Here is a 115,343-nt window from a genome sequence, read left to right as displayed (position 1 = left end):
ATCAGCCGCCCCAGCCTGCGTGAAGCGGTCATCGTGCTGGAGACCCTCGGCCTGGTGCGCTCCATGCCCGGCAAAGGCGTGGTGGTGCTGGAAACCAGCGTCAGCGAACCGCAGTCCAGCGATGCCGTGGCCGACGCCAGCCTGGAAGACATCCTGCAACTGCGCTACACCTTGGAGCCGTTCATTGTCGGCCTGGTGGCCCAGTCCATCAGCAGCAAGGAAGTCGGCCAACTGCGCCTGACCTTGATGGACATGCGCGAAGCCCTCGACGCCGGTGACGCCGAAGCCGGCATGAACGCCTACATCGGTTTCCACGAAGAGCTGTTTGCCCTGACCTCCAACCCGATCTTCCAGAACGTGGTGCAGCAGACCAGCAATGCCCTCAAGCAAAGCGCCCAGGTGCTGCGCAACTCGCCCGAACACCTGGCCGAACGCCTGCAGGAAAACGAAGCCGTGGTGCGCGCCATCCGCAACAAGAACAGCGCCCTGGCGAGTGCCGAGATGCGTCGGCACATCCTGCAGGAAGGCCTGCGCATGGGCATTGCCCTGAACATCCCGGACGACCATCTCGGCAGCTGATTTTTTGGAGACAGGCCATGACCGCCCACGCCTTGCACTACGACCCCATCCTGCCGACCCTGCGCCTGGTCGCCGGTAAAAAGCCTTCGGTGGATGACATCTACCCGCGCTTGTTCGACGCCATCCTCGAACAACGCATCGCCCCGGCGAGCCGTTTTACCGAAGAAGGCCTGGGCGAAACGTTTGGCGTGAGCCGCAGCGTGATACGCCGGGTGCTGGCCAAGCTGTCCCATCAGCAAGTGATCATCCTGCGCCCCAACCAGCGTGCCCAGGTGGCCGCGCCGGATGCTCAGCAGACGCGACAGATCCTCGAAGCGCGGCGCATGACCGAAATCACTGTGGTGCAGTTGGCCTGCGCCCAGGCGACAGCCACGCAGATACGTCAGTTGCGCGAACTGATTGCACGGGAACGTGATTGCATCGAACGCGATCAGCGTGGGCCGGCGATTCGGTTGTCGGGGGAGTTTCACCTGCATTTGGCGACGATGGCCGGCAATGCGCCGTTGGCGCAGTTCCTCAACAGCCTGGTGCCGTTGACGTCGTTGATCATTGCCCAGTACGAGGCAAAGGCCTGCACGTATTGCGCGTGGCAGGAGCATGTGGCGATTGTGGAGGCGTTGGAGCAACGCGACTCAAGCACCGCAGTGACTCTGATGACCCAACACCTGGATCACCTGGAAAGCAAATTACTGAAACACCACTGACCTCCTGATGAATGGAGATCAAAATGTGGGAGGGGCGGTGCGACGATTCGACTTGCCCCCGATGGCAGCGTGTCAGTCAATGAAGATGTTGACTGATACACCGCCATCGGGGGCAAGCCCCCTCCCACATTGGTTTCACCAGGGGTCTAGGCCGGTTGCAACACCGACTGCCCACTCAACGCCAGGTCCAGCAACTCACGGTTGGCTACCGCGTACATGGCGTAGTCCGTGCCGACCGCAGCACGGATTTCCACCATCATCGCCACCCAACGCTCGGCCATGTCCTTGTGCTGCTCAAGCCACAGGGCCACGCGGGCTTCCATGTCTTGTGGCGCATCGGCCATTTGCAGGACGGAAATGGTGATCGCGCGTTGCTGCCAGTCCACATCGTCGCGGAACGCTTCGCGGGCCTGGGCCTGCCAGTTGTTGCCCACCGGCAGATCACTGATCTGCTGCAGGTACCACGGCAAGTCCAAGGCGCTGCCGACGGCGAAGTAGGCCTTGGCCACTTCGGCGGCGTCATGCCCGGTCACGTCAGCGGCTTCAATGATCGGCAGCAAGGTGTACAGGTGGGTCGTGCCAGCAACCATGCGCGCCAACAGTTCCGGTACGCCGGCTTCGGTGTAGGCCTGGTAGCGCTTCTGCCAGCCTTCGCGGGTCGGGCCTTCCAGCAGTTCGTCGAGCTTGAGGCCCAGCGCCGCCAGGTGCGGACCGAAGTGCGCGGTGTCACGGCCAGCGTCCTGCTCGTTGCGACGGCTGCGCAGGAACCAGCGCGTGGCACGACGGCCCAGGCGCATCAGCTCGTCCATCAACTGCAATTGCACGTCGGCGGAGACCTGGTGGTCCAGGGCTTCAATCTGACGGAACCAGTGCGGGAGGTGGAAGATGTCACGCACGATCACATAGGCGCCAGCCACGTTCGCCGGGCTCATGCCGGTCGACTCTTTGAGTCGCTGCACGAAGGTGATGCCCATGTGGTTGACCAGGTCGTTGGCGATCTGGGTGCTGACGATCTCGCGCTTCAGACGGTGACGACGCATGGCCTCACCGAACTTGGCGACCAGGCTCGGCGGGAATGCGGTCTCCATGTCACGAGTCAGGTAATCGTCATCCGGCACCAGCGACTTGAGCAGCGCTTCCTTGAGGTCGATCTTGCTGTACGAGATCAGCACCGACAGTTCCGGACGGGTCAGGCCCTTGCCGTTGGCGGCGCGCTCGGTGAGCTGCTCCTCGGTCGGCAGGTACTCGATAGCGCGGTCCAGCTTGCCACGGCCTTCCAGGTCGCTCATCAGGCGCTTGTACTCGGCGGCACGCTCGTAGGCACGGCGCGCCGCCAGGGACAGGGCCTGGGTCTGCTTGTAGTTGTTGCCCAACACCAGGCTGCCGACTTCGTCGGTCATGCTCGCCAGCAACTGGTTGCGTTGCTTGTCGGTCATATCACCGGCCTGCACCACTTCGTTGAGCAGGATCTTGATGTTCACTTCGTGGTCGGAGCAGTCCACGCCACCGGCGTTGTCGATGAAGTCGGTGTTGGAACCGCCGCCATTGAGGCCGAATTCCACACGACCCAGCTGGGTCATGCCGAGGTTACCGCCCTCGCCCACCACCTTGCAGCGCAGCTCGTTGCCGTTGACGCGCAGCGCGTCGTTGGCCTTGTCGCCCACGTCGGCATGACTTTCGCTGCTGGCCTTGACGTAGGTGCCGATACCGCCGTTCCACAACAGGTCCACCGGCGCCTTGAGCAAGGCGTTCAGCAGTTCAGTCGGGGTCAGCTTGTCGGCCGCGATGTCGAAGCGTTCTTTCATCTGTGGCGAGATGGCAATGCTCTTCGCGCTGCGCGAGAAGATACCGCCGCCTTCGGACATGATGCTGGTGTCGTAGTCGGTCCAGGCCGAACGTGGCAGCTCGAACATGCGCTGGCGCTCGACGAAGCTGGTCGCCGGGTTCGGGTTTGGATCGATGAAGATATGCAGGTGGTTGAAGGCCGCGACCAGTTGCAGCTTGTCGGACATCAACAAGCCGTTACCGAACACGTCGCCGGCCATGTCGCCGACGCCCACCACGGTGATGCTGTCTTCCTGCACATTGATGCCGCGCTCACGGAAGTGACGCTGCACGCCGACCCACGCGCCCTTGGCGGTGATGCCCATTTTCTTGTGGTCATAACCGGCGGAACCACCGGAGGCGAACGCGTCACCCAGCCAGAAGCCGTAGTCGATGGCGATGCCGTTGGCGATGTCGGAGAAGGTCGCAGTGCCCTTGTCCGCTGCTACTACCAGGTACGGGTCATCGTCGTCATGGCGCACGACGTTGGCCGGTGGCACCAGGGCGCCATCCTTGAGGTTGTCGGTAATATCCAACAGGCCGGAAATGAAGATGCGGTAGCAGGCGATGCCCTCGGCCGCGATCTCGTCACGGCTGCCGCCCAATGGCAGGCGACGCGGCAAGAAGCCGCCCTTCGCACCCACCGGCACGATGACCGAGTTCTTCACTTGCTGGGCTTTCACCAGGCCAAGCACTTCGGTACGGAAGTCTTCTTCACGATCGGACCAGCGCAGGCCGCCGCGCGCGACGTTGCCGAAGCGCAGGTGCACGCCTTCGACCCGTGGCGAGTACACGAAGATTTCGAACTTCGGCACAGGCTTGGGCAGCTCAGGGATCGCGTGCGGGTTGAACTTGAAGCTGAAGTACGACTTGTTCTGGCCGTTCGCGTCGGTCTGGTAGAAGTTGGTACGCAGGGTCGCCTTGATCAGGTCCAGGTAGCGACGCAGGATGCGGTCTTCGTTGAGCACCTGGACGTCGTCAAGGGCGGTGAGGATCGCTTGTTCCAGACGTTGCTGCTTGTCTTCCAGGTCGTCGCTGGTGAGCTTGCGCGCCAGGTAGAAACGGGTCTTGAACAACCGGGTCAACTCGCGGGCGATGTCGGTGTGGTTGTTCAGGGTGCTGGCGATGTAACCCAGGTCGAAGCCCAGGCGGATCTGCTTGAGGTAGCGGGCGTAGGCACGCAGCAGCGCGACGTCGCGCCACGGCAGGCCGGCGGTGAGTACCAGGCGGTTGAACGCATCGTTCTCGGCGTCGCCATGCACGATGTGCACGAATGCGTCCTGCAGAGTGTCGTTGAGCTGCTGGATATCCAGGTTCACGCCCTCGGCGGCGATGAACGCGAAATCATGGATCCAGAACTCGCGGCCATTGGCGTGACGCAGGCGATACGGGAACTCACCGAGCACGCGCAGGCCGAGGTTTTCCAGGATCGGCAGCACGTCGGACAGCGCCAGCGGGGTGTCGGCGTGGTACAGCTTGCAATGCAGCTCGCGCTGGCCGGAAACCTGGCCCAGCGGCTGATAGAAACTCATCACCAGCGGGTTGGCCTCGGTGAGGCTGAGCAAGTGCTGCATGTCGACCACCGCCGAATGCGCGGCAAAGCGCTCGCGGTAACCGGCCGGGAAGCCTTTCGGGAAGTCCGCCAGCACGTTGGTGCCATGGGCTTCGCCGAAGCTTTCTACGACGAGGCTGGAGTAGTCGTCCTGCCAGCTGCGGCAGGCCTGCACCACTTCTTTTTCCAGTTGCAGCGGGTCGATGTCCAGGCGGTTCTTCGGGTCTACCCGCAGAATCAGCTGCACGCGGGCCAGCACGGACTCGGAGAAGAAGGTCCAGAACTCGCAGTCCGAAGCCTTCAGGCGATCCATCAATACTTGCTGGATCTTCTGGCGCACTTCGGTGGAATAGATGTCGCGTGGCACGTAGGCCAGGCAGTAGCAGAATCGACCGTACGGGTCTTTGCGCAGGAACACGCGGATCTTGTTGCGTTCCTGGATCTGCACGATCGACATCACGGTGCTGAACAGCTCGTCGACCGGGGTCTGGAACAGATCGTCACGGGGCAGCACTTCAACGACTTGCGCCAGCTCCTTGCCCAGGTGCGCCTTGGGCTGGAAGCCGGAGCGGCGCTCGATTTCCGCGACCTTGCGGCGGATATACGGAATCACCCGTACGCTTTCGCCGTACACCGACGAGGTGTACAGGCCCATGAAACGGTGTTCCTTGATGACCTTGCCATCGGCGTCGATTTCACGGATCGACACGTAGTCCGGGTAGGCTGGACGGTGCACGCGGCTTGGGTGCGCGGCCTTGGCGAACGAAAGCATGGTCGGTTCACGCAGGTAGGCGACGGCATAGTCTTCGATACGCAGGTCTTCGGCGGTGAGCCCGGCACGCAGCAGTTTGGTCAGACCGAGGAAGGAACCGGCGTCATATTCGATATGACCGCCGTCCGCCTCGTCACGTACCACGAACTCTTCATAGCCGAGGAAGGTGAAGTGGTTGCCCACCAGCCATTCCAGGAAGTTCTTGATCTCGGCCTTTTCTTCGCCGTCGATGGCGAACTGGCTTGCGTCGATACCGGCCAGCAGGTCCTGGACCTTGGCTTTCATCGGCTCGAAATCGGCCACGGCCACACGCACTTCACCCAGCACCTGCTCAAGCTCTTTGCTCAGCACGTTCAGTTCGGCGGCGTTGGCGCAACGGTCGATTTCCAGGTACATCAGCGATTCTTGCTGGATGCCTTCGCCCTGGGTGCCTTTTGGCAGGATTTCCAGCAACTCGCCCTTGGCGCCACGGCGTACGCTGAGCACGGTGGTCTGCAAGGTGTGGATGCTGTAGCCACGGCGGTTCAGCTCGGTGCGGACCGAGTCCACCAGGAAGGGCAAGTCATGGTGCAGCACTTCGACCGCGGTGTGGGTCGACTGCCAGCCATGACGTTCGTAATCGGGGTTATAGACCCGCACTTGCGGTTGGGTGTGATCAAAGCGCTCAAGCAGGCGCCACGCAGAGAGGGTGCAACCGGCCAGGTCGGAAAGGCGACGCTGGGTCAGTTCGTCCAGGGAAATGATGCCGAAGAATTGTTCAGCGAACAGCGCCACTTGTGGCAGTGCCTGTTCACTGATGTGCTGCGCCAGTGCCGCTTGCAGTTGATGCTGGAAGTCGGCCTTGCTGGCTGCGGTGAAAAACGCCATCTGTGGTACTCCGCTTGGGCTTGTTATTGATGGAAGCGTCGCGTGTTATCCCCTTGCGGGGAGACCGTCAGCGCTGTTCGCTGGGTGACGAGTAAAGCACCATAAACGAATCAGGGTGACAGGTGGGTGAAGCTGGACAAGACAATGAGGTCACATACAACTTCCATAAGATGTGCACCTAGCCGGGTGACGGTACGACGGGCAGGTCAGGCGCCAGGCTCGTGCACATCCGTTGCGCAGCTTAACGAGTGTAGGAAGCCAGCTGCTTGCGACGCTGCGACATATTCGGTCATCGGTAAGCAGGCGCCGGGTTGCGACTTGGGCAACCCGTCATTCCCGGCAGAAAATCCGGCTACTTCGACGCCGGCGAGTATCAGAAATGACCGATATTGCCCGTCAGGTCATGCACTGGGTCTGACACAGGAAGCAGCACAAAATTCGCCGCAATGGCACAATTGCCCGCATCACGCCCTACCCCAGACAGGATTGCCCATGCTGCAACTGAAAACCGACGCCCTGATGGCCACGCCGTGCGACGACGAAGAAGACAACATGGCCATGCTCTGCTGCCACGGCAAGAACGGCGAGATGTTCATGCTCACCCGTTACCCGGACGAAGACGAAGTGGAATTGACCTGGGACTACGAGCCGTCGACGCTGGATGGGCTGAAGGTCACGCTGAGTGACACCATCCTGCTGATCGAACTGGCTGCCGGGGATGCCGATGCCCTGGGTGGCAAGGACCAGTTGCAGATTACCCACGCCACCGCTGCGTCGGACCTGGTCGAAGTCGAGCAAACCCTGCAAAACATCCTGAAAGGCACCGGCACTTTCACCCGAATTTAAACGGCACCCACAATCAAATGTGGGAGGGGGCTTGCCCCCGATAGCGGCGTGTCAGCCACGGATGCAGCCACTGACCCACTGCTATCGGGGGCAAGCCCCCTCCCACATCGACCGTGTTCCCACACAAATTTCCTACAAGATTTGCCAAAAATACCCGTCACGCCGTTAGTCGCCACCCCCCTCCATGCATTAAAGTAGACGCCCCAGGCCTTGGCATTTTTCACAACCCCAAGGCTCATCTCTCCAGGAACCGTCATCGATGGAACATCGTGAAGCGCTGCTTGCGCTGCGAACCTTTCTTTCTACGCAGATTCTCGGCCAGGAAAAACTCATCGATCGCCTGTTGATCGCGCTGCTCGCCGACGGCCACATGCTGGTGGAAGGCGCGCCGGGCCTGGCCAAGACCAAGGCCATCAAAGAGTTGGCCGAAGGCATTGAAGCGCAGTTCCATCGTATCCAGTTCACCCCCGACCTGTTGCCCGCCGACATCACCGGCACAGAGATCTATCGTCCGGAAACCGGCAGCTTCGTGTTCCAACAGGGGCCGATCTTCCACAACCTGGTGTTGGCGGACGAAATCAACCGTGCCCCGGCCAAGGTGCAATCGGCACTGCTGGAAGCCATGGCCGAGCGCCAGGTCAGCGTCGGGCGCAGCACCTATGACCTGTCGCCGCTGTTCCTGGTGATGGCCACGCAAAACCCCATCGAGCAGGAAGGCACCTACCCGCTGCCTGAAGCCCAGCTCGACCGTTTCCTGATGCACGTCAAGATCGGCTTCCCCGACGCCGCCGTCGAGCGACGCATCCTGCAACAGGCCCGTGGCGAGGCGCTCAACGGCGAAACCAAGCCGGAACGCCGCGTCAGCCAGCAGGCGATCTTCGCCGCACGCAAGGAAATCCTCGGCCTGTACATGGCTGACGCCGTGGAGGAATACCTGGTGCAGTTGGTGATGGCCACGCGCACCCCGGCCAAGTTCGACCCGGAGATGGCCGAGTGGATCGCCTACGGCGCCAGCCCACGCGGCTCCATCGCCCTCGACCGCTGCGCCCGTGCCCATGCCTGGCTGGCCGGTCGCGACTTTGTCAGCCCGGAAGACATCCAGGCGGTGCTGTTCGACGTGCTGCGCCATCGCATCATCCTGTCGTTCGAAGCCGAAGCCGCCGGCATCGACCAGGACCGCGTGGTGCAACGCATTCTCGACGTCGTTGCCGTCGCTTGAAACCCATGAACGCCAGCGATGGGGTCCGCGTCACGCTCAGCGAGTTGATCGAGATGCGCCATCGCGTGCGCGAAGTGCAGCTGTTTTCCACGCCAAGCCAGCGCAGCCCGCTGATCGGCCTGCACCACTCCAAGCTGCGCGGACGCGGGGTGGACTTCGACCAGGTGCGCGTGTACCAGGCCGGGGACGACGTGCGCACCATCGACTGGCGCGTGACGGCGCGCACCCAGGAGCCGCACACCAAGCTGTTCCATGAAGAGCGCGAGCGGCCGATCTTTATCATGGTGGAACAAAGCTGCCGGCTGTTTTTCGGCTCCGGGCAGATGTTCAAGGCGGTGCTCGCAGCGCAGGCAGCCAGCCTGATCGGCTGGGCCGCGCTGGGCCACAACGACCGTGTGGGCGGGCTGGTGTTCGGCGACAGCGAGCACTACGAAATCAAACCCCGGCGCAGCAAACAAAGCCTGCTGCAACTGCTCAACCGCCTGGTGCGAGTCAACCAGAGCCTGAACACCGAGAGCCGCCCCGAAGCCGACGCCCTCGGCATGGCCCTGCGCCGTGGCCGCGAAGTGTTGCGCCCCGGCAGCCTGGTGATTGTGATCTGCGACGAACGCGCCCTCACTGAGGGCGCCGAGCAACAACTGAGCCTGCTGTCACGCCACTGCGACCTGCTGCTGCTGCCGATCTCCGACCCGCTGGACCACGCCCTGCCCGCCGCCGGGCTGCTGCGTTTCGCCGAACGTGGTGCGCAGTTGGAACTGGATACGCTCAACTTCGACCTGCGCCAGGCCTACAAGGCCCAGGCCGAAGCGCGCATTGCGCGCTGGGAACTGCTCGCGCAAAAGCTGCGTGTGCTGTTGATGCCCTTGAGTACCCAGAGCGAAATGGTCGAGCAACTGCGTGAATACCTCAACCCGCAACGCCCGGTTAAAAAACAATGAGCAGCCTGGACCAACTGCAGCCGCTGATCGCCCCGCCCGCCATCGGCTTCTGGCCGCCTGCGCCGGGTTGGTGGCTGTTGCTGCTGGCGATTCCGCTGCTCGGTTGGGGCCTATGGTCGCTGCGCCGCTTCCTGCCGACCCGTCGCCCCATCGCCCGCGCCGAACAACCGCTGGACCCGCTGCGCATTGCCGCCCTGGCGGAACTGGCGCTGATGCCCAAACCCTACGACGGCGCGCCTGCCGGCGCCTGGCTGCAACAGCTCAACGGCCTGCTCAAGCGCCTGTGCCGCAACGACTACCCCTACAGCCAGAGCCACACCCTCAACGGCCGCAAATGGCTGGCATTCCTCGACAACCGCTGCCCCGCCGCCGGCCTCACGCGCTGGATGGTGTTGGTGGAAGGCGCCTACAAACCCGAATGCAAACTCGACGACAAGGCCATCGCCGGCCTGACCCAAGCGGTCGATACCTGGATTCGCAAACATGTTTGAATTCGCCTGGCCGTGGATCTTTGCCCTGTTGCCATTGCCCTGGCTGATGCGCCTGGTGCTGCCGGCAGCCGACAGCGGTGAGCCCGCCCTGAAAGTCAGCTACCTCAGCGACCTCGAAGGCCTGGCCCGCCGCCGCGCCCGCGTCAACCTGCCAGGCTGGCGCCAGCAAGCACCGTTCGTGGTGCTGTGGTTGCTGCTGCTGACCGCCGCCGCACGCCCGGAATGGCTCGGCGAACCGCTGCCCATCGCCGCCAGTGGCCGCGACCTGCTGGTGGCGGTGGACGTGTCCGGCTCGATGGATTTTCCCGATATGCACTGGCAGGACGAAGACGTGAGTCGCTTGAGCCTGGTCAAGCACCTGCTCGGCGATTTTCTTGAAGGGCGCCAAGGTGATCGCGTCGGCCTGATCCTGTTCGGCAGCCAGGCCTACCTGCAGGCACCGCTGACCTTCGACCGCCGCACCGTGCGCACCTGGCTGGATGAAGCGCGCATCGGCATTGCCGGCAAGAACACCGCGATTGGCGACGCCATCGGCCTGGCCTTGAAACGCCTGCGCCAGCGTCCGGCGCAGAGCCGCGTGCTGATCCTGGTCACCGACGGCGCCAACAATGCCGGGCAGATCGACCCGCTGACCGCTGCGCGCCTGGCGGCCGAAGAAGGCGTGAAGATCTACGCCATCGGTATCGGCGCCGATCCGGAACAGACCGGTTCCCTGGGCATCCTCGGCGTCAACCCGAGCCTGGACCTCGACGAACCGGCGCTCAAGGCCATCGCCGAAGCCACTCATGGCCAGTACTTCCGCGCGCGCGATGGCGAAGAGTTGCAAGCGATCAAGCAAACCCTCGACAAGCTCGAACCCGTCGAACAACAACCCACCCAGGCACGCCCCGCCCTGGCCTTGTACAGCGCGCCGCTGGCCCTCGCGCTGGTGCTGAGCATGTTGCTGGTGATCCAGGAACGTTGGCCGAACAACGCCCTGCAACGCGTGTTCAATAAACTGTCGAGCAAGGGCATGTTCCTGCAGCAACACCCGGAATGGCGCCAACGCCTTAAACGCCTGCGTTTGCGGAGGCGTCGATGATCGACCTGTGGCCGCACTGGTTCCGTCCCTGGTGGTTGTTGCTGCTGCCGTTGCTCGGCTGGCTGCTGTGGCACCTGTGGCATCGGCAAAAGCGCGCCGGGCGCTGGCAGATGATCCTGCCGCCGGCCTTCCACGCGGTGTTGCTCAGTGGTGGCAACGGCCGCGAGAGTAAATCGCCGTGGGTGGTGCTCGGCATCGCCTGGCTGTTGGCGGTGCTGGCGTTGCTCGGCCCCAGTTGGCAAAGGGTTGAACAGTCCAGCCAGAAGCCGTCCGACCCGTTGGTGGTACTGCTGGAACTGACCCCGGAAATGCTCGCCACCGACAGCCCGCCCAACCGCCTGGAGCAGGCACGGCGCAAACTGTACGACCTGTTGCAGGCGCGCACCGACGCGCAAACAGCCATCATCGTCTACGCGGGCAGCGCCCACACGCTGGTGCCGCTGTCGGACGACCTGGCCACCAGCCGCAACCTGCTGGAAGCCTTGCGCCCCTCGATCATGCCCGAACCCGGCCACCGCGCCGACCTGGCCGTCGAGAAGGCGCTGGGCCTGCTCAAGCAAGGCGGCCTCGGCCAGGGGCGCCTGTTGTTGATCGGTTCTTCGTTGTCCAAACAGGAGCGCCAGGGCATCCGCCTGCTGCTGCAAAGCGGCCAGGCGCCGAGCTTGTCGATCCTCGGCATCGGCAGCCGCGAGGGCACGCCGGTGACCCAGGAGAGCGGCGAATTCCTCAAGGACGAACAAGGCGCGATCCTGGTGCCGCGCCTGGACAGCCCGACCCTCAAGGCCTTCGCCAGCGAAATGGGTGGCCGCTACCGCGCTGCGCGGCTGGACGACAAGGACCTGCGCCAGCTCGGCGTGCTCGACCCACCGCAAGCCCTGCGCAACGATGGCCAGTTGCTGCACCTCGACACCTGGGCCGACCAGGGTTACTGGCTGCTCCTGCCCCTGCTGCTGCTGGCCGCCTGTGCTGGCCGGCGTGGCTGGCTGTTCTGCCTGCCGCTGCTGTTGTTGAGCGCGCCGCAGCCCAGCTATGCGTTCGGCTTGCAGGATTTGTGGTTGCGCCCCGACCAGCAGGGCCAATATCTGCTGAAGAAAAAACGCCCCGCCGAAGCCGCCGAACACTTCCAGGACCCGCAATGGAGGGGCGTGGCGCTTTACGAGGCCGGCAACTATGCCGAGGCCATCAAGCTGTTCGCCGAGGGTAATGACGCCTACTCCCACTACAATCGGGGCAATGCCCTGGCAAAATCCGGTGAACTGGAAGCCGCCATCGACGCCTACGAGCAAGCCCTCGAAGCCCAGCCCGATCTGCAACCGGCGCTGAAAAACAAAGCGGTGGTGGAAACCCTTATGCAGGAACAGGCCCAACCGGAGCCGCCTCCTGCGGCAAAAAACGAGGATGACGAAACCACCCAACCCGGCCAAACTGCGCAACCGGGCGGCACGGGGCAAAACGCCACGGGGGGCGAACAGTCATCCCAAGGCCAGGGCGAAGCCGGCACTGGCGACACCCAGCCCGGCAACACGCCGCAAACCGCGGGCAATGAAGTGCCGGGCAGCGAACTGGGCGACGAACAGACCACTACCCCGCCGCTGCGGCCCAACGATGCCAGCCTTGACGGTGAACATCGCCAGGCCCTGGAGCAATGGCTGCAGGAGATCCCGGACAACCCCGGAGAACTGCTGCGCCGCAAATTCTGGTACGAACAGCAACAACATCAGGACAAGACTCGATGAGCCGCCGCACCACCCTACTGCTTCTGCTCGCCCTGTCGGCAGGCCACGCCCAGGCGGCGAGCCTGGTCGCCAGCGTCGACCGCAGCCGCGTCAACTCCGGGGAAACGGTGGAACTCACGGTGGAATCCAGCGACGTGACCCAGTTCGGCAAGCCCGACCTGTCGCCGCTGGATGCACAGTTCGAAGTCAGCGGCACGCGGCAGATCAACCAGCTCACCACGCTGGGCGGCGACAACCACGCCACCACGCGCTGGATCATCACCCTGCTGCCCCGGGAAAACGGCACGGTGGTCATCCCGCCCCTGCAAGTGGGCGAACACAAGACCCAGCCGATCAGCCTGCAAGTGGTGGAAACCGCCAGCCAGAACACTGCTGCCGAGCTGGCGCCAGTGTTTGTCGAGGCCAACCTCGACCAGACCAGCGTCTACGTCCAGGCCCAGGCGCTGTTGACCGTGCGCGTCTACCACTCGGTGTCGCTGTATGACGACAGCAGCCTCACGCCGTTGCAAATTGCCGATGCGCGTGTGGAACAGCTGGGCGAGTCGCGCACCTACGAAAAGGTCATCAACAGCATCCGCCACGGCGTGATCGAGACCCGCTACGCCATCTACCCGCAGCACAGCGGCACGTTGGCAATCCCTGCGCAGACTTTCAGCGCGACGCTGGTGGAATCGCGCCCACCCCAGGAAAACACCCTGCAAGGCACCAAGCCGGGCAAGTTGATCCACGTGAGTTCCGCAGAGCTGCCGCTGGTGGTCAAACCCAAACCGGCGCTGTATCCCGCCGATACGCCGTGGCTGCCGGCACGCAGCCTGACCCTGAGCGAAAACTGGAACCCCGAACCCGAGCACGTGCAAGTCGGCGACTCCCTGACCCGCAGCCTCACGGTCAAGGCCGAAGGCCTGTCCAGCGCGCAACTGCCGGCACTGCCCAGCACCGAAGTCAACGGCCTGCGCCGCTACCCGGACCAGCCGGTGCTCGGCAACCAGACCAACGACCGCGGCCTGATCGGCAGCCGCGAAGACCGCGAGGCGCTCGTGCCCACCCGCGCAGGTAACCTGGAACTGCCTGCCGTGGACGTGGTGTGGTGGAACACCCACGAAGACCACCTGGAGCGCACCAGCCTGCCCGCCCGCACCGTGCAGGTTGCCATCAACCCGAGCCTGGCCGTGGATACCCCCGCCACACCGACGGTGATCACCGCACCAGACGATGAACGCCTGTGGCTATGGCAACTGAGCACATTGATCCTGGCCTGCACCACCCTGCTGGGGTTTGGCCTGTGGTGGCGTGCACGTCGGCAACCGGCCGTGCAGCGCGCCGCACAAACCGGCCCGAGCCCGCGCACCCTGCTCGATGACCTTAAACGCGCCACCCAGGCCAACGACCCCCAAGCTACCCGCCAGGCCCTCGACGCCTGGGCGCGGCAACAGCCGGAAACCCTGGCGGATATGGCGGCGCGGTTTGTGCCGCTGTCGGACGCGTTGGACGGGCTGAATGGTGCGCTGTACAGCGAGAGTGGGCATTTCTGGCTGGGAGAGGACTTGTGGCGTGCGGTGAAGGCAATTCCGATGGCTGAGCGTGAGGTGGATCCGACGGCGGATACCACCAGCTTGCCGCCGCTGTATCCCAAGTAGCCAAGGTGACTACTTAAGATAGGACAGGCGTGGCCGATAAAGCGATGTAGCTTTCGATTAATGGAGTTTTTTAAAATGGCCATTACGTTGAATGTTTCCTATCCGCCTTTAAGTAAGCAGACAGACGCTTACGCCATCAAAAACCCGCAGCAAGTCACGAATGCCTTCACTATTACCGAAGCCTCCGAGGCGGCGGATACATTGAAGCTTGGCGATCAGGAGAAGATCAGTCAACTTAAGGAGTTTTTGAAAGATTATGATATGACGTCAATCAGTACGGATGAGCTTAAGAAAGTCGGTAGAAGGCTCTACGATGACGGAATGATCAGCCAACGCGCTTTTGGGATGTTCATTTCGGGTGATGGTGCATCAGATGCCAATGGTCGCCAAACAAACACCCACGTAAAATTTAATGCCATTGCCCTATTCAACGAGAAACTGGAAGATACGCGGGCTTTTTTCAAAAGTGAACCAATGGTTGCAATGCAAGACGGTGCCATGGATCACTTGCAAGGGATGGTCAGCGCAAATCAAGCTGTTGGTGCATTGGCGTATTTTGTCAAGTCCGCTAATAATGATTTATCGATAAATGAGTACGCTTGAATTTGATTTATGAGTCAAGGCGCGCCAGGTTCAACCTGACGCGCCGCCTGCTCATCTAGCGTCCGTATCTCACCGTACCTGAATAGGATTTAGACGCGCTGGTTTCGTTTTTCAGCCTTACACGATAGGTACCGAATGGCCCCACGTAAGACGCGTTAGTGCCGATACTGAATGACACTCTGCTCCAGGATGAGCCTACTTCACGCTCGATAAAAATCGCCGGAGCACTTCCCGCTCCTCCCGCTGAAACCGTTGCATCGATATTCGCGGCAGAACAGCCATTGGCTCCGGTTATTTTAAATGGACCATATACCGTAATCTCATCATTGGGCTGCATTATCCCGGTATAACTATCAGCAATATTCAAACACAACGCAGATGCCTGGAATGAAACAAGCATCAATCCAGCAAGCGGCAATGCAATAAGGCTTTTCATAATAGTCTCCATCAGTATTAAGAAAACACAAAAGCGCATCACGCAAGGAGCGCGTCAATTGACCACTCCACGCTTGCCAGACTGCATGAATTATTTATCAAAGTAAGCCAGCCGCTTCCTAAATTCTGGAAGGAAAGGCCTGTCATTTTTTAGTGTAGGAACAAGTAAGGCGCGTCCTAATCCTGCCTCCCACTTATAAGATCGGCATTTAATAGCATTTTACTTTGCGTTTTTTTCAGATAAATATTCTAACCCTTGGCACGGGGCGGTTTACTCGCGAATGCGGTGTGTCAGATAGAAATGCACTGCCTGACCCACCGCCACCCGGAGCAAGCCCCCTCCCACATTGAATCTGCGTCGCCTGGGGGCAGCAGGGTCGCATTACAGGTAAACTCCCCTCCTTTTCATCTATTCCACGGAGTTCGCCTTGCGTCTGTTTCACACCTCCGACTGGCACCTGGGCCAAAACCTCCACGGCCAGGAACGCGACTTCGAACACGCCTGTTTCCTCGAGTGGCTGCTGGGCCAACTCAAGACCCATCAGCCGGATGCTCTGCTCATCGCCGGCGATATCTTCGATACCGTCAACCCGCCGCTCAAGGCCCAGGAGCGGCTGTATGACTTCATCATCAGCGCCCACGAACAAAACCCCAAGCTGACCATCGTGATGATCGCCGGCAACCACGATTCCGGCTCGCGCATCGAGCTGCCGGCACCGCTGATGCGCCGACTGCGCACTCATGCGCTCGGCCGCGTGTTATGGCTGGATGACGGCCAGCTCGACGCCGAACGCCTGCTGATCCCGCTGCCCGATGCCAAAGGCAAGATTGCCGCCTGGTGCCTGGCTTTGCCTTTCCTGCGCCCGGCGGAAGTTACCGGCGCGCACCTGGGCGACGATTACCTGCGCGGCATCGGCCAGGTGCATGAATCGCTGATCGCTGCGGCCAATGCCAAGCGCAAAAAAGGCCAGGCGCTGGTTGCCATCAGCCATGCGCACATGGCCGGTGGTTCGGTGTCGGAAGACTCCGAGCGCAGCCTGATCATCGGCAATGCCGAGGCGCTGCCGGCCAGTCTGTTTGATCGAAGTGTCGCTTACGTCGCCCTCGGCCATTTGCACAAGCCGCAGAAGGTCAATGGCGAAGAACGTATTCGCTACAGCGGTTCGCCGATCCCGCTGTCGTTTTCCGAAATCGGTTACAAGCACCAGATCCTCGATGTGGTGTTCCAGGGCCAATGCCTGGTGAGCGTCGAGCCCATCCTGATTCCGCGTTCAGTCGACCTGCAACGCCTGGAAGCCGTGCCCCTGGCCGATATCCTCAAGGCCCTGGCCGAGTTGCCGGACATCGACCTGCTCGCCGAAACCCAACGCCACCCCTGGCTCGAAGTGCGCGTCCTGCTCGACGAACCGCAACCCGACCTGCGCCAGCAAATCGAAGCCGCGCTGCAAGGCAAGGCAGTGCGCCTGGTGCGCATCGCCGCCGAGTACGCCGGTAAAGGCCCCCGTGAAGACGAAGGCGACGACCGCCTGATCGAACTCGACCAGCTCACGCCCCAGGAACTGTTCAGCCGCGCCTGGCAGGACAGCTATGGCAGCGAGGTGGATGAACAGACCTTGAAGGACTTCGCCGTGTTGCTCCAGGAAGTGCAGCAAGAGGGGGAACAGCCATGAAGATCCTCGCCATCCGCCTGAAAAACCTCGCTTCCCTGGCCGGCCCATTCGAGATCGACTTCACCGCCGAACCCCTGGCCAGTGCGGGGTTGTTCGCAATCACCGGGCCGACCGGCGCCGGTAAAAGCACCTTGCTCGATGCCTTGTGCCTGGCGCTGTTTGGCGCCGTGCCGCGCCTGGGTGATACCGGCCAGGCGAAGATGCCGGATGCCGACAGCGATATCTCCATCGGTGACCCGCGCACGTTGTTGCGACGCGGCACCGGTGGCGGTTATGCCGAGGTGGATTTTGTCGGCGTCAGTGGCCGCCGCTACCGCGCGCGCTGGGAAGCCAACCGCGCCCGCGACAAGGCCAGCGGCAAGTTGCAGAACAGCCGCCAGAGCCTGATCGACCTGGACAGCGACCAACTGCTGGCCAGCCAGAAAACCGAATACAAGACCCAGCTGGAACTGGCCCTGGGCCTGAACTTCGAACAGTTCACCCGCGCCGTGTTGCTGGCGCAAAGCGAGTTCAGTGCGTTTCTCAAGGCCAACGACAACGAGCGCAGCGAACTGCTGGAAAAGCTCACCGACACCGCGCTGTACACCCAGCTTGGCCGACGCGCCTTCGACAAGGCCAAAGAGGCCCGGGACGCGCACAAACAGTTGCAGGACCAGGCCACCGGCGTGGTGCCGCTGGCCGCTGAAGCCCGTGCCGAACTCGATCAACAATTCGATGCCGCGCAGCAACACCTCAGGACCCAGCAGGCCCAACTCAAGCAGCTGGAGCTTCAGCACACCTGGCTCAAGGAACTGCGCGAATGGCAGGAACGCCAACTCGCCGCCACCGAGCAGCTTCAGCTGGCGCAGGCCGAGTGGAATAACCAGGACGCGCAGCGCCAGGACCTGAGCCGCCTGGAACAGTTGGCGCCGCAGCGTCATCTGTTCGTGCGCCAGGCGGAACTCGGCACACAGCTGGCGCCGTTGGCGGCGCAGATTCAGTCGCATACCCGGCAACAAGACGAACTACACACCCGCCAGGAACAGGCCCGGCACCAACAAACCAACGCGCAAACCGCCCTGGCTGAAGCGCTGAACAACCAGGCGGATGCCGCGCCTTTGCTGCGCCAGGCGTTCGACGAACAAAGCACCCTCGCGCACTTGACCAAAGAGCTGGCCAAGCGCACCGAGGACAAACAGCGGCACGCAAGCGCCTGCACCGAAGGCCAGGCCCAGCTCACTGGCCTGCTGGAAAAACAGCACCAGGTCGCAGAGCGCCTGCAACGCCTGAGTACCGAGCTTGAGCGCAGCGCCGCCCTTGCGCCGCTAAGTGATGCGTGGACCGCCTACCGCGACCGCCTGCAGCAGCTGATGCTGATCGGTAACCGCCTGAACAAAGGCCAGGCCGAACTGCCGCAACTGGAGCAACGTGCAAGCAGCGCCGCTGAACAGTTCACCCAGCAACGCGAAGCCCTGGACTTGCTGTATCAGGAGGCCGGTGCCGAGCCTCACGCCGTGGCCGAGCAGATCCAATTGCTGGCCAGCCTGCTGCAAGACAATCGCAAACAGCAGCGAGCCTTCGAAGACCTGACGCGCCTGTGGGACAACCAGCAACAGCTGGACCAGCAAGCCACCAGCCTGACGCAAAAGCTCACCACGGCCCAACAGCAACGCGAACAGTTGAACCAGACCGGCCTGCACACCAAGGCCGAGCTGACCGTCGCGGAACAGACGCTGAACGTGACCAAACAGCTGCTGGAACGCCAACGCCTGGCCCGCAGTGCCAGCGTCGAGGAATTGCGCGAGCAGTTGCAGGACGACCAGCCCTGCCCGGTGTGCGGCAGTCACGAACACCCGTACCACCAGCCCGAAGCCCTGCTGCAAAGCCTTGGTCGTCATGACGAAAACGAGGAAGCCAACGCGCAGAACGCGGTGGACACCCTCAAGGAGAAACTCACCGAGTTGCGTGGCGAAGTGGGCGGTTTGATCGCCCAGCAGAAGGAATACCTGCAACAGCAGGAACACCTGGCGACGCAACAACAAGCGCTGAAACCGAGCCTGGATGCACACCCGCTGACCGCATCATTGTTCAACCAAGAGGCCGCCAAACGCAGCGCCTGGCTTGAGCAGCAACTGAGCCAACTGACCCAAAGCATCAGCCAGGACGAACAGCGCCAAGGCGCCCTGCTCAACCTGCAACAAAACGCCGGGCGCCTGCAGCAACAACTGCAAGCCGCCCAGGAGGCAAGCCAGCAGGCCCGCCAATTACTGGTCGACCAGCAACGCGAGTTGGCCAGTGACCGCGAACGCCTTGAGCAGGAACTGAGTGCCTTCGCCAACCTGCTGCCCCCAGACACCCTGGCAGGTCTGCGCGCCGAGCCGGCCGCCACCTTCATGCAGCTGGACCAGCAGGTCAGCCAGCGCCTGGAACAGCTGGGCCACCAGCGCGACGAATTGGCCGAGCAACAGGAACGTCAACAGGCGATCGAGAAGGAACAGACCCACCAGCAGCATCGCCAGCAACAACTCGACGCCCTGCTCCAGCAAGTCACCGAACTGGCGAGCCAACAGCAAACGGCTCAGGAAAAACTCAGCGCGTTGCTCGGTGAGCACACCAGCGCCGAACAGTGGCAGCAACAGCTGGATCACGCCGTCACCCAGTCGCGCCAGAGCGAAACCGACGTCAACCAACAACTGCAGGACATCCACAACGCGCTGATCCAACTGGCCGCCGACCTCAAGGCTCAGCAGGAACGCGAACAGGCATTGCAGGCCGAACAGCACAGCCTCGACACGCGCCTGCACGACTGGCGCGCCCTGCACCCGGAACTCGACGACGCCGGCCTCGACCGTTTGCTGGCCTACGACGACGCCCAGGTCAGCCACTTGCGCCAGCAGTTACAGCACAGTGAAAAAGCCGTCGAACAGGCCAGGGTCCTGCTGCAGGAACGTGAGCAACGCCTTGCCGAGCACCAGGCCCAACACAATGGCAACCTCGCAGCCAATGAGCTGGACACCGCCCTGGCCACACTCAACCAGCAATTGGCCGAGGCCGAGAAACACTGCGCCGAACTGCGCGCGCGGCAGTCCGAAGACCAGCGTCGCCAGGACGCCAACCAGGCCTTTGCCGAGCAGATCGCCAAGGCGTATGACGAATGGCAACGCTGGGCGCGCCTGAACGCACTGATCGGCTCGGCCACCGGCGACACCTTCCGCAAGATCGCCCAGGCCTACAACCTCGACCTGCTGGTGCACCACGCCAACGTGCAACTGCGCCAACTGGTACGCCGTTACCGCCTCAAGCGCGGCGGCAGCATGCTCGGGCTGCTGGTGATGGACACGGAAATGGGCGACGAACTGCGCTCGGTGCACTCGTTGTCCGGCGGCGAAACCTTCCTGGTGTCGTTGGCGTTGGCCTTGGGCCTGGCGTCGATGGCCTCCAGCACATTGAAGATCGAGTCGCTGTTTATCGATGAAGGCTTCGGCAGCCTGGACCCGGAATCGCTGCAACTGGCGATGGACGCGCTGGACGGTTTGCAGGCCCAGGGCCGTAAGGTGGCGGTGATTTCCCACGTGCAGGAAATGCACGAACGCATCCCGGTACAGATCCAGGTCAAGCGCCAGGGCAATGGTTTGAGCACGGTGGAGGTGAAGTGAGCGAAGCGCTGCTGTATTCGTTCCGGCGCTGCCCGTATGCGATGCGGGCGCGCCTGGCGTTGCGTTATTCAGGTGTGCCCGTGCAGATCATCGAGGTGAGCCTCAAGGCCAAGCCGGCCGAGATGCTGGCGCTGTCGCCCAAGGGCACGGTGCCGGTACTGAGCGTTGACGGACGGGTGATTGAAGAGAGCCTGGAGATCATGCAATGGGCCCTGGCCCAGCACGATCCGGATGATTGGCTGCTGCAGGGTGACCCGGCGGTACTGGCACTGATTGCCGAGAACGACCAGGGCTTCAAGTATCACCTGGATCGATACAAGTACGCCGACCGCTACCCGGAACACCCGATGGAACACTATCGGGCCGAGGGCGCGGTGTTTTTGCAGAAGCTGGAAGGCTTGCTGGCGGGACGCGCGTACTTGCTGGCAGAGCATCCGAGCCTGGCGGACATGGCCCTGGCGCCGTTTGTGCGGCAGTTTGCCCATGTGGATCGGGAGTGGTTTGCCGGGACGCCGTATCAACGGTTACAAGCCTGGCTTCAGCGCGTCCTTACTTCACCGCTATTTATCGCCGTGATGGCAAAACCCTGAGGCCGGCACAATCAAATGTGGGAGGGGGCTTGCCCCCGATGACGGTGGATCAGTCAGCTAATCTGTAGCTGACCCACTGCTATCGGGGGCAAGCCCCCTCCCACATCTGATCTCAGTGATCTACCGCTTAGTGCTGGGTTTTGTGATCCAGTGCAGCATAGAAATTGGCGCTCTGTTGCAGGTATTTCTGGGTGTAGGCGCTGGTGCTGGATTTTTTGCCGGTCACTTCCACGCTGGCTGCGGCAGGCAGGGCAACAGTGGCAGAAACAGCGGAAGCGGCGATGATGGAGAAGAGGTTCAGATTCATGGCGGTAACCCTTGTGTTCGTTTGGTTGAGTGGCCGGGGAAGGCCTTGGAACCAAACTTACGCCCGAGGGCTGAACCTTAGAAATGCTTTGAAACAGTAGCCGCTATTAACAGAATTAATAGAAAGGGTCAGGCCCCGCGCGGCGGGGCCTGTGGCTTATTGACGCACCAGGAACTTGAGGTCGCTGGGCGCATCAATCGGCAATTTCTGCACGGTTTTACCCAGCAGGCCGGTTTTTGGGTCGCGTTCGACTACGACGATTTCGTTGCTTTTCTGATTGGCGATCAGCAGGAACCGACCGCTGGGGTCCAGGCTGAATTCGCGCGGGTGGTCACCGTCCACCGAGCGACGTTGCAACTCCTTGAGGTGCGCGGTGGCCGGGTCGATGCTGAACACCAGCAACTGGTTGGCCGTGCCACGGTTGCTCACGTAGAGGAATTTGCCGTCACTGGAGGCATGCAACGCGGCACCGGCCTTGTCGGACACCGGCTGCCCGGCGGCGAAGTCCACCAGTTGGGTCTGGGTCAACTGGCCGTCCTTGTAGTCGAACACCGCCACCTGCGCGCTCATCTCGGTGGTCAACCAGGCGTGCTTGCCATCAGCGCTGAACAACAGGTGGCGCGGGCCGCTGCCTGGCGGCAGTTGCACCGAGGCCGGGTTGGCCGAGGTCAATGGCAGTTCATGGTTGGCCTTGGGGTCGTAGCGGTAGGCAAACACCTTGTCCGCCCCCAGGTCCTGCACAAACACGTACTTGCCATCCGGCGACGACACCACCGAATGCACGTGGTTCGACGCCTGCCGCTCAGGGTTCACGCGACTGGCCGGGTGCCCACTCAGTTGCACCGGAGGCGACAGCTTGCCCGTGGCGTCGACCGGCAGCACCGCCAGGCTGCCGCCCGGGTCTTCCACCACCGAATAGTTGGCGACCAATAGGTAGCGCCCATCGGCGGCCACGCTGGAATGGGTCGGCTCATTGCCCAGGCTCTGCACCTGGTTGACCAGGGTCAGTTGGTGAGTCTGCGGATCGATGCTGTAGCTGCTTACGCGCCCGACCGGGTCTTTCTGCCCGGGACCGTTCTCGTTGACCACAAACAGGTGCTTCTGGTCCTTGGAGATCGTCAGCCAGGACGGGTTGGCCGCTTTGGCCGCGAGCACCGGTTTACCGCTGAACTGACCCGTACGGCTGTCGAATTGCAGGCGATAGATGCCTTCGCTGCTGCCGGCGGTATAGCTGCCCACCAACAGTTCATAGGTGTCGGCCGGCGCGGCTTGCACCGACATCGCGCCCACGCTGCCGGCCATCAGCAGCGGCCAGAATTTACGCATCATCATCCGCTTCATCCTCGTCGTTATTGTTGCCGGTGAAGGCGCGCATGCAGATCAGGCGGTGCTCGCCCGAATCACCGGTAAGGGTCCAGCTTTGCAAGGTGTCATCGAACGTCGCGGCGTTTACCTGTTCCAGGCTGAAGCGCCAGCGTTTTTCTGCACGGCCGTCCATGGCGGTGATCAGCAATTTTTCTTTATCGAGTTGGAAATCGAAGGCATGCAGCCCATCGATTTCAAGCATGTCGCTGGTTTCAAGGACGGCAGGCAAATTCTCAGTCATCACAGTCTTTCATCAGGTTCAAAGCGCTAATCATAGGCCAGTTTGCTGCCGGGGCCTAAAACCATAGCGGGCTACCGCATGCTGGCAACGCCGGGCATTACCTTGCAAGGACGCATTCTTATCCGACGTAAAGGAATTCCCATGCCCGCACAGCCCAATACCCCAGCGGCAAACCCCACACGACAAGCGGTTGAAGCGCAGTTTCTCGGGCGCCCGACGTTGCGCACCGTCACCGCGCAAATGCTGGGCACCCACCTGGTGGAAAAGTACCCGCCCCTGACGCTGCCCGTCACCGATCTTCGGCTGGCCGTACCCCGCGAAGGCGGTGGCCGAGTCTTGCTGCCTTTGCTGGACGTCGCGCTGAACCATATCGCCGACGGCAGTTTTCCCGAATTGACGGCACGCCAGAACCTGGATTGCTACCTGAGCGATGCAACCGGCACTCGGCTCAGCTATCAGGTCAACGGAGATCGTCGCGACTTCGACCTGCGGGTCATCGAGGCCATCCTTCGGGAGCTACCTCACGTACTGTTCATCGGTTTTCAAGAAGCACTGGCCGCGTATTGGGGACAAGACAGTGACGCAGGGGGCAGCCGCTGGAAGTGGCTGGCCGATGTGCTGCAGGGCGTGTTGCTCGACGTCGCCACGCGCCAGACCAGCGTCACGGCGCAACACCTTGAAATTCTCAACGCCTTGAACCGCTATCCAGACCGGGCAACCCGTGCGCTCGGCCCCGCCCCCGCGAACGAGGTCCACGCCTACACCCTGGAAACGCATTTGCAGCGCTCGGGCAAGCGGCTCACCTTCCAGGCCACCGAGATCCTGGTGGTTCGCGCAGAGCAGGTGTTGTTGTATCGCTTATCCGGTGAGGTTGAGCCCTACCCCGACCTGGACACCTTCGGCCAGGCATGGGGCAAACACGTGCAACAGCGTTTCACTGCCGACCAGATCACCTGGCAGCAGTATGAACCGGACGGGAATATTTTTGAGGTACAGGCCGCGCTTATCCTGAACCAGCAACTGGACGATCTCGCCGCCCTCCAACTCCCGGCCCAAACGACGGTGCAAGCGCTGGAAGAGCTGTTTGCGGTGACCACCGATCCCGCGCAGTGGCTGGCCCAATCCAGCGCCACGCCGCTGGCAACCCTGGCATCCATCCAGGCAGCCCTGCCAGCCACTCTGCAAGACGCCAGCGCGGCCAACCGGATGGCCTACCGCCAAAACCTGCTGGAACACGCCAACATCAAGCGCCAGGTCCTCGGCGACTCAGACTTCGATAGCCTGGAAACCCTGCGCGGTTATGCCACCGCGCATTTGAACCAACAGTTGTGCATGGACCGCGCCGTTGCCCAGGGCGGGCAACGTGCCTGCACCCTTGAGGCGTTGTCTGCCGGCTACCAGGCCGACGATCTGGAACTGACCTTTCATGTGCCGGTGGGCACCATCGAAGGGGGTTACATTGAACCGGTCGTCATGAGCCTGGTTGACCTGGCGCTGAAGAACCTGTCCGGCCGCCCCAAGGGCCGCATGACCGTGCGCCACCGCACGGGCCGCGAGATCGAAACGTGGTTGACGCCCGACTACCTGCTTAAACTGGTCCAGCGTGTTGATATCGGCAAAAACTATCCCGCCTACCTGCGCCGAGAGCTGATGGGGGATACCCAGGCCGCGCGTAAACGCCAACAGCTGTTCGAGCAACTACGGCCCATTCATTTAAAGACCCATGCGCTGGAGTGCTTGATCAATGGCCAGGCGGGCCTGACTCAACGCGGCTTTCACTGTGTCAATGCACTGGTAAACCCTAACCCGCTGGAACGTCGGGTTGGTGACGACGAAATTGTGATCCGCCCGCTGGCCTTTGTACGTAAACCAGGCGCCACGGCCGATGTCGTGCGCAACATGTTCATCATTGAACCGCGCAATACACAATCAGGCCCGCACTTGCTGTATCGCCCGGCCTATCCCGATGCATTGTTGGAGTACGCCAACCGCGACCAACTGCTGGCCGCCATCGCGCAACCGGGTACCCTGCAGGACAGTGTCCTGACCTGGATGACTGACAACGCCAGAGGCATCTACAGCCACGGTGGCTTCACCCAGCCTCACTCTGTACGCGTGGGTATCGGTTCGGAGTTCGACAGCCTGCCCAGCGTGCCCAAGCCCGCAGAGCTGACCCGTGCCGACGACGAAAGCAACGACGAAGTGCTTCAGGCGCTCCACAGTGGCAGCCTCATGGAGTACCTGTTCGGCAGTGAAACCCGACAACTGTTGGATCAGGCTGAGCAAGCGTCCACATCCAACAGCGAAAGCCGCTGGGCGCTGATCCTGGAAGGCCTGCAACTGGGGTTCAACACCCTACTGCTGGTCGTGCGGGGTCCCTTGGCGGCAATCGGCTGGCTGATGCAGGCCACACAAAGCCTGGCGAAGGACCTACCCGCATTGGAAAGTGACGACCCGACCGCCAGGGAGCTGGCGTGGGTGGATCTGCTGCTCAATGTCGGCATGCTGCTGTTGCATCATGGGTCGCTCAGCGCGCCCCGCGAAACGCCTTTGCGCGATGAACGAGCCACGACTCCCGCGCCGTTCCAACGACGCTGGCCTGGCCAATCAATCGGTCGATCGGCGGTGGTTGAACGGGGGGCCGTCGGGCTGCCTTCCGAACCGCCCGGTGGTGGCCGCACCTTGTTGGACTTTGACCGCTCATTGGCGGGCGACGGCGCATCGGCCAGGCTTTTGCAGAAGCTGCTGGCCGTCAACGTGCCCTGGCCAACCCCCATTCCCGAGCCGGTTTCCCTTGGGATGTATCGCGGCTTGTACTCGATCAACCGCCAATGGCATGCCTCGCTGGGCGGCCTGCTATTCAGGGTCAGCATCGTGCCGGGTTTTGGCGAGGTCTTCATTATTCATCCTCTGAAGCCGGAACACCCGGGCATCCAGCTGAAAACCGACGGCCGCGGCCATTGGACGCTGGACCGGGGGCTCAAGCTGCTGGGGGGTGGACGCAAGCGATTGCAAGAGCTGCGCAATGAAAAGCAGCTTGAGAATGAAAGGTTGCAGGCGCGCGCACTCCAACTCGTTCAGGAAGCGCAGCTCCTCACGGCGCCGATCGATCAAGCAGGCGCCCAGTTGCCACCCGCCCTCAAAAGCCTGGAGAAACAACTCAAGACCCTGCAAATCATTCAGGATCTGCTGCTTAAAGCTTCCGATACACAACGCCCGAGCCTGGAAGTACGCCAACAGACTGAAGTCCAGGAATACAAGCGCCTGCGCAATCAGTTCGAAACGCTGCTGCAGAACGTCGAAACTCAACTTTCCCAAGCGTTGCCCGTGCGCTTCGAGCTAGCCACCTTGACCCGTCAATTGGAGGCCGCCGCGATTGCTGACCTGCCCCAGATCAATCCATCAACCATCCTGAAAGAGGTCTGGAACCAACAGTTGTTTCTCCACAAGATGCAATTGGAAGCGTTGGGATTCCATACCGCGACCGAAGCGGGCGAACCCTTGGAGGCGTGGAACCAACGCATGCAGCCGCGAATAGTGGCGGGAGACTTGGCCCTCGTCGACGAAAACCTGCGGATGGTCACGGGTTATATCGATTACCTCGAACACATGGCCGTGCATTCCGCCACGATGGAAGCCACCCTTGAGCACCTTGGGCAAGGGTCGGGGGCCGCGCGTGCAGTACGTCAAGAACTGCTGGCAAGCATTCCAGTGGTTGAATTGTTTTTCTCCGACAACCTGAAGCTAAATGCGTTGGAACTGCTGACCGGCCTGAGCCAGTTACGCCTCAAGATGCATTCACAACTTTCTGCGTTGCAGTGGTATTACAACGCCCGTTATCAAGTGTCCGGGCTGGACATAAGCCTGAAATCCCACCTCGAGGTACGCAGCAGTACCGAGTACCCACTGGCCGAGCAACGCAATGTCTACGAGACCGTCCTCGATAAGTACCAGCATGCCGAATTCGCCCTACAAGCCCTCAAGACGCTCAAGCCCGATGCTTTAGGCCCGGAAGCCGAGCGTGTGCTCAAAGGCCTTGAATACGCCAAGGTGTTGGCGCAAAACGAACTGGAATCGGTGGTGCGAGAGCAGGAAGACCTCAAGGTCGAACTGCCGTTATCCAAAACCCTGCGCGCCAAGCCTGCGGCAAAGCGCGTGTTCAAGACCCGGAAAAAGGAATACCTGATCGGCGAACTCAAACCCGCCGACGCGCAAACCACCCAGGAACACATCACCATCACTGACACGTTGCTGGGTAAAACCCTGGCTTCGTATAACCAGCAGGCGGATGGTTGGGCCCCCATCGACGAGGAGGCCACCCTCGCGCCGGCCCCACAGGCTCGCTCACTCGCGGACCTCAAAAGTGAAGCCCAGGCCTTGATTGAACAACGCCAAGACCTGGAACAATTGGTCGCGGCGGACCAGGCGAAGCTGGACTCCCCCCTCACCCGCCAGGACGCCAACCCCGGCGAATGGGATAAGTTGCTCAACACACAAGCCAACAAACTGACCGAGCTCGCCAACGAAATAAAACGCGACCATTTCAACGCGCCTACCGCCCAGAATCTGATCGATGAATGCCTGGCACAGGCCAAGGACATCAATCGCTGGGCACAACGTATCTGCAGCGAAGCCTACAAACGCCAGTGGCCGACAATGGAAAGCGTCGCTTACCTCTGGGACCACCAGCAGATCGATATCAACCTCACCAGCCAGGCCGATCCGCAACGCCCGACCCTCAGTGGCGACTTCTTCACCGAATACGCGGTGTACGACAAGGCGCAAAAGCCACCGGTGGTGCTGTGGTACGCGCACTTCCACTATGCTGCCGCTGACGCTCCACCCGCGAATTACACCCGGGCGCATCTGAAGTTGCCGGAGCAACGCAAACTCACCCAGAAGGATTTGCTCAAGGCCCATGTGCAGGATTATCTGAGCCGTGTGAAGGACCCCGACAACGCACCGGTGACCAAAATTGTCTATGTGCTGATCACCCCGCCACTGGACAACCTGTTCCTGAAGATAGCGCCCAAGCCCAACGTTCAGTAAACCACTGGATGAGAACCTGTTCCTGAAACGGTAACCCGCAAAAAAGCCGCACACTGTGCGGCTTTTTCAAAACGCGACGACTCAGTGCGCAAACAACGAGTTGCCCTTCTGCCCCGCCAACTTCTCCGGCTTGATCAGGAACCGCGCCAGCGCCGGCAGCAGCCACAACGCACCGAACATGTTCCACAACAGCATGAAGGTCAGCATCAGGCCCATGTCGGCCTGGAACTTGATGGCCGAGAAGATCCAGGTGCACACGCCGATCGCCAGACACAGGCCGGTGAACAGCACGGCTTTACCGGTGGACTTGAGGGTCTGGTAATAGGCTTCTTGCAACGGCAAACCGGCACGCAGGAAGCTTTCCAGGCGGCTGTAGATGTAGATGCCGTAGTCCACGCCAATCCCCACGCCAAGGGCCACCACCGGCAAGGTCGCGACCTTGACGCCGATACCCATGAACGCCATCAGCGCGTTGCCCAGCACCGAGGTCAGCACCAGCGGCAGCACGATGCACAGCGTCGCGGCCCAGGAGCGGAAGGTGATCATGCACATGGTCGCCACGCACAGGTACACCAGGATCAGGATGGTCAGTTCCGACTCCTTGATCACTTCGTTGGTGGCCGCTTCGATCCCGGCGTTACCGGCGGCGAGGATGAATTCCAGGCCGTCCCTGTTGTTCTCCTTGGCAAAGTCCTGCACTGCATGCACCGCACGGTCGAGGGTTTCGGCCTTGTGGTCATTGAGGAACACCAGCACCGGCGCCAGCGAGCAATTGTTGTTGTACAGGCCATCGGCACGGGCGATGGAGTTGTTCAGCACATCCGGGTTGCGCGACAGGGTTTCCCATTTCAGGTTGCCTTCGTTCATGCCCTTGATCATCTGCTTGGACACGGTCACCAGCGAGATCGCCGACTGCACACCTTCGGTGTTCTGCATCTTCCACATCAACTGGTCGATGGGCGCCATGGCTTCATAGCGCGAGCAGCCTTCGGCCTTGGTCTTGACCATCACCACCAGCACGTCGGAACTGGTGGAGTAGTTGCTGATGATGAAGTTGTTGTCCTTGTTGTAGCGCGAGTCCGGGCGCAGCTCCGGCGCACCCTGGTCAAGGTCGCCGATCTTCAGGTTCTGGCTGTACCAGAGGCCGCCACCAAAGGCGACAAGCGCCAGGGCGATGGAGATCGGCGCGACTTTCGGGTTGGCAAAATTCGACAGCAGGCGCCAGAACGAATGTTCGCGATTCGCGTCTTTCTTGCTCTTGGCGATGGCACGCTTGCTGATGCCGACATAGGAGATGGCCACCGGCAGCAGGATCAGGTTGGTGAACACGATCACCGCCACGCCGATGGACGCGCCAATCGCCAGTTCGCGGATCACACCGATGTCGATGATCAACAGCGTGATGAAGCCCACGGCGTCGGCCAGGATGGCGATCATCCCCGGCAGGAACAGTTGCCGGAAGGTGCGCCGGGCGGCGGTCAGGGCGTTGTCCGCCTCGCTGGACTGCAGCGCGATGCCGTTGATCTTCTGCACGCCGTGGGAGATCCCGATGGCGAAGATCAGGAACGGCACCAGCATCGAATACGGATCAAGGCCGAAACCGAAGAAGTGCATCAACCCCAGCTGCCAGATCACCGCCACCAGCGTAGTGCTCAACACGGCGACGGTGCTGCGCAGGCAGTTGGTGAACCACAGCAGCAGGATCAGGGTGATAACGAACGCGATGCCGAAGAACATCACCACCATGACCAGGCCGTCGATCAGGTCACCGACCTTCTTGGCGAAGCCGACGATGTGGATCTTGACGTTGGGGTTCTGGGCTTCGAACTTATCGCGGATCTTGTCTTCCAGTTCGTGGGAGAACTTGCGGTAGTCCAGGGCCAGTAACTTGCCCTGGTCCTGCGGGTCCGGGTAGGACTCCAGCAGCGGAATGTCGACGATGCTCGACTTGAAATCGTTGGCCACCAGGCGCCCTACCTGGCCGGACTTGAGCACGTTGTTGCGCAGTTGATCGAGACTTTCCGGCGAGCCGTTGTAGCTCTGCGGGATCACTTCACCGCCGGCAAAGCCTTCTTCGGTCACTTCGGTCCAGCGTACGCTGGGGCTCCACAGCGACTTGAGCCCCGAACGGTCGACGCCAGAGATGTAGAACACCTCGTCGTTGATCTGCCGCAGGGTCTCCATGTACTCCTTGGTAAAAATGTCACCGTCCTTGGCCTCCACCGAGATGCGCACCGTGTTGCCCAGGTTGGCCAGGTCGTTACGGTGTTCCATCATCTTTTCGATGAAGGGGTGCTTGAGGGGGATCATCTTCTCGAAGCTGGTGGACGGGCGAATCAAAGTCGCCTGCCAGAACAGGAAAATACTCACCAGCAGGCAGATGACGATCACTGCTGGCCGGTTGTTGAAGATCAGGCGCTCAAGAAAGGTTGCTTTATCGTTGTGATGACTGCTCATTCTTTCCCCGCCCTTATTATTGTTTTACGAGTTCGGCGCCGTTGGGCGCGGCGACGCGAACGCCACCCTGCCCCGCCAGAATCAAGTTGCCGTTGCCTGCCGCCGTGACGGACGACAGCGAAATCCGGTCCGGACGGTTGAACACGCTGAAGGTCAGACCATCGTCATGGCTGACCACCACGCTGCCACCGTTGCCCACCACGACGATGGAGCCGTCATCCAGCAAGGTCGCGCCCGACAAACCAAACTCCAGCGCTCCCCGCGCCGCGTTCAATTCGACCGGCTCCCAGGTGCTGCCAAAATCCGTGGAGCGGTACAGGTTGCCACGCAAGCCATAGGCCAGCAGCGTCTGCGGCTGGGCGGTGCCGATCACGCCGAACAGCGAGCCCTCGTAGGGGCCTTCGAGCTTTTCCCAGGTCTGGCCGTCGTCGCTGGAGCGGAACATGCTGCCCTGCTCGCCGACGATGAACAGGCCGGCATCCTTGATGTGCGCGATGGCGTTGAGGTGGTACTGGTCTTCGTTGTCAAGGCGGTCGCTGACGTCATTCCAGGTCTTGCCGCCATCGGTGGTTTCGATCAACGCACCGTAGGCGCCCACGGCCAGGCCGTGGTTCGCGTCGTTGAACCACACATCGAGTAAAGGTGCTTCGCGCTTGAGGTCCTGGTATTGCTGGGTCCAGGTGGCGCCGCCGTCGGCGCTGGCGAGGATCTGCGCATCATGGCCGACCGCCCAGCCTTGCTTGTCATCGACAAAAAACACCGCCGTGAGCAATTGCCGGGTGGGGACTTTGGCTTGGGTCCAGGTGCTGCCCTGGTCGTCGGAATAGAGGATGTGCCCGCGATCACCGACCGCCACCAGGCGCTTGCCCGCGTGGACCACGTCGATCATCAGGCCCTTGGCGGCCTTGGGGGATTCAATCGCAAACACCGGCGTTGCGGCGGTATCGCTGGCGGCCAGTACCGGTGTGGACAACGCACCACCGACCAGCAACGAGAGCGCTGTGGCCAGCATCGCAACCCTGCGTGCGGCGCGTGGGCGGCAGACAACCCAACCCATTACAGGCTCACTCATAGACCTTTCTCCCATTTATTATTGTTATCGCTTGCCTTCCGGGGCCTTGAAACCTGCAATCTAGAGCGCCTGGAGGAAGCAGGGGCCATCCTATCGGGCTTTCGAATCGTCTGACAATCGGCGCTACGTTATCTTTTGTTAACTGAAGGCATTTGGCCCCATGGTGAATGTAGCTGCATTCGCCGGGGTGATCGCCAGCGCGCAAATGAATTTTTATTCCATCTATTGAATTTTAGGAATTTTTATTCCATTAATAGCCTTCCTGAAAACAATAATCCAAAGGACCACGGCGATGCGTGAACTCGGAATCGGCTTGATCGGCACAGGCTTCATGGGCCGCGCCCATGCATTGGCATTCAATAACGCCCGTGCGGTATTCGAACTGCCGGTACCCCTCAAGCTGGCCGCCCTGGCTGATGCCGACAGCGAACGCGCCCAGCGCTGCGCCACCGCCTGGGGATTTGCCCAGGCCCATGGCGACTGGCAGGCGCTGATCAATGACCCGAGCGTCGATGTGGTAGCCATCACCACCCCCAACCATTTGCACTACCCCATGGCCATGGCCGCGATTGCTGCGGGCAAAGCGGTGTACTGCGAAAAACCCCTGGCCGTCAGCCTGGAACAGGCGGACGCCATGCGCCTCGCCGCCAGTGCCGCCGGGGTGGTGACGCGGGTCGGCTACAACTACCAGCACAACCCGATGATCACGCTGGCGCGGCAGATGATTGCCAGCGGCGACCTCGGCGAAATCATCAGTTTCCAGGGCGAGTTCAGCGAGGACTTCATGGCCGACCCGACCTCCCCGTGGTCATGGCGCTGTGAGGTCGAACATGCGGGGGGCGCCCTGGCGGACCTGGGCAGTCATTTGTTGTCGATGGCCCGTTATCTGGTGGGGGATGTGACGAGCGTATGTGCCGACACCCAGACCGTCCACGGCCAGCGCCCTGCCATCAACGGCAGCACCGAGCTGAAATCCATCGCCGTGGATGACCAGGTGCATGCCCTGCTGCGTTTCGCCAACGGTGCACGTGGCACGGTCAGCAGCAGTTGGCTCAAGCACGGCTACAAGAACCACCTGAGTTTCGAGATCAGCGGCACGAAAGGCACCCTGGCCTTCGATCAGGAACGCTTGAATGAATTGCAGGTATGCCGTATTGGCCAGGACGGCTTCCAGCGTTTGCTCGCCGGCCCCGCCCTGCCAGGTTACGCGGCGTTCAGCCCGGCGGCGGGGCATCAGTTGGGGTACAACGAACTGAAGACGCTGGAGGTGCAGGAGTTGATGCTGGCGCTCGCAGGCCAGGGTGCGGATGGCACCGACTTTGAGGCCGCGTGGGAAGTGGAGCGGTTGGCGACGGCAATTCGCGTGGCGGCCAAAGAAGAACGCTGGGTACACGTCGAAGAAGTTTAACAGCCCCGAACCTTGTGGTGAGCGAGCTTGCCTCGCGCGGGGCAAGCCCGCTCACTACAAAAAGCAAAGTCTAGCGCAAGGCCCGGCGCAGGACTTTGCCGACGGTGGTCTTGGGCAGCTCAGTAGTACGGAACTCCACGTACTTGGGCACCTTGTACCCCGTCAGGTACTCCCGGCAATGCGCCAGAATCTGCTCCTGCGTGAGGTTCGGGTCCTTGCGCACCACGATGATCTTCACCTTCTCCCCGGTCACGCCATCTTCCACGCCAATCGCCGCCACTTCACCCACGCCTGGGTGCAGCGCCACAACATCCTCGATTTCATTGGGGTACACGTTGAAACCTGAGACCAGGATCATGTCCTTCTTGCGGTCCACCAGGCGGATATAGCCGCGCTCGTCCATCACGCCGATATCGCCGGTCGACAACCACCCCTCGGCATCCAGCACCTCGGCGGTCGCCTCCGGGCGTTTCCAGTAGCCCTGCATCACCTGCGGCCCGCGCACTTGCAGTTCGCCCTGCTCGCCGATGTCGGCCAGCTCGCCGTCTTCGCGCATGAAGCGCACCCAGGTCGAGGGCAACGGCACGCCGATGCTGCCGGTGAACTCCATCTCACGCATGCGCGCGATGTTGATCGGACTGATGCTCACCACCGGCGAACACTCGGTGAGGCCGTAGCCTTCGATAATCGGCAGCCCGGTGACTTCCTTCCAGCGTTTGGCCACCGCCGTGTGGGTGGCCATGCCGCCGGCGATCACCATGCGCAGGTCGGAAAAGTCCCGCGCACAGAACTCCTTGTTCTCCAGCAAGCCGTTGAACAAGGTGTTGACCCCGGCAATGCCGTTGAAACGCTCCTTGCGCAGGATCATCTGCACCCGTTTCACGTCCCGTGGGTTGGCGATCAGGATGTTGCGCCCGCCCAGGCACATGAACATCAGGCAATTCACCGTCAGGGAAAAGATGTGGTACAGCGGCAGCAAGGTGACGTTGGTTTCCTGCTTGTCCTGGTCCAGTTGGTCACCCACCCACGCCTTGGCTTGCAACAGGTTGGCGATGATATTGCGGTGGCTGAGCATCACGCCCTTGGCGTCGCCGGTGGTGCCGCCGGTGTATTGCAAAAAGGCCAGGTCGTCCAGATGCATCCCCACTGGGAAATGGTTGAGTGCCCGCCCCTGTTTCAGCACCTGGTTGAAGCGCACCGAACCGCGCAGGTTGAACGCCGGCACCTGCTTTTGCACACGGCGCAGGATGAAGTTCATCGCCGCGCCCTTGAAGGTGCCGAGCAGGTCACCGATGGCGGCGATCACCACGCGCTTGACGCTGCTGCCGGTGATGACTTTTTCCAGGGTGTGGGCGAAGTTCTCGAAGATCACCACGGTTTCCGCGCCGCTGTCCTTGAGCAGATGCTTGAGCTCATGGGCGGTGTACAGCGGGTTGACGTTGACCACCACGGCGCCGGCCAGGATCGTGCCCAGCAGGCAGATCGGGTACTGCAAGCAGTTGGGCATCATCAGCGCCACGCGATCGCCCTGCTTGACGCCCTGTGCCTGCAGCCAGGCCGCAAAGGCGTACCCTTGCACCTGCCAGTCGGCATAGGTCATTTCGGTGCCGATACTGACGTAGGCCACCCGCTCGCGAAACTTCTCCAGGTGCTCCAGGAATACCTCGCGCAACGACGGGTAGTCCTCGATACCCGCATCGATATCCGCCGGGACGCCAGGCAGGTAAGCGTTCAACCAGATCCGTTCGGTGTGTTCCAGGCTTACAGCGTTCATGGCAGTCTCCTTGTTGTTGTTTTTGATAGAGCTACTTTTCGACGATGGCGGTAATGCCCAGCCCGCCCGCCGCGCAGATCGAAATCAGCCCGCGCCCGCCACCGTTCTCATGGATGATCTTAGCCAGCGCCGCCAATTGCCGGCCACCGGTGGCCGCGAACGGGTGGCCGCAACCGAGTGAGCCACCGTTGACGTTCATTTTGGCGCGGTCGATGGCCCCCAGCGGTGCCTCCAGGCCTAGCCGCTCGCGGCAATAATCGGCGTCTTCCCAGGCCTTGAGCGTGCACAGCACCTGGGCGGCGAAGGCTTCGTGGATCTCGAAGAAATCAAAGTCATTGAAGCTCAAGCCTTCGCGCTGGAGCATGCGCGGCACTGCGTAGGCCGGGGCCATCAACAGGCCTTCGCTGCCGTCGACGAAGTTCACCGCGGCGGTCTCGCCGGTACGCAGGTAGGCCAGCACCGGCCAGCCGTGTTCGGCGGCCCACGCCTCGCTGGCCAACAACACCACCGAGGCGCCATCGGTCAGCGGCGTGGAATTGCCCGCCGTGAGCGTGCCGTCCTGGCGGTCGTAGGCCGGGGCCAGGCCGGCGAGCTTCTCCAGGCTGGCATCGGCGCGCAGGTTGTTGTCCTTCGCCAGTCCGCGATGGGGGCTGATCAGGTCGTCGAAGAAGCCGCGCTTGTAGGCCGCTTCCAGGCGTTGGTGGCTGGTGAGGGTCAACTCATCCTGGGCCAGGCGCTTGATCTGCCAGCGTTTGGCCATTGCTTCGCAGTGCTCGCCCATGGACAAGCCGGTGCGTGGCTCGCCATTGCGCGGCAGCAATGGTTTGAAGAACATCGACGGCCGAACCTTGAGCAACGTCTTCAACTTGGCGCCCATGCCCTTGGCGCGGTTGGCCGCAAGCAAGGTGTGGCGCAGCGATTCGTTGATGCCGATCGGTGCGTCGGAGGTGGTGTCGGAACCGCCGGCAACGCCCACCTCGATCTGGCCCAGGGCGATCTTGTTCGCCACCAGCAAGGCCGCTTCCAGGCCGGTGCCGCAGGCTTGCTGTACGTCGTAGGCCGGCGTGTCCGGCGACAAGGTGGTGGAGAGCAGCGACTCGCGCGCCAGGTTGAAATCCCGCGAGTGTTTGATCACCGCGCCGGCGGCAAACTCACCGAGGCGTTGGCCGTGCAGATTGTAACGGTCGACCAGGCCCTGCAAGGCGGCCACCAACAGGTCCTGGTTGCTGTCGTGGGCGTACACCGTGTTGGAGCGGGCAAACGGGATGCGGTTGCCGCCGATAATCGCCACACGGCGGGTCGGCGGCGGGTTGAAGCTGTAGTCACTCATCGAACGCTCTCATTCCAAATGAATAGGCCGCGCATATGGGGTTTGTCGCCGGCGAAGTTGCGCACTTCGAATTCACGGCGCGGGCCGGTCACGGGGTGGTTCCACAGCGCTACCTGGCCGGGCAGGAAGATCGGCAGCTTGAAGTCGCAATGGGCCTCGGCCTGGTCCAGCCCGCCGGGTGGTTGCTGCGCGGCGAGCGCTCGGCCCAGGGTCCACATGCCATGGGCGATGGCACGGCGAAAGCCAAAGAGTTTCGCGCCGATCACGGAGGTATGAATCGGGTTGAAGTCCCCCGACACCTTGGCAAAACGCCGGCCCAGGTCGGCGGGCAACACCCAGCGCTGGGTGCGCAACAAGCCCTCCTCCTGCAACGGCAACACGTCGTCCCACGGCTGGCCGACCGGGTCGTTGACGTCGCGGCGCAGGTACAAGCTGTCGCTCTCCCACACCAGGGCGTCGGCACCGTAGGCACGCGTGGCGATGCTCAGCGCCTGGCCTTTGGGATGGGCGACCCAACGCTCGGCATAAACCTCCAGGCGCAAGGCCTGGCCCGAGTGCAGGCGCTGGTGCTGACGAATGCGATTGGCCAGGTGCACCATGCCGCTGGCCGGGTACGGGAAACTCGGGCGCGTCAGCAGCATCAGGTGCAGCGGAAAGGCCAGCACATGGGGATAGGACAACGGCACGCCCTGCTCACGGCGAAAACCACAGGCACGGCCATAGGCCTCAATGCCGGCGCCGGACAACTCGGCCGCCGCACGCACCAGACGCTCTTTGGGCAGCAGCGGCGCACCGTCCAGCTTGGGTTTGCGCAAGGCGCGCACGCCATCCAGCAGCAAGCGCGTGCGCGATGGCGGCGGGTCGATAATCTGCGTCACGTAGTCCATGGCTCAGGCTCCCAGCAGGCTTTGCCCACACACGCGTACGACTTGGCCGTTGACCCCGCCGGACGCCGGGTGTGCCAGCCAAGCGATGGTCTCGGCCACGTCAATCGGCTGCCCGCCCTGGGACATCGAGTTCATGCGCCGCCCTGCTTCGCGGATCATCAGCGGGATTTTCGCGGTCATCTGGGTCTCGATAAACCCGGGCGCCACCGCGTTCACCGTGACCTGCTGCGCCGCTGCATGGGGTGCCAGGCCTTGCACCAGGCCAATCACACCGGCCTTGGAGGTGGCGTAATTGCTCTGGCCGAGGTTACCGGCAATGCCGGAGATCGACGACACGCAGACGATGCGCCCACCGGGATTGAGCCCTTGGTTGTCCAGCAACGCCTGGCTGAGTTGCAACGGTGCTTCGAGGTTGACCGCCAGCACGCTGCGCCACGCCGCCTCGGGCATCTTGGCGATGGTTTTGTCACGGGTGATCCCGGCGTTGTGCACCACCACATCAAACGCGCCGTATTGGCTGGTGTGGGCCTGCAACAACGCGGCCGCATCCGGGGCGGTGATGTCCAGCGGCAAGGCGGAACCGCCAACGCTGGTAGCGGCTTGCTGCAAGGCTTCTTGCGCATGGGGCACGTCCACGCACACCACATGCGCACCGTCCCGGGCAAGCACCTGGGCAATCGCCAGGCCGATGCCACGGGAGGCGCCGGTGACCAGGGCGCGGCGGCCGGCGAAGGGTTTGTCCCAGTTGACGGTGACGTGGCCGTCTACCGGTTGTTCCAGGCGCATCACTTGCCCGGACACATAGGCCGAGCGGCGCGACAGGAAGAAACGCAAGCTGCTGTCCAGTGCTTCTTCGGCACCCGGCGCGACGTAGATCAATTGCACGGTGATCGCCCGGCGCAGCTCTTTGGCCAGCGAGCGCACCAGCCCTTCAAGGGCGCGTTGGGCGATGGCCTGGGGCAAGTCCTGGCAGTGTTCCGGCGCAGTGCCGAGCACCACCACGCGACCATGGTGGCCGATGCGTTTGGCGTTGGCGTGGAAGAATTCATACAGCTCGTCCAGCTGTTGCAGATCGGCCACGGCGCTGGCGTCAAACACTGCGCCCTGCACCTTGACCGTGGACGGCGCCTTGGGCGTGGCCGGGGTAGCGATCACTGTGTCGGTGGCCGCGAACACACGCTGCACTTCAGCGGCCAGACGCCCTGCCCCGGCAACGATCACCGGATTGACCAGGCCATGCTGGCCGCTGCGATGGCGTTGCAGCGGCAGCGGTTGCGGTAAACCCACGGCCTGGGCCAGGCGACGGCCCCAGGGGGAATTGACGAACGAAAGGTAGCTGTCACTCATAGATAGATCCACTCACCACACATACTTGCCGTGTAAACCCGGTCTGTGTGGGAGGGGGCTTGCCCCCGATAGCACTCTATCAGTCAACGATTCATTGGCTGAACCACCGCTATCGGGGGCAAGCCCCCTCCCACATTGATTGGGTTTTTTCCTAATTGACTGAGGCGTTTTCACTTTGGCTGGCGCGACGTTTCGTGGTCGGCTCCAGCGCCTGCTTGCGCTGTTGCAATGCTTCCAACAAGCCGAAGTCCTGCGGAAAGTCGTCCACCTGGATGCCGTGGTCGGCGTATTCCACATAACGCCCGAGCAAGGTGTCTTCGTCGTCGCTGATCAGGTCCAGTGCCCGTGCCTTGACGCGCCAGGTCGTGAACGCCGTGGCGGAGATCGGCATTGGCTCGATCAGGCCCTGCTTGACGGCGGACTTGAGTCGGGCCTCGATCAGCTCCACTTGCGGCAACAGACGGAAACCCAGTTCGCCATAGGCCAGCTTGTCGATTTCCGGACGTGGGATGTAGGAATTGGCCAGCAGACGGTCGCGGGTTTCCCCCGGCGTCTGCACCACATCGGCCACCTGGGCCAGCAGGCGGTCGGACGGCTTGCGCAATGGGATACCGAAGGGGAACGTCAATGCCTTCAGCACGGAGGCGGCGGCTTTCGACGGGTAGTTATCGAGCACTTCGGCCAACGCTTCATGGGCACGCAGCAACGCATCCTGGGCCGCCCAGTGCACCAGCGGCAAATCCGCCTGGGGCCGGCCGTCATCCTCAAAGCGCTTGAGCACGCAGGACAGGATGTACAGCTGCGACAGAATATCCCCCAGGCGCCCGGTGATACTTTCCTTGCGCTTGAGGGCACCGCCCAGCACGCCCATGGAGATATCCGAGACCAACGCCAGCACCACCGACAGGCGATTGGCCTGGCGGTAATAGGACGCCAGCGCGGGGTCGGTCTTGGCCGGGGCAGAAATCAGCCGGCCGCCTGTCAGGGAATGCACCACTGCACGCACTGTGTTGGCCAATACAAAGCTCACATGGCCGAACATGGCACTGTCGAATGCCTCTAGCGCCTTGCGCCGGTCCGGGTTGCGCGCCGCTTCCATCTCGCGGAACACATAGGGATGGCAACGGATCAGGCCCTGGCCAAAGATAATCAGGCAGCGCGTCATGATGTTCGCGCCTTCCACCGTAATGGCGATGGGGCTTTGCTGATAGGCGCGGGCCAGGAAGTTATTCGGCCCCATGCAGATGCCTTTGCCGGCGACGATGTCCATGCCGTCATTGACGATGATCCGCGCCCGCTCGGTAACGTGGTACTTGGCAATGGCCGAGATCACCGAAGGTTTCTCTCCCGCATCCAGGGACGCTACCGACACCTTGCGCACCGCATCGCAGGCATACAGGTGCCCGGCCATGCGCGCCAGGGGCGCTTGCACGCCTTCGAACTTGCCGATGGGCAGGCCGAACTGTTTACGCATCGCCGCATACGCGGTTGTGCCGCGCACCGCGACCTTGCCCAGGCCAACGTTGGCCGATGGCAGGGAAATCGCCCGTCCGGCTGCCAGGCATTCCATCAACATGCGCCAGCCGTTGCCGACTTGTTCGCGCCCGCCGATCACCCATTCCAGGGGGATGAACACGTCCTTGCCGGTGGTAGGACCGTTCTGGAACACGGCGTTGAGTGGCCAATGCCGGCGGCCGCTGTTGACGCCTGGGTGAGACGTTGGAATCAGTGCGCAGGTGATGCCAAGGGAACCCGGAACGCCGAGCAGGCCGTCCGGATCTTCTGCGCGAAACGCCAGGCCGAGCACCGTGGCGATGGGGCCGAGGGTGATGTAGCGCTTGTCCCAGGTCACCCGGAAGCCGAGCACTTCCTCGCCTTCATGCATCCCTTTGCAGACGATGCCCAGGTCGGGAATCGCCCCGGCATCGGAGCCGGCATACGGGCTGGTCAGGGCAAAGCACGGGATGTCTTCCCCCCGCGCCAGGCGCGGCAGGTAGTAATTGCGCTGGGCATCGGTGCCGTAGTGCAGCAGCAGTTCGGCCGGGCCGAGGGAGTTGGGCACCATCACCGAAATCGCCGCCGCCGAGCAGCGCGTCGACAGCTTCATCACCACCTGCGAATGCGCATAGTGGGAGAAGCCTTTGCCACCGTACTGCTTGGGAATGATCATGCCGAGGAACCCGGCGTCCTTGGTGTATTGCCAGCCTTCAGGAGACATGTCCTGCCACACCTGGGTGGTTTCCCAATCGTTGGCGATGTCGCACAGGGTCTCCACTTCGTTGTCGAGGAAGGCCTGCTCTTCGGCGCTCAGGCTGGCGGGCGCGGCTTGCAGCAGGCGCTGCCAGTCGGGCTTGCCGCTGAACAGCTCGGCGTCCCACCACACAGTGCCAGACTCGATCGCGGCGCGCTCGGTGTCGGACATAGCGGGCATGATTGTACGAAACAAACCCAGAGCCTTGCTGGTGAGCAAGGTGCGGCGCAGGGGTTTGATTGTCATCAGCGCTGCGGGCAACACCACCAGCAGCGCCGCAACGCCAATGCCGAAACCGGCCACAGCGTTGAACAGGTAACCGGCCGCCAGCCAGATCAAGCCAGCGCCCAGCCAGTGAATGGCAGCGGCTTGTCGATACGCCAGGGCAATCGCAGCGGCGACACCCACCAATAACCAGATAAACATGGGGATACCTCTACTCGATTCAGGGTATGGCAAAAGCGCTTGCAGGTCGCACTGACCTCAGGCGTAAGGCCACACTACAAACTCGGAGAAAAACATTCAATTTTTGTTTTGAAATTTTTATTTAATGCTTGGACGAATAAACAACGGCTGAACAGGTCAGCCTTACAGAGTCGCGATTGAGTTGAAGCGGTACGGGTCGCCTGCGCGACCCATCAACGCCAGGCCAGACTCAAACGGCACGGGAGATGCGCTCCCTGCCGCTCGTCTATGGGCCCTGCGCTCACAATGAATCAGAACGCATAAGTCGCCGAAAGGCTGACAACTTCACCCTTCGCGTCGGCTTTGCCATCGAGAGTGGCCCCACCCAAACGATCCTGGTTGTGGGTCCTCAGCTTGGCTTTCTCGACGAATTGCCGCGAGTAAGCCCCATCGATACTCAAACCAGGAATAGCACGGATGTTGTAGCCAAACCCGAGGGAAGCAAATATACGATCACCGTCCGGAATACGTGGGTCACGTGTGGAGTTTCGTGTTGGGGTCTGGTCGGTGGCTACACCGGCACGGAAAGTGAAGTCGTCGGTGAATTTATAGTCACCGCCCAGCGAAACCATCCAAGCGTTTTTATAATTGTAGGGAATTGACACAATTTGCGCGCCGTCAGACTTCAATGTCAGTGCCTTGAACGACGACCATTGAGTCCAGGTAACGCTGGCGCCCAACGTCAGACGGTCATTGAACTGATGCACCCAATCGACAGAGGCATTTGCCGGCACATCCAGTTGCGCGGAGGCATTGGCGCCATTGGAGTTGAGGTTGAGCCCCGGATACGCGAGTGCAGGCAGGCCACCATCGATCAGCGCTTTGTTCGCGTCGTCGGCGTAAATGCTGTACTTACCCTCTAGCTTGTTTTTTATCTTGGCGTGGTAGTTCAAACCCAGGGTGTCGAATTCGGTTGGCTTCCAGACCACACCGGCAAACCAGCCAACGGAGGTGTTATCCACCTTGACCCGCATCAAAGAAGAACCCACACCGGAAGGGAACGGAATTCCGATGGCAGGTGACAACGCCGCTGCTGCATATAAGTCGATGTTCTGGCTGACAAACCCTTTGGTGTGCTGAACAATTGCACCGGCGCCCAAAGAGAACTGGTCATTAACCTTGAACGATAACGAACCCGTGACTCCGACGGTTTCAATACGCGTATCGACCGCAAAATCCCGGCCGATCCAGTCCTGGTCCCAGGTTGTACGTGCACCCATCGGCACTACCTGGCTTAAACCGAAAGCAAAACGGTCGTTGATAGGCATCACCATGAAGCCGGTGGGCAACCACGCGGTAAAGCCGCCTTGTCCACCATCACCGGTGCGTGGCGTGGAGCTTAAATCAGTGGGGTCTACGGCGGCTGGCGCATTGCCTGCGTAATCCTTGGCCGTCCCCTTGTATTTGATATTAATCCGTGCGTAATCGACGGTGAACTGAGAAACGTTGTGATCGATGAAAGCCATGGCCGCCGGGTTGTTGTAAGCCGCAGACGGGTCATTCTGGAACAACGATCCCCCCCCGAAGGCTCTCCCCCAGCCAGGAGCACCGAAAGTCGGCGTGGAAAACCCGCCAGCCTGCGCCTGACCGGTTGCAGTCATGAGGCTGCCTAGAATCGCCAGACTCAATAATGTGCGCGCCTGTTGTTTTTTATTGTTCATGCCCTGTTCCTTATTATTTTTCTCATGTTCGGCGTTCAAACCTGTCCCACGTCAGCGGGCGCCTTTTGCAAGGCGCCCGCCTTAACGTGTGATCATCACGTTTACAGCCAGAAGCACGTTATCAAGGGGTCACAGTGAAGGCCGGGCTTGGATTGACAGCCAGGGTTTTGATGCTGCAGGCACCCACAGTTTGTGCAGCCGGAATACTCAGCGTATTGGTCGCGTTGTTCCAAGTGACGGCGATGTTTGCAGTGCCACAGTTCGAAACAATCTTGAAGCTCACACCTTCCACAACCCCAGTGAAGTTGTTGGTGCTACCCGCCACGGGCACGATGTTTTTCAGCGTCCAAGGCAAGTTCTGCATAACCGGTACACCACACAACGCGTTAGAGCCGCTGACGCTCGCACCAGTGATGGCAGCAGTGGTGCCATCAGCCGCTACCGTACCGGTAAACGTGATGTTGCAAGGCACGGCAATTCCCAGCGAAGCAGGTGAAGCCACCGAAATCGGACCGCTTGCAGTGAAGCCGCCAGTCGGCGCGATAGTGGCCGCGCTGGCCATTGAAGCGGCACCAACGCAGAGGGCGAACGAAGTTGCACAAACGAGGGTTTTCAAGCTTTTCATTGTTTTTCCTCACATGTTAAGGCGAAGTCATTTCGCCAGGGGTAATGGCCATGAACGAGAGGTCACGGTGAATCTGCAGAACTTCCCTTTCCAGCCAAATCTCAATTCAATTACCGCTGCAACATCCGACGGTTATTCAACAACTTTGAAGTTCGGCGGCATCTTGATCGACACCGTCTTGATCTTGCAGTCTTCGCCAATCGGTACATTGGCGGCTTCCAACTTGCCGGTGGCGTTATCCCAAGTACCATCGGCGGTCGAAGGTCCGCACTTTCCGCCCAGACCGAATGCATGCACATCCACGCTGATCTTCGACATGGAACCGCTCTTGGTGTCTTTGGCGACTAACACCCATGGCAAGTTGATGGCTTCCACGCGGCTGCACTTGAGGCCGCCGTCGAATTCAACTTTGTCGACATTCACCGAGGAGCCATCGGCCGCAACTTTGCCGGCCACTTTGATAGTGCAGTCGGCGCTGATCAGCGCACCCTTGGAGAAGCTGATGGGGCCTTGGGCGGTAAAGGCGCTGCCCGCCGGTTCGATGCGCGCAGCCTGGGCCTGGTGATACGCGATCAGGCCCAGCGCGGCCAATACGATGTGGGTGGTGAACTTGGCAGGTGATTGCATGGTGTACGTCCTTCCCTTTAATTATTTTTGTTCGGGTCAAACCACTGTGTTGCAACTGATTTTGTAAACCTTGGGCGAAGTTAGCCTGCGCGGCACGCAGGCCCCGAGTACGCCAACAACCGGTTAGTTGAACTTAAAACGGTTTGGCGCTGTTACTGTACTTCTCCAGGTACTTCAACCGCTGTGAGGGCTGAAGATTGGTCAGGGAGATATCCCCGGCATAATGATTCAGCACGCGATGGTCCATGCGCCGCCGCCACAAGTACGGCACATAGGCCCAGACAATCATGCTCGCGTAGCCATAGGGCAGTTGCGGTGATTCATCAAAGTGGCGCAACGACTGATAACTACGGGTCGGGTTGGCATGGTGATCAGAGTGCCGTTGAAGTTGGAACAGAAAGATATTGGTAACAATACGGTTGCTGTTCCATGAATGCCGTGGCGAGCAACGTTCATAACGTCCGTTGGGCAACTTCTGGCGTTTAAGGCCGTAGTGCTCCACATAGTTCACGACTTCCAGCAACGAGAAGCCGTAGATGCCCTGGATAATCAGGAACGGAATCACTGCCGCGCCCAGCCAGGCGATCATCGCGCCCCACAGCACCACGCTGTACATCCAGGCGCTGAGCACACCGTTCTGCCAGTGCCAGGCCGGCAAACCGAGTTTGCGCAGGCGTTCGCGCTCCAGGTTCCACGCCGAGCGTGCACTGAACCACACCGAGCGTGGCAGGAACGCCCAGAAGCTCTCGCCCAACCGCGAACTGGCGGGGTCTTCCGGCGTCGCGACACGCACGTGATGGCCACGGTTGTGTTCGGTGTAGAAGTGCCCGTAGAAAGTCGGTGCCAGGGTGACCTTGGCCAGGAACACTTCCAGCGCGTTGGGCTTGTGCCCCAGCTCATGCGCCGTGTTGATCGCGATGCCGGTGGCGGCGCCGGTCGACATGGCCATGCCCAGGTAAGTGAACCAGCTCGGTTCGCCATGCAGTTGCGTGCGTGCAGTGATGTAACTCGCGGCGTGAGACAGCCAGCTGGACGGCTCCAGGTTCGCGGCAGCCTGCAACAGGCCGCCCTGGATGATCCAGTCGATTCCGCCGGCGGCGAGCCAGCCCGTGATCACCACCGAGGAGATGACAAACAACACGCCGGTGTAGACGATCCAGCGATAGTAGCTTTGGGATTCGAGGTGGCTGACGGCGGATTCGGGCGGGTTGCTCACGTCTTCACCGAGCAAGCCATCGATCAACGGGATCAGACCGAAGATCACCAGTACACCGACCCACCAGAGTTGCTGGATACCGGTGCTGATGGCCAGTGCGCCGGAGAGCAACGGGGTGGCCAGGGGCATGATGCCCAGCCACCACAGGTGACGTTTGCCGTCGGTCCAGATGCTTGGGGCTGCCAGGGTCTGATTCATGGCAGCCTCCGTGGCAGGGAGGCAGGAAACAGGTTCAGGGAGCGCTGAAGGCTCCAGGAAATCAACCATGCGATAAAAGACGTTTTTTTCATTTTTATTCGCTCTTAGGCATTTCAAAAATCATTTCAAAATAAACATTGAAATATTTTTTTAAAGAAATAGCGCGGAATCGTTAGGTCGTCAACTACTTTTTCGAGGCCTTTTTTGCGTGACCGTGCAGTCTCTTTTTCAGCTGTTGGGTCAGGTCTCTAGGGCAAGCATTTCGGACAGTCAAACCCGCAACGAGGGTCACGATTATTTGTTCGCCAAGGCAAATGGCGGATGCAGGATCGCGGCGGTCTGTGCTGGCCGCGCCCGCTTGGCCAACTGCTGGACTGCCTCGACCACCCGTTCGGTGGCGGTGATCGGCAGCATATGCCCGCGCCCTTCCACTACTTGCAGCTTCAGGCCCGGCACCTTGTCGGCCAGGGCCTGGCCGTGCTTGCGAAAGTCCAGGACCTTGTCCCGTGCGCCGTAGATCAGGCTGATGGGCAGCGTCAGTTGCGGGTAGCGCTTGACCATGTCCGGCAGGTGGTCGTTGACCAGGGCGATCTCGCTGGAGGCTGCATAGAAGTTGTCAGGACGCATGCCCAGCAGCCCGCCGCCACGGGTGGCGAAGTCGTCCGGGGCACTGTCCGGTGCGAACACGCCCTTGACCACCGAGCGGCGCGTCAACAGGCCCATGGGAACCGTCAGGGTGCGCGACACCCAGCGCCTGAGCCAGGCAGGTCGCACAGCCAGTGACCAGAACACCAGTGGCAAGGTCGGTTGAGGGTGCGTCAGGGGCGCCACCAGTATCAGCCCCGACACCGCATGGGGATGGTCGAGGGCCAGCGCCAGGGAAATCGCCCCACCAAGGGAATGCCCCAGCACCAGCGGTTTATCCAGGCCCAGCGTATTGATAAACGCCGCCACCTGCCGTGCCTGGGCTGGCAAGTCCGCAGGGGTGCCTTTATGACGTGTGGAATAGCCCGACCCCGGTCGGTCGAGGCTGATCACGCGAAAGTGCTCGCGCAACTGGCCGGACAAGGCATAGGTCAGGTTGCGACTGCTGCCCATCAGCCCGTGAATCATCACCAGCGGCGGGCCTTTGCCTTCCTCGTAATAATGAAAGCGCTCGCCGTCCACCTCCAGAAAGCGCCCGTTGATCGGAACGGCGGCTTCGATACGCCGCGTCATCCATGTACTGAACCCCCACAAAACGGCGCTCGCGCCTACCAACACAGCCGCAGCGATAACCCATTCAACAGCCATAGCTCGGTCCTCTGCATCCCTGCTGCCGGCGACCTGACCGGAATTGATCAAGGCCTCGGCCATCGTCCACACCCTGGACCCAAACTGCGTGCCTGTACGTCGGACAAGTGGCACATGAGAGACCTGGGACTAGCGTAGGCGATATTTTCAGGTAGATTATTTAAAATCTTTTTTAAAATAAGTAATTCAATTTTTCTTTGCAATGGTGTTCTATCTAAAAGACAAAACAAGAAAGGAGCACATCCGATGCCCACGAGGGACTGCTTATGAATGCCCAGAGTGATTCAATCGACATCGCCATCATCGGCTCCGGCTTCGCCGGCCTGTGCATGGCGATCAAGCTCAAGGAGGCCGGGTTCACCGACTTCTTTATTGCCGAACAGGCCGACACCCTCGGCGGCACCTGGCGGGACAACCACTACCCGGGCTGCGCCTGCGATGTGCAGTCCCATGTGTATTCGTTTTCCTTTGCACCCAACCCGGCCTGGACACGGCAGTTCGCGCCGCAGGCGGAGATCCGTGCGTATCTGGAGCAATGCGCCACGCGCTTTGGATTGGCGCCCTGCCTGCGTTTCGGCATGGGCTTGCAGCGCGCGGTGTTCGATGAGCACCTGCAACGCTGGCAATTGAACTTCAGCGATGGCCGCCAGGTCAGCGCGCGGGTGCTGGTGTCAGGCATGGGCGGCCTGTCGCGCCCGGCGTTACCGGATATTCCGGGTCTGGACAGCTTCAAGGGCAAGCGCTTCCACTCCCAGCAGTGGGACCACGACTATTCCTTGAAAGGCAAACGCGTAGCGGTGATCGGCACCGGCGCCAGTGCCATTCAGTTCGTGCCGCAGATCGCGCCGCAAGTGGCCCATATGGACCTGTTTCAGCGCACGCCACCGTGGATCATGCCCAAGCCCGACCGGGCGATTACGCCTTTGGAGCGCTGGCTGTTCAAGCACCTGCCCTTCACTCAGCGCCTGGTGCGCGGTGCTTTTTACTGGGCGCTGGAAGGCCGTGTAGTGGGCTTTGCCCTGCACCCACGGCTGATGAAAATGGTGCAGAAAATCGCCCTGCGTCACCTGCACAAACAAGTGGCGCGCCCGTCTCTGCGCAAGACCCTGACCCCGGACTACACCATCGGCTGCAAGCGCGTACTGATTTCCAACGACTACTACCCCGCCTTGTCGCGCAGCAATGTCGAGGTGGTCACCGATCACGTGCTGCGCATCGAAGCCGACGGTGTGATCACCGCCGACGGCATCAAGCACCCGGCCGATTGCCTGATCTTCGGCACCGGTTTCCAGGCCACCGATCCCCTGCCCCGCGACTGCATCATCGGGCGTGGCGGTGTGGACCTGATGGACACCTGGAAAGACGGCGCCCATGCCTACAAGGGCACCACCGTGCCTGGCTATCCCAACCTGTTCCTGATCGTCGGCCCCAACACCGGCCTGGGGCATAACTCGATGATCCTGATGATCGAAGCCCAGGTGACCTACATCCTCGATGCGCTCCAGCACATGCAGCGGCAGCGCATCGCTACGGTGGACGTCAAGGCGGCCGTGGAAAGCGCCTACAACCAACAGCTGCAAGCCAAGCTCAAGCGCACCATCTGGAACACCGGTGGGTGCCAGAGCTGGTACCTCGACCCGCGCACCGGTAAGAACACCACCCTGTGGCCTGGCTCGACCTGGCGCTTCAAGCAGGTCACCCGCCAGTTTGCACTCAAGGATTATGTGGTCGACCTGCTGCCGGTCAACACGCCCAGCCGCCCCGTGCCGGCCCCCCACTCCACCCCGGAAGGCAGTCTGTCATGAAGTCATTCAATGGCCGCGTAGCGGCAATTACCGGCGCCGCGTCCGGCATGGGCCGCGCCCTGGCATTGGCCCTGGCGCGTGAAGGTTGCCACCTGGCGCTGGCGGATAAAAACAGCCAGGGACTGGAACAGACCCTGGCGCTGATCAAGACCTCGACCCTGGCCCCGGTGTCGGTCACTACCCAGGTGCTGGACGTGTCCGATCGCCAGGCCATGGAGGACTGGGCCGCACGCTGCGCGGCCGATCACGGCCAGGTCAACCTGGTGTTCAACAATGCCGGGGTGGCCCTGTCAAGCACGGTGGAGGGCGTGGACTATGCCGACCTGGAATGGATCGTCGGTATCAATTTTTGGGGCGTGGTGCATGGCACCAAAGCATTCCTGCCGCACCTGAAAGCCTCGGGCGACGGCCATGTGATCAACACGTCCAGCGTATTCGGCCTGTTCGCCCAGCCCGGCATGAGCGGCTACAACGCCACCAAGTTTGCGGTGCGCGGCTTTACCGAATCCCTGCGCCAGGAACTGGACCTGCAACGCTGCGGCGTGTCAGCCACCTGCGTGCACCCCGGTGGCATCCGCACCGACATCTGCCGCAGCAGCCGTATCGACGCGAACATGACGGGTTTCCTGATCCACAGCGAACAGCAGGCCCGCGCTGACTTCGAAAAGCTGTTCATCACCGATGCCGACCAGGCCGCCAAGGTAATCCTGCGTGGCGTGCGCAACAACAAGCGCCGCGTGCTCATCGGCCGCGACGCGTATTGCCTCGACCTGCTCGCCCGTTGCCTGCCGGCCGCCTATCAGGCCCTGGTGGTGTTCGCCAGCAAGCGCATGGCGCCCAAGCCGCGTACGCCGGTATTTGAAACCAATGACGAACCCCGTCTCTGAACAGGAGCACGCACTATGTTGCCGATCCGCCGTGACATCCATTTCGCCCTGCCCGCCGAGCGCATCAAGGACTGGCATGAACAGGGCCCGTTCATCACGCATTTCTTCAATGCCCTGTCGCTGCTGTTTCCCCAGGGCGAGCTGTTTTTCATGGACAGCGTGCGCCACTACCGCCAGCACATCGACGACCCTGCTCTTAAAAAAGAGATCCAGGGTTTCATCGGCCAGGAGGCCATGCACAGCCGTGAACACGTGGCCTACAACGACTTGCTGCAAGCCGCCGGGCTGCCTGCGCATACACTCGACCGGCGCCTCAAATTCATCCTCGACCTGCAGAAAAAGCACCTGCCACCGTCCTTCAACCTGGCGGTCACCATTGCCCTTGAGCACTACACGGCGATGCTGGCTGAAATCCTGTTGAGCGACCCTTCACGCTTCGGCAATTCACTCAAGGGCTATCAGCAGATGTGGTATTGGCACGCCCTGGAAGAAACCGAGCACAAGGCCGTGGCCTTCGATGTGTGGAACCGCGTGATCAAACCCGGCCCCAAGCGCTACCTGTTGCGCACCGGCACCATGCTCACTACCACGGTGTTCTTCTGGCTGGTGGTGTTCGACTTTCACCTGCGCTTGCTGATTGCCGACCGCAAGTCGGGTGGGCACCTGAGGGGTTTCTGGCGCATGTTGAAGTTTTTGTATGGGCACAAAGGTGTTTTCCCACGAATGCTGGTGCCGTGGCTGCACTACTTCAAACCCGGTTTTCACCCCTGGGACCACGACAATCGGGCGCGCCTGGCCGGGATCGATGGCCTGGTCGAGGAGATCGAGCAGGCCCAGCGCGGGTATTAAGCCTGCGCCAAGGCGGCGCGTTCACGTACAAACCCTTGCAACTGATCGCCCGGCAGCGCCTTGCTGAAATACCAGCCCTGGATAATCAATTCGGCGCCGGTATTCAGGAAGGCCAACTGCTCGGCAGTCTCGACGCCTTCCACCACCACGCCCAGGTTCAGCGCCTCACAGAAGCGCAGCATGCCGGTCATCACCTGGGCGCCCTTGGGGTCGTGCTGGGCCACCACGAAGCTGCGGTCGATCTTGATGAAGTCCACCGGGAACTGGTGCAGGTAACTCAGGGCCGAGAAGCCAGTGCCGAAGTCGTCGATATACACCTTGGCACCGATAGCCTGCAGCTTCTGGATGGTCTGGCGCGTGACCTGGATATCACTGACCAGCGCGTCTTCGGTGATCTCTACCGATACGTGCCCATGGGCCTGGGCCAGGATCTCCACCAGGCGTTCGCCATAGGCGGCGTCGGTCAGGGTCGCGCTGGAAATATTGATGGTCATCGGCAGGTAAAAACCGAGTTTCTGCCACTTCTGGTACTGGCGAACCGCCTGGGATGCCACCCACACATCCACATCCGGCATCAACCGTGCCTGGGCCAGCCATTGCAGGAATTCCCACGGCGAATGCACCGTGCCCTGGGCGTCGCGGGCACGCATCAGCGCTTCACACCCGGTGCACAGGCCGGTACGGGTCGAGACCTGCGGTTGGAATTCGAGGTAGAACTCATAGTCGCTGATCTGCTGGATGCGGCTCAGCTCCAAGGCCTGGCGCGCCAGGGTCTTGTGGGAGGCGAGTACCGGGTCCAGCTCGCGCAGGCGGCCCTTTTCTTCAAGGCCACGGAAGGTCATGTCCAGGGACTTGAGGTACACCGTGCCCCCTTCGCTGGCCTGGCGATGGATCGCCCGCACATACGGCGCGTACACCAGAGTGCCCAGGCCCAGCAGCGCCACTTGCAGTGCCACCGCAGCCAGGTCGCCGTGGGTACTCAGATAGGCATTGAGCAGCACCGGCGCGGTGAACGGCACACTGACCACCGCCGGCGACACCCAGCCCATCTGTACCACCGTCAATGCCAGCATGGCATTCAACGCCGGGACGATCAGAAACGGTATGAACAAACGCGGGTTGAGGATGATCGGCAAGCCGAACAGCAGCACCTCACTGACGTTGAACAGTGACAGCGGCAGACTCGCCACCGCCAACAGGCGCATGGACTGGCTCTTGGAGAACAGCAGGATGGCCAGCAACAGGCACAATGCACCGCCCGAGCCACCGATAAACGCAAAGCTGCCCAACAGGCCACTGTTCAACACATATTTGAGCGGCTCACCCGCCGCCTGGGCCGTGCTGTTCAGCACCACGGCCTGGTCCAGCACATCGAACAGCGGTTGCATCGCGTACACACCGTGTATGCCGAAAAACCACAGCAGCGAATTCATCAGCGTCACGAACAGACCGCTGCCGTAGGGCGATTCCAGCGCGTCGAGGACCTGGGGGCCTTGCAACTGCGCCACATACGGAATCTGCAGCAACAAGGACAGCACCACCACCAATACCAGGGCGGTGATAGCGCCTGGCAGCACCATATTAATGGTGCCCCGCAGGTTGTGCCCCACCAGGTCTTCGTTGACCAGACGGGTCCAGCGGTAGCGGTGCAGCCAGGCAATGGCAGGAACATTCAACAGTGGCGAGGCAATGGCGATAAACAGCACAAAGGTGGCCGAGGCCCGGGGATAGTCGCGCAGAATAAATGTTGCCACCACCACATGGGCCAGGCACAGGAATGCCACGGGCAATTGCGGCAGGCGATGCTGGATCGCCAGCATGTAACCGATGGACGCGGCCACCAGCAACGGGATCACGGAACTGATCTGGTTGTGCAGGCCGGCGAGGAACGCCACCACCTGGGGGTCAAAGCCAAGGACGCGAGCACATTCCGACAGAATCAGAAAGCCCGCCGAGACCAGCAGGCAAGGCAGGATCCACAACAACCCTTCGCGGATCGCCCGCAGCGATTCAGTGCTGGCCAACGCGGCCAGGCGTTGGGTGAAGAAAAGCTTGAACAGCGTTTGCGCCATGACCCATCCCTCTGCCCATCGCCCACTGTCCCTGCAGGGCAGGGCTGGAAGCACCGGCTAACGCTACACGTCCTGGCCCAATCAGCGAAAGCCTTTTGCCATTCATCTGGGTGAATTTTCCGTATCGGATAACAGGCCAATCGCCGAATCTGCTTCAATGAAGCCTATCCGCCTCCCCCTGACCTGTGTTTGGAGTAAGCCTTTGTCACAACCCGGTGATAACCACCAGCGCGCGCTGGACAAATTCCTTGATGAACACCCCGAAGTCGCCGCCGAACTGGATACCCTGAATCCGCTGGCTGCGCAGGCCAGGGGCGAAACCCTGGCCCAGTACCGCGCCGAACGCTTGCATGAAGCCTTTGAAGCGCAAGCTGAACGCCAGGGCCTGTTTGCCTGGGAGCTAACCCTCAAACTGACCGCCGACTCCTGCGAGGCCTTTGAAGCCCAGCGCCTCGAAGTGCACAAGGAGGTGGCGCAGATGGCTGGCCTGAGCTGGGTCGAGTACTGCCAACTGCACGACCTGCCCCGCTAACGCACTACCCCAGGAACCAGAGACGGCGCCTGCCCCCCAGCACTTCGCGCAACTCGGCGACCGACACCGTTCGTTGTTCAGGATCCATCGCCAGTGCCGAACACACAGCGGGCCAGCAATGCCTGGGCAGTTGCCTCGGCCTCGGCAGCGGCTGATGCTGCTGACGTTCGCCGGGGCGCCTCCCTTCGGCCAGTTCATAGAGCACGCTGGCAACCCCGTATAAATCCGCACGGGCTGACGGAAGCCCGCCGGCCATCAGCTCCGGTGCCGCATACGCAGGGGTCCAGGCATTCAGGCGACTGCGGCTCAAGCCGGGCAATCCTGCCCTTGCCTGCGCTTCAGCATGGCCCAGGCCAAAATCGAACAAGCGTACCCCCTGCTCCCCCACCATGATGTTCGCCGGTTTCACATCGCCATGCAGGACCCCTTGTCGATGGGTGTACGCCAGTGCATCCAGAAGTTGCACGGCGATGGGTTGCAACGCTGGCCACGCCAACCCTTGCGGGCATTCCGGGAGCAGGCGGTCCAGGGTCAGGCCGGGCATCACTTCCATGGTGAAGAATGCCAACTGGTGCGCTGTGTCGACCTCGAAAGAAAAGGCCCGGACCACGTGTTCATGGCGCAGGCTTCGGGTCAGGGCGAACTCGCTGTACAGCAACACGTGGGCGTCGGTGGACGCACAGAGCGTCTCTCCCAACAGCTTCAGCGCCACGCGCGCGTCCGGTTCGCCAAACGCCTCATGTAGCAGATCCCGGGCACGATAGACCACCCCCATGCCCCCTGAACCGAGCATTCGCTCCAGCTGGTAGCGCCCCGCAAGCAGGTTCGGCGGGCCGGCTGCGGCGTTCATGGCTGCACCACCACCGCAGTGAGGTCATCCTGTGCAGGCCCACGTAGCACGTCGCTGAACAACCGCTCCACCACCTGCCCTGGCGTGCCGGCATTCATCGCGCGCCCCAGTTCCCGGTGGCTGAGCCCTTGGTACAGGCCATCACTGCACAGCAAGAACACATCGCCTGGGTGGGGACGCAGTTCCAGTATCTCCAGACTCAGCGGTTTTCCCGCGCCAATGGCACGAGTCAAGGCGCGGGCGTCTGGATGAGCGCGGGCCAGTTCCAGGCTCAAATGCTGCTTGTCCATCAGTTGCTGTTGCAGGGAGTGGTCCCTGGACAGCTGATACAAACGCTGCCCTCGCCAGAGATAACATCGGCTGTCCCCTGCCCAGATGCACGCCGCGCGGTCACGCTCAAGCAACAGTACAACCACCGTACTGCCCACAATGCCTGAGGGACCATCGGCCGCTTGCAACTGGCTGTCGAGCCCGCGCAGGCAGCGTTGGACGGCCTCGACCCGCTGATCGAAGCTGCCTTGCCCTGGCAGCGCCGCGAGACTGCTGACCACCCTTTGACTGGCCACATTCCCCGCATGATGCCCGCCCATTCCATCGGCGACCGCCCAGCAACCGCGTTGCGGGCAATCGAGGAACCCATCCTCGTTACGCGCACGACGCTTGCCTTGCGCCGTACGGCCGGCACTTCGCCAAGGGTGCGCGCGGTTCACAATTGCTCCGGCAGGCGAAAGCCGCGCCATGTAGCCATCTGGAACGGGCTGGGGCTGCGTTGGCTGGTGAGCAGGTAGTTGGCACGCAGGCCGGCCAGGTCGGCCTTGAGTATCTGTGCATCCCTGCCGCTGGCCGGCTCGTTTTGCATCAATTCGAACAGCCGGAACAACGACCAGGCCCCCTGGTCTTTTTCAATGCCCAGCGGTCGCTCCGTACCGCGCTCCAGTACCAGGCTGCTGCGCCCATTGTCCGCATCAATCGGCCAATGGAACGCCATCGGCACGATGGGGCCGTGACGGTATTCCAATTGCTGATCGCCCACCCGCAGCGTCGCCCGGTTGACGGCCTGGTCCAGGCTGTAGGGCGCCAGCGTGAACAGAACGGTCCAATCCCCCTGGTCTGCGCTGAAGAACCCTTGGCGAATCACCTGCGCCCGGGTCAGTTGGTCGAGCAACGAGCGTGAAACAGGCAGGCTGCGGCCCTCAAGGCCCCGCAAACGATAGCGGCTCCCCTCGACACTGACGAACGGCCGCAGGTAGCTGTCATAGAAGTGCTCCATCACCCCCCGTGGTTTAAAGAACGACTGGAAATCACCCAGGGCAACATCGCTGCCGGCATCGGCATTGAAGGGGTAGCGGTGCCGGATCGCCTTCACATAAAAACCATACACCTCACTGTGATAACGCTGGTTCACATACCCATAGGCGTCATCCAGCAGATGGCGCCAGGTTTGCTCGGCAATCCCGTCCAACCAGCCCTTGAGCGGCTGCGGCAGGCGAGCAGCAGCGTCACGCAGGTTGCCCAGCAGCGGCTGCTGTCCATCCATGCGTTGCCTGGCCATCTTGAATGCGGCCTGCTCGGGCGAACTGTCACGGTTCAGTGTCGAGACTTGCAGGTGCAGCTCATCCAGCAAGCGCAAGGCCTGGGTCAGCTCGGCGGTCGGGTTCTGCTCTTCATCCAGCAATAGGTGCAAAGGCTCGAAACGACGCAGTAAAGCGCGCCGGGCAGTATCCGGCAGCGTTTGGCGCGGCAAGGCTCGGGTGAGCAAGCCGGACACCGGCGCGCCCAACTCAGCGACCTGCTGGCTCACCGCTTCAAGCCGCTCATGGGTCGGCAGCAATCGCGTGTGTTCACGCACCTGCCGCAACAGCAACACCAGCGCCGACTGGGCGGAAGTGAAGTTCGCGAGCTGCTGCGCATCGTGCCTCAGGTCGTCGCTTTCCAGTAGCCTGACTCGACCCAGCGCATCACTCCAGATGTCGGCGTACTCGCTGAAGTAACGCTGTTCCAGCTCCAGCATCAGCTTGCGCAAGTCCACGACGCTGAGGTCTGCGGCCTCGCCAAGCACCCAGTTATCCTGGGCGATGGCATTGACCAACTGTGGCCCCTGGCTTTCGAAAAACTGCAGGTATTTACGCGTATAGAAACCCGGGATGGGCGGCTCAACCCTGGAAAACGCGGGGTTTTCAGCGAGGCGCAAGGGTTCCAGGTGCCGCGCTTGCTCGCGCAGTGTCCGGTAGACCACCTCTGCCATTGGCTCACCGCGCAGCACCAGGCGGGCATGGGCGACCAACTCATCATTCAGCGGGGCCAAAAAACCCTGTTCAACGAGCCGTGCAACATGTTCGTTCAGGCGTTTGTGTGTCGATGCATCCTCGATGTACCCAACAGTCCGCAGCCCCGCCACTTGCTCGGCCAACCAGGCCTTATCACGTCGCTCGGGCAGATTGAGCATCAGGTAAGCGCGCAGGCTGTCGAGCAACTGCTCGCGATCACCCAGGCTGTCACGTACCTGTTGTTCGAGCCGTAGGGTCACGTAGGGCAGCAATTGCTGATGCAGGGCTTGTTCGTAGGCGCTGCTCAATAACGGCCGACTCATCTCGCCCTGATACAAGCCGCCCCGCTCAACCCAAGGTACTTTGGCCGCCGGTGGAAACACCCCTGTGGCCGCCAGGCGACTGTCCAACAGTGCGAGCAACGCCAGGCTGGCGTCCGCTTCGGGTTGGCCTACGGACTTGGGGTTGATCAGCTCCCGCAGTTGCACCAGCCGCTGATGGTTGAACGCGTAACTGTGCGCCCACAGCGCCCCGGCAGCACCCACAACCAATGAGGCGGCCAGCGCCATCAACCCGTGGCGTCGACGGATGCGCTGCCGCTCCGGGGCACGCAACCCGGCAAGACCGGCCTCGGCAAAAATCACCCGATTGAACAGGCCCTGGGCAAAATGGGCACGCACATCATCTGTCTTCGCGCAGGTCAGGTAGAACCCGCGCAAGCCGTTGATTCGCTGGTAGCGATGGGCGGCAAACACACTCTCGATAAACAGGCAGACAAACTCGCCCAGGCGCGCAAGATGCTGAGGAAAACCCAGCATGCGGCCTCGGCGCTCAAGGTTGCGTTCCTGATGCAAGCGCGGGATCAGCTCGGCCGCCACGCGTTGCAACAAGGCGTCGAATGTTTCGCGTACCTCGGCGACTTCCATGCCTGCCGCAGCCGCCACCAGGCGCTCACCCAGCCAGTCTTCTGTGGCGTCGCCCTGCCGCGCATCAAAGAACTCGGCAAACCCGGCCAACCGATCAAGCTGGGTCAGCACCAGATACACCGGCACATCCACCTGCAGTGACTGCTGAATGTCCTGCAAGCGGTTACGCACATGGCGCGCGTGACGCTCCAGGTCGTGTTCGTTGCTGCGCAACAGCGTACCGACGGACAGCGTCACCACCACGCCATCGAGCGGCCGTGCCCTGCGCCATGACTTGAGCATGTCCAGCATTGTCGACCATCCTGCTGCATCGACACTTTGGTCGGGTTGGCTCAGGTATCGACCTGCCATCTCGACCACCACCGCATCGTCTGCAAAATACCAGTCACAGTACGAGGTGGCGCCTGGCTGCATCGGGTGCGTCCGGTCGAGCGCCGTCGGCAACCCGGCAGCGGCCAGCAAGTCGGTCTTGCCGCTGCCCTGCTCGCCGATCAACAGGTACCAGGGCAATTCCTGGCGCGAACGCTCACTGCGCTCGCCGTAGCGCTGCGCGGTTTTCAACGTCTGCAGCGCTTCCTTGAAGCGCCCCCGCACCTGCGCCACTTCGTCATTGATCAACCCCTGCTGCTGAAGATGTTCACGCTGCCCAGGCTGATCCAAACGCGCGGAGCGACGTGCTCCCACCACCACCATCGCCAATCCCCATAACAGCAGCATTGCGCTGATGGTCAACAACCGGGCCGTCGAACCCTGCCAGAAACGGTAGTCGTCTACCGCCAGCAACGGCCCGACGAACCACACCAGCAGCGTGCCGGCCAGCACCAGCAACAGGCTCCATGCCCAACTCTCGCGCAGCACCCTGCCCACGCGTTTGAAGAATGCGTTCATTCATTGCTCCCAGCGTTACAAGGGCGTCCGAGACGGCTCTGCCAGCGAAGATTGGAAAGCATGCAAGGTCGCCCTGCGCTCCTGCCCCAGCATCCAGGCGAACCCCGAATACACCACCAGCAGACACGCCAGCACGCAGACTGCGGCCCAGGCAGCAGAGACAATGCGTATCCGTGCCCGAGCGGTCCCGTCGGCGTCTGCTACAGGGGTTAACGGCGGCTGATCGCCGCGCACATGCCTGATCTGGCGATACACCGCGTCGTGTACGGTTTCGAGCTGCGCCCTCCCCCGCTCCATGACGCGGTATTGGCCTTCGAACCCCAAGGACAGGCACAGGTACATCAACTCCAGCAGGGCCACATGCTTGACGGGGTCGCGGGACAAGCGCTCGAGCAGTTGGAAAAACTTTTCACCGCCAAAGGTTTCGTTATGGAAGCGGCTAAGCAGGCTGGTCTTCGACCAGTCGCTACGGCCACCCCACGGCGTAGTGACCACGGCTTCATCAATGACACTGCACAGCACGTAACGCGCCGACATCACCTGGCTGTTCTCGGCGCCCAGATACAAGGCATAGGCCTCGAACGCATTGATGCCTGAGGAAAACTGCTCATTGAGTGCCTGCTGGCTTTCGCGACCGGGGTTGGCCTTGAGCTGGACCACTTGCAGCAAGAGTTCCCAAGCCGCGGTCAACAGCACATTGGGGCCACTCTTGAAGTGCCGTGTACCTTGCAGCTGGGCGCAATAGATCATGCGGTCTTCCAGTTGCTCGAAGCGTGGCGGCGACGGAAAGTCCGTAACGGCTGCGTGCGCCGGGCCGAGACCCTCACGGTCAAGCAACACGGTTTTTTCGTCTTGCGGGTATTCACTGTCCATAGTCATGACGTCAGTTCCTGATAGCCCAGAAGTTGAGTTCCAGCTCGGCAAACTCGCCGCTGGCGTGGAAGGCGAAACCACCTGATTGCTCCAGCTGTGCAATGTCACGGGGGCTGAGTTCGAGCATGAAATAGGTCTTGCCGGCGTGGAACGGAATCTGCCGCGGCGCTACCGGCAACGGCTTGACCTTGATCCCGGCCAGGTGCAGGTTGACCAGTTCGCGGATGCGCTCCACCGGTCCGATCTTGAGATGGGCCGGCAGTCGATGACGCAGCTCCTCGGTATCGCACTGGGCAGTGGCCGCCAGGATGAAGGTGGCCGTACCGAGTAACTTGAGGTCGCTCACCGGGCAGACCAGCACCCCGTACTGACGGGGTTGCAGCGTCAACTCGACCGCCTGCTGTTCCAACACCAGCGACAGCACCGTACGAAGGCCTTCCATCAACCCGCGAAAGCTCGCGCCCTGATCGCCATGCCGGTATTGCACCGGAAATTGCGCACGTTTGTTGTCGTTGGAAAACGTGCACAGCTCACCGAAAATCGACAGCAACTCCCGATACACCACCTCCGGGCGCACCTGGGTCTGGCTCAGGTAGTGACGCAATCTCAACTCCGCACGATTGATCAACTGCAGCATCAAAAAGTCGCCGACCTGTGCGCTGGCGGAAGCGCCGTTTCCCTGGATGCGAGCTGCAATCGCATCGCCACGGGTCGCCAGCAGGCTGGTGATTTCGTTGATGCAAGACGCCACATACCCCGAGCCCTGGAGGTAGATAAACGTCGGTACAAAATCCGCATCCAGCCTCACACCACCGTCCTGGGTCGAATCCACCACCCGGGCAACCTGGAGTTTCACGTAGAAAGGGTCACCGGGCGGCTCGCCCAGCATCAGGCGCAAGTCCGGGCGCGCGCATTTGATCTGGCAACGGGAGTCGACCCCGGCAGCGGAGTCACCGATCTCTGCATCACAGGCGACATAGCGCGCCAGGACATCGCTTTGCTCCTTCGAGCGCACCTCGATCTGATTGTCAGTCGCCAGCGGCAGCGCCAGGTACACAGCCTGCCTGCCTGGATTGGCAGGCACCTGCAACATCAGGGGTTCCAGGGTGCCGCTCAGCTCGAACAGGCTGCCGTCCGGTAACACTCCGCTGGCCTGGTTCACCACAATCTTGCCCAGGTTGAGGTACTGCACATCGACTTCCAGGCTCAGGAAACCCCAGGCATCACTGTTCAACAGCCGGGTATGGTTGAGTTGCCGATGGTAGTAGCGGTCGCTGTGCTGCAAGTGTTGGGGCCTCAGCAGCATGCCCTCTTGCCAGATAACGTTGTGGATCTGCATCTCAGTCCTCCGTCCTGTCAGGTTGAGTTGCTGCCATCCGGATACCCGTCTGGTCCAGCACGATGTCGGCACGGGTCAACTGTCCGGGAGCCAAAGGCAGCACCCATCGCCATTGCACATGGGGCAAGTCACGATAGGCCGCCAGCACGCCGACATAGCGACTGCGCGGCTCGACACTCAGCTTGAGCGCCAGCCGTTCGCCGGGGCGCAGTTCCAGCTCCTCGCCGCTGACCCAATCCTTGGGCAGTGCCTGCTCGGCCCGGCCGTAGAGGCTGAAGAAATCAGCGTTTTCAAAGGCCACCGGATGCCGCAGTTCCAGCAATTGCACCACCACGGGCGAGGGGCGGCCGTGAAGGTCGGGGTTGACCTCGTCGCTGGCCGTCAATGTCAGGTCCAGCTTGGTGAGGGTGGAAAAAGGTGAAAAGGTGCTGCATCCCGCCAGCAACCCCAGCAGTAGCAGCGTTGATAAGACAGCGACCCGAGACCGGCCAATCATCCTGCGTACCCCGCGTGAAGCGTGGAGACCAGGCGTACCTGTTCCTCATAGGCCTTGCAAAAGTCATGACGCAGCATCTGCTCATCCAAGGGTTCCTCGTCAGTCAGTCGCCTGTAATGGCGTTGGTAGGCCCGCCAATGGGCGCCATCGCTGAAGAACCTGGGTGCATTGCCGTCACGTTCAAAGCGCAGCAGCAGGCGCCCAGGCGCAAAGGCTGCCACTGCACCGCGTACGGCAGCCCGACAGGCCACGACCAGAGCCAGTTGATGAACCTGCAAGTCTCGGTACGCCTGGTCGACCGCTTGCTCGGCAGAGAACTGATCGGACTCACCGTCGCCGAGCAAAAAAGCCAGGGCGGCATGGCTGTCGGCGCAGTTTTTCAACGGATTGCGGGTATTGAGCAGCGGAACCGCCAATAAGCCGTGGACCTCGCTGTTGAGTTCATCACGGGTTCGCAGGCTTTGCTGCAACCCTTCGAGGGTTTGCCTGAACAGGCCCGCCACCTTGATCGCCAGGGCTTCGCGCCCCGGCGTATCAAGCGAATCCACCTGCATGCCCAATGCGTGGGCGAACTGCGCCCAGAATGCTTGCGAGGTTGCCGGTGGTGGCGTGACAGGGCCAGGTGACACAACGTCTCCGGCTGGCTCAGCCCATTGCGGCACGACCAGGTGATCGTGCTCCACCGTGCCCTGACGTAACGCTTCGAACGCTGCCTGCGGCGTGGTGTCCAACGCGTCCAGCTCTGCTAAGGAATTGCCGAGCCGTGCCTCGCGATCCAATGCTTCGACAGGATCCAGCCCCAGGAACGCATCGTCTGGAATCGTGTGTTGCCGAGCAACAACCGGCCCTGCCTGCAACACCAGGCGGGCACGGATATCCAGCAGCCCAAGTTGGTACACATCGCCGTCACTGATGAGCCGTGCCTGTCCTTTGCACAGGCGCTCCATACTGCCCGACACACCGATACCGTTGCTGCTGATATCCGTCAGGAAATAGCGGCCCTCTCTAAAACTGACCAGGGCGTGGTGACTGGAAATCAGACGGTTGGCATCCGCGAGCACCCAGTCACAACTCGACTTACGTCCGATCACGCCACCGACCCCGTCAAACGTCTTGCGCTCAGGTGGCTCCCCGCTTGCGGTGCTACAGAGTTCAAACATCAATTGCATGACAGCGGCCCCCTGTTCAGTGCCCACGACGAGTCGCATGGGGGTCACCCAACGGACGGTAGTCGGCATCATCAAAGACATAATTGGCGTTACAGCCACTCAACAAACTCAGCGCAAGCACCAGGGCTTGCCACGGATGAAAAGGCATCAGGTATCTCCCATGAAAATAAGCGGCCCGCACGTTCCCTGCTCAACCCTCCTCGCGGGCGTCCCCCACGGGGATTTTCAAGCGCGCCAGGCGGTAAAGCAGCGTGCGCCGCGCAACGCCCAACTCACGGGCGGTACGGGTGCGATTGCCACGGTTCTTGTGCAGGCAATCGATCAGGAACACCCGCTCTACCCGCTCCAGGCGTTGGCGCAACGTCGCATCGACTGCCCCAGTGGCAGCCGGCACCGGCAAGGACAGGTGTGCCGGCAGGATCACGCCGTCGTCACAGAGCAGCACCGCACGTTCCACCAGGCATTTGAGTTCGCGGACATTGCCGGGGAAGGCGTGACCCGAGAGTTGATCAAGGGCTGCATTCGACCATTCCACCGGCACACGCCCAAGGGCGGCAGAGGCTTGATGCGCGAATTCCCGCGCCAACAGCAACACATCGCCGTCGCGCTCACGCAGAGGCGGCAGTTCGATGGGAAACTGTGCGAGCCTGTAGTAAAGGTCCTCGCGAAAGCCGCCTTGGGCGACCATTGCGGCGAGGTCACGATGGGTTGCGGCGATGATGCGTACATCCACCTTGTGGGCCGTACTGGCGCCCAACGGACGCACTTCGCCCTCCTGCAAGACCCGCAGCAATTTAGCCTGCAGCGACAGCGGCATATCACCGATTTCGTCGAGGAGCAGCGTGCCGCCGTCAGCGCTGTCAAACAGCCCGGTGTGGTTACGCTCAGCCCCAGTGAAAGCACCTTTGCGATAACCGAACAGCTCACTTTCCAGCAGCCCTTCGGGAAACGCCGCACAGTTTTGCACCACAAAGGCTTTGCTCCCGCGCGGCCCCGCAGAATGGATCGCCCGCGCCACGACCTCCTTGCCTGTACCGGTCTCGCCACGCAGCAACACGGTGTAGGGCGTATGCAGCACCTTGCCGATCAGACGATACGTCTCGTCCATAGCCGTACTGCTGCCGATCAACCCGTACGCTGAACGCGGCGCCGGCAGGCAAGCCTGGGGTTGGGCAACACGTGCCGTGGCACACTGACACCGCAGTAAAGCGCGCTGCATCAAGGCAAGGCTGCCCAGTTGGCTCAAGGCGGCGGTGTAGGCCTGCAGGTTTTTCCGATGCTGGCTGGCACACAGCAACACACCCTTGATGCCCTTGCCTCGGTCAAACAACGGCACACATGCCAACGCTTGCCAGGGGGTCGCCATGACCGGCAGGAAACCGTACTCGTACACGCTGCCTGAGTGTGCTTCCAGGCTGAGCGCGGTTTGCTGGTTCAGCACATAGTGCAGCACCTGTTCATGCTGGAAATCCTTGGTACAGGCCGGATCGCCAGGGCAAGGCATGCCGTGCAAATGCTGGGCGATCAGTTCAAGCCGGCCAGTGGATTCGTTGCGCCAGTACCATTGGCTGAGGTCACACTCGCTCAGTTGCGCCGCTGCGGCGACACACAAACCGGGGAGAGTGGCTGCGTCGTCCGCGCTGCCCAGGCGGATGAACCCGTCAAGCAGCGCATCGGAACAGGCCGCCGAACGGGGCAGCAGAGTGAGCAGCCGATCCTCCCTCATTGGCTGAACTCACAGGTTGGAACACCGTTAGCCGCCAACCGCGCATGGACCTGTGACACAGGTTCACCTCGGGCCATGGCTTGCAACCGCCGATCGACCACCTGCGGCAACAAATGCAGCTCGATCCATTGATCGATATAACGCGCACCACTGTCATCGTGGGCGCACCGCTCGGCCATGTGCTCAACCAGCTCCGGCGTGTAGCTGAATGCCAGGCTGCGCAGACTCAAGCGTTGTCCCAGGCGTTCGAGCTTGAGCCTTGCCAAGTCATGCAGGACGTCATCCGTGACCGGGTAATACGGCACGACACGCATCCTGGCCAATAACGCGGCTTTGAAGTGGTCCCGCAATTGCGGCAGGATCGCCTCATGCAGCGTTTGCACGTCAGGTCGCCGGCCGCCTGCGCACAATTGCCCGATGCGCTCACTGCCCAGGTTGGACGTCATCAGGATCAGCGTGTTGCGAAAGTCGATTTCCCGGCCTTCCCCATCATTGGCCAGGCCCTTGTCGAAAATCTGGTAGAACAGGTTCAACACTTCCGGGTCGGCCTTCTCGACCTCATCGAGCAACACCACCGAATACGGGCGTTGGCGCACGGCTTCCGTCAACACGCCGCCCTCGCCAAAACCGACATAACCGGGCGGTGCGCCAATCAACCGGGACAGGGAATGTTTTTCCTGGAACTCCGACATGTTAAGGGTGGTGACGAAGCGCTCACCGCCATACAGCAGGTCGCCAAGGGCCAGCGCCGTCTCAGTCTTACCCACGCCACTGGGGCCGACCAGCAGGAATACGCCGACCGGCGCGTCAGCCTTGTTGAGCCCGGCAGCAACCGCACGCAGGTTGCGGTCCAGGGCCTGCACCGCTTGCTCCTGGCCGAGAATGCGCAGGCGCAACGCATCGGCAAAACCCAGCACCCGGTCACTGTGCTCAAGTGCCAGTTGTTCAACCGGGATCCCCGTCCAGGCACTGATGACCTGAGCCACCAGGCGGGGGCACACCTGCTGCGTGGTTTGCTGCTGTTCAAGCCAGCGTTGCTCATGGTCCAGGCGCTCACCGTCCAGCGTCTCCATACGCTGGTCCAACGCGTGCAAGGTCTGTTCGTCCACGGGAAAACCTTCGTCCCGGTCTCGACTCAATGCCTGAAGCTGCCGCGCGCCTTCCGCCTGTTCTGCATAAAGGTGTTGCAACGCCTCAGGCGCGGTCTCGCGGCGAGTGCGCAAACGAGCGCAGGCGGTATCCAGTACATCTACCGCCTTGTCGGGCAACTGACGCCCGGCCAGGTAACGGGCGCTCATCTGCGCCGCCGCGACCACCGCATCGTCCCGCACGTAAACGCCATGACTGCGCTCATACACCGGGACTAGTCCGCGCAGGATCGAGATCGCTTGCTCGACGCTGGGCTCACCGACCCGCACAGGCTGGAAACGTCGCGCCAATGCCGGGTCTTTTTCGAAGTATTTCTTGTATTCCGTCCAGGTCGTCGCAGCGATGGTGCGCAACTCGCCGCGGGCCAGCGCCGGCTTGAGCAGATTGGCGGCATCGGACGCACCCGCCTGCCCACCCGCTCCCACCAGCGTGTGCGCTTCATCGATAAACAGGATCATCGGTTTCACCGCGGCGTTGACCTCATCGATCACACCCTTCAGGCGTCGCTCGAACTCGCCCTTGATACTGGCACCGGCCTGGAGCAGGCCCATATCCAAGGTCAGTACCCGCACCTCCTTGAGAGACTCGGGCACCTGTGCAGTGGCCACCCGCAGCGCGAGGCCTTCGACAACGGCTGTCTTGCCCACTCCGGCTTCGCCGACCAGGATTGGGTTGTTCTTGCGTCGACGCATGAGTATGTCGATCAACTGGCCGATCTCAACGTCACGACATAACACCGGGTCAATACGCCCTTCATGGGCCTGGCGTGTCAGGTCGTGAGTGAAGCGCTCCAGCAGTGATTCGCCCTGGGGCGCGGGGTGTGTACGAGACGCCTGACCCGACACGAACGCCTGCACACGCTGTGGATCCAGCCGGCTCAGAAAAACCTGATAGGCGCTGCCCGCGTGCTGCAGCGGATGACGCAAGAGCGCCAGCAACAGGGCGCCGTGATCGACCTCAATGTGTCGCAGTTCCAAATGAGCAACCATCGAAGCCTGTTGCAGCCATTGCACCAGTGCCTGGGCAAACACCGGATTGCGTGACGCACTCGCCTCCCCCTTGGTTTGCAGCGTGGCTTGCAGTTCTGCGGTTTCAATATCGGCATCCTTCAGCGCCCGCACCAGCAGGCCATCGTGATGTTCCAGCAGGGTCAACAGCAGGTCTTCCACCAGCACTTCCCGGCCGCCGCGCATGACGCAGCGCTCGGCGGAACGCTCCAGGTCTCGGCGGGCCTGGGGGGTCAATGCCTGGATAAGTTGTTGCAGGTCCACATTCATCATCCTGATTCATCCCTAATAAGCGTTGCCAGGCACAATGACCACACCGTCGGCGCACTCATGCGCCAGCCAACTGGTCCAGCCGAGGCGGCAGACGTTGTGTTCACCGATGTGCAAAGGCCGGATCTCTTCCTTGGCCATGACCAGGCGCACGTCATAGTCCAAAGGGTCCCGCGCCGTCAGGCGCACCAACGAACACAGCAGCGGATAGTCCGCGCCGGTCGGCAAAAAACCATGGAATCGGTCCCACCCCAGCCCCTGCAGATGCACCCTGAACTTGCCGTTGCGATCAGCCACCCGGCTGCCCAGCACCTGGTCATGGCCAAGGGTGCTGTTCGCGGCGCCAAGCCGATTTCGCTGCGACTCGGCGATGACCACGCTGCGCAGGACCCACTGCTCGACGAACAAACGACGATGCTTGAAGTAGTAACGCAGCACCGCCTCGATCAAGGCCGCCGAATGCACCCGCAGGCTGAGCAACCCCAGGTAGGGCAACAGTCGCTTGCCATTCAGTTGCGTGGCGCTGCGGACCTGCGGCCCCCTTAACCCGATCAACGCAAGCATCTGCTCGGAGAAGGCATCACCGGCGCTTGCCTGGAAACACGCCCGATAGCGATATTTGCGCCAGATCGGCAACATCAGCCGTTGCAGACGGTGGTGGAACACGTCAAGGAAGTCCCGGGTTGCATTGCCACCCAATTCGTCGGTGCACGCCTGCTCACCGTAAAACGCCGGCAATGGCGAGCCCGCACCACACAGGCCCAGCACGTTAAGACGCAAACGCGCACGCAACTGGCCGTGCTCGATAAAAAACACCACCCGGTCGATATCGTGACCAGGAAAACCCAGGCCCGGGTTGGCCTGGAACTCCAGCAAGTCGTACAGCGTGTCGTCATCCAGCAACGGATGGGCATCGCGCAGACGCTGGATGACCCGCAGGACCGCCTGAAACAGCGAGTACTCGCGGATAACCCGGGTCAGTTGTGTCAAAGCGGGGGCTGCTGGCCCATCCGTGGTGGCCATAGGTACACGTCTCCTTGTGTGCTGATGACTCTTAGTTCGTGGTAAGCGTTGAGGCTGGCGTACAGCGCGAAGAACTCGTTGAGCACCGAGGCGAACACAAACACTTCGCCCTCCCCCAGGAAGCCCTGGGGATCGATGCTCAAGTCGATGCGTAACCCGCGAATCGGCAAGCCGTGGAGCAATTGGTCGACCGCTGTGTGGCTGACCGAGCGCATCGCGCCTAATCGTCTCTCGCTGACCTTCTGCGCCTGGCGATCGTGATAGCGTGGTAGATCGTAGGTTTCGAGGATCACTTTCAAGGCATGGATGTCAGTCAGTGACAGGTAGTTGAGCGACATGTTGCTGATCAGCCGCCAGAGAAAGTCCCGGTCCAGAGGTGGAGTAAAACTGGCTGTCGGTGCGCAGATATTCCGGAACGACAGCCCTTGCGGCGTCTGCTCGCAAGCCTGGTTGATAGCGCCGACCTGCAATTGTCGAGGCAGGTTGTGATTGGTGCACGTCAGCTCGATCGACAGTGTTTGCTGGTCCAACTCCAGACCGCTGCCCAACCCGAGCCAGGTATCCAGCCCGGTATGCTGCGCCGATGGCCGCTGGCGAATGCTGTAACTCGCCGGCCCCTGGGAACGCGCGGTATACCCCTCATGCTCGAAGGATTCAAAGGGCACGTAGGCCTGATATCCCAGCCCTCCGGGATGCCAACCCGTGACGCTGTCTACGGAAAATACACTGGCGTTCCCGCGTGAGTACTCACCAGGGATCAGCAGGTATTCGTCCTGTTTTCCGTCCAGGCGGATGGGTACCGCGTCATGCTTGAACAGGTTGACGATGGGGGTGCAGTACAGCTTCACGTTATCCAGGCTGGGCTGTCTGGGTTCTCGCCATGGCCTGCCCAATCGGAAGCGCAACACCACGCCGCACACCTGCTTGAGCAGTTCGCCAGGTAATCTTTGCAGTGCCCCCAACCCGCCCACATCGACAAACAGGTACTTGTCGGGAAAGGCAAAATACTCCTGCAGATGGCGATAGCCGCCAAACGTATTCGGCGGATACGGAATCAGCGCCTGCTCCTCGCTGAACCCTACCGGCTGAACCTGATCGGCGCCCAGAAACAGCGATATCACTTGCCCATCCACCCCGTGAATCGGCATGCCATCCCGACCGAAAGGCAGCAACTCGATACCCTCCAGATGACGCAACAGACTCAGGTACAACGCCTGGCTGATGTAGCGATCCCCCGCCAGATGCAGACGTAACTGATCGAAGTGCCACTCACTGAAGTTGCCTTCTGCACTCATCTCCAGGCGCAGGCTCAAACTTCCCCGTTCAGCCTGGGCGCTGTAGTCCAGCGCACTCAGCTGCAACGGCAAAACCTGAGTGGCGTAACAGGTACGAAAGCGGCATCGTTCGTCATTGACTGCGGCACTTTCAACCGGCGTATCGCGCGCGACCCACACACCAGGGCCTGAGTGTTTCAGCGGATCAAACTGCAGGATGCTGAAGGCAGGCAGCGGGCGCATGTAGTTGGGCCAGAGCAACTGCATCAGCGAATGCGTCAGCTCTGGAAGCTCGTCATCCAATTTCTGGCGCAAGCGCCCGGTGAGAAACGCAAAGCCCTCCAGTAACCGCTCTACGTCCGGGTCCTGACCGGCTTCCGCAAGAAACGGAGCAAGCGCCGGATTGCGCTCGGAGAAGCGTCGACCGAGCTGTCGCAGCGCACTGAGTTCGCTCTGGTAGTAACGGTTAAAGGTCATCAGGCATGACCTCTACCCGACCGGAATCAGAGAGCCGCGCGGTAAACACCACCGGTTGAGCGACACCCTTGACCACCAGGGTGGCTTCGATAGCGAAGGCAAGTGCCAGCGGGTCATGATCCCGTGGCAACGTCATCACTTTTACCTGCTTCAAGCGCGGCTCGTAAGCTCGGATAAATCGCTCGATCAACAGACGTGACTGACTCAGCGATTCATGCAGGCTCTGATTCATATCATTGAGGTCGGGCATACCGTAGTCCGGCAGTGTCTGAACGCTGCCGGCACGGATACTGAGCATTTTCCCCAGATGGTGCGCGACAGATGTCACGCTACTGGCGGGGGTTGCCGCCGGACGCTCAAGGCGCTCGAACAGGCTTCGATAACCGCGCACTTCCTGGTCCTTGCTCATTCTTTGTCGAGCTTGCCGACGAGGGATAGCGTGAAATCAGCGCCCATGTACTTGAAATGCGGTCGCACACTCAGGTTGACGCGATACCAGCCGGGCTCACCCTCGACATCACTGACGACGATGCGTGCCGCCCGCAAGGGCCGTCGCCCACGCACTTCGGCGCTGGGGTTTTCCTGGTCGGCGACGTACTGGCGAATCCATTTATTGAGTTCCAGCTCCAGGTCAGTGCGCTCCTTCCATGAACCCAATTGCTCACGCTGAAGGACCTTGAGGTAATGGGCCAGGCGATTGACCACCATCATGTACGGCAACTGGGTACCCAGGCGGTAATTCAACTCGGCTTCCTTGCCCTCGGGGCTGAGCCCGAAGTGTTTCGGCTTTTGCACCGAGCTGGCGGAAAAAAACGCCGCATTGTCACTGCCCTTGCGCATCGTCAAGGCGATGAAGCCTTCTTGCGCCAGTTCGTATTCACGACGGTCGGACACCAACACTTCGGTGGGGATCTTGGTTTCGATTTCCCCCATGCTCTGGAAGTGATGCAACGGCAAGTCTTCCACCGCTCCACCACTTTGCGGGCCAATGATGTTCGGGCACCAGCGGAACCGCGCGAAACTGTCAGTCAGGCGCGTGGCGAAGGCGTAGGCCGTGTTGCCCCACAGGTAGTGCTCGTGGCTGTTGACCACGTTTTCCTGATAGGCGAAGGTCTTGACTGGACACTCAAGCGGATCATATGGCGTACGCAGCAGGAATCGCGGCACGGTCAAGCCGATGTAGCGCGCATCTTCGCTTTGGCGAAAGCTTTGCCATTTGGCAAATTGCGGGCCTTCGAAATGGTCCTTCAGGTCCTTGAGGTCGGGTAAACCGGTGAAACTTTCCAAGCCGAAAAACGCCGGGCCGGCAGCTGCGATAAATGGTGCATGGGCCATGCAGGCCACACTGGAGGCGTACTGCATCAGCTTTACATCGGGGGCGCTGGGAGACAGGAAGTAGTTGGCGATAATCGCGCCCACCGGCTGGCCACCAAACTGCCCGTACTCCGCACTGTAGATGTGTTTGTACAACCCGGACTGGGTCACTTCCGGCGAATCTTCAAAATCTTCCAGCAGGTCTTGCCTGGAGACGTTCAGGAGTTCGATCTTGATGTTCTCGCGAAAGTTGGTGCGATCGACCAGCAGTTGCAAGCCCTTCCAGGACGCTTCCAGCGCCTGGAAGTCGGGATGGTGCAGTATCTCGTCCATCTGCAGGCTGAGCTTGGTGTCGATCTCGGCGATCATCCGGTCGACCAGGCGTTTCTTGACGGGCTCGCCACGGTTCTGGGGCTTGATCAACTCTTCGATGAACGCCGAGACACCGCGCTTGGCAATGTCATAGGCGTCGTCGTCGGCGCTCAGTAATGTCTGGGCAACGATGTTATCGAGGATGCTGTACTGATCAGCAGGTCGTGCCGGCAGCGAATGCTGTTGTGTCGTCATGGGGTCAGTGTCCTTTTACTGAAAAATGTCAGGCGTCGGGGCTGTCCAGCCCAAGTTCCGCCAGTACCCGTGCGCGGGACTCATCGTCGGCCAGGGTTTGTTCGATCGCCTTGCGAAAGCTCGGGGTGTTGCCCAACGGCCCCTTCAACGCCATGAGTGCCTCACGCAGCGCCATCAGCTTGTGTAACTCGGGCACCTGTTCCACCAGGTTCGCCGGGTTGAAATCCTTCATGGCATTGATGCGTACCTGAATGGCCAACTCGTCAACGCCAGCCTCTTCCTGCAAACGGTTGGGCACGCTCAACGTCAAGCTCAATGCCTGCTTGGCCAACACGTCATCCAGGGTGTTCTTGTCGATAGCGATGGGCTTGCGATCTTCAAGCTTGCGCGCGTCCTCACGCTGGGTGAAATCGCCCAGTACCAACAGCTTCAATGGGAGCTCGACTTCTTCCTGCGCCCCGCCGATGGCGGGTTTGAACGTGATATTGATACGTTCCTTGGGGGCTACCGAACCTTCTTTGGCCATGGTGTCTCTCCTTTTTCAAGTGGCTCGAAAGCCTATTCAAGTACCGCTTCCAGATCGAAGAGGCACAGCCTGCGATGGGTGTCTTCCTTGCGTTCGCGCACGGCATGGTTTTGTGGCAGCAGGTCGCAGCAGCGGTGCAGGAGCTGCGTCACTTCCAGGGCCAGCTCTGGCTCCCAGCGCTCCAGGCCCGTGCGTTGCAGTTCGTGGTCAAGCTGTTCGAGCTGGATCTTCGCCAGCTCATGCTTGCCCGCCTGTATGCACAGACGCGCTTGGGCGAGCCGCCAATGAAAACGTGCGCGATCACTGCGCGCAGCCTGCATGCCTTGCTTGAGCTCTCGGATGGCAGACTTGAGCCCGTCCTGGCGCAGCCGCTGTGTCACCGTCTGCAAGGCGATCGCCCAGGGCTCGGCTTGGGCATCAATGAGTGCTGCGGGCAATTCAGGCCTGTGCAGGTGATGGGCAACCCGCTGGGAGATCCAGTCGCGAGTGGCTGCGTCGGCAAAGGGTGCGCCGTCGTGAAAACGAAACGCAGGCAGGTCCGGCAAGCGTTGCAGCAACAGCGCGAAGGTCACTTCCAGCTCGGTCATGGCCAGGTCGGCCTGCAGGACCTCCAGGCATTCCCAGAGCATGCGCAGACCATCGAACCAGAACATCGCCCCGGCAAGACTGGCCTCAAGCTCAAGCACCAGGTCTGCGTGATGGCCTTGTGCAAAGCGCTCCTGATAACGCTTGAGCTTGTCGGGAGCCGGCCCGCGCAATGCGGTCACCTGCTCGTTATCGGCATTCGGGTAGCTGGCGAGTGCCAGCCATGCCAGTGTCCGGCTCAAACGCAACGCGCGCAGGTCGGTGGCGTTCTGGCGCAGCCACCAGGCACAGAGTGGGCGGGCCTGCTCCTGCAAGGTACGGAGCACCTTGTGCTCGTCCTTTTCGCTCTCCACCGCTGCTTCGGGCTTGCGCAGTTGGCTGGCGGCCTGCTTGACTTGCTCGATAACCCCGCTCAACCCCGCCACCGGGGTATCGTCCTGCGCTGCCCGCTCCAATCGCTGCGCCAATTGCCTGCGAACCGGCAACAGCAGCGGCGCATCATCCCCCAGGTGCTCGGCCCAAAGCTCGTCCAGACGCACCAGGTGCTCAAGCACGGCGCGGAACAAAGGCTGCTGGTTCTGCAGCGCCAGGCCCTGCGTGAACAGCGGCTCAAGGCGCAATACCAGCCATCCGAATGCGGCACCGCGGGTGCGCGGTTTTTCCGGGTAGAGCACCGACCACTGATGCTCACAGAGGTAGCGCAACATCCCGAGCCCCGCCAGCAGCCCCGGGTAGGATTCACGCTGGTGCAACGCCCAGGTCAACCACACAGCCACCCGCAGATCCTTGGACTGGTGGCGTAGCAGGTTCTCGCTGGTTTCCAGCACCTTGTGCCAGTCGGGCTGGCTGCCGGCATGAATCGATTGTGCCTTGGCCAGCTCGGACTCCAGCACTTCATATTCACTCGAAAAGCGCATGTCGCTACCGGCAAAACTTGTTTGCAGACAGGGTGATCGTGCAACTTCTAGATAATAATCATACCGGCTATCCGAATAAATCATTTGCCACCATGCACAACTAAAAAACCAAACAAACCAACTAACCACGCAAGTAATGCGTGACAGTGGGCTATCTTGAGTTCGCATTTTCCTGCGAAGTCCTCGAACCTTAGTCATGCCCAAAACATTCAGCAAGCGATGGAATTACACTTAGTCCTTTTCCTACAAACCCAGCTACCACCGGGAATGCGCAGGATTTTGCGCACTTAACCCTGCATAGCCATTCAACTAATCATCCAACTTCAGCATTTATCGACATTTCAAGATGAGCAACTAAATGCGCACCCATGCGCAATCAAATACACGGAAATTGAGCCCAGTAGCAGCCTATCGCGCTGAATATCCGACCGACTACAACAGCATCACCCTGATTCCATTGGCGCCTGCACTTTCAGGCACGCTTCTTGTTATAGGCATTTGCCCAGCCGAAAACTTATCGGTTGGAACTACCTCATCAATCAGACAAGGAACCCCGTCATGCCAACACCCGCGTATCTCTCTATTACCGGTGTAAAACAAGGTTTGATCACGGCAGGCACGTTTACCCAGGACTCGGTAGGTAACATTTACCAGGAAGGCCATGAGGACCAGATTCTGGTCCAGGCGTTTTCTCATCAGGTGATCATTCCCCGCGACCCACAGTCGGGCCAGCCAACCGGCCAGCGGGTGCATAAACCCCTGATGATCAGCAAAGTGTTCGATAAGTCCTCGCCCCTGCTCTTCAGCGCTTTGACCAGCGGCGAAGAGGTCAAGTGCCGGCTGGAATGGCTGCGCACTTCGTCGGCCGGCACGCAGGAGCATTACTTCACCATCGAACTGGAGGGGGCGACCATCGTGGATATCCAGTCACGCATGCCCAACTGCCAGGACCCCGACAACGCCCATTTCACTCACTTGGAAGATGTGTACTTCACCTATCGCAAGATTGTGTGGACTCACGAAGTGTCCGGTACTTCCGGGTCGGATGACTGGCGCAGCCCGGTTGCGGGTTAAACCGGCTTGACGCGGGCGCGGCGCCAAGGAAGGCGCCGTTTCCGTAAGGCAACTACACCATCGCCAAAGGATGCTTGCGTTTTGGCGCGCCGAATACCCGATCGATCGCGTCCAGGTCGTGCTCATCCAACACCAGCTTGGCTGCTGCTGCGTTGAGTCGCACGTGCTCGGGCGTAACGGCCTTGGGGATGGCGATCACACCGTCCTGGCGCAACACCCAGGCCAGGGAGACCTGGGCGGGTGTGACCTCGTGACGGCGGGCGATCTGCTTGAGGGTGGGGCTGGACAGCAGTTCGCCGCCCTGGGCGATCGGGCAGTACGCCATCAAGGGCAAGTGGTGCTGTTGCCACCAGGGCAGCAGGTCGAACTCGATGCCGCGTTCTTCGATGTTGTAGAGCACCTGGTTGGTGGCGCAGGCCGGGGAGGCAAGTTCCTGCAGGTCGGCCACGTCGAAATTGGAGACGCCCCAACGTCCGATCTTGCCCGCTTCGCGCAGGCGTTCGAAGGCTTCGACCGTTTCTTCCAGCGGGTACTGGCCGCGCCAGTGCAGCAGATACAGATCAATGTAGTCGGTGCCCAGGCGCTGGAGGCTGGCCTCACAGGCACGGGGCACGCCCTTGTGGCTGGCATTGTGCGGGTAGACCTTGCTGACCAGGAACACCTGGTCGCGGCGGCCACGAATGGCCTCGCCGACCACCGTTTCAGCGCCGCCCTCCCCGTACATTTCGGCGGTATCGATGAGGGTCATGCCCTCGTCGATACCCAGTTGCAACGCCGCGACTTCCGCGCGGTGCTGGTCGGGGTTTTCGCCCATGCGCCAGGTGCCCTGGCCGATGACAGGAACGGGAACACCCGCCAGATCAATGGTACGCATGACAACCTCCTGATGAGTTCGCGAATTAACAGTGTGGCATTGGCCGGACAAAAGGGTTCAATCGAAGTATGGTTAGCCTCTGCCAAGTCGCCAGGAAGTCTCTGCAATGCTGTTTGTCGTCATGCTCGGGGGTAAGCACCCACGGGCGAAAATTGAAGTGCACGATGTGGTGTTTGCAGTTGCGGACACGCTGGAAGCAGCCTACGCGCAACTGCGCGCCGATTGGTTTGGCAGCCCCAAGGGCGTGCATATCGACTCGTGGATGGCGGTGGACGGCGTCGACGGCTGGAAGGTCGAACTCAGCCCCCTGGCCCCTGCAGCCGGCGCACACCACCTGTACTTCATCAACCTGGGCGGTTATGAGGCCAACAGTTTTGGCGAGGCCCACCACTACCTCCTGGTGGCCGCCCGCAATAAGCAGGAGGCCACGAACAAGGGCAAGCAACAGATGCTGCGTCACTGGTCCCAGGCCCATACCGATGGAGTACTGGACATCGACGACTGCTTGCCCATCGACCTGGTGGACGGTCGCTATATCCACCTGGTGCAAGGCCCGCATCGGCCGATCATCCAGCAGAACGACTACATCGTCCTGGCCTGAACCCTACCCGACAGTGCATGCGCAGCTCGTCGAATGGCTCACCCACAGCGGCGCTATGGCCCGTGCCTGAGCCACTCGGGCAATCCGGCGGAACTTTGCCGGGAAATAACCGCCTGAATCCGGTAGGCTCACCTTTTTTATTCAAGGAGTTACTTCCCATGGCCAAAGCCACCGCCCGTCACATCCTCGTTTCCACTGAAGACAAGTGCAACGAACTCAAGGCCCAAATCGAAGGCGGCGCTGATTTCGCAGAAGTCGCCAAAGCCAACTCCAGCTGCCCATCCAGCCGCCAAGGCGGTGACCTGGGTTCGTTCGGTCCGGGCCAGATGGTCAAGGAATTCGACACCGTCGTGTTCAGCGCCCCGGTCAACACCGTGCAAGGCCCGGTAAAAACCCAGTTCGGCTACCACCTGCTCGAAGTCACCAGCCGCCAGGACTGATCCCGCCTGTGCTGATGCAATAAACAACGGCCCGCCTTTTGGTGGGCCGTTGTGCATGTGATGACTGGCGACGCTGATGCCGTTAGCGTACAAATCCCTTTTCTTCTTCATACGGCGTTCAAGGCTGACAATGCGATTGGCTTTTTCTTACTTCTTTAGCTCGTCCCTGGCACTGCTGCTGGCCAGCACTGCCGTGATCGCGGCGCCTCAACCGTACCTGACGGTGTATGGCGAACCGGCCAAGTACCCTGCCGGCTTTACCCATTTCGACTACGCCAACCCCAACGCCCCCAAGGGTGGCAGCCTGCGCCGCTCGGCCATCGAGATCGGGCGCTTCGACCATGTGTTGCCGTATATCGACAAAGGCATCGGGGTGTCCCAGGTCGACGGCTGGCTCTACGCGCCCCTGGCCCAGCGCTCCCTCGACGAGCCCTACACGGTCTACGGCCTGGTCGCTGAAAAAATGGAGCGCGCCGACGACGGCCTGTCGCTACGCTTTTTCCTCAACCCCAAGGCGCGCTTTGCCGATGGCAAGCCGATCACCGCCGAGGACGTGCGCTACAGCTTCGACCTGCTGATGACCCAGGGCAGCTTGCGCTTTCGCACCCTGTTCGCCGACGTCAAGCACGTCGAAGTCGAAGGCGAGCGCCAGGTGCGTTTCGATTTCTCCAGCAATGAAAACCGCACACTGCCCCTGGATATCGCCACCCTGCCTGTCTTCCCTGAGCATTGGTGGAAGACCCGTGACTTTGCCAATGGCGGCGGCTATGAAGCCCCGTTGGGCAGCGGCCCCTATAAAGTCAGCAAGATCGACTCCGGCAGCACCATCACCTTTACCCGCGACGCGAGCTGGTGGGGCAAGGACTTGCCCGTCAGCCGCGGCCTGTACAACTTCGATCACCTGAGCCTGGAGTATTTCGGCGACACCGAAGTGGCCCGCCAGGTATTGCGCGGCGGCGCCTACGATTTCAACCGGGAGTTTTCCGCCACTGGGTACTCCATTGGCTACAACGGCCCGGCCCTGGATGATGGTCGCCTGCAACGCGCGCACCTGGCCAGGGAGATGCCGCAACCGGCCCAGGGTTACGTGTTCAACGTACAAAAACCGATATTCAAGGACCGCCGCGTGCGCCAGGCCCTGGCGATGCTGTGGGATTTTGAATGGGCCAACCGGCAAATGATGCGGAACATGTACATCCGCCAGCAGAGTTACTTCTCCAACAGCCCGCTGGCCGCCAGCCAGCCGCCAACAAAAGAAGAGCTAGCGATTCTTGAACCCTTGCGCGGCCAGGTCCCCGACGAGGTGTTCACCCAGGTGTTCAAGGCGCCGGTCACTGACGGCAGCGGTGTGATCCGCGACAAGCAGCTGCAAGCCCTGGCCTTGCTGGAGGAAGCCGGCTGGAAACCAGAGGGTGACAAATTGGTGAACGCCGAAGGCGAACCACTGGAATTCACGTTCCTCAACACTCAGAACGGCCTCGAACGTCTGTTGTTACCGTACAAACGTAACCTGGCGCAAATCGGTATTACCCTGAATATCCGCCGTATCGACTCCTCGCAATACGTCAATCGGATCATGGCCAGGGACTACGACATGATCGTCATCGGTTTCCCCGTCACCACGTCACCGGGCATGGAGCTGTACAACTATTTCGGCTCGGCGGCCGCCTACGATCCAGGCGCCAACAACTACGCAGTACTCAAGGACCCCGCCGTCGACAGCCTGATCAAGGGCCTGGTCAAGGCCGATACCCAGGCGCAGATGCTCACCTACGCCCACGCGCTGGACCGGGTGCTGCAATGGAACTACCTGTGGATCCCCAATTACTACCCGCCCGGCACGTCCGCCGCGTGGTGGAACCGTTTCGGCCGCCCGGCCATCGAGGCAAAGAACGACGAAGCCCTGGAAACCTGGTGGGAAATCAGCCCCACGCCGCTGACGAATGAACAAATGAACGCTGAGCTGAAAAAACGCGGAGGTGCGCGCTGATGTTTGCCTATATCGTGCGACGCCTGCTGCTGATCATCCCGACGCTGGTGATCATCCTGCTGGTGAATTTCGTGATCGTACAGGCCGCCCCCGGCGGTCCGGTGGAGCAAGCCATCGCCCACCTGCAAGGGATCGGCGGCGGTGGCGTCGGCGGTTCCTCCGGCGAAGGCATCAGCGGTGGCTCCCGCGCCAGCCGGGGCCTGGACCCGAAGCTGATCGCTGACATCGAGAAACAGTACGGCTTCGACAAGCCCGCGCCGGAGCGCCTGTGGCTGATGCTCAAGAGCTACGCCCAACTGGACTTCGGCAACAGCTTCTTTCGCGGCAAGACGGTGATCGACCTGATCCTGGAAAAAATGCCCGTGACCATTTCCCTCGGCCTGTGGGCCACGCTGATCACCTACCTGGTATCGATCCCCCTGGGGATCCGCAAGGCAGTGCGCCACGGCAGCAGTTTTGATGTGTGGAGCAGCACCGCAATTGTCATCGGCTATGCCATGCCGGCGTTCCTGTTCGCGATGTTCCTGATCGTGGTGTTTGCCGGTGGCACTTCGCTGAACTGGTTCCCGGTACGCGGACTGGTGTCGGAGAACTTCGAAGAGCTGAGCACCGTGGGCAAGATCGCCGATTACTTCTGGCACCTGGTATTGCCGGTTACTTCACTGGTGATCGGCGGGTTTGCCACGCTGACCATCCTCACCAAAAACTCGTTCCTCAATGAAATCACGCGCCAGTACGTGGTGACTGCCCGCGCCAAAGGCTTGAGCGAACGACGCGTGCTCTACGGGCATGTGTTCCGCAACGCGATGCTGCTGGTGATCTCCGGAATTCCCCAGGCCTTTATTGCCGTGTTCTTTGCCGGTTCGCTGCTGATCGAGGTGATCTTCTCCCTCGACGGCCTGGGCCGCATGAGCTACGAGGCGGCTGTGTCCCGGGACTACCCGGTGGTGTTCGGTTCGCTGTTCATCTTCACCTTGTTCGGCCTCTTGATAAAACTCATCGGTGACCTCTGCTACACCCTGGTGGACCCGCGTATCGACTTCGCCGCGAGGAACGCCTGATGCTTAATCTGTCTCCCGTGGCGCGTCGGCGTTTCGAGCGGTTCAAGAAAAACCGTCGCGGCTGGTGGTCGCTGTGGCTGTTTATCGGTCTGTTTATCCTGACACTGGGCGGCGAGTTGATCGCCAATGACAAACCCTTGGTGCTGAGTTTCAAGAACGAGCTGTATTTCCCGGTGTTCAAGCGCTACACCGAGCAACAGTTCGGCGGCCAGTTGCCGTTCCAGGCCGATTACCGCAGTGACTACGTGCGAAAGCTGATCGAGCAGGACGGCGGCTGGATGCTGTTCCCGCCGATTCCGTTCAGCGACGACACGCCCAACTACGAGCTGACCCGCCCTGCCCCCAGCCCGCCCTCGGCGGTGAACTGGCTGGGCACCGATGACCAGTCGCGGGATGTGCTGGCGCGGGTGATCTTTGGCGCGCGCGTGTCGATCCTGTTTGCCCTGGCGCTCACCGCGATCAGCGCGGCCATCGGTATTGCCGCCGGTGCGTTGCAGGGCTATTACGGCGGCTGGGTGGACCTGATCGGCCAGCGTGTGCTGGAAGTGTGGTCCGGGTTGCCGGTGCTGTACCTGCTGATCATCCTGTCGGGTTTCGTAGAGCCGAATTTCTGGTGGCTGCTGGGGATCATGGCGCTGTTTTCCTGGCTGGCCCTGGTGGACGTGGTGCGCGCCGAGTTCCTGCGCGGGCGCAACCTGGAATACGTCAAGGCCGCACGGGCCCTGGGCCTGGGCGATGGCAAGATCATCCGCCGGCATATCCTGCCCAACGCCATGACGGCGACCTTGAGTTACCTGCCGTTTATCCTGACCGGTGCGATTTCTACGCTGAGCGCCCTGGATTTCCTCGGTTTCGGCATGCCGGCAGGCAGCGCGTCGCTGGGTGAGCTAATCGCTCAGGGCAAGCAGAACCTGCAAGCGCCGTGGCTGGGCCTGACCGCGTTTTTCACCCTGGCGCTGATCCTGTCGCTGCTGGTCTTTATCGGCGAGGCATTGCGTGATGCCTTCGACCCACGCTCATGAGTGACTGCCTATGAACCTGATCGAAATCCGCGACCTCAGCGTCGCGTTCAGCGGCCAGACCGTGGTGCGCAACCTGTGCCTGGATGTGCGCCCCGGCGAGTGCCTGGCACTGGTAGGCGAGTCGGGCTCGGGCAAGTCGGTGACGGCCCACTCGATCCTGCAACTGCTGCCCGAGGCCGGCACTAAAACCACCGGTTCCATCAAGTACCGTGGCCAGGAACTGGTCGGCGCTTCGACCGCCAATTTGCAGAAGCTGCGCGGCAACCGCATTGCCATGATCTTCCAGGAGCCAATGACCTCGCTCAACCCGCTGCACAGCATCGAAAAGCAGATCGGCGAAACCCTGCTGCTGCACAAGGGCTTGGGCGGCAAGGCGGCGCAGGCGCGCATCCTCGAATTGCTCGAACTGGTGGGCATCCAGAAGCCTCAGGAGCGGCTCAAAGCCTATCCGCACCAGCTCTCCGGTGGCCAGCGCCAGCGGGTGATGATCGCCATGGCCCTGGCCTGCGAGCCGGAACTGCTGATCGCCGACGAACCCACCACAGCGCTGGACGTAACCGTGCAGCGCAAGATCCTGCTGCTGCTCAAGTCCTTGCAACAACGTCTGGGCATGTCCCTGCTGCTGATCAGCCACGACCTCAACCTGGTGCGCAGCATTGCCCAGCGCGTGTGTGTGATGCGTGCCGGTGAAATCGTCGAGCAGGCCGACTGCCAGACACTGTTCAACGCGCCTCAACACCCCTACAGCCGCCTGCTGCTGGATGCAGAACCGGCCGGCGATGCACTGTGCAGCGATGCACGCGAGACGGTGTTGCAGGTGGATGACCTGACCGTGCAATTCCCCCTTGGCGGCGGGTTGTACCGGCGCAAAACGTATTTACGTGCGGTGGATGGCATCAGCCTGAGCGTGCAGCGCGGCAAGACCCTGGGGATTGTCGGCGAGTCCGGCTCGGGCAAGTCCACCCTGGGCCAGGCGATCCTGCGCCTGCTGGACTCCAGCGGCAGCATCCGCTTCCAGGGTGAAGCCCTCGACCCGCTGAACCACCAGCAGATGCGCCCGTGGCGCAAGCAAATGCAGGTGGTGTTCCAGGACCCTTACGGCAGCCTCAGCCCACGCATGACCGTGGAGCAGATCATCAGCGAAGGCCTGGAGGTTCACGCACCGTGCAGCCTGGCCGACCGCGACGCGCAGGTGGTGCAGGTGCTCAAGGACGTGGGCCTCGATCCCGCCAGCCGCCATCGCTACCCCCACGAATTTTCCGGCGGCCAGCGCCAACGCATCGCCATCGCCCGCGCCCTGGTGCTCAAACCGGCGCTGATGTTGCTCGACGAACCGACCTCAGCCCTCGACCGCACTGTGCAGAAACAAGTGGTGGCGTTGCTGCGTGAGTTGCAGGAGAAATACGGCCTGACCTACCTGTTTATCAGCCATGACCTGGCGGTGGTGCGTGCGATGGCCCACGACATGATTGTGGTCAAGGACGGCAAGGTGGTGGAGGCCGGCGTGAGCCATCAGGTGTTTGATGCTCCGCAGCATCCGTACACCAAGGAATTGCTGGCGGCCGCCTGCGGGCTGTCGTCATGAGTACCAGCCTGACGGATTACCAACAGGTTCGCGGCCTGGCCATCCAGTCGCTGTTCGAGATCATCGAGCAGTCCAGCGAAGGCACGGTGATTGTCGACCGCGACGCAAATATCGTGTGGATGAACGAGCGCTACGCCAGGCGTTTTGGCCTCAAAAGCGCCGACGAAGCCATCGGCCAGCCGTGCGAGCAGGTGATTTCCAACAGCTTGCTGCGCCAGGTGGTACGCAATGACCAGCCCATATTGCTGGACATCCAGGACACGCCCAAAGGCCCGTTGGTGGTGATGCGCTTGCCGATCCACAACGACGCCGGCGCGGTGATCGGTGCGATCGGCTTTGCCTTGTTTGATGAGCTGCGCAACCTGTCGCCGCTGATCGAACGCTACCTGAGCATGCAGCAGGAGTTGGCGTCGACGCGCTCCCTGCTGCGTTCGCGGCAGAGCAAATACAACTTCGCGCATTTTATCGGCACCAGCGCCGCCAGCCTCGAAGTGAAACGCCGCGCGCGGCGCAGTGCCAGCGCTGAATCGCCGGTGTTGCTGCTGGGCGAAACCGGTACCGGCAAGGAGTTGTTGGCCCAGGCGATTCACGGCGCCTCCACCCGTGCGCACAAGGCGTTTGTCAGCGTCAACAGCGCGGCGATTCCGGCTGACCTGCTCGAAGCCGAGTTCTTCGGCACCGCACCGGGCGCGTTTACCGGCGCCGACCGCAAAGGCCGCCCCGGTAAATTCCAGATTGCCCAGGGCGGCACGCTGTTCCTCGACGAAATCGGCGACATGCCCCTGCCCTTGCAAAGCAAACTGCTGCGGGTGTTGCAGGAAAAGGAATTCGAACCGGTCGGTTCCAACGAGATGCTGCACAGCGATGTACGGGTGATCGCCGCCACGTCCATGGACCTGGAGGCGGCGATCAAGCGCGGCGAATTCCGCGCGGATTTGTATTACAGGCTGAATGTGCTGCCGATCCAGGTGCCGCCGTTGCGTGAGCGGCTTGAAGATATTCCGGCGTTGAGCGAGGCGATTCTGGAGGAACTGCGCAGCCAGCATGAGCTGGACCGTGAAGCCCTGGCGTTGCTGGCCCAGCATGCGTGGCCAGGGAATATCCGCGAACTGCGCAACGTACTTGAGCGGGCGGCGTTGTTGAGTGATGACCTTGTGTTGAATGCCGGGGAGATTCGCGCCGCGATCGGCACCTTCACCCCCGTGGCGCGTGGCAGTGCCGTCGCGACGGTCGAGGGTGAAAGCTTCAGTGCGGCGCGGGAGCGGTTTGATCGGCAGATCATCGCGGCGGCATTGAGCGCGTGCGAGGGGAATGTGGTGGAAGCGGCCAAGCGACTGGGGCTTGGGCGGTCGACGCTGTACAAGAAGATGGTGGCGTTGGGCATCGACTGATCTCAAAATGGAGACGCAGCTCTCAATATAGAGATAACCCAATGTGAGAGGGGGCTTGCCCCCGATGGCAGTGTGTCAGTCAACTCATAGGTGACTGAAGTACCGCTATGGGGGGCAAGCCCCCTCCCACATTGGTTTATCATTTGTCTCAAAATAGAGACAATATTCGGAACATCCAACCACAACCTATAAATTATTCATAAATTTCAATAAGTTAAGAACATGGCACATATCTCGCTATAGCCCTCTCCTAAAGCAACACCCCACAAAAATAACAATCCGATGGAGACACACCATGAGTGTGATCATTGCCCTGGCAGCCCTCGCGCTGCTGATGCTGGCTGCCTACCGTGGCTATAGCGTTATCCTGTTTGCCCCCATTGCCGCCCTCGGCGCTGTCCTGCTCACCGACCCGTCCGCCGTCGCCCCTGCGTTTACCGGGGTGTTCATGGAGAAAATGGTCGGTTTTATCAAACTGTATTTCCCGGTGTTCCTGCTGGGCGCGGTGTTCGGCAAGCTGATCGAGCTGTCAGGCTTTTCGCGCTCTATCGTGGCCGCGGCCATTCGTTTGCTTGGCACACGCCAGGCGATGCTGGTAATCGTGCTGGTCTGCGCCCTGCTCACCTACGGCGGCGTGTCGCTGTTCGTGGTGGTGTTTGCGGTGTATCCATTTGCAGCGGAGATGTTCCGCCAGAGCAATATCCCCAAGCGCCTGATCCCGGCGACCATCGCCCTCGGCGCGTTCTCGTTCACCATGGACGCCTTGCCCGGCACGCCGCAGATCCAGAACATCATCCCCAGCACCTTCTTCAACACCACCGCCTGGGCCGCGCCGTGGCTGGGCTTGATCGGCACGATTTTCGTGTTCTGCGCCGGCATGCTCTACCTGGCGCGCCAGCGCAACAAGGCGCAACTTGCCGGTGAAGGCTATGGCACGGAGCTGCGCAACGAGCCGGAAACCGCCGAGAACCTGACCCTGCCCAACCCCTGGATCGCGCTGTCGCCGCTGATCCTGGTGGGCGTGATGAACCTGCTGTTCACTCACTGGATCCCGCAGTGGTACGGCAAGACCCACAGCCTCAGCCTGCCGGGCATGAGCACGCCGGTGACCACCGAAATCGCCAAGCTCACCGCGATCTGGGCGGTACAGGCGGCGTTGCTGGTGGGGATTATCGTGGTGCTGGTGTTCGGCTTCTCGGCGATCAAGAGCAAGCTGGCCGAAGGCAGCAAAAGTGCGGTCAGCGGTGCGCTGCTGGCGGCGATGAATACCGCCTCGGAATATGGTTTTGGTGCCGTGATCGCCTCGCTGCCGGGCTTTCTGGTGCTGGCTGACTGGCTCAAGAGCATTCCCAACCCGCTGGTCAATGAAGCGATCACCGTGACCCTGCTGGCCGGTATCACCGGCTCCGCGTCGGGCGGCATGAGCATCGCCCTCGCGGCCATGTCCGAAAGCTTTATTTCGGCGGCCCATGCGGCCAATATCCCCCTTGAAGTGCTGCACCGCGTCGCGGCCATGGCCAGCGGCGGCATGGACACCCTGCCCCACAACGGCGCGGTGATCACGCTGCTGGCGGTCACCGGCCTGACGCACCGCGAAGCCTACAAGGACATTTTCGGTATCACGATCATCAAGACCCTCGCGGTGTTCGTGGTGATCGGTACTTTCTACGCCACCGGCATTGTGTGAGGTTTGCATGACGACATTGAACGGCAAGACCGCCCTGGTCACCGGCTCCACCAGCGGCATCGGCCTGGGCATCGCCCTGAGCCTGGCCAAGGCTGGCGCCAACCTGATCCTCAATGGCTTCGGCGACGCCAGCGCGGTGATCACCCAGGTACAGGCGTTCGGCGGCAAGGTCGGCCACCACCCGGCCGACGTCAGCGACCCGGCGCAGATCGCCGACATGCTCGCCTACGCCGAGCGTGAATTCGGCGGCGTCGACATCCTGGTCAACAACGCCGGTATCCAGCACGTGGCGGCGGTGGAAGACTTCCCCGTCGAGCGCTGGGACTCGATCATCGCGATCAACCTGTCCTCGGTGTTCCACAGCACGCGCTTGAGCCTGCCGGGCATGAAGGCCAAGGGCTGGGGGCGTATCGTCAACATCGCCTCGGTGCATGGCCAGGTGGGTTCGGTGGGCAAGGCTGCGTATGTGGCGGCCAAGCATGGCGTGATCGGGTTGACCAAGGTGGTCGGCCTGGAAACCGCCACCAGCAATGTCACCTGCAACGCCATCTGCCCGGGCTGGGTGCTGACGCCGCTGGTGCAGAAGCAGATCGATGATCGCGCCGCCACTGGCGTCGACCCGCAGCAGGCGCAGCACGACCTGCTGGCGGAGAAGCAGCCGTCGCTGGAGTTTGTGACGCCGCCGCAGTTGGGTGAGCTGGTGCTGTTCTTGTGCAGCGAAGCCGGCAGCCAGGTACGCGGTGCCGCATGGAATATCGACGGCGGCTGGCTGGCCCAGTAACAGCGGACACTGGCGTTCAAAATGTGGGAGGGGGCTTGCCCCCGATAGCGGTGGGTCAGTCACCCCATGTATCAATTGGCACTCCCTCATCGGGGGCAAGCCCCCTCCCACATTTGAACTGTATTGTGTGGAAGACCTAGATAAGAACAAGAGACCTTGCTGATGTCCGACATTCTCTGGCAACCCTCCCCGGAACGCATCGCCAACACGCGCATGGACCAGTTCCGGCGCCACATCAACAAGCGTTACAGCGTGCAGCTTGGCGACTACCCGGCGCTGCACCAGTGGAGCATCGACCAACGCCCGGATTTCTGGCGGGCGATCGTTGACTATTTCGACGTGCAGTTGCGCAGCCCGCCCACCGCGGTGCTGATCGAAGACGCCGAGATGCCCAGCGCCCACTGGTTTCCCGGCGCGACGCTGAATTTTGCCGAACACCTGCTGCGCCGGCGTGATGATCACGTCGCCGTGGTGGCTATCGCAGAAGACGGCCAGCGCGAGCAACTGACCTATGCCGAGCTGGCCGCCCACGTCGCCGGCCTGCAACGCAGCCTGCGCGCTGCCGGCGTGACCCAGGGCGACCGCGTCGCCGCGTGCATGCCCAACACCTGGCAAACCCTGGTGGGCATGCTCGCCACCACCAGCCTCGGGGCGATCTGGTCGTGCTCATCACCGGACTTCGGCACCCAGGGCGTGATCGACCGCTTCGGCCAGATCGAACCCAAGGTGCTTATCACCTGCGCCGGCTACCGCTATGCTGGCAAAGACATCGACCAGACCACCAAACTCAATGAAATTCTCGCGCGCCTGCCGTCCTTGGAGCAGTTGATCATCGTGCCGTATGCGCGCCCCCAGGCCAGGATCGAGGACTATCAGACCCACGCCCGCGTCGCGCTGTGGCAAGACGTCTACCAACCCGGCGGCGAGCCTGAATTCGTCGCGGTACCGTTCGATCATCCGCTGTACATCCTCTACTCCAGTGGCACCACCGGCGTGCCCAAGTGCATCATCCACGGCACCGGTGGCGTGTTGCTCACCCACCTCAAGGAACACGGCCTGCACGCCGACCTGTCCCGCGAGGACTGCCTGTTCTACTACACCACCTGCGGCTGGATGATGTGGAACTGGCTGGTGTCGGTCTTGGCCCTCGGCGCCACGGCGGTGCTGTATGACGGCTCACCGTTTCACCCCGGCCCCGAGCGCTTGATCGACCTGATCGATGCGGAAAAAATCAGCGTGTTCGGCACCAGCCCCAAGTTTCTCGCCACGTTGGAAAAGGCCGGATTGCGGCCGCGCTTGAGCCACGACCTGGGCAGCCTCAAAGGGCTGATTTCCACCGGTTCGCCGCTGTCACCGCAGAGCTACGACTACGTGTACCGCGAGATCAAGGATGAGCTATGCCTATCGTCCATGTCCGGCGGCACCGATATCGTCTCCTGCTTTGTGATCGGCAACCCGGTGCTGCCGGTACGGCGCGGTGAAATGCAGTGCAAGAGCCTGGCGATGGCTATAGAAGTCTGGGACGACCAGGGCCGGCCGCTGGTCGGCGAAAAAGGCGAGCTGGTGTGCACGCGGCACTTCCCGGCGATGCCCATCGGCCTGTGGAACGACCCGGACCGCCAGAAGCTGCGCGCCTCGTATTTCAGCCAGTTTCCCGGCGTGTGGGCCCAGGGTGACTATGCCGAGCAACGCCCGAATGGCAGCCTGCTGATCCACGGGCGCTCCGACGCCGTGCTCAACCCCGGCGGTGTGCGTATCGGCACTGCCGAGATCTACCGCCAGGTGGAAAAAGTCCCACAAGTGCTGGAAAGCCTGGCCATCGGCCAACGCTGGCAGGACGACGTGCGCGTGGTGCTGTTCGTGCGCCTCAATGACGGTATCGAACTGGACGAATACCTCGAACAGCAGATCCGCCAGGTGATCCGTGCCAACACCACACCGCGCCATGTGCCGGCGAAGATCCTCGCTGTCACCGATATCCCCCGCACCATCAGCGGCAAGATCGTCGAATTGGCAGTGCGCAATGTGGTGCACGGCGAGCCAGTGAAGAACACCGATGCCCTGGCCAACCCCCAGGCCCTTGATCAGTTCCGCAATCGCCCGGAACTGGCGCAAGGATGAAAGGTTTCAGCGCTGACGTACTCATTTGAAGACAAACCCCCAATGCATGCTATTTTTCGGGGGTAGTCACCCATCGCCGACTGACGGGATAATGGGTGTTGTCATTTTTCAAAGCGTTACGCTCAGGGCTTTTTCATGATTGGAACATCCGCCGGCAGCGAAGCCGCCGCATTGATTGCGCGGCTGGACTGGGCGCAAAGCCCTCTCGGTGAGGCCAAAGATTGGCCGCAAAGCCTGCGCACGGCGGTCGATATCGTCGTGCACTCGCCGATGCCGATGCTCCTGCTGTGGGGCAACCAGCTCACGCAACTCTACAACGACGGTTTCGCCCAACTGGCGGGCAACAAGCACCCCGAGGCCATGGGCCAGCCGGCGCACCAGACCTGGCCGGAGCTTGAGAGCTTTACCGCGCCGATCTACGACGCCGTGCTCAGCGGCCAGGTGCGCACCTTCAGCGAGCAGCGCTTCGTACTGCAACGCCACAATCGCGACACGGAAATCTGGCTGGACCTCACCTACAGCCCGATCCGCGATGAAACCGGCAGCGTGGCCGGCATCCTGGTCACCGCCATCGAAACCAACGAACGGCGCAAGGCCCAGCACAACACCGAGCAACGCCTGCAACTGGCACTGGCGGCCACCGACGCCGTCGGCACCTGGGACTGGGACATTGGCGAAGACCGTTTTATCGCCGACACGCACTTCGCCTACCTGCACGGTGTCGACCCCAGCGATGCAAGCCGGTTGCCGATCAGCGCCTACCTGCAAGGCGTGCACCCGGATGACCGTGGCATGGTGGCGCGCAGCATCAAGCATTGCATCACTTTCGGCACCGAATACGCCGAGGAATACCGCCTGCTGCAAGCCGATGGCCAACTGCGCTGGGTGTTTGCCCGCGGGCGCTGCTACAAGGACCATCAAGGCCGCCCGGCGCGCTTCCTCGGCGCCGCGCTGGACCTGACCGAGCGTAAACACACCGAGCAGGCGTTGCGCCAAAGCCAGACCGAACTGCAGTTGATCATCAACGCCATGCCGGTACTGATCGGTTATGTCGACCATGAACAGCGCTTTCGCCTGAACAACAGTGCGTACCTGGAGTGGTACGGCATGACGCCCCAGGAACTGTACGGCAAGACCATTCGCGAAGTGCTCGGCGACGAGGTGTACGCCGGGCGTGAAGACAAGATCGCCGCTGCGCTCAAGGGCAAGGCCTGCAGCTTCATGACCATTACGCCGCACCAGGATGGTCGACCACGCCATGCCCTGATGAAGTACCTGCCACGCTTCAGCAATGACGGTTCGGTGAATGGTTTCTACATCTTTGTAATCGATGAAACCGAACGCAAGCTCACCGAAGAAGCCCTGCGTCACCTCAATGAAAACCTCGAAGAACGTGTGGCCCAGCGTACCCAGGCGCTGGCCGAGGCCAACCAGCGCCTGCAGAACGAGATGTTCGAACGCGAACGCGCCGAAGATGCATTGCGCCACGCACAGAAGATGGAAGCCGTGGGCCAGCTCACCGGCGGCATCGCCCATGACTTCAACAACATGCTCACCGGCATCATCGGCAGCCTGGACCTGATGCAGCGCTACATCGCCGCCGGGCGCAGTGACGAGATCGGGCGCTTCACTGATGCCGCCGTGTCCTCCGCCCACCGTGCGGCCGCCCTCACCCACCGCTTGCTGGCGTTCTCGCGGCGTCAGTCGCTGGACCGCCGCCCGCTCGACCCCAACCAGTTGGTGGCCTCTCTTGAAGAGTTGTTCCGCCGTACCAAAGGCGCGCATATCAGCCTCAAGGTGCAGCTCGGCCATGACATCTGGCCGGTGAACACCGACGCCAGCCAACTGGAAAACGCCCTGCTCAACCTGGTGATCAACGCCCGCGACGCGATGCCCGATGGCGGTGAACTGCTGATCGAAACCGCCAACAGTTACCTGGACGGCACCGACATCACCACCCTGGAACCGGTCAAGGCCGGTGACTACGTGATGCTCGGCGTGTGCGACAACGGCACCGGCATGGCCCCGAAAATCCTCGCCAAGGCGTTCGACCCGTTCTTCACCACCAAACCCATCGGCCAGGGCACGGGTCTAGGGCTGTCAATGATCTACGGCTTTGCCCAGCAGTCCGGTGGGCATGTGACCATCCACAGCGAACCGGGCCAGGGCACCTGCGTGCGCCTGTATTTGCCGCGCCTGCACGGCACCTCCCTGGAAAGCAGCTTGCCCGCCAGCCACAGTGAAGCGCCGGTGGCCCTGGCCGGTGAAGCCGTGGTGGTGGTCGAAGATGACCCGGCAGTGCGCATGCTGGTGGTCAATGTGCTCGATGAACTGGGCTACACGGCGCACCAGGCGGGCGACGCTCGGGCCGCACTGCCGCTGCTGGAGTCGGATCTGCGCGTGGACCTGCTGGTGACTGACGTCGGCCTGCCAGGCATGAATGGCCGGCAGCTTGCGGAAATCGCCCGCCAGCACCGGCCGGGGCTGAAGGTACTGTTCATGACCGGTTATGCGGAAAAAGCCGCCGAGCGCCAGGGCTTCCTCGAAGACGGCATGGACATGGTGGCCAAGCCGTTTTCCATCGAGCTGCTGGCGACAAAAATCCGCAGCATGATCAACGCCAACGAATGAGTTCAGGCATAATCGCGCGCCGTCGCACACCTGGTAGAGATCAATGAAAGCCCAAGCCCGTCATATCCTGGTGAAAACCAGCGAAGAAGCCGAACAGCTCAAACAGCGCATCGCCAAGGGCGAGGCGTTTGATGTGCTGGCCAAGAAGTACTCCACTTGCCCCTCGGGCAAACGTGGCGGCGACTTGGGCGAAGTGCGGCCCGGGCAGATGGTGGGGGCGATTGATGCGGTGATCTTCAAGAAACCGGTGAAGGTGGTTCACGGGCCGATCAAGAGCAAGTTCGGGTATCACCTGGTGCAGGTGTTTTACCGGGATTGATGGGTTGGCTGCAGACCGCTATCGGGGGCAAGCCCCCTCCCACATTTGAATAGGTTCACAAATCAAACTGTGGGAGGGGGCTTGCCCCCGATCCGCCGCAGGCGGCCATTCACCCCCGGGGAATCAGCGCCCCCGGCACCTGGATAACCCGACTGGCCAACCGATGCCCAGCCAATGCAGCCTGCTCCGGCGAGCTTCCCTTGAGCCGCCCGGCCAGGTACGCCGCACTGAACGAATCCCCCGCCGCCGTCGTGTCCACCACCTTTTCCACCTTGATCGCCGGCACGCAAAAGCGCTCGCCGTTGCAGCGGATCAGGCACGCATCCGCGCCACGCTTGAGCACCACCTCTTCAATCCCCGGATACGCCGCGAACACCTGCTCGCTGTCGGCATACCCAAACAGCGCACGCTCGTCGTCCTCGGTGAGCAAGGCGATATCCACTTCGGCCAGGACACGCTCATACGCAGCACGCGCCGCCTCGACGCTCGCCCACAATCGCGGCCGGTAGTTGTTGTCGAACACCACCTTGCCGCCACGTCGGCGGGTTTCGATCAGGGTTTGCAGCAAGCGTTCGCGGCCGACTTCACCCAGTACGGCCAAGGTGATACCGCTGAAATACACCACGTCATAGCCCGGCAGCGCGGCCAGGATCGGCTCGGCTGCCGGCGTGGTGAAGCAGTCGCGCACGGCGGCTTCGTTGCGCCAATACAGGAATTTGCGCTCGCCATTGGCGTCGGTCTGGATGCAGTACAACCCCGGCAGACGTCCAGGCAGGCGCTGGACCCTGCCCAAGCCCAACCCTTCGTCGATCCACTGCTGGCACATGGCGTCACTGAAACTGTCATCCCCCAGGGCGGTGACATAGTCAACGCTGCCGATGTCGCCCAGCTCGCGGCGCAGGTACACCGCCGTGTTCAGGGTATCGCCGCCGAAGCTTTGGTGCAGGCTGCCATCGGCGCGGTGTTGCAGTTCGATCATGCATTCGCCGATCAGGGCAATGCGGGGTTGGGTACTCATAGTGATGGTCTCGGGTGTGGCTGATGGCCTCATCGGGGGCAAGCCCCCTCCCACAGTTTGATGTGTGAACCTATTCAAATGTGGGAGGGGGCTTGCCCCCGATAGGATCGACGCGGTCTAGAAGCAGGTAGGCAGGGACTCGATCACCTGCAATTTTTCATCCACCAGGCAACCGACCTGCCACTTGTCGAAGGTCAGGCAAGGGTGCGAGGTGCCGAACGAGATGATGTCGCCAATCCGCAACTCAACCCCCGGCGCCACCGTCATGAACGCATGCTGGTCCATCACCGCCGTAACCTTGCAGCCACTCACGTCATCGCCTTCGGCCGGCACAATACCCGCCTTGTAGCGCTTGAGCGGCACCGGCAGACCGGCGTCGTAGGCCACGTCACGCTTGCCCAGGGCGATCACCGCAAAGCCCGGCTCGGGCAACGATTGCACATGCGCCCAGACTTCCAGGGCCGGGCGCAGGCCTTCGTTGAGGTCACTGCGGCGGTCGAGCACGCAGCATTGCGCATCTTTATAGATGCCATGGTCATGGGCCACGTAGCTGCCGGGGCGCAGCACACTGAGGAAGCGGCCGGCGGCGTTCTGTTGTTCGAACGACTCGGCGATCAGGTCGTACCAGGCCGAACCCGACGCGGTGACGATGGGCTTGGGCAGGTCGAAAGAGCCGTTGTTCTGCAAATCCACCGCCAGGCGCACCAGGCTGGCGGCGAAATCGCGGATGCCGCTGATGGCATGCTCGCCGTGGATCACGCCCTCATAGCCTTCGATACCGGTGAGAGCCAGGGCCGGCTGGGCCTTGATCGCCTTGGCCAGCTCGCGCACTTCCTGCTCGCTGCGGCAACCGCAACGGCCGCCGACCACGCCGTACTCGATCATCACATTCAGGCGCAGGCCACGGGCGGCGAAGAACAGGCCCAGGTCAGCGACGTTGTCCGGGTGATCGACCATGCAGTGGAAGTCGAAGTCCTTGTCGGCCAGCAGGTCAGCGATCAATGCCATGTTCGGCGCGCCCACCAGTTGGTTGGCCATCAACACGCGGCGCACGCCACCGGCATACGCGGCGCGGGTCTGCACAGCGTTGGCCAGAGTGATGCCCCAGGCGCCCGCCGCGATCTGGCGCTGGAACAGCGCCGGCATCATGCTGGTCTTGCCATGGGGCGCGAGCTGCGCGCCGCTCTTGCTGACGAAGTCCTGCATCCAACGGATGTTGTGTTCCAGCGCGTCACGGTGCAGCACCAGGGCCGGCAGGCTGACGTCACGGACCAGATGGGCACCGACAGCGGCGGCGCCTTTTTCAACGGCATTGATGGCAGACATGAAATGCTCCTATTCGTTGATGCGACGAGCCAGGTTGTTGGCGCTTTCGATCAACACCCGGCGATAGTCGTTGTAATTTTTGATCGCGTCGGCGCGCGGGGCGACGATGCACAAAGTCGCAATGCTGATGCCTTGCGCGTCCCGCACCGGGGCGGCAAAGCAATGGGTAAAGGTGTCGGCCACACTGTCGAAGGAAAAGAAGCCATCGAGGGTGGCCTGACGGATTTGCGACAGGAAGGTATCCAGCGGCAGGCGCTGGCCATCCGGCAGGATGAAGTCGTCGTGGTCGATCAGGTCGACGATCTGCTGGTCGCTCAAGTGCCCCAGCAACAGGCGCCCGGAGGCAGTCCAGGGGATTGGCGCGTTTTCGCCGATATCCGAAGAAATGCGGAAATGCCGCTCGCCCTCGCGCATCAGCGCCACCGTGTATTTGCGCCCGTTGAGCAGGCACATCTGCGCGGTTTCGCGGGTCTGGCTGACGATCTCCTGCAAGGCGTGATCGGCCTCGCGGGTCAAGTCGAAATGACGCAGGTGCGCCTGGCCCAGGAAGTACAGCTGGCGGCCGAGGTAGACGTGACCGTCCTTGCCCACCGTTTCCAAAATACGACGTTCAAGCAGTGACGCGACCAATTCGTAGACGGTGGATTTGGGGCTGCCGATGCCGCTGGCAATATCATTCGGGCGCAGGGGCTGGCCGATTTCCTTGAGGAAATCGAGGATATCGAATGCCCGGTCCAGGCCTTTGGCGCGGCGTTTGATGGTGTCTTCGGTCATGGCAGCCTTCGATTCCTGTAAAAATGCTGTGATCTGCGCAGATCCTTGTGGGAGGGGGCTTGCCCCGATAGCGGCGAGCCAGTGACCTGTGCTTGTGCTGACACACCTTCATCGGGGGCAAGCCCCCTCCCACATTGGATTTTCCGTGGTTTCAAGAATGGGGCATTTAGCCCTTTTTCTTGTAGGCCACGCAATCGATCTCCACCTTGCAGTCGACCATCATGTTCGCCTGCACACAGGCCCGCGCCGGGGCATGTTCCGGGGTGAAGTATTCGCCGAACACTTTGTTGAAACTCCAGAAGTCCCGTGGGTCTTCCAGCCATACGCCGACGCGGACCACATCTTTCAATTCGTAGCCAGCCTCTTCGAGGATCGCCACCACGTTGCGCATGGTCTGCCGGGTTTGCTCAATGATGCCGCCAGTGATGATTTCGCCATCCACCGCAGGCACCTGGCCCGAGACGTACAACCAACCATCCGCTTCCACGGCGCGGGCGAAAGGACGGGGCTGACCACCGCCGGCAGTACTGCCGGCACCGTAACGAGTAATGCTCATAAAAAAGGCTCCTGATTAAAAACGAATGTTCTTGAGAAATTCCGCCAGGCGCGGCGATTGCGGGCGTTCGAAGATATCCTTCGAGGTGCCCTGCTCTTCAATGCGCCCTTGGTTCATAAATACGATCTTGTCCGATACCTCATAGGCAAAGCGCATTTCGTGGGTGACCAGCAACATGGTCATGCCCTCTTCCGCCAGGCCCTTGATCACACTGAGCACTTCACCCACCAGTTCCGGGTCGAGGGCCGAAGTGACTTCGTCAAACAGCATCAGGCTGGGGTTCATGGCAATCGCACGGGCAATCGCCACACGCTGTTGCTGGCCGCCGGACAACTGGCCGGGAAAGTGATTACGACGCTCCAGAAGTCCTACACGGTCCAACCATTTTTCCGCCAATGCTACCGCCTCGTCCTTAGGCATTTTCTTAACTTTCAATAAGCCCAGGGTCACGTTCTGCAACGCGGTCAAATGCGGGAACAGGTTGAATTGCTGGAACGCCATGCCGGTCATTGCACGGTGCTGGGCAATCACGCGCTCGGGATGACGCACGCGCTTGCCATCGATGTCGCGGTAGCCGATGGACTCGCCGTCCAGGGTGATCTGCCCGCCCTGGAACTCTTCCAGCAGGTTGACGCAGCGCAACAGGGTGGTCTTGCCCGAGCCGCTGGAGCCGATCAGGGTCACCACGTTGCCGCGCTGCATGGACAGGTCGACGCCCTTGAGCACTTCCACCTGGCCGTACTGCTTGCGCAGGCCACGGATGTCCAGCAACGGTGGGTTGGTTTGAGGTTGGTTCATGGCAAGGCCACCCGCTTTTCAATATAGCGCCCGAATAACTCGATGGCGTAGTTGATGACAAAGAACATAAAGCCTGCGAACAGGTAGAACTCCAGGGTCATGAAGGTGCGTGCGATCACTTGCTGGGTGCTCAACAGCAATTCGGCCACGCCGATCACCGACAGCAAGGTCGAGGCCTTGACGATTTCCGTGGAGGAATTGACCCAGGTCGGCAGGATCTGGCGCAACGCCTGGGGCAACAGCACGTAGCCCAGGGACTGGTAGAACGTCAGGCCGATGGCCTTGCCCGCTTCCAGTTGCCCACGGGGAATCGCCTGCAGCGCACCGCGCACGATCTCCGAAACGTGGGAGCCGCAGAACAGCGTCAACCCGACCGCACCGGCCTGGAACGCGGTGATCTGCCAACCGAGCGCCGGCAGCATGTAGAAGCACGCCAATACCAGCACAAACACCGGCGTACCGCGGATCAGGTCGACGTACAGCCGGAACGGCGCCCGCATCCAGAATTTGCCGTAGGTCAGGATCAACCCGGCGACGATACCGATCAGGGTACCGAAGATAATCGCCAGCGCGGACACATAAACACTGGCTTGAAAGCCCGCCCAGAGGGTATCCCGGGCGATCCACAACTCATGCAACCAGCTGGGGGATTCGTACATGGAAACCTTCCTTAACGACGGATCGCCAGACGCTGCTCCAGGTAACGGAGCAGCATGGCAATGAGGTAACAGGCGGCCACGTAGAGCGCGGTCGTGACCAACCAGGTTTCGATCACCCGGTAGCTTTCGACGTTGATCTTGCGGGCGTAATAGGTCAGCTCCGGCACCGCGATGGCGGCGGCGAGCGAGGTGTCCTTGAACAGCGAAATGAAGTTGTTCGACAGCGCGGGCAGCACATTGCGCAGCATCACCGGCACGGTGATGTAGGCGCGGATACGCCACTCACCCAGGCCGATGGCCAGCCCGGCTTCACGCAAGCCCTTGGGAATATTCAGCAGCCCGGCGCGGAACACTTCGGTCAGATAAGCCCCGGCGTACAACGACAAGGTGATGATGAACGACGGGATCTTGTCCAGGCGGATGCCCAGGCTGGGCAAGGCGAAGTAGATCAACAGGATCAACACCAGGATCGGCGTATTGCGGATAACCGTCACATACACCGAGGCCAGCACGCGCAGTGCCTTGTGTTTCGACAGCATGGCAAATGCCATCATCAAGCCGATCACGCAGCCAATCGCAATCGACAGCAGCGCCAGCTCGAGGCCCAGGCCGAGCCCCGCCAGCAAGCTGGGGAAGTCGCGCCACACGGCGGCAAAGTTCAACTGATAGTTCATGGTCAGCAGTACCTGATTGGGGCGCCGTCAGCGACGCCCCAGGTTTTCGATTTACTTGAACTCAACCGGGAAGCCGATCGCAGGTTCCGGCAGGTCCACGCCGAACCATTGCTTGAACGAGGCCTTGTAGGTCGGGAACTCCACGCCGGTCATGGCTTCATGCAGCGCGGTGTTGACGAAGTTCAGCCAGTCCTGGTCGCCACGCTTGACGGCGCACGCGTAGGTCTGTGGGCTCCAAGCGTACGTCGGGCTGCGGTAGCGGCCTGGGTTCTGCACCATCAGGTATTTGACCGAAGACTGGTCGGTGGCGGCGGCATCGGCGCGACCAGAATTCACGGCCTGGTACATCAGGTCGACGCTGTCGTACTGGTCGACCTTGGCCTTGGGCAGCGCCTGGTGCACCAGTTCTTCGGCGTAGACGTTTTGCAGCACGGCCACGGTGACGCTGTCGCCGGCGGCCTGCAGGTCTTCGATTTCCTTGTACTTGCTGTTGTTCGGCAGCAGCAGGCCCACGCCTTCGCGGTAGTACGGCAGGGTGAAGGCCACCTGCTGCGCGCGGCTGGCGGTGACGGTGATGAACTGGCAACTCATGTCGACCTTGTCGGTGAGCAGGTTGGGGATGCGCGCGTCAGAGGACTGCACCACGAACTCGACCTTGCTCGGGTCGTTGAACAAACCCTTGGCCACGATGCGGCCGATGTCGATATCAAACCCCTGCAACTTGCCATCCGCTCCCTGGAAGTGCCACGGCGCATTGGTACTGCCTGTACCCACGATCAGGTGCCCACGCTTGAGCACATCATCGAGCTTGCTGTCCGCCGCCTGCACTACGCTTGCGAGGGAAGCCGATGCGGCGAAGAGAAAAACACACGCTTTGAACACGGAAGGTCGGTGATGCATGACAAGCACTCCAGGGGTTGTGTATTCCGCTATACCGGAACTTAGTATGTAACAACGGAATAGACAGCAGAAAGTGTGCCACACGCGGTAACGGAAAAACACGACATGAATAAATCTGTTTTAGATCAAATAGATAAAAGATGATTCGTGACAAGGTGCTAACCAACACTTGAAATCACTTTGCTACGCAAGGCCCCACACAGCGGTGACAGGCCCCACTGGCGTGCGACATAGCGGCGTTACCGCGCACCGTTGCAGTGCGCCGGTTGCGTGGAAAAATCCCCACGCTGGGCTAGCCTTGGCACATTCATTCCAACAAGGACTCCACCCTGATGACGTTTCGCCTCACCCTGGTTTTGCTGTCCTTTCTGGTGGCCGGCAACGCTCTGGCCAGTAACGACCGCCGCGAATGCAAGGCAGAGCTGCGTAAGCTCAACGAAGCCTTGAGCACCAATTACACCAGCCAGAACCACCATGGCTACCGCCAGGCAAAGGCCTCAAGGGATAACCTGGAATACAAGAAATGCGCGAGCCAGGCGCGTAAAGCCCGTGAACGCTTGGAGCGTGACAGGGACCTGTGAAGGTTGACAGTAGACGACTGACGCCTCCGGACTTAGCGTGAGCTAGGTTTCTGACTGGAGAACGTCAATGAGCTATTTCAATGCGGTTATCGAGAACAAAGAAGCTTTTGAACAAGCTCTGGATACACCGCTCACCGTGTTTGCCCTGTTCGCCTCCGAAGGCTGTCACGCATGCAATGTGACCCTGCCGTGGTTCGTAGAAATCACCAAAGCGCACCAGGGAAAAATCAAGGTATTGATCCTCGACTGCGCGAATACGCCCAGACACCCCAAGGTCGTGCGTATTCCAACGCTACTTATCTACCAACAAGGTCAGTTGATGTCGACCCTTGAAGGGGTTACCGAGTCGGCTCTGCTCCAGGCACTCGCAGAGTTTGCTTGATCAACCTGGCGGTTGCGCGACACGACCAGCGTCTACGCGGCTCAAAGCAGTCTCAGCCATCAGGGTCAGCCATGTTCAAGACCATTGAAGCCTAAGTCCTGAAGAAACACCCCTCATCCGCCTTGCAACTTGAGTTCGCCCAGCATGATTTCGAGCGACTCAAGCCCTTATGCCTGCTGATCTATATCGCGAGCATCTGCATCTGGCTCGTGTTCGACCTGATCGTGAGCTTTCCGGGCGGCCAGGGCTTTACCGGGGGGCCACTTACTGGATAATAGCTCAATGCCTTCATTGAGTTAATGTTCGGCACCCCCTCTACCGCCTCGATGGATTTTCTTCTGCGTATGGACACTCCTCTGCTTCCACAAAAACGCCTCAATGCTGCAATCACCAAAGTAATGGCCGGTATCAGCGCAACGCTGGGCGCCATGTGGGCGCTGATCACCTATGTGTTTCCCGACCCCAGCGTGTTCGGCTTTGGCTTTCTCAACTGGAAAAACTTGATACTGGTAATCAGCGTATTCCTGTTCCTCGCGGCAGTGTCTATTGGATGGCAGGCGCGTCGCCTGCCGGACGCGATAAAAGGCACGCTTTCGGTGATCCTGGCCGTACTGCTCGCCGGCGGTTTTTTCATTCTGGGTAGCGAGTACGCCAAACCCACTTTCGAATTTGCCCAATCACAAAAGTTGATGACTGAAAATGACGGCGCCAACCTGTTTGGCAAGCGTATCGAGCTAGTCGACGGTGTACGCTTCGAACTGCTGGAGTGTGAGCAGATTGGCCAGGCACCGAGCTGCCTGCTGGAACTCACCAACACCCATGTCGACCGCGAAATGCGCGACCTAAAGCAAAGTACTCTGTTTGAAAAAACCGGCGGTTCTCTGGATGTCGAGCAACTGCTTGTTGGCCAGTCAAAGTCTGACCAGTGGAACGCCTTTGCGTTAGTGCGCAATGTGCCGACCCGCGTAACGATGGTGTTCCAACCCGTGCGCGGGAAGCTGGAGAGCATCCCGGCACTCAAGATCAGGTTTCGCAGCCTCAAGGGCGAGGATAACGTGGTCAAGTTCAGTGGCGTAGCGGTTAACTGAGGGGATGGATATGAGCACCGCAACTGCAACAGAGAACGCCGACCAGCCCTGGGAAGATACGTTGATTCTGGCGTTTCGCGATATTCAGTGGATCCTTCACTGCGAAAAACAGCAGGCACTGATTTCAGTCGCGCTTGCCCAGTTCCTCTTGGACAATCAATCACTGCTGTGTAATCCCTCGGACCCAACACAGCAAAATACCTGCAATGAGACCAAGGGAAAGCTCTACCGGGCAGTGGAAAAAATGGCGGTAACGCCGCCACTCCTCGCGAAATTGGACGGCAAGGCTGAAAGTGCAGCGGGCGACGTGCTAACCGCCCATGAAGACCGGTTCTTCCTGATTGAATTCAAATCGGACATCAGCACCAGAAGCTCCGAATACACCAAATTCCTGGGGATTCTGATGTGGCTGATCGATCCCGACGCCAACCACGTACTGATCAAGCGGTCAAAAAAGGGGCATTTTTTTGTCACACAGCAGCCCGACGCATCCGCACCCTCTAACCCAAACCTGCGCAAGCTCACTATGGAGGCCTACACTTACTACGACGCTATCACCCAGCCCGACTTAAAACCGACTGCGGCGATCCCCGTGCATACGCTCCTGGCGGAAAAACGCCACGGCCTGTCGCTGGCTCACATGGCGGACTACCTTCAACTGCTCTGCAAGGCCCATGTCGGTGACTCAGCAGGTGGCGCGCACCCGATGAAAGTGGCGGTGGCAAGTGCATCCGGGATGTTCTGGCCGATAACCGACCTCTCGGAGCTGAGTGCATTGGCCGGCTTGTTCAACACGACCGCAGGGCCATCGCGCCCAACACACCCGGCATTTGGCACTGCAAACGCCAAACACTTGAAAGGCATCGTCGATGCCTTCCGAAAAAAGACGCCGGCGCAGCAAAAAGCCGCGCTCAGACGTGACGGCAGAACACCCGGCGGCGCCACTCCAGGCCTCAAAGGAAGCTGAGTGGCAACACTTGCACCCCCATCAGGAACCCACGCACCGAAGCAGGCTGACCTGCGTCACCCGGCGGTCTTCCACAGCCGCCACGGTCAAGCACCAACCCTCATGCTCCAGGCTGTCACCCACCACCGGCAGGCGATCGAGCAGGCTCATGACCAGGCCGGCCAGGGTCTGATAGTCATCGGTGGCGACCGCGTTGAAACCGGTACGCTGGCGCACCAGGCTGAGGTTCAAAGCGCCATTGGCGCGGAACCCATCACCCTCCTCGACGATGTCAGGCCCTTCGATTTCGCTGGCATCCGGCAACTCACCGGCGATGGACTCGAGAATGTCGGTCATGCTCAACACGCCCATAAAGTCACCGAATTCGTTGATCACGAACGCAATGTGGGTGGATTCCTGACGCATCTGCTCCAGCGCATTGAGGATCGAGAAACTCTCGAGCAAATTGATCGCCCGACGTGCCAGGTGCTCCAGGTTCGGCTCGTTGCCGGCCAGGTATTCCTTGAGCAATTCCTTCTTGTGCACAAAGCCCAGCGGCTCGTCGACGGCGCCGTTGCGGATCAACGGCAGTCGCGAGTAGGACGAATGCATCAGTTTCAGGCGAATACTGTCGGGGTCGTCCGCCAGATCAATGCAGTCGACCTTGGCCCGTGGCGTCATCAGCGTGCGGATCGGTCGCTCGGCCAGTTGCAGCACACCACTGATCATCACGCGCTCACGTCGATCAAACAGCGGGCCTTGAGTGGCATCCGGCTCGCCGAGCAGGTCAGCCACCTCTTCACCCACCTCTTCCACCGCCAGGCTGCGACCGCCGAGCAGGCGCATCACCGCATGGGCGGTACGCTCGCGCACCGGCAACACGCCTTGCGCCGACTTCTTGCGGCGTGAACGGGCGATCTGGTTGAACACTTCGATCAGGATCGAGAAGCCGATGGCGGCGTACAGGTACCCCTTGGGAATATGGAAACCCAGGCCTTCGGCGGTCAGCGCGAAACCGATCATCATCAGGAAGCCCAGGCACAGCATGATCACCGTCGGGTGCGCGTTGACGAAGCGCGTCAGCGGCTTGCTCGCCACGATCATCAGGCCGATGGAGACGATCACCGCGATCATCATCACCGCCAGTTCGTCCACCATGCCCACGGCGGTAATCACCGCATCCAGGGAGAACACCGCGTCGAGCACCACGATCTGCGCCACGATCGGCCAGAACATCGCATAGGCCACATTGCCCGTGCGCTGGGCCACATGCCCTTCGAGGCGTTCGTGCAATTCCATGGTGGCCTTGAACAGCAGGAACACACCACCAAACAGCATGATCAAGTCACGGCCGGAGAAGCTCTTGTCGAACACCTCGAACAACGGCTGGGTAAGGGTCACCAACCAGGAAATACTCGCCAACAGGCCCAGGCGCATCAGCAACGCCAGGGACAGGCCGATCAAACGCGCACGGTCACGCTGCTCCGGCGGCAACTTGTCCGCCAGGATCGCGATAAACACCAGGTTGTCGATGCCCAGCACCAGTTCCAGCACAATCAAGGTCAACAGGCCGAGCCAGGCCGTTGGATCCGCTAACCATTCCATTTATAGAGCCTCTTCAATCGGTTTTCAGAATGCCAGACACGGCAAGGCGCGGTCAGTGGACCGGTACGGGGCTGGCAATCGGAATACGGGGTGCTTCAACGGGAACAGCGGCAGCGGATGTCTTGGGGAAAGACGACTGGGAGGCTCCGAGAGGGTGTTCATGCAAATCCTGCAATGACAAAAGGACTTGAATCGTACAGTTGAAAGGGAAAATTCCCACAATCCAAAACTATTACAAGATCTGTAAAACCTTCCATACCAATTCGATCATTTGATCACTCAATGAAATTATTATCACTACAAACACATCAAAACCCATGCCACAAACCGGCACAAACAGCCTAAAAACCTATAAATCATCCTATTTCTCAGTTTTTCGTAAAAGCATTTGACTGATCAGAATTTCATTTGATAAACATATGATCAGCACAAGGCAATGAATGAACGACTGACTACAACAATAAATGGGGTGCTCATCATGAAACTTGCTACGACCTTCGCCGCCGTTGCGGCCCTCTCCCTCCTCGCCAGCAGCATCGCCCTGGCCGCCGACGGCAAGACCTACAAGGTCGGCGCCGCGGTCTACGGCCTCAAGGGCCAATTCATGCAGAACTGGGTACGCGAGCTCAAGGAGCACCCCGCGGTTAAAGACGGCACCGTGCAATTGACCGTATTCGACGGCAACTACGACGCGCTGACCCAGAACAACCAGATCGAAAACATGGTGACCCAGCATTACGACGCCATCCTCTTCGTGCCCATCGACACCAAGGCCGGCGTTGGCACCGTGAAGCAGGCCATGAGTAACGACGTGGTGGTTATCGCCTCCAATACGAAAGTTGCCGATGCCGCCGTCCCCTACGTGGGTAACGACGATGTGGAGGGCGGCCGCCTGCAGGCCCAGGCCATGGTCGACAAACTCAACGGCAAGGGCAATGTGGTGATCATCCAGGGCCCCATTGGCCAGTCGGCACAGATCGACCGGGAAAAAGGCGAGCTGGAAGTGCTGGGCAAGCACCCGGACATCAAGATCATCGAGAAAAAGACCGCCAACTGGGACCGCGCCCAGGCCATGGCACTGACCGAAGACTGGCTGAACGCCCACCCCAAAGGCATCAACGGCGTCATCGCGCAGAACGACGACATGGCCCTCGGCGCGGTACAGGCCCTGAAATCCCACGGCCTGACCTCCAAGGATGTGCCGGTCACCTCCATCGACGGCATGCCGGATGCCATCCAGGCCGCCAAGAAAGACGAAGTCACCACCTTCCTGCAGGACGCCCAGGCCCAGTCCCAGGGTGCGCTGGACGTTGCCCTGCGCGCTTTGGCCGGCAGCGACTACAAGCCCCGCTCGGTAATCTGGGAACGCTACGCCAAGGATGTGAAGTGGGCTGACGGCACCGCGAAGAACTACATCCTGCCCTGGGTGCCGGTGACCAACGCCAACGCCGATGCGCTGTACAAGCAAGTCAGCGGCGCCAAGTAAGCCGTCGCCGGTTGATCGCTCCCCGTATGGGAGCGATCCGTTCATCTTTGTTGTGAGGCCTGCCATGTCCACTGTCACCGAACGCCCGCAAGAACAACTGCATCCCGCCATCCCCAAAACCATGCAGGCCGTGGTCTGCCATGGCCCGGAAGACTATCGGCTGGAAACCGTCGACGTGCCCACCCCCGGCCCCGAGGAAATCCTCACCAAGGTCGAGTTGTGCGGGATCTGCATGGGCGACATCAAGACCTATCGCGGCGCGCCGTCGTTCTGGGGCGACGCCGAGCAACCGCGCTATGTGAAACCGCCGATGATCCCCGGCCATGAATTCGTGTGCCGCGTGGTCGCCCTGGGGCCTGGCGCGGAAAAGCGCGGTATGAAGATCGGCGACCGGGTCATTTCCGAGCAGATCGTGCCGTGCTGGGGCTGCCGCTTCTGCAACCACGGCCAGTACTGGATGTGCCAGAAACACGACCTGTACGGCTTCCAGAATAACGTGCAGGGCGCCATGGCCCAGTACATGATCTTCACCAAGGAAGGCATCATCCATAAGGTCCCGGATTCCATCGCCCCGGATGAAGCGATCCTGATCGAGCCCCTGGCCTGCTCGCTGCACGCCGCCGAACGCGCCAATGTGGACTTTGATGACGTGGTAGTGGTCGCCGGTACCGGCACGCTGGGCCTGGGCATCATTGGTGCGGTGCGCATGCGCAACCCAAAGAAACTCATCGTGCTGGACATGAAGCCGGAACGCGCCGCCCTCGCCCTGCGCATGGGCGCCGACGAGGTGTGGAACCCGGCCGAAGTCGACGTGCTGGCGAAGATCCGCGACATCACCGATGGCTACGGCTGCGACATCTACATCGAAGCCACCGGCCATCACAAGGCGGTGAACCAGGGCCTGGCGATGCTGCGCAAGCTGGGGCGGTTCGTCGAGTTCAGCGTGTTCAATGACGAGGCCACGGTGGACTGGTCAATCATCGGCGACCGCAAGGAACTGGATGTGCTCGGCTCGCACCTGGGGCCTTACATGTACCCGCGCGCCATCGACTTTATCGGCAACCGCAAGATCGACATGCGCGACGTGGTCACCCACAAATTCGCCCTGGCGGACTTCAAGGAAGCGTTTGCGGTGATGGAGCGCGGCGACAAGTCCCTCAAGGTTGTGCTTGAGCCCTGACCTGCTGGATATACCGCACCACTGCCGGCGCTTTCTCGAAGCGCCGGTAAATCAACGACAACCAGGACGACGCCTCATTGCCCTGGATCGCGCGGTACACCACCCCCGGCAAGCTCACATGCCCCACCACCGACGTCGGCACCACCGCCACGCCCTGCCCCAATGACACCAACGCAACAACCGCCACCAACCCACCCGGCTGCGGCCCCAGGCGCGGCGCAAAACCACCTTGGGCCGCCACGTGCAGCGTGCCGCTGATCTGTTCCGGCAGGATGAAGGTCTCGTTTTGCAGATGCTCGCAGTGGATGACCTTCAAACCCAGCAGCCATGAATCCTGCGGTAACGCCAGCACAAAACCGTCACTGTCCAGGCACACGGCTTCCACACCGTCCGGCAAGGTCATCGGCGAACGGATGTAGCCGATGTCGTAGCGCCCGTCCGCAACGGCGCCTGGCAGTGTGGCCATGGCGCATTCGCGCACGTTCACGCTGACATCGGGAAACGCCTGGCAGAACGCCTGCATCTGCCGCTGCAACACGCCGGAATACACAGCGGAAGCCACGTAGCCCAACTCCAGATGGCCGATCTCACCGCGCCCGGCACGCTGGGCATTGCGCTGGGCAAACTCGAACTGACGCACCGTCGCCTCCGCTTCGATCAGCAGCGTGGCGCCGGCCTCGGTCAGGCTGACTTCGCGCTGCTGGCGGACAAACAGGCGCGTGCCCAGGCTGGTTTCCATGTCCTGGATCTGTCGGCTCAAAGTGGGGGGTGCGATCCCCAACTGCTCGGCAGCGCGGGTGAAGTTGCGCTGACGGGCGACGGCCAGGAAGTAGCGAAAATGACGGATTTCCATTTCTGCATTAGCTCAAAGGTAATGAAATGAGTCGGCCTGGCTAATAAAGGCGCTGGGCAGCGCGGATATGCTGAGGCAAACCAGAACAGTAGAGAGCCCTTGCGATGTCCGTCAACTGCATTCCGCCTATTGCCTTTGAGGTAATTCAACCATGAGCCGGGTCAGCCCACGCCTGACCCTGCTGACCGCGTCCGGCGTCTGCTCGCTGATCGTGCTCGACACCAATATCGTCGCCGTGACCCTGCCGAGCATTGCCCGCGACCTCGGGGCGAACTTCGCCGATATCGAATGGGTGGTCAGTGCCTACATGCTGGCGTTTGCCGCGTTATTGCTACCGGCCGGCAGCATTGCCGACCGGTTCGGGCGCAAGAAAACCCTGATCTGGGGGCTGAGTATTTTCATCCTGGCGTCATTGGGTTGCGGGGCCGCGCCCACTGCGCTGCTCCTCGATATCGCCCGCGCGGTCAAAGGCGTGGGCGCGGCGCTGTTGCTCACGTCCGCCCTCGCCTCCATCGGCCATACCTTCCACGACGAGGTGGAGCGCGCCAAGGCCTGGGCCTTCTGGGGCGCGTGCATGGGCGTGGCGATGACTGCCGCCCCGACCCTCGGCGGCCTGATCACCCAGTACCTGGGCTGGCGCTGGATCTTCTACCTCAACTTGCCGGTAGGGCTGGTGCTGATGAGCCTGGTCTTGCGCGCGATTCCGGAATCCCGCGACACCCAATCCGCAAGGCTCGACCCCTGGGGCAGCCTGGCATTCAGCGCCAGCCTGCTGTGCCTGATCTGGGGGCTGATCGAAGCCAATCGCATCGGCTGGGACAACCCGTTGACCTACGCCCGCCTGATCGGCGGCGCGGTCTTGCTGGGCGTATTTGTGCTCGTCGAACGGGTGCAACGGCGGCCCATGGTCGACCTGCAACTGTTCCGCCACCCGCGCTTTATCGGGGCGTTGCTGGGAATGTTTGCCTATGCCGGCTGTGCCCAGGTGATGATGACGTTGTTGCCGTTTTACCTGCAGAACGGCCTGGGGTTTTCCGCGATCGCCTCGGGCCTGGGCATGCTGCCGTTTGCGCTGACCATGCTGATTTGCCCGCGCATCGGCGCACGCCTGGCCGCACGCTTTGCACCCGCGACAATGATGGCCGCCGGGTTGACGCTGGTGGGCAGCGGTAACCTCTTGAGTGCCTGGGCAGTGAACGCCGGCGGCTACCTGCCCTTCGCCCTGGCGATTGCCGTCACCGGCGCCGGTGCCGGCTTGCTCAATGGCGATACGCAGAAAAACATCATGGCCTGCGTGCCACGGGACCGCGCGGGGATGGCGTCGGGCATGAGCACGACCATGCGCTTCAGCGCGATCATGCTGGCGATTGGGGTGTATGGGGCGTTGTTGAGCAGTCATAGCGAGCAGCTGTTGAGCGCCACCATCGGCGCGCAATGGCAGGCGCAGGTGAACGGGATTGCTTCACGCGTGGTGGCCGGGGATATGCCGGCGGCGATGGGCTTGTTGCCGGAATCGGCACGGGCGGTGATACAGCCGCTGGCACGGCAGGCGTTTGTGGGTGGGTTCAGCGGGGTGTTATGGGTGTCGGGGTTGTTGGGGTTGCTTGGAGCGTTGGTGGTGGGGATGTTGATGAGGAACCCCATTCCAGCGGTGCAACAGGCCTCAATAAAACCTGCGCACCGCTGATCAGCCTTACCAGAACCGCTGCTGGGTCAACCGGCTCCACCAGGTCAGCAGCACCCGGTCCACCGAGCCGCTGGCCGCCAGGCCCACGCGCTCCTGCAGGCTCTTGCGCTCGGCATAGTGCAAGTGGAACACCTCGGCGGTCTTGGCCTTGGTGGCCAGGTATTCGTCACTGGTTTGCAGTTCATCGACCAGTTGCTTGTCGAGGGCTGCAACACCCAGCCACACTTCTCCGGTGGCGACGTCATCGATTGCCAACTGCGGGCGATAACGCGACACGAAGTTCTTGAACAACTGGTGAGTGATGTCCAGGTCTTCCTGGAACTTCTCGCGGCCCTTCTCGGTATTTTCGCCAAACACGGTGAGCGTGCGCTTGTACTCGCCGGCGGTCAGCACTTCGAAGTCGATGTCGTGCTTTTTCAGCAGGCGGTTGACGTTAGGCAACTGCGCCACCACGCCAATGGAGCCGAGGATGGCGAACGGCGCGCTGATGATCTTCTCGCCGATGCACGCCATCATGTAGCCGCCGCTGGCCGCAACCTTGTCGATGCACACGGTCAACGGCACGCCCGCCTGGCGGATACGTGCCAGTTGCGACGAGGCGAGGCCGTAGCTGTGGACCATGCCGCCGCCGCTTTCCAGGCGCAGCACCACTTCGTCTTTCGGGGTAGCCAGGCTCAGCAATGCGGTGATTTCGTGGCGCAGGCTTTCAGTGGCCGAGGCCTTGATGTCACCGTCGAAGTCCAGCACGAACACCCGCGGCTTGGCCTCGGCTTTCTGCTTGCCCTTCTTCTTTTCGGCCTTGCCTTCGGACTTGCGCAAGGCCTTGAGCTGGTCCTTGTCGAGCAGGGTCGACTCCAGGCGCTCACGCAGGCCTTTGTAGAAATCATTGAGCTTGCTGACCTGCAACTGGCCGGCGGATTTGCGACGCCCTTTACTGCGCAGCGCCGCGAAGCTGATCAACACCACCAGAATAGCGACCACCAGGGTGACGGTCTTCGCCAGAAAGCTCGCATATTCAGCCAAAAAATCCATGTTGCTCCTTACAAGTGCAGTGCGCCGGGCGCGGATTGCCCCAGCATACCGGCGGCACCGCGTTCGGGCCAGTGATCAAACCGCCAGCAACTACAGGCTCCAACGAGCTTTTAAAACAAGCGTATGTTTTTTCATTGACAGCTCGCAGGCATCCTCATAACCTCGCCAGACTTTCAACGTACCGGGAAAACGGACGTGGGCAGCATCTATCTGATTCGACATGGCCAGGCCTCCTTCGGTGCAGACGACTATGACGTGCTGTCGCCCGTCGGCGTGGAGCAGGCGCAAGTGCTCGGTCGCCACCTGGCGGACATGGGCCTGGTGTTCGACCGCTGCGTGGCCGGCGACCTGCGCCGCCAGCAGCACACTGCCACCGCCGCCTTCGAGCAGTACCACGCCCTCGACTTGCCGGTGCCGGCGCTGGAAACCGACAGCGCGTTCAACGAATTCGATGCCGACGCGATCATCCGCGCCCTGCTCCCCGACCTGCTCACCACCGAACCCGAAGCCCTGGAGATCCTGCGCAATGCCGCGCAGAACCGCAGCGAATTCCAGCGCATCTTCGCGCTGATCATCGAGCGCTGGCTGGCCGGCACCTATGACCCACCGGGACTGGAGAGCTGGCTGGGCTTCGTGGAACGTGTGCAAGGCGGCCTGCAACGCATCCTTGAAGCGGCGGACAACACGCAGAAAATCGCGGTGTTCACCTCCGGCGGCACTATCACCGCCCTGCTCCACCTGATCACCCGGATGCCTGCCGCACAGGCGTTCGAACTGAACTGGCAAATTGTTAACACCTCGCTCAACCAGCTGAAATTCCGCGGGCGCGAGGTGGCACTGGCTTCCTTCAACAGCCATACCCACTTGCAACTGTTGAAGGCGCCGCAGCTCATCACGTTCCGATGAACTGCGGCCAACCGTGACCCCAAGGTCACTGGACTCTACCCTAAAGGATCGAAACCATGACTGACGTAGCCAAAGCTGTAGAAGCAATGAAAGCCAAATTCAACCCAGCCGCCGCTGACGGCCTGGACCTGGTGTTCGGTTTCCGCATCGACGACAGCAAAAACTTCTCTCTGGTCGTCAAAGACAGGACCTGTGAACTGCTGGAAGGCGAAAACCCGGACGCCCAGGTGACCCTGGTCATGGACAGCGAAACCCTGGAAGGTATTGTCGACGGCTCCACCGACGGCATGCAGGCCTTCATGGGCGGCAAGCTGCGCACCGAAGGCGACATGATGCTGGCCATGAAGCTGAGCGAGCTGTTCCCTTCCTGATTCACGGGCAACCCTGAATCCCGATCCCGCCTTCACAGGCGGGATCTTTATTTGGGCTGCAGCAACAACGCCACCAACGCACTCCACCCGGTTTGATGCGAAGCCCCCAGCCCCCGCCCGGTCTCGCCATGAAAGTACTCATGGAACAGCACCAGCTCACGGCTCTGCGGGTCCGCCTCCAACTGCGCATACCCCACCATCGACGGCCGCGAGCCGTTTTCATCCCTCAGGAACAACCGCGTCAGGCGCTGGCTCAGGCTGTCGGCCACTTCCTCCAGGGACGCCAGATAACCGCTGCCCGCCGGGTACTCCACCGAGAAGTTGTCAGCGTAGTAGCGGTGAAATTCGCGCAGCGACTCGATCAACATGTAGTTCACCGGCATCCACAACGGCCCGCGCCAGTTGGAGTTGCCACCGTACAGCCGCGAGTCGGATTCACCCGGCTGGTAGCTCGCACTGAGGGTGTTGCCATTCATCTTCAACGCCAGCGGTTGCTCGGCGAATGCCTTGGACAAGGAGCGCACGCCAAACGTCGACAAGAACTCATGCTCATCGAGCATGCGCCGCAGCAGGTCTTTGGTCCGCTCACCGCGCAGCAGCGCCAGCAACAGGCGATTGCCCTGCCCCGGTTCGTTCCAGCGCGAAACCAGCTTGGCCAGGTCCGGCCGATGTTTCATGAACCCCAGCAGACGCTCGCGCAAGCCCTCCAAGCCCTCATGCTCGCGCTGCTCCAGCACCAGCACGGCAAACAGCGGCATCAGCCCAACCATCGAACGCAGGCGCACCGGCTCGTTCTGGCCGTCGGGACGGTGCAGTACGTCGTAGAAGAACAGGTCCTGCTCATCCCACAGGCCTTCGGCGCTGTCGTCGACACGGTTGATGGCGCCGGCGATATACAGGAAGTGCTCGAAAAACTTCACCGCGATGTCAACGTACACCGCATTGCGCTTGGCCAGCTCCAGGCCGATGCGCATCAGGTCCAGCGCATAGGCCGCGACCCACGCCGTACCGTCGGCCTGATCCAGTTGATACCCCGGCGGCAGTGCGGCGGAACGGTCGAACAAGGCGATATTGTCCAGCCCCAGAAAACCACCCTGGAACAGGTTGCGGCCTTCGGCGTCCTTGCGGTTGACCCACCAGGAAAAATTCAACAGCAGCTTGTGGAAAATCCGCTCGAGGAAATCCATATCGCCTACGCCGTTCAACGCCTTGTCCTGCTGGTACACCCGCCAACTGGCCCAGGCATGCACCGGAGGATTGGCGTCGTCAAACCGCCATTCGTAGGCCGGCAATTGGCCGTTGGGGTGCATGAAGCGGTCCTTGACCAGCAGCAACAGCTGTTGCTTGGCATACCCCGGATCAATCAACGCCATGGCCACCGCCTGGAAGCCCTGGTCCCACGAGGCGTACCACGGGTATTCCCAGGTGTCGGGCATGGAGAGGATGTCGCAGTTGGACAGGTGGCGCCAATGGGTATTACGGATATGCAGGCGCTCGGGCGGCGGCGCGGGTTGTGCGGGGTCGCCGTCGAGCCATTGGTTGACGTCGAAATAGTACAGCTGCTTGGACCATAGCAACCCGGCCAGCGCCTGACGCTGCACATTGCGTGCATCGTCGTCGGTCATACCGTGTTGCAGAGCGGCGTAGAAGTCATCCGCCTCCTGGCGGCGTTGGTCGAACAGCTTGCGCGCGTTGACCTGTGGTGCGTCCACAGGGGCAAAGCGCAGGTAGAGGGTTTTGCTTTCCAGGCCGGCCAGTTCGACGACGAAACGCGCCGCGACCTTGGTGCCGCTGTCACGCCGAATTGCCGATTGAACACCCTCGACCACGAAATCGTTGATCCCGTCCTTGAACGGCCCCGGTGCAGGCTGCCCATCCAGCCTGGGGTAGTTGGTTTCATTCTCGCAGAACAGCCACTCCAGCCCGTCCTGGCCCCAGGCGCTGAGATGACGGTCCGGCAGTTCCGGATGGCGTGCCAGCACCTGCGCCCCGTCCAACACCAGCTGCGGCTTGGGCGCGTCAAAGGTCCAGCTCCAGTCATTGCGCGCCCACAGTTGCGGCAATACCTGCAAGCGGGTGGGTTGGTCTGAACGGTTGTGCACGGTGACGCGCATGAAGATATCGTCGGGCTGGTGCTTGGCGTACTCGACGCTGATATCGCAGTAGCGGTTGTCTTCGAACACGCCGGTGTCGAGGATCTCGTACTCGGCATCGGCCAGGCCACGGCGGGCGTTTTCGCTGATCAGGTCGGCGTAGGGAAAGGCAGCATGGGGGTATTTGTAGAGCATGCGCATGTAGGCATGGCTCGGTACGCCGTCGACGAAAAAGTACAGTTCCTTGACGTCTTCACCGTGGTTGCCCTCGGCGTTGTCGAGGCCGAACAGGCGTTCCTTGAGGATCGCGTCGCGCTCGTTCCACAGGGCCAGGCCCAGGCACCAGCGTTGCGCCTTGTCGCTGAAACCGGCCAGGCCATCCTCGCCCCAGCGGTAGGCGCGGCTGCGTGCATGTTCATGGGGGAAATAGGCCCAGGCGTCGCCGTCGGCGCTGTAGTCTTCGCGCACCGTGCCCCATTGGCGTTCGCTCAGATAGGGGCCCCACTCGCGCCAACGCTCGGCATCCTGCTGCGCCAGGCGCTGGCCTTCGGTTGTATCAAGCATTCGGGTGTCGGGTGTGGCCGTCATCGGGTCCTCCATCGCCTACCAGGTGAGAGGCAGTGTAGAGCCCAATGACGCCCGGGTGCACATGAAGACTTAGAAGATGGCGTAGGTGTAGTTGAAGATCAGGCGGGTCTGGTCCTGGTCGGCAGTACCGGTGTTCTTGCCGTGATAGGTGCCGGTACGGAACGTGGTACCGAAGCCTTTCAGGGGACCGGCCTGCACCACGTAGTCCAGGCGGAAGTCGGCTTCGTTCTCTTTCTGGTCCGGGCCACCGGCGACCTTCGACTTGATGTCCGAACCGTCCAGGTAGGCCACGGATGCCTTCAGGCCAGGCACGTAGGCCTTGAAGTCATAGGTGTACTGGCCAAAGTTGACCTGCTCGCCGGCACGGGAGAACTGGCCGACCACGGCGTCGGTGAACAGATAGAAGTCGCTGCCGCCAGCGCCTTGGGCGTGCGGGTCGGCGAGGCTGCCCTGGTTGACCCAGACGAAACCGCCGTCGTCACCCACACCAATGTGGCCGAGCATCAAGCTGCTGCCGCCCAACTGGTAGGTGAAGGCCGCACTGTAGGTTTTGTTGTCGACTTCGCCGGCGTGTTTGGCGTAGCCACCGTTGTTGTTGAATTGGTAGCCGCTCTCGCCGTTCTTGCCGTCGCTGCGGCTGTCGAAGTAGCGCAGGTCGGTCTTGAACGACTGGTCATTGCCCAGCGGCAGGGTATGGACCAGGCCGACGTAGTTCTGTTTGTAGAAGTCTTGCAGTTGGGCGTAGTAGTACTGCAACGTCAGGTTTTTCGCGATCACGTTGTCGGAAGACCCAAACGGCTTGTAGTCCACCCCGCCGAACTTGAAGCTGTCGCTGTCGCGGGTACCACCGGCCACGCTCAGGCCTGTGGAGTTGCTGGAGGCACGGCCTTCGACGCGGTTCAGCTCACCACCGGTGAAGGTGACATTGGGAATGTCGTTGGAGGTGAGGATGCCGCCATCAAAGGTCTGCGGTGCTACGCGGCTGTCGTTGGACACCAGGATCGGCAGGACAGGCGCCAGGCCACCACCGACGTGCAACTCGGTCTGGGAAATACGGAACTTCACGTTACCGGCGGCGCGCCCGAAGGAATCGGCCGGTTCAGTGCCGTTGTTCTTGGTCGGGAAGAAGCTATTGCCGTTACCCGCCAGGCCAGGTCCCGCCGTGTGGCCATCGCCACCGTCCAGGCGCAGGGCGCCGAAGGCCATGACGTCGAAGCCCAGGCCAACGGTGCCCTGGGTGAAGCCGGACTTGTAGTCAAACCGCAGTGCTGTAGCGGCTTCGCGCAGATCGTTGTTGGTCCCCGAGCGGTTGTCCGCGCTGTAGTACATGGTCCGTGAGCTGACGGACGCATGGCTGTCTTCAAGGAAACCGCTGTGGCCCGTGCCGGTACCCAGCGAGCCCAGCCCGAAGTCATCGGCGTAAGCCTGTTGTGCAAGAACGGCGGCGGTGATCGACAACGCCAGTGTAGAAATTTTCATTAACGACGGCCCCTAAACATATTTTTATGTGTGCGATGTGCGTAACGGCGTTTTCATCCTTGCAAACGTGACGATTCTTTCACGCCGGCCGGGGCGGACTTCGTGAAGAATTAGTTAGGAAAATCGCCCGAAAATGAAATTTCACACGGGCCGCTTTTTGTCATCTTCACGTCATCTCATTCATTTGCAGAATGAAGTCCTGAGGAATCTTCGTTTGCAAGGCGGCCTTGCGCTCAACAAAATCCAGCAAAAGGCCACCATCCTCGCCCCCGCCATCAGGAATTTTTCTATGCCCAGCACCGCACAGGTCAGCCCCGACGAGATCCGCAAGGGCTTTTCCAAGGCCATGTCCGACATGTACCGAGATGAAGTTCCGTTGTATGGCGCGCTGATGGAGCTGGTGGCCGAGACCAATGCCCACGTGCTCGACACCCAACCGCAGCTGGCGCAACAGCTGCAACGTACCGGCGAAATCCAGCGCCTGGACATGGAACGCCACGGCGCGATCCGCCTGGGCACCGCCACCGAGCTGTCCACCATCCGCCGTCTGTTCGCGGTGATGGGCATGCAGCCGGTGGGCTACTACGACCTGACCCCGGCCGGCGTACCCGTGCACTCCACTGCGTTTCGCGCCGTGCATGAACAGGCGCTGCAGACCAGCCCGTTTCGCGTGTTCACCTCATTGCTGCGCCTGGAACTGATCGAAAACCCCGACCTGCGCGCCTTCGCCGAGACGGCCCTGGCCAAGCGCTCGATCTTCACCCCCGGCGCCCTGGCGCTGATCGAACAAGCCGAAAAAGATGGCGGCCTCAACGCCCAGGATGCCGACGAATTCATCCGCCAGGCCCTGGAAACCTTCCGCTGGCACCACACCGCCACCGTCACTGGCGCGCAGTACCAGCAACTGAGCGACCAGCACCGCCTGATCGCCGACGTGGTCGCCTTCAAAGGCCCACACATCAACCACCTGACCCCACGCACCCTGGACATCGACCAGGTCCAGGCCGCCATGCCCGGCAAAGGCATCACACCCAAGGCTGTGATCGAAGGCCCACCGCGCCGCCACTGCCCGATCCTGCTGCGCCAGACCAGCTTCAAGGCCCTGGACGAACCCATCGCCTTCAGCGACGCCCAAGGCAGCCACAGCGCACGCTTCGGCGAAATCGAACAACGCGGCGTGGCGTTGACGCCCAAAGGCCGCGCACTCTACGACCAACTGCTGAACGCCGCCCGCGACGCACTGGGCGCGTTCCCCAATGAGGGCAACGCTGCGCGCTATGTCGAATTGATGGAGGAACACTTCCAGGCCTTCCCGGACAACCACGCCCAAATGCGTGACCAGGGCCTGGCCTACTACCGCTACTTCCCCACCGAGCAAGGCTTGGCGGCACGCGGCAGCGCCGATCAACCACGCACCCTGGAGGCACTGATCGCCGCCGGCCACATCGACATGGAACCGTTGGTGTATGAAGATTTTCTGCCGGTAAGCGCGGCGGGGATTTTCCAGTCGAACCTGGGGGATACGGCGCAGAGTCACTACGCAGCCAACTCGAACCAGGCCGAGTTCGAACAGGCACTGGGCCGGCGGACGATTGATGAATTGAAACTGTATGGCGAGACGCAGCAGCGCTCCATCAATGAATGCACCGAGGCGCTGCTGGCATGAACTGAAGTGCCCACCCGGCTCACCAGCGCAATCCTTGCGCTGCAACAGTCCCCAGAGCCGGGTGGGCGGTGGGCATCATAGGCAGTGAGTGGGATGATGTCTTTCAGTCAATTCTGAAAAAATGTGAACTGGGCGAACGTGCCTGTTCACTGCGCAATAAAACAACGATGCTGCAGCAGGTTCCCCTGCGTGCGGCCGATATGACCAAGCCTTCATTTTCCTATCTATTGGCGGCCTCCAGCGGCTTAGCTGCCAATATTCTCCTTGGGGTATCGTCGCTGTACTGGCGAGAGCTGAACGAACTTACGCCCCAGGTTCTGGTTGCCTACAGGGTCCTGCTATCCCTGCTCGCACTGGCTGTGATCATTGGGTTTGGCCAAGGCTTTCGTAACCTCGTAAAGCTCAATATCCGCACCTTAGGCCTGCACTGCACTGCTTCTTTTTTGGTAGCCGTTAACTGGGGAACCTTCATATGGGCATCCCTGCATGGCCATGTGCTTGAAAGTGGCTTCGGCTATTTGCTTGCCCCGTTTTTATCGATAACGATGGGCATCTTTTTCTACCGCGAGAAGCTCAGG

The 115,343-nt window shown here is 61.3% G+C and carries 91 protein-coding genes and 1 pseudogene (2 of these 92 only partly in view); 44 read left to right on the top strand and 48 right to left on the bottom strand.

All coding sequences use genetic code 11. The annotated features are described in order from the left end of the window. Together M2497_RS14560 and M2497_RS14555 are read left to right on the top strand one after the other, a co-directional pair. On the top strand, positions 1 to 579 hold the 3' portion of the coding sequence (locus tag M2497_RS14560) for a FadR/GntR family transcriptional regulator (protein WP_058424105.1). It extends 123 nt beyond the left edge of the window; 579 of the gene's 702 nt are visible here — the last part of the coding sequence; the start codon falls outside the window, past its left edge; it ends in the stop codon at positions 577 to 579. A 17-nt stretch (positions 580 to 596) separates the two neighbouring features. After that, complete coding sequence (locus M2497_RS14555) at positions 597 to 1,283, top strand: GntR family transcriptional regulator (RefSeq protein WP_248488101.1); 687 nt, start codon at positions 597 to 599, stop codon at positions 1,281 to 1,283. A gap of 146 nt (positions 1,284 to 1,429) precedes the next feature. On the opposite strand, the gene M2497_RS14550 is transcribed toward M2497_RS14555, so the two are convergent. Beyond that, positions 1,430 to 6,298, bottom strand: coding sequence for an NAD-glutamate dehydrogenase (locus M2497_RS14550; RefSeq protein ID WP_248488100.1), 4,869 nt, complete (start codon positions 6,296 to 6,298; stop codon positions 1,430 to 1,432). 492 nt (positions 6,299 to 6,790) lie between these two features. Between M2497_RS14550 and M2497_RS14545 the strand changes: the two genes are divergently transcribed. From M2497_RS14545 to M2497_RS14510, 8 genes are all read left to right on the top strand, one after another. After that, positions 6,791 to 7,144 carry a hypothetical protein gene (locus M2497_RS14545; protein ID WP_248488099.1) on the top strand — a complete coding sequence of 118 codons (354 nt, stop codon included), beginning with the start codon at positions 6,791 to 6,793 and terminating at the stop codon, positions 7,142 to 7,144. Positions 7,145 to 7,403: 259 nt separating this feature from the next. Continuing rightward, positions 7,404 to 8,363 (top strand): MoxR family ATPase, encoded by a 960-nt coding sequence (locus M2497_RS14540; RefSeq protein WP_003174327.1) that lies wholly within the window; start codon positions 7,404 to 7,406, stop codon positions 8,361 to 8,363. Between the two features lie 5 nt (positions 8,364 to 8,368). Beyond that, a complete protein-coding gene (locus M2497_RS14535; RefSeq protein WP_248488098.1) occupies positions 8,369 to 9,301 on the top strand; it encodes a DUF58 domain-containing protein in 933 nt (310 codons plus the stop codon). Continuing rightward, positions 9,298 to 9,792 carry a DUF4381 domain-containing protein gene (locus tag M2497_RS14530; protein WP_248488097.1) on the top strand — a complete coding sequence of 165 codons (495 nt, stop codon included), beginning with the start codon at positions 9,298 to 9,300 and terminating at the stop codon, positions 9,790 to 9,792. The genes M2497_RS14535 and M2497_RS14530 overlap by 4 nt, the downstream gene beginning before the upstream one ends. Next, positions 9,785 to 10,873, top strand: a complete 1,089-nt coding sequence (locus tag M2497_RS14525; protein ID WP_248488096.1) for a VWA domain-containing protein — start codon at positions 9,785 to 9,787, stop codon at positions 10,871 to 10,873. Before M2497_RS14530 ends, M2497_RS14525 begins: the two co-directional genes overlap by 8 nt. Continuing rightward, complete coding sequence (locus M2497_RS14520) at positions 10,870 to 12,609, top strand: tetratricopeptide repeat protein (RefSeq protein WP_248488095.1); 1,740 nt, start codon at positions 10,870 to 10,872, stop codon at positions 12,607 to 12,609. Before M2497_RS14525 ends, M2497_RS14520 begins: the two co-directional genes overlap by 4 nt. Further along, positions 12,606 to 14,246 carry a BatD family protein gene (locus M2497_RS14515; RefSeq protein ID WP_248488094.1) on the top strand — a complete coding sequence of 547 codons (1,641 nt, stop codon included), beginning with the start codon at positions 12,606 to 12,608 and terminating at the stop codon, positions 14,244 to 14,246. Before M2497_RS14520 ends, M2497_RS14515 begins: the two co-directional genes overlap by 4 nt. Before the next feature lie 75 nt (positions 14,247 to 14,321). Continuing rightward, positions 14,322 to 14,849, top strand: coding sequence for a hypothetical protein (locus tag M2497_RS14510; protein ID WP_248488093.1), 528 nt, complete (start codon positions 14,322 to 14,324; stop codon positions 14,847 to 14,849). Between the two features lie 55 nt (positions 14,850 to 14,904). Here M2497_RS14510 and M2497_RS14505 read toward each other — a convergent pair whose 3' ends face one another. Further along, positions 14,905 to 15,285 carry a hypothetical protein gene (locus tag M2497_RS14505; RefSeq protein WP_134434904.1) on the bottom strand — a complete coding sequence of 127 codons (381 nt, stop codon included), beginning with the start codon at positions 15,283 to 15,285 and terminating at the stop codon, positions 14,905 to 14,907. 427 nt (positions 15,286 to 15,712) lie between these two features. Between M2497_RS14505 and M2497_RS14500 the strand changes: the two genes are divergently transcribed. The 3 genes from M2497_RS14500 to M2497_RS14490 are packed head-to-tail and all read left to right on the top strand — an operon-like array spanning position 15,713 to position 21,179. Next, positions 15,713 to 16,954 carry an exonuclease SbcCD subunit D C-terminal domain-containing protein gene (locus tag M2497_RS14500; RefSeq protein ID WP_248488092.1) on the top strand — a complete coding sequence of 414 codons (1,242 nt, stop codon included), beginning with the start codon at positions 15,713 to 15,715 and terminating at the stop codon, positions 16,952 to 16,954. After that, positions 16,951 to 20,589 (top strand): AAA family ATPase, encoded by a 3,639-nt coding sequence (locus M2497_RS14495; protein ID WP_248488091.1) that lies wholly within the window; start codon positions 16,951 to 16,953, stop codon positions 20,587 to 20,589. The genes M2497_RS14500 and M2497_RS14495 overlap by 4 nt, the downstream gene beginning before the upstream one ends. Continuing rightward, positions 20,586 to 21,179 carry a glutathione S-transferase gene (locus tag M2497_RS14490; RefSeq protein ID WP_248488090.1) on the top strand — a complete coding sequence of 198 codons (594 nt, stop codon included), beginning with the start codon at positions 20,586 to 20,588 and terminating at the stop codon, positions 21,177 to 21,179. The genes M2497_RS14495 and M2497_RS14490 overlap by 4 nt, the downstream gene beginning before the upstream one ends. Before the next feature lie 127 nt (positions 21,180 to 21,306). On the opposite strand, the gene M2497_RS14485 is transcribed toward M2497_RS14490, so the two are convergent. From M2497_RS14485 to M2497_RS14475, 3 genes are all read right to left on the bottom strand, one after another. After that, positions 21,307 to 21,486, bottom strand: coding sequence for a hypothetical protein (locus tag M2497_RS14485; protein ID WP_058424118.1), 180 nt, complete (start codon positions 21,484 to 21,486; stop codon positions 21,307 to 21,309). A 156-nt stretch (positions 21,487 to 21,642) separates the two neighbouring features. After that, entirely contained in the window at positions 21,643 to 22,818 is a 1,176-nt protein-coding gene (locus M2497_RS14480; RefSeq protein WP_248488089.1) for a lactonase family protein, read from the bottom strand. Next, the gene (locus tag M2497_RS14475; RefSeq protein ID WP_058424120.1) at positions 22,805 to 23,092 is read right to left on the bottom strand and encodes a DUF5629 family protein; all 288 of its coding nucleotides are present in this window, start codon (positions 23,090 to 23,092) and stop codon (positions 22,805 to 22,807) included. The genes M2497_RS14480 and M2497_RS14475 overlap by 14 nt, the downstream gene beginning before the upstream one ends. 141 nt (positions 23,093 to 23,233) lie before the next feature. On the opposite strand from M2497_RS14475, the gene M2497_RS14470 reads away from it, so the two are divergent. After that, a complete protein-coding gene (locus M2497_RS14470; protein WP_248488088.1) occupies positions 23,234 to 28,141 on the top strand; it encodes a DUF6543 domain-containing protein in 4,908 nt (1,635 codons plus the stop codon). Positions 28,142 to 28,222: 81 nt separating this feature from the next. Here the strand turns inward: M2497_RS14470 and M2497_RS14465 are convergent, their stop codons facing one another. Together M2497_RS14465 and M2497_RS14460 are read right to left on the bottom strand one after the other, a co-directional pair. Continuing rightward, positions 28,223 to 30,598, bottom strand: coding sequence for an RND family transporter (locus tag M2497_RS14465; RefSeq protein ID WP_248488087.1), 2,376 nt, complete (start codon positions 30,596 to 30,598; stop codon positions 28,223 to 28,225). A 16-nt stretch (positions 30,599 to 30,614) separates the two neighbouring features. Further along, positions 30,615 to 31,655 (bottom strand): YCF48-related protein, encoded by a 1,041-nt coding sequence (locus M2497_RS14460; protein WP_248488205.1) that lies wholly within the window; start codon positions 31,653 to 31,655, stop codon positions 30,615 to 30,617. A 307-nt stretch (positions 31,656 to 31,962) separates the two neighbouring features. Here M2497_RS14460 and M2497_RS14455 point away from each other — a divergent pair, with 307 nt between their 5' ends. Then, positions 31,963 to 33,078 (top strand): Gfo/Idh/MocA family oxidoreductase, encoded by a 1,116-nt coding sequence (locus M2497_RS14455; protein WP_248488086.1) that lies wholly within the window; start codon positions 31,963 to 31,965, stop codon positions 33,076 to 33,078. Between the two features lie 70 nt (positions 33,079 to 33,148). On the opposite strand, the gene M2497_RS14450 is transcribed toward M2497_RS14455, so the two are convergent. From M2497_RS14450 to M2497_RS14405, 10 genes are all read right to left on the bottom strand, one after another. Then, positions 33,149 to 34,852, bottom strand: a complete 1,704-nt coding sequence (locus M2497_RS14450; protein ID WP_248488085.1) for an AMP-binding protein — start codon at positions 34,850 to 34,852, stop codon at positions 33,149 to 33,151. 31 nt (positions 34,853 to 34,883) lie between these two features. Then, positions 34,884 to 36,182 carry an acetyl-CoA C-acetyltransferase gene (locus tag M2497_RS14445; protein WP_248488084.1) on the bottom strand — a complete coding sequence of 433 codons (1,299 nt, stop codon included), beginning with the start codon at positions 36,180 to 36,182 and terminating at the stop codon, positions 34,884 to 34,886. Next, a complete protein-coding gene (locus tag M2497_RS14440) occupies positions 36,179 to 37,069 on the bottom strand; it encodes a MaoC/PaaZ C-terminal domain-containing protein (protein WP_248488083.1) in 891 nt (296 codons plus the stop codon). The genes M2497_RS14445 and M2497_RS14440 overlap by 4 nt, the downstream gene beginning before the upstream one ends. 3 nt (positions 37,070 to 37,072) lie before the next feature. Then, on the bottom strand, positions 37,073 to 38,416 hold the full coding sequence (locus M2497_RS14435) for a 3-oxoacyl-ACP reductase (protein ID WP_248488082.1): 1,344 nt from the start codon (positions 38,414 to 38,416) through the stop codon (positions 37,073 to 37,075). Positions 38,417 to 38,567: 151 nt separating this feature from the next. Next, positions 38,568 to 41,093: an acyl-CoA dehydrogenase gene (locus M2497_RS14430; RefSeq protein ID WP_248488081.1), complete on the bottom strand. Its 2,526-nt coding sequence runs from the start codon at positions 41,091 to 41,093 to the stop codon at positions 38,568 to 38,570. Between the two features lie 290 nt (positions 41,094 to 41,383). Then, positions 41,384 to 42,793: an outer membrane protein transport protein gene (locus tag M2497_RS14425; protein WP_248488080.1), complete on the bottom strand. Its 1,410-nt coding sequence runs from the start codon at positions 42,791 to 42,793 to the stop codon at positions 41,384 to 41,386. A 121-nt stretch (positions 42,794 to 42,914) separates the two neighbouring features. Then, the gene (gene praB, locus M2497_RS14420) at positions 42,915 to 43,418 is read right to left on the bottom strand and encodes an alkane oxidation protein activator PraB (RefSeq protein ID WP_058424136.1); all 504 of its coding nucleotides are present in this window, start codon (positions 43,416 to 43,418) and stop codon (positions 42,915 to 42,917) included. 132 nt (positions 43,419 to 43,550) lie between these two features. Continuing rightward, entirely contained in the window at positions 43,551 to 44,045 is a 495-nt protein-coding gene (gene praA, locus M2497_RS14415) for an alkane oxidation protein activator PraA (RefSeq protein WP_071487971.1), read from the bottom strand. 133 nt (positions 44,046 to 44,178) lie between these two features. Then, positions 44,179 to 45,459: an alkane 1-monooxygenase gene (locus M2497_RS14410; RefSeq protein ID WP_248488079.1), complete on the bottom strand. Its 1,281-nt coding sequence runs from the start codon at positions 45,457 to 45,459 to the stop codon at positions 44,179 to 44,181. A 294-nt stretch (positions 45,460 to 45,753) separates the two neighbouring features. Continuing rightward, positions 45,754 to 46,752 carry an alpha/beta hydrolase gene (locus M2497_RS14405; protein ID WP_248488078.1) on the bottom strand — a complete coding sequence of 333 codons (999 nt, stop codon included), beginning with the start codon at positions 46,750 to 46,752 and terminating at the stop codon, positions 45,754 to 45,756. 266 nt (positions 46,753 to 47,018) lie between these two features. Here M2497_RS14405 and M2497_RS14400 point away from each other — a divergent pair, with 266 nt between their 5' ends. The 3 genes from M2497_RS14400 to M2497_RS14390 are packed head-to-tail and all read left to right on the top strand — an operon-like array spanning position 47,019 to position 50,293. Further along, positions 47,019 to 48,557: an NAD(P)/FAD-dependent oxidoreductase gene (locus M2497_RS14400; RefSeq protein ID WP_248488077.1), complete on the top strand. Its 1,539-nt coding sequence runs from the start codon at positions 47,019 to 47,021 to the stop codon at positions 48,555 to 48,557. Continuing rightward, a complete protein-coding gene (locus M2497_RS14395) occupies positions 48,554 to 49,444 on the top strand; it encodes an SDR family NAD(P)-dependent oxidoreductase (RefSeq protein ID WP_248488076.1) in 891 nt (296 codons plus the stop codon). Before M2497_RS14400 ends, M2497_RS14395 begins: the two co-directional genes overlap by 4 nt. A 15-nt stretch (positions 49,445 to 49,459) precedes the next feature. After that, on the top strand, positions 49,460 to 50,293 hold the full coding sequence (locus M2497_RS14390; RefSeq protein WP_248488075.1) for a metal-dependent hydrolase: 834 nt from the start codon (positions 49,460 to 49,462) through the stop codon (positions 50,291 to 50,293). Here M2497_RS14390 and M2497_RS14385 read toward each other — a convergent pair. Continuing rightward, positions 50,290 to 52,365, bottom strand: coding sequence for an EAL domain-containing protein (locus tag M2497_RS14385; RefSeq protein ID WP_248488074.1), 2,076 nt, complete (start codon positions 52,363 to 52,365; stop codon positions 50,290 to 50,292). The two genes, M2497_RS14390 and M2497_RS14385, sit on opposite strands and share 4 nt — an antisense overlap. Positions 52,366 to 52,567: 202 nt before the next feature. Between M2497_RS14385 and M2497_RS14380 the strand changes: the two genes are divergently transcribed. Next, on the top strand, positions 52,568 to 52,897 hold the full coding sequence (locus tag M2497_RS14380) for a DUF6388 family protein (protein ID WP_248488073.1): 330 nt from the start codon (positions 52,568 to 52,570) through the stop codon (positions 52,895 to 52,897). Between the two features lie 4 nt (positions 52,898 to 52,901). Here M2497_RS14380 and M2497_RS14375 read toward each other — a convergent pair whose 3' ends face one another. From M2497_RS14375 to tssA, 16 genes are read right to left on the bottom strand one after another with little or no spacing between them, the layout of a single operon-like run. Continuing rightward, complete coding sequence (locus M2497_RS14375) at positions 52,902 to 53,747, bottom strand: serine/threonine-protein kinase (protein ID WP_248488072.1); 846 nt, start codon at positions 53,745 to 53,747, stop codon at positions 52,902 to 52,904. Continuing rightward, positions 53,744 to 54,457 carry a PP2C family serine/threonine-protein phosphatase gene (locus M2497_RS14370; RefSeq protein WP_248488071.1) on the bottom strand — a complete coding sequence of 238 codons (714 nt, stop codon included), beginning with the start codon at positions 54,455 to 54,457 and terminating at the stop codon, positions 53,744 to 53,746. Before M2497_RS14370 ends, M2497_RS14375 begins: the two co-directional genes overlap by 4 nt. Beyond that, positions 54,454 to 57,828 carry a type VI secretion system membrane subunit TssM gene (gene tssM / locus M2497_RS14365; RefSeq protein ID WP_248488070.1) on the bottom strand — a complete coding sequence of 1,125 codons (3,375 nt, stop codon included), beginning with the start codon at positions 57,826 to 57,828 and terminating at the stop codon, positions 54,454 to 54,456. Before tssM ends, M2497_RS14370 begins: the two co-directional genes overlap by 4 nt. A 15-nt stretch (positions 57,829 to 57,843) precedes the next feature. Further along, positions 57,844 to 58,707 (bottom strand): type IVB secretion system protein IcmH/DotU, encoded by an 864-nt coding sequence (icmH, locus tag M2497_RS14360; RefSeq protein ID WP_248488069.1) that lies wholly within the window; start codon positions 58,705 to 58,707, stop codon positions 57,844 to 57,846. Between the two features lie 4 nt (positions 58,708 to 58,711). Continuing rightward, entirely contained in the window at positions 58,712 to 60,040 is a 1,329-nt protein-coding gene (gene tssK, locus M2497_RS14355) for a type VI secretion system baseplate subunit TssK (protein WP_248488068.1), read from the bottom strand. A gap of 1 nt (position 60,041) precedes the next feature. Further along, on the bottom strand, positions 60,042 to 60,536 hold the full coding sequence (tssJ, locus tag M2497_RS14350) for a type VI secretion system lipoprotein TssJ (RefSeq protein WP_248488067.1): 495 nt from the start codon (positions 60,534 to 60,536) through the stop codon (positions 60,042 to 60,044). After that, positions 60,533 to 61,705, bottom strand: coding sequence for a type VI secretion system-associated FHA domain protein TagH (tagH, locus tag M2497_RS14345; RefSeq protein ID WP_248488066.1), 1,173 nt, complete (start codon positions 61,703 to 61,705; stop codon positions 60,533 to 60,535). Before tagH ends, tssJ begins: the two co-directional genes overlap by 4 nt. 16 nt (positions 61,706 to 61,721) lie before the next feature. Next, positions 61,722 to 61,853, bottom strand: a complete 132-nt coding sequence (locus M2497_RS14340) for a type VI secretion protein (RefSeq protein ID WP_248488065.1) — start codon at positions 61,851 to 61,853, stop codon at positions 61,722 to 61,724. A gap of 42 nt (positions 61,854 to 61,895) precedes the next feature. Further along, a complete protein-coding gene (locus M2497_RS14335; protein ID WP_248488064.1) occupies positions 61,896 to 63,431 on the bottom strand; it encodes a sigma 54-interacting transcriptional regulator in 1,536 nt (511 codons plus the stop codon). Continuing rightward, positions 63,428 to 65,860: an AAA family ATPase gene (locus M2497_RS14330; protein ID WP_248488063.1), complete on the bottom strand. Its 2,433-nt coding sequence runs from the start codon at positions 65,858 to 65,860 to the stop codon at positions 63,428 to 63,430. The genes M2497_RS14335 and M2497_RS14330 overlap by 4 nt, the downstream gene beginning before the upstream one ends. Before the next feature lie 12 nt (positions 65,861 to 65,872). Beyond that, positions 65,873 to 66,880, bottom strand: a complete 1,008-nt coding sequence (gene tssG, locus M2497_RS14325; protein ID WP_248488062.1) for a type VI secretion system baseplate subunit TssG — start codon at positions 66,878 to 66,880, stop codon at positions 65,873 to 65,875. After that, complete coding sequence (gene tssF / locus M2497_RS14320) at positions 66,844 to 68,631, bottom strand: type VI secretion system baseplate subunit TssF (protein ID WP_248488061.1); 1,788 nt, start codon at positions 68,629 to 68,631, stop codon at positions 66,844 to 66,846. The genes tssG and tssF overlap by 37 nt, the downstream gene beginning before the upstream one ends. Beyond that, the gene (gene tssE, locus M2497_RS14315) at positions 68,621 to 69,022 is read right to left on the bottom strand and encodes a type VI secretion system baseplate subunit TssE (RefSeq protein WP_248488204.1); all 402 of its coding nucleotides are present in this window, start codon (positions 69,020 to 69,022) and stop codon (positions 68,621 to 68,623) included. The genes tssF and tssE overlap by 11 nt, the downstream gene beginning before the upstream one ends. Positions 69,023 to 69,036: 14 nt before the next feature. Further along, a complete protein-coding gene (gene tssC / locus M2497_RS14310; protein ID WP_179029738.1) occupies positions 69,037 to 70,512 on the bottom strand; it encodes a type VI secretion system contractile sheath large subunit in 1,476 nt (491 codons plus the stop codon). A gap of 28 nt (positions 70,513 to 70,540) precedes the next feature. Beyond that, the gene (gene tssB, locus M2497_RS14305; protein ID WP_248488060.1) at positions 70,541 to 71,038 is read right to left on the bottom strand and encodes a type VI secretion system contractile sheath small subunit; all 498 of its coding nucleotides are present in this window, start codon (positions 71,036 to 71,038) and stop codon (positions 70,541 to 70,543) included. 32 nt (positions 71,039 to 71,070) lie between these two features. After that, positions 71,071 to 72,624, bottom strand: coding sequence for a type VI secretion system protein TssA (tssA, locus tag M2497_RS14300; protein ID WP_248488059.1), 1,554 nt, complete (start codon positions 72,622 to 72,624; stop codon positions 71,071 to 71,073). A gap of 474 nt (positions 72,625 to 73,098) precedes the next feature. On the opposite strand from tssA, the gene M2497_RS14295 reads away from it, so the two are divergent. Continuing rightward, positions 73,099 to 73,614: an Hcp family type VI secretion system effector gene (locus M2497_RS14295; RefSeq protein WP_025858362.1), complete on the top strand. Its 516-nt coding sequence runs from the start codon at positions 73,099 to 73,101 to the stop codon at positions 73,612 to 73,614. Between the two features lie 52 nt (positions 73,615 to 73,666). Here the strand turns inward: M2497_RS14295 and M2497_RS14290 are convergent, their stop codons facing one another. After that, positions 73,667 to 74,488 (bottom strand): aldo/keto reductase, encoded by an 822-nt coding sequence (locus M2497_RS14290; RefSeq protein ID WP_102592766.1) that lies wholly within the window; start codon positions 74,486 to 74,488, stop codon positions 73,667 to 73,669. A gap of 106 nt (positions 74,489 to 74,594) precedes the next feature. On the opposite strand from M2497_RS14290, the gene M2497_RS14285 reads away from it, so the two are divergent. The 12 genes from M2497_RS14285 (at position 74,595) to M2497_RS14230 (ending at position 90,117) form a co-directional block, all read left to right on the top strand. Then, a complete protein-coding gene (locus M2497_RS14285) occupies positions 74,595 to 75,089 on the top strand; it encodes a DUF1543 domain-containing protein (RefSeq protein ID WP_248488058.1) in 495 nt (164 codons plus the stop codon). Positions 75,090 to 75,247: 158 nt separating this feature from the next. Then, on the top strand, positions 75,248 to 75,529 hold the full coding sequence (locus tag M2497_RS14280) for a peptidylprolyl isomerase (protein ID WP_003174386.1): 282 nt from the start codon (positions 75,248 to 75,250) through the stop codon (positions 75,527 to 75,529). Between the two features lie 130 nt (positions 75,530 to 75,659). Then, positions 75,660 to 77,519, top strand: coding sequence for an extracellular solute-binding protein (locus M2497_RS14275; RefSeq protein WP_248488057.1), 1,860 nt, complete (start codon positions 75,660 to 75,662; stop codon positions 77,517 to 77,519). After that, entirely contained in the window at positions 77,519 to 78,580 is a 1,062-nt protein-coding gene (gene yejB, locus M2497_RS14270; protein ID WP_016976573.1) for a microcin C ABC transporter permease YejB, read from the top strand. Before M2497_RS14275 ends, yejB begins: the two co-directional genes overlap by 1 nt. Next, positions 78,580 to 79,602 (top strand): ABC transporter permease, encoded by a 1,023-nt coding sequence (locus M2497_RS14265; protein WP_248488056.1) that lies wholly within the window; start codon positions 78,580 to 78,582, stop codon positions 79,600 to 79,602. The genes yejB and M2497_RS14265 overlap by 1 nt, the downstream gene beginning before the upstream one ends. Before the next feature lie 10 nt (positions 79,603 to 79,612). After that, on the top strand, positions 79,613 to 81,187 hold the full coding sequence (locus M2497_RS14260; RefSeq protein ID WP_248488055.1) for an ABC transporter ATP-binding protein: 1,575 nt from the start codon (positions 79,613 to 79,615) through the stop codon (positions 81,185 to 81,187). Beyond that, on the top strand, positions 81,184 to 82,578 hold the full coding sequence (locus M2497_RS14255; protein WP_248488054.1) for a sigma 54-interacting transcriptional regulator: 1,395 nt from the start codon (positions 81,184 to 81,186) through the stop codon (positions 82,576 to 82,578). Before M2497_RS14260 ends, M2497_RS14255 begins: the two co-directional genes overlap by 4 nt. 295 nt (positions 82,579 to 82,873) lie before the next feature. Further along, a complete protein-coding gene (locus M2497_RS14250; protein ID WP_248488053.1) occupies positions 82,874 to 84,265 on the top strand; it encodes a GntP family permease in 1,392 nt (463 codons plus the stop codon). A gap of 7 nt (positions 84,266 to 84,272) precedes the next feature. Then, entirely contained in the window at positions 84,273 to 85,046 is a 774-nt protein-coding gene (locus M2497_RS14245) for a 3-hydroxybutyrate dehydrogenase (protein ID WP_248488052.1), read from the top strand. A gap of 162 nt (positions 85,047 to 85,208) precedes the next feature. After that, the gene (locus M2497_RS14240) at positions 85,209 to 87,167 is read left to right on the top strand and encodes an acetoacetate--CoA ligase (RefSeq protein ID WP_248488051.1); all 1,959 of its coding nucleotides are present in this window, start codon (positions 85,209 to 85,211) and stop codon (positions 87,165 to 87,167) included. Between the two features lie 135 nt (positions 87,168 to 87,302). Continuing rightward, positions 87,303 to 89,798, top strand: a complete 2,496-nt coding sequence (locus M2497_RS14235) for a PAS domain-containing sensor histidine kinase (protein ID WP_248488050.1) — start codon at positions 87,303 to 87,305, stop codon at positions 89,796 to 89,798. 43 nt (positions 89,799 to 89,841) lie between these two features. Continuing rightward, a complete protein-coding gene (locus M2497_RS14230) occupies positions 89,842 to 90,117 on the top strand; it encodes a peptidylprolyl isomerase (protein ID WP_003174397.1) in 276 nt (91 codons plus the stop codon). A 109-nt stretch (positions 90,118 to 90,226) separates the two neighbouring features. On the opposite strand, the gene M2497_RS14225 is transcribed toward M2497_RS14230, so the two are convergent. From M2497_RS14225 to M2497_RS14190, 8 genes are all read right to left on the bottom strand, one after another. After that, positions 90,227 to 91,135 carry a sugar kinase gene (locus M2497_RS14225; RefSeq protein WP_248488049.1) on the bottom strand — a complete coding sequence of 303 codons (909 nt, stop codon included), beginning with the start codon at positions 91,133 to 91,135 and terminating at the stop codon, positions 90,227 to 90,229. 117 nt (positions 91,136 to 91,252) lie between these two features. Continuing rightward, complete coding sequence (locus M2497_RS14220) at positions 91,253 to 92,461, bottom strand: amino acid deaminase (RefSeq protein ID WP_248488048.1); 1,209 nt, start codon at positions 92,459 to 92,461, stop codon at positions 91,253 to 91,255. A gap of 9 nt (positions 92,462 to 92,470) precedes the next feature. Further along, complete coding sequence (locus M2497_RS14215) at positions 92,471 to 93,235, bottom strand: IclR family transcriptional regulator (protein WP_248488047.1); 765 nt, start codon at positions 93,233 to 93,235, stop codon at positions 92,471 to 92,473. A gap of 166 nt (positions 93,236 to 93,401) precedes the next feature. Further along, the gene (locus M2497_RS14210; protein ID WP_010210958.1) at positions 93,402 to 93,791 is read right to left on the bottom strand and encodes a RidA family protein; all 390 of its coding nucleotides are present in this window, start codon (positions 93,789 to 93,791) and stop codon (positions 93,402 to 93,404) included. A 15-nt stretch (positions 93,792 to 93,806) separates the two neighbouring features. Further along, positions 93,807 to 94,589: an amino acid ABC transporter ATP-binding protein gene (locus tag M2497_RS14205; RefSeq protein WP_248488046.1), complete on the bottom strand. Its 783-nt coding sequence runs from the start codon at positions 94,587 to 94,589 to the stop codon at positions 93,807 to 93,809. Next, on the bottom strand, positions 94,586 to 95,248 hold the full coding sequence (locus tag M2497_RS14200) for an amino acid ABC transporter permease (RefSeq protein ID WP_016976586.1): 663 nt from the start codon (positions 95,246 to 95,248) through the stop codon (positions 94,586 to 94,588). The genes M2497_RS14205 and M2497_RS14200 overlap by 4 nt, the downstream gene beginning before the upstream one ends. 11 nt (positions 95,249 to 95,259) lie before the next feature. Further along, positions 95,260 to 95,922, bottom strand: a complete 663-nt coding sequence (locus M2497_RS14195) for an amino acid ABC transporter permease (protein ID WP_025857547.1) — start codon at positions 95,920 to 95,922, stop codon at positions 95,260 to 95,262. Positions 95,923 to 95,973: 51 nt separating this feature from the next. Then, positions 95,974 to 96,822: a transporter substrate-binding domain-containing protein gene (locus M2497_RS14190; RefSeq protein ID WP_159957483.1), complete on the bottom strand. Its 849-nt coding sequence runs from the start codon at positions 96,820 to 96,822 to the stop codon at positions 95,974 to 95,976. A 332-nt stretch (positions 96,823 to 97,154) separates the two neighbouring features. Between M2497_RS14190 and M2497_RS14185 the strand changes: the two genes are divergently transcribed. The 5 genes and pseudogenes from M2497_RS14185 (at position 97,155) to M2497_RS14165 (ending at position 99,840) form a co-directional block, all read left to right on the top strand. Continuing rightward, positions 97,155 to 97,403: a hypothetical protein gene (locus tag M2497_RS14185; RefSeq protein WP_248488045.1), complete on the top strand. Its 249-nt coding sequence runs from the start codon at positions 97,155 to 97,157 to the stop codon at positions 97,401 to 97,403. A gap of 67 nt (positions 97,404 to 97,470) precedes the next feature. Beyond that, positions 97,471 to 97,785, top strand: coding sequence for a thioredoxin domain-containing protein (locus M2497_RS14180; RefSeq protein ID WP_248488044.1), 315 nt, complete (start codon positions 97,471 to 97,473; stop codon positions 97,783 to 97,785). A 98-nt stretch (positions 97,786 to 97,883) separates the two neighbouring features. Beyond that, a pseudogene (locus M2497_RS14175) lies at positions 97,884 to 98,039 on the top strand (GGDEF domain-containing protein); the annotation flags it as partial. Positions 98,040 to 98,129: 90 nt separating this feature from the next. Continuing rightward, entirely contained in the window at positions 98,130 to 98,873 is a 744-nt protein-coding gene (locus M2497_RS14170) for a hypothetical protein (protein ID WP_248488043.1), read from the top strand. Between the two features lie 10 nt (positions 98,874 to 98,883). After that, positions 98,884 to 99,840 carry a hypothetical protein gene (locus tag M2497_RS14165; RefSeq protein WP_248488042.1) on the top strand — a complete coding sequence of 319 codons (957 nt, stop codon included), beginning with the start codon at positions 98,884 to 98,886 and terminating at the stop codon, positions 99,838 to 99,840. Positions 99,841 to 99,861: 21 nt separating this feature from the next. Here M2497_RS14165 and M2497_RS14160 read toward each other — a convergent pair whose 3' ends face one another. Beyond that, a complete protein-coding gene (locus M2497_RS14160; protein WP_248488041.1) occupies positions 99,862 to 101,424 on the bottom strand; it encodes a TerC family protein in 1,563 nt (520 codons plus the stop codon). Positions 101,425 to 101,902: 478 nt separating this feature from the next. On the opposite strand from M2497_RS14160, the gene M2497_RS14155 reads away from it, so the two are divergent. Both M2497_RS14155 and M2497_RS14150 read left to right on the top strand, forming a co-directional pair. Continuing rightward, positions 101,903 to 102,910 (top strand): substrate-binding domain-containing protein, encoded by a 1,008-nt coding sequence (locus M2497_RS14155; RefSeq protein WP_248488040.1) that lies wholly within the window; start codon positions 101,903 to 101,905, stop codon positions 102,908 to 102,910. A 64-nt stretch (positions 102,911 to 102,974) separates the two neighbouring features. Next, positions 102,975 to 104,090 carry an alcohol dehydrogenase catalytic domain-containing protein gene (locus tag M2497_RS14150; RefSeq protein ID WP_248488039.1) on the top strand — a complete coding sequence of 372 codons (1,116 nt, stop codon included), beginning with the start codon at positions 102,975 to 102,977 and terminating at the stop codon, positions 104,088 to 104,090. Here the strand turns inward: M2497_RS14150 and M2497_RS14145 are convergent. Next, complete coding sequence (locus M2497_RS14145) at positions 104,068 to 104,943, bottom strand: LysR substrate-binding domain-containing protein (protein ID WP_248488038.1); 876 nt, start codon at positions 104,941 to 104,943, stop codon at positions 104,068 to 104,070. The genes M2497_RS14150 and M2497_RS14145 overlap by 23 nt on opposite strands. 151 nt (positions 104,944 to 105,094) lie before the next feature. Between M2497_RS14145 and M2497_RS14140 the strand changes: the two genes are divergently transcribed. After that, complete coding sequence (locus M2497_RS14140; RefSeq protein ID WP_248488037.1) at positions 105,095 to 106,630, top strand: MFS transporter; 1,536 nt, start codon at positions 105,095 to 105,097, stop codon at positions 106,628 to 106,630. 6 nt (positions 106,631 to 106,636) lie between these two features. Here the strand turns inward: M2497_RS14140 and sohB are convergent, their stop codons facing one another. Then, on the bottom strand, positions 106,637 to 107,662 hold the full coding sequence (gene sohB, locus M2497_RS14135) for a protease SohB (protein WP_010210988.1): 1,026 nt from the start codon (positions 107,660 to 107,662) through the stop codon (positions 106,637 to 106,639). Positions 107,663 to 107,857: 195 nt separating this feature from the next. On the opposite strand from sohB, the gene M2497_RS14130 reads away from it, so the two are divergent. After that, positions 107,858 to 108,568: a histidine phosphatase family protein gene (locus M2497_RS14130; protein ID WP_248488036.1), complete on the top strand. Its 711-nt coding sequence runs from the start codon at positions 107,858 to 107,860 to the stop codon at positions 108,566 to 108,568. 56 nt (positions 108,569 to 108,624) lie between these two features. Then, positions 108,625 to 108,939, top strand: coding sequence for an SCP2 sterol-binding domain-containing protein (locus M2497_RS14125; RefSeq protein WP_248488035.1), 315 nt, complete (start codon positions 108,625 to 108,627; stop codon positions 108,937 to 108,939). A 47-nt stretch (positions 108,940 to 108,986) separates the two neighbouring features. Here the strand turns inward: M2497_RS14125 and M2497_RS14120 are convergent, their stop codons facing one another. After that, positions 108,987 to 111,620, bottom strand: a complete 2,634-nt coding sequence (locus M2497_RS14120) for a glucosidase (protein WP_248488034.1) — start codon at positions 111,618 to 111,620, stop codon at positions 108,987 to 108,989. 69 nt (positions 111,621 to 111,689) lie between these two features. Next, positions 111,690 to 113,099 (bottom strand): OprD family outer membrane porin, encoded by a 1,410-nt coding sequence (locus M2497_RS14115; RefSeq protein ID WP_248488033.1) that lies wholly within the window; start codon positions 113,097 to 113,099, stop codon positions 111,690 to 111,692. 289 nt (positions 113,100 to 113,388) lie between these two features. Here M2497_RS14115 and M2497_RS14110 point away from each other — a divergent pair, with 289 nt between their 5' ends. Together M2497_RS14110 and M2497_RS14105 are read left to right on the top strand one after the other, a co-directional pair. Next, positions 113,389 to 114,765, top strand: coding sequence for a VOC family protein (locus M2497_RS14110; protein WP_248488032.1), 1,377 nt, complete (start codon positions 113,389 to 113,391; stop codon positions 114,763 to 114,765). Between the two features lie 68 nt (positions 114,766 to 114,833). Next, positions 114,834 to 115,343 carry the 5' portion of a hypothetical protein gene (locus tag M2497_RS14105; protein ID WP_248488031.1) on the top strand. It continues 480 nt past the right edge of the window, so 510 of the gene's 990 nt are visible here — the first part of the coding sequence; its start codon is at positions 114,834 to 114,836; its stop codon lies beyond the right edge, outside the window.

It is taken from the genome of Pseudomonas sp. CYM-20-01, assembly GCF_023169845.1.
Taxonomy (GTDB): domain Bacteria; phylum Pseudomonadota; class Gammaproteobacteria; order Pseudomonadales; family Pseudomonadaceae; genus Aquipseudomonas; species Aquipseudomonas azotoformans.
The sequence above is the reverse complement of the archived record's forward strand: the minus strand, read 5'-3'. Positions and strand labels throughout refer to the sequence as shown.

Excerpts from the sequence above, each read along its gene's own strand:
- M2497_RS14555 (WP_248488101.1), top strand. The coding sequence starts at position 597 with ATGACCGCCCACGCCTTGCACTACGACCCCATCCTGCCGACCCTGCGC.
- M2497_RS14550 (WP_248488100.1), bottom strand. The coding sequence starts at position 6,298 with ATGGCGTTTTTCACCGCAGCCAGCAAGGCCGACTTCCAGCATCAACTG.
- M2497_RS14545 (WP_248488099.1), top strand. The coding sequence starts at position 6,791 with ATGCTGCAACTGAAAACCGACGCCCTGATGGCCACGCCGTGCGACGAC.
- M2497_RS14540 (WP_003174327.1), top strand. The coding sequence starts at position 7,404 with ATGGAACATCGTGAAGCGCTGCTTGCGCTGCGAACCTTTCTTTCTACG.
- M2497_RS14535 (WP_248488098.1), top strand. The coding sequence starts at position 8,369 with ATGAACGCCAGCGATGGGGTCCGCGTCACGCTCAGCGAGTTGATCGAG.
- M2497_RS14530 (WP_248488097.1), top strand. The coding sequence starts at position 9,298 with ATGAGCAGCCTGGACCAACTGCAGCCGCTGATCGCCCCGCCCGCCATC.
- M2497_RS14525 (WP_248488096.1), top strand. The coding sequence starts at position 9,785 with ATGTTTGAATTCGCCTGGCCGTGGATCTTTGCCCTGTTGCCATTGCCC.
- M2497_RS14520 (WP_248488095.1), top strand. The coding sequence starts at position 10,870 with ATGATCGACCTGTGGCCGCACTGGTTCCGTCCCTGGTGGTTGTTGCTG.
- M2497_RS14515 (WP_248488094.1), top strand. The coding sequence starts at position 12,606 with ATGAGCCGCCGCACCACCCTACTGCTTCTGCTCGCCCTGTCGGCAGGC.
- M2497_RS14510 (WP_248488093.1), top strand. The coding sequence starts at position 14,322 with ATGGCCATTACGTTGAATGTTTCCTATCCGCCTTTAAGTAAGCAGACA.
- M2497_RS14505 (WP_134434904.1), bottom strand. The coding sequence starts at position 15,285 with ATGAAAAGCCTTATTGCATTGCCGCTTGCTGGATTGATGCTTGTTTCA.
- M2497_RS14495 (WP_248488091.1), top strand. The coding sequence starts at position 16,951 with ATGAAGATCCTCGCCATCCGCCTGAAAAACCTCGCTTCCCTGGCCGGC.
- M2497_RS14485 (WP_058424118.1), bottom strand. The coding sequence starts at position 21,486 with ATGAATCTGAACCTCTTCTCCATCATCGCCGCTTCCGCTGTTTCTGCC.
- M2497_RS14480 (WP_248488089.1), bottom strand. The coding sequence starts at position 22,818 with ATGATGATGCGTAAATTCTGGCCGCTGCTGATGGCCGGCAGCGTGGGC.
- M2497_RS14475 (WP_058424120.1), bottom strand. The coding sequence starts at position 23,092 with ATGACTGAGAATTTGCCTGCCGTCCTTGAAACCAGCGACATGCTTGAA.
- M2497_RS14470 (WP_248488088.1), top strand. The coding sequence starts at position 23,234 with ATGCCCGCACAGCCCAATACCCCAGCGGCAAACCCCACACGACAAGCG.
- M2497_RS14465 (WP_248488087.1), bottom strand. The coding sequence starts at position 30,598 with ATGAGCAGTCATCACAACGATAAAGCAACCTTTCTTGAGCGCCTGATC.
- M2497_RS14460 (WP_248488205.1), bottom strand. The coding sequence starts at position 31,655 with ATGGGTTGGGTTGTCTGCCGCCCACGCGCCGCACGCAGGGTTGCGATG.
- M2497_RS14455 (WP_248488086.1), top strand. The coding sequence starts at position 31,963 with ATGCGTGAACTCGGAATCGGCTTGATCGGCACAGGCTTCATGGGCCGC.
- M2497_RS14450 (WP_248488085.1), bottom strand. The coding sequence starts at position 34,852 with ATGAACGCTGTAAGCCTGGAACACACCGAACGGATCTGGTTGAACGCT.
- M2497_RS14445 (WP_248488084.1), bottom strand. The coding sequence starts at position 36,182 with ATGAGTGACTACAGCTTCAACCCGCCGCCGACCCGCCGTGTGGCGATT.
- M2497_RS14440 (WP_248488083.1), bottom strand. The coding sequence starts at position 37,069 with ATGGACTACGTGACGCAGATTATCGACCCGCCGCCATCGCGCACGCGC.
- M2497_RS14435 (WP_248488082.1), bottom strand. The coding sequence starts at position 38,416 with ATGAGTGACAGCTACCTTTCGTTCGTCAATTCCCCCTGGGGCCGTCGC.
- M2497_RS14430 (WP_248488081.1), bottom strand. The coding sequence starts at position 41,093 with ATGTTTATCTGGTTATTGGTGGGTGTCGCCGCTGCGATTGCCCTGGCG.
- M2497_RS14425 (WP_248488080.1), bottom strand. The coding sequence starts at position 42,793 with ATGAACAATAAAAAACAACAGGCGCGCACATTATTGAGTCTGGCGATT.
- praB (WP_058424136.1), bottom strand. The coding sequence starts at position 43,418 with ATGAAAAGCTTGAAAACCCTCGTTTGTGCAACTTCGTTCGCCCTCTGC.
- praA (WP_071487971.1), bottom strand. The coding sequence starts at position 44,045 with ATGCAATCACCTGCCAAGTTCACCACCCACATCGTATTGGCCGCGCTG.
- M2497_RS14410 (WP_248488079.1), bottom strand. The coding sequence starts at position 45,459 with ATGAATCAGACCCTGGCAGCCCCAAGCATCTGGACCGACGGCAAACGT.
- M2497_RS14405 (WP_248488078.1), bottom strand. The coding sequence starts at position 46,752 with ATGGCTGTTGAATGGGTTATCGCTGCGGCTGTGTTGGTAGGCGCGAGC.
- M2497_RS14400 (WP_248488077.1), top strand. The coding sequence starts at position 47,019 with ATGAATGCCCAGAGTGATTCAATCGACATCGCCATCATCGGCTCCGGC.
- M2497_RS14395 (WP_248488076.1), top strand. The coding sequence starts at position 48,554 with ATGAAGTCATTCAATGGCCGCGTAGCGGCAATTACCGGCGCCGCGTCC.
- M2497_RS14390 (WP_248488075.1), top strand. The coding sequence starts at position 49,460 with ATGTTGCCGATCCGCCGTGACATCCATTTCGCCCTGCCCGCCGAGCGC.
- M2497_RS14385 (WP_248488074.1), bottom strand. The coding sequence starts at position 52,365 with ATGGCGCAAACGCTGTTCAAGCTTTTCTTCACCCAACGCCTGGCCGCG.
- M2497_RS14375 (WP_248488072.1), bottom strand. The coding sequence starts at position 53,747 with ATGAACGCCGCAGCCGGCCCGCCGAACCTGCTTGCGGGGCGCTACCAG.
- tssM (WP_248488070.1), bottom strand. The coding sequence starts at position 57,828 with ATGAACGCATTCTTCAAACGCGTGGGCAGGGTGCTGCGCGAGAGTTGG.
- icmH (WP_248488069.1), bottom strand. The coding sequence starts at position 58,707 with ATGACTATGGACAGTGAATACCCGCAAGACGAAAAAACCGTGTTGCTT.
- tssK (WP_248488068.1), bottom strand. The coding sequence starts at position 60,040 with ATGCAGATCCACAACGTTATCTGGCAAGAGGGCATGCTGCTGAGGCCC.
- tssJ (WP_248488067.1), bottom strand. The coding sequence starts at position 60,536 with ATGATTGGCCGGTCTCGGGTCGCTGTCTTATCAACGCTGCTACTGCTG.
- tagH (WP_248488066.1), bottom strand. The coding sequence starts at position 61,705 with ATGCAATTGATGTTTGAACTCTGTAGCACCGCAAGCGGGGAGCCACCT.
- M2497_RS14340 (WP_248488065.1), bottom strand. The coding sequence starts at position 61,853 with ATGCCTTTTCATCCGTGGCAAGCCCTGGTGCTTGCGCTGAGTTTGTTG.
- M2497_RS14335 (WP_248488064.1), bottom strand. The coding sequence starts at position 63,431 with ATGAGGGAGGATCGGCTGCTCACTCTGCTGCCCCGTTCGGCGGCCTGT.
- M2497_RS14330 (WP_248488063.1), bottom strand. The coding sequence starts at position 65,860 with ATGATGAATGTGGACCTGCAACAACTTATCCAGGCATTGACCCCCCAG.
- tssG (WP_248488062.1), bottom strand. The coding sequence starts at position 66,880 with ATGGCCACCACGGATGGGCCAGCAGCCCCCGCTTTGACACAACTGACC.
- tssF (WP_248488061.1), bottom strand. The coding sequence starts at position 68,631 with ATGACCTTTAACCGTTACTACCAGAGCGAACTCAGTGCGCTGCGACAG.
- tssC (WP_179029738.1), bottom strand. The coding sequence starts at position 70,512 with ATGACGACACAACAGCATTCGCTGCCGGCACGACCTGCTGATCAGTAC.
- tssB (WP_248488060.1), bottom strand. The coding sequence starts at position 71,038 with ATGGCCAAAGAAGGTTCGGTAGCCCCCAAGGAACGTATCAATATCACG.
- tssA (WP_248488059.1), bottom strand. The coding sequence starts at position 72,624 with ATGATTTATTCGGATAGCCGGTATGATTATTATCTAGAAGTTGCACGA.
- M2497_RS14295 (WP_025858362.1), top strand. The coding sequence starts at position 73,099 with ATGCCAACACCCGCGTATCTCTCTATTACCGGTGTAAAACAAGGTTTG.
- M2497_RS14290 (WP_102592766.1), bottom strand. The coding sequence starts at position 74,488 with ATGCGTACCATTGATCTGGCGGGTGTTCCCGTTCCTGTCATCGGCCAG.
- M2497_RS14285 (WP_248488058.1), top strand. The coding sequence starts at position 74,595 with ATGCTGTTTGTCGTCATGCTCGGGGGTAAGCACCCACGGGCGAAAATT.
- M2497_RS14280 (WP_003174386.1), top strand. The coding sequence starts at position 75,248 with ATGGCCAAAGCCACCGCCCGTCACATCCTCGTTTCCACTGAAGACAAG.
- M2497_RS14275 (WP_248488057.1), top strand. The coding sequence starts at position 75,660 with ATGCGATTGGCTTTTTCTTACTTCTTTAGCTCGTCCCTGGCACTGCTG.
- yejB (WP_016976573.1), top strand. The coding sequence starts at position 77,519 with ATGTTTGCCTATATCGTGCGACGCCTGCTGCTGATCATCCCGACGCTG.
- M2497_RS14265 (WP_248488056.1), top strand. The coding sequence starts at position 78,580 with ATGCTTAATCTGTCTCCCGTGGCGCGTCGGCGTTTCGAGCGGTTCAAG.
- M2497_RS14260 (WP_248488055.1), top strand. The coding sequence starts at position 79,613 with ATGAACCTGATCGAAATCCGCGACCTCAGCGTCGCGTTCAGCGGCCAG.
- M2497_RS14255 (WP_248488054.1), top strand. The coding sequence starts at position 81,184 with ATGAGTACCAGCCTGACGGATTACCAACAGGTTCGCGGCCTGGCCATC.
- M2497_RS14250 (WP_248488053.1), top strand. The coding sequence starts at position 82,874 with ATGAGTGTGATCATTGCCCTGGCAGCCCTCGCGCTGCTGATGCTGGCT.
- M2497_RS14245 (WP_248488052.1), top strand. The coding sequence starts at position 84,273 with ATGACGACATTGAACGGCAAGACCGCCCTGGTCACCGGCTCCACCAGC.
- M2497_RS14240 (WP_248488051.1), top strand. The coding sequence starts at position 85,209 with ATGTCCGACATTCTCTGGCAACCCTCCCCGGAACGCATCGCCAACACG.
- M2497_RS14235 (WP_248488050.1), top strand. The coding sequence starts at position 87,303 with ATGATTGGAACATCCGCCGGCAGCGAAGCCGCCGCATTGATTGCGCGG.
- M2497_RS14230 (WP_003174397.1), top strand. The coding sequence starts at position 89,842 with ATGAAAGCCCAAGCCCGTCATATCCTGGTGAAAACCAGCGAAGAAGCC.
- M2497_RS14225 (WP_248488049.1), bottom strand. The coding sequence starts at position 91,135 with ATGAGTACCCAACCCCGCATTGCCCTGATCGGCGAATGCATGATCGAA.
- M2497_RS14220 (WP_248488048.1), bottom strand. The coding sequence starts at position 92,461 with ATGTCTGCCATCAATGCCGTTGAAAAAGGCGCCGCCGCTGTCGGTGCC.
- M2497_RS14215 (WP_248488047.1), bottom strand. The coding sequence starts at position 93,235 with ATGACCGAAGACACCATCAAACGCCGCGCCAAAGGCCTGGACCGGGCA.
- M2497_RS14210 (WP_010210958.1), bottom strand. The coding sequence starts at position 93,791 with ATGAGCATTACTCGTTACGGTGCCGGCAGTACTGCCGGCGGTGGTCAG.
- M2497_RS14205 (WP_248488046.1), bottom strand. The coding sequence starts at position 94,589 with ATGAACCAACCTCAAACCAACCCACCGTTGCTGGACATCCGTGGCCTG.
- M2497_RS14200 (WP_016976586.1), bottom strand. The coding sequence starts at position 95,248 with ATGTACGAATCCCCCAGCTGGTTGCATGAGTTGTGGATCGCCCGGGAT.
- M2497_RS14195 (WP_025857547.1), bottom strand. The coding sequence starts at position 95,922 with ATGAACTATCAGTTGAACTTTGCCGCCGTGTGGCGCGACTTCCCCAGC.
- M2497_RS14190 (WP_159957483.1), bottom strand. The coding sequence starts at position 96,822 with ATGCATCACCGACCTTCCGTGTTCAAAGCGTGTGTTTTTCTCTTCGCC.
- M2497_RS14185 (WP_248488045.1), top strand. The coding sequence starts at position 97,155 with ATGACGTTTCGCCTCACCCTGGTTTTGCTGTCCTTTCTGGTGGCCGGC.
- M2497_RS14180 (WP_248488044.1), top strand. The coding sequence starts at position 97,471 with ATGAGCTATTTCAATGCGGTTATCGAGAACAAAGAAGCTTTTGAACAA.
- M2497_RS14170 (WP_248488043.1), top strand. The coding sequence starts at position 98,130 with ATGGACACTCCTCTGCTTCCACAAAAACGCCTCAATGCTGCAATCACC.
- M2497_RS14165 (WP_248488042.1), top strand. The coding sequence starts at position 98,884 with ATGAGCACCGCAACTGCAACAGAGAACGCCGACCAGCCCTGGGAAGAT.
- M2497_RS14160 (WP_248488041.1), bottom strand. The coding sequence starts at position 101,424 with ATGGAATGGTTAGCGGATCCAACGGCCTGGCTCGGCCTGTTGACCTTG.
- M2497_RS14155 (WP_248488040.1), top strand. The coding sequence starts at position 101,903 with ATGAAACTTGCTACGACCTTCGCCGCCGTTGCGGCCCTCTCCCTCCTC.
- M2497_RS14150 (WP_248488039.1), top strand. The coding sequence starts at position 102,975 with ATGTCCACTGTCACCGAACGCCCGCAAGAACAACTGCATCCCGCCATC.
- M2497_RS14145 (WP_248488038.1), bottom strand. The coding sequence starts at position 104,943 with ATGGAAATCCGTCATTTTCGCTACTTCCTGGCCGTCGCCCGTCAGCGC.
- M2497_RS14140 (WP_248488037.1), top strand. The coding sequence starts at position 105,095 with ATGAGCCGGGTCAGCCCACGCCTGACCCTGCTGACCGCGTCCGGCGTC.
- sohB (WP_010210988.1), bottom strand. The coding sequence starts at position 107,662 with ATGGATTTTTTGGCTGAATATGCGAGCTTTCTGGCGAAGACCGTCACC.
- M2497_RS14125 (WP_248488035.1), top strand. The coding sequence starts at position 108,625 with ATGACTGACGTAGCCAAAGCTGTAGAAGCAATGAAAGCCAAATTCAAC.
- M2497_RS14120 (WP_248488034.1), bottom strand. The coding sequence starts at position 111,620 with ATGACGGCCACACCCGACACCCGAATGCTTGATACAACCGAAGGCCAG.
- M2497_RS14115 (WP_248488033.1), bottom strand. The coding sequence starts at position 113,099 with ATGAAAATTTCTACACTGGCGTTGTCGATCACCGCCGCCGTTCTTGCA.
- M2497_RS14110 (WP_248488032.1), top strand. The coding sequence starts at position 113,389 with ATGCCCAGCACCGCACAGGTCAGCCCCGACGAGATCCGCAAGGGCTTT.